This window comes from Candidatus Bathyarchaeota archaeon, from assembly GCA_025059045.1.
GTDB lineage: Archaea > Thermoproteota > Bathyarchaeia > Bathyarchaeales > DTEX01 > JANXEA01.
Genome location: JANXEA010000005.1, coordinates 1 through 92,959, shown reverse-complemented (window position 1 = coordinate 92,959; position 92,959 = coordinate 1). Strand labels below are relative to the sequence as shown.

At 45.5% G+C, this 92,959-nt stretch carries 76 protein-coding genes, 3 tRNA genes and 1 pseudogene; 49 read left to right on the top strand and 31 right to left on the bottom strand.

Going from position 1 to position 92,959, the window contains the following annotated elements; all coding sequences use genetic code 11:
- Positions 1 to 121 precede the first annotated feature (121 nt).
- From NZ952_01185 to NZ952_01150, 8 genes are all read left to right on the top strand, one after another.
- A complete protein-coding gene (locus NZ952_01185) occupies positions 122 to 391 on the top strand; it encodes an AbrB/MazE/SpoVT family DNA-binding domain-containing protein (protein ID MCS7119811.1) in 270 nt (89 codons plus the stop codon).
- Positions 388 to 786 carry a type II toxin-antitoxin system VapC family toxin gene (locus NZ952_01180; GenBank protein ID MCS7119810.1) on the top strand — a complete coding sequence of 133 codons (399 nt, stop codon included), beginning with the start codon at positions 388 to 390 and terminating at the stop codon, positions 784 to 786. Before NZ952_01185 ends, NZ952_01180 begins: the two co-directional genes overlap by 4 nt.
- Positions 787 to 1,076: 290 nt before the next feature.
- Positions 1,077 to 1,280 (top strand): hypothetical protein, encoded by a 204-nt coding sequence (locus NZ952_01175; protein MCS7119809.1) that lies wholly within the window; start codon positions 1,077 to 1,079, stop codon positions 1,278 to 1,280.
- Positions 1,281 to 2,299: 1,019 nt separating this feature from the next.
- A complete protein-coding gene (locus NZ952_01170) occupies positions 2,300 to 2,578 on the top strand; it encodes a hypothetical protein (GenBank protein MCS7119808.1) in 279 nt (92 codons plus the stop codon).
- A gap of 101 nt (positions 2,579 to 2,679) precedes the next feature.
- Positions 2,680 to 3,030 (top strand): hypothetical protein, encoded by a 351-nt coding sequence (locus NZ952_01165; protein ID MCS7119807.1) that lies wholly within the window; start codon positions 2,680 to 2,682, stop codon positions 3,028 to 3,030.
- Entirely contained in the window at positions 3,023 to 3,418 is a 396-nt protein-coding gene (locus NZ952_01160; GenBank protein MCS7119806.1) for a hypothetical protein, read from the top strand. The genes NZ952_01165 and NZ952_01160 overlap by 8 nt, the downstream gene beginning before the upstream one ends.
- A gap of 67 nt (positions 3,419 to 3,485) precedes the next feature.
- Entirely contained in the window at positions 3,486 to 4,952 is a 1,467-nt protein-coding gene (locus NZ952_01155; GenBank protein ID MCS7119805.1) for a hypothetical protein, read from the top strand.
- A gap of 112 nt (positions 4,953 to 5,064) precedes the next feature.
- The gene (locus NZ952_01150) at positions 5,065 to 5,871 is read left to right on the top strand and encodes a sulfide-dependent adenosine diphosphate thiazole synthase (protein MCS7119804.1); all 807 of its coding nucleotides are present in this window, start codon (positions 5,065 to 5,067) and stop codon (positions 5,869 to 5,871) included.
- A 5-nt stretch (positions 5,872 to 5,876) separates the two neighbouring features.
- On the opposite strand, the gene thiC is transcribed toward NZ952_01150, so the two are convergent.
- The gene (gene thiC, locus NZ952_01145) at positions 5,877 to 7,157 is read right to left on the bottom strand and encodes a phosphomethylpyrimidine synthase ThiC (protein ID MCS7119803.1); all 1,281 of its coding nucleotides are present in this window, start codon (positions 7,155 to 7,157) and stop codon (positions 5,877 to 5,879) included.
- Positions 7,158 to 7,246: 89 nt separating this feature from the next.
- Positions 7,247 to 8,203, bottom strand: coding sequence for a 4-demethylwyosine synthase TYW1 (twy1, locus tag NZ952_01140; GenBank protein ID MCS7119802.1), 957 nt, complete (start codon positions 8,201 to 8,203; stop codon positions 7,247 to 7,249).
- A 141-nt stretch (positions 8,204 to 8,344) separates the two neighbouring features.
- Between twy1 and NZ952_01135 the strand changes: the two genes are divergently transcribed.
- Both NZ952_01135 and NZ952_01130 read left to right on the top strand, forming a co-directional pair.
- Complete coding sequence (locus tag NZ952_01135; GenBank protein MCS7119801.1) at positions 8,345 to 9,031, top strand: ABC transporter ATP-binding protein; 687 nt, start codon at positions 8,345 to 8,347, stop codon at positions 9,029 to 9,031.
- A 4-nt stretch (positions 9,032 to 9,035) separates the two neighbouring features.
- Positions 9,036 to 10,334 carry an ABC transporter permease gene (locus NZ952_01130; GenBank protein ID MCS7119800.1) on the top strand — a complete coding sequence of 433 codons (1,299 nt, stop codon included), beginning with the start codon at positions 9,036 to 9,038 and terminating at the stop codon, positions 10,332 to 10,334.
- Between the two features lie 86 nt (positions 10,335 to 10,420).
- On the opposite strand, the gene NZ952_01125 is transcribed toward NZ952_01130, so the two are convergent.
- Together NZ952_01125 and NZ952_01120 are read right to left on the bottom strand one after the other, a co-directional pair.
- Entirely contained in the window at positions 10,421 to 10,663 is a 243-nt protein-coding gene (locus NZ952_01125) for a hypothetical protein (GenBank protein ID MCS7119799.1), read from the bottom strand.
- A 132-nt stretch (positions 10,664 to 10,795) separates the two neighbouring features.
- Positions 10,796 to 10,884 (bottom strand) — tRNA-Ser (locus NZ952_01120).
- A gap of 266 nt (positions 10,885 to 11,150) precedes the next feature.
- Here NZ952_01120 and NZ952_01115 point away from each other — a divergent pair.
- Complete coding sequence (locus tag NZ952_01115) at positions 11,151 to 11,885, top strand: hypothetical protein (protein MCS7119798.1); 735 nt, start codon at positions 11,151 to 11,153, stop codon at positions 11,883 to 11,885.
- 1 nt (position 11,886) lies between these two features.
- Positions 11,887 to 14,589 (top strand): AAA family ATPase, encoded by a 2,703-nt coding sequence (locus NZ952_01110; GenBank protein ID MCS7119797.1) that lies wholly within the window; start codon positions 11,887 to 11,889, stop codon positions 14,587 to 14,589.
- 240 nt (positions 14,590 to 14,829) lie between these two features.
- Here NZ952_01110 and NZ952_01105 read toward each other — a convergent pair whose 3' ends face one another.
- From NZ952_01105 to NZ952_01090, 4 genes are all read right to left on the bottom strand, one after another.
- A complete protein-coding gene (locus NZ952_01105; GenBank protein MCS7119796.1) occupies positions 14,830 to 17,589 on the bottom strand; it encodes a cation-translocating P-type ATPase in 2,760 nt (919 codons plus the stop codon).
- Positions 17,590 to 17,627: 38 nt separating this feature from the next.
- A complete protein-coding gene (locus tag NZ952_01100; GenBank protein MCS7119795.1) occupies positions 17,628 to 17,756 on the bottom strand; it encodes a hypothetical protein in 129 nt (42 codons plus the stop codon).
- Between the two features lie 30 nt (positions 17,757 to 17,786).
- Positions 17,787 to 19,832 (bottom strand): sodium-translocating pyrophosphatase, encoded by a 2,046-nt coding sequence (locus NZ952_01095; protein MCS7119794.1) that lies wholly within the window; start codon positions 19,830 to 19,832, stop codon positions 17,787 to 17,789.
- Between the two features lie 181 nt (positions 19,833 to 20,013).
- On the bottom strand, positions 20,014 to 20,142 hold the full coding sequence (locus NZ952_01090; protein MCS7119793.1) for a hypothetical protein: 129 nt from the start codon (positions 20,140 to 20,142) through the stop codon (positions 20,014 to 20,016).
- Between the two features lie 162 nt (positions 20,143 to 20,304).
- On the opposite strand from NZ952_01090, the gene NZ952_01085 reads away from it, so the two are divergent.
- The 3 genes from NZ952_01085 to NZ952_01075 all read left to right on the top strand — a co-directional run bounded on the left by NZ952_01085 (position 20,305) and on the right by NZ952_01075 (position 24,969).
- Positions 20,305 to 21,288, top strand: a complete 984-nt coding sequence (locus NZ952_01085; protein ID MCS7119792.1) for a zinc metalloprotease HtpX — start codon at positions 20,305 to 20,307, stop codon at positions 21,286 to 21,288.
- Positions 21,289 to 21,460: 172 nt separating this feature from the next.
- The gene (locus NZ952_01080; protein MCS7119791.1) at positions 21,461 to 23,713 is read left to right on the top strand and encodes a glycoside hydrolase family 3 C-terminal domain-containing protein; all 2,253 of its coding nucleotides are present in this window, start codon (positions 21,461 to 21,463) and stop codon (positions 23,711 to 23,713) included.
- Between the two features lie 266 nt (positions 23,714 to 23,979).
- Positions 23,980 to 24,969 (top strand): hypothetical protein, encoded by a 990-nt coding sequence (locus NZ952_01075; protein ID MCS7119790.1) that lies wholly within the window; start codon positions 23,980 to 23,982, stop codon positions 24,967 to 24,969.
- Between the two features lie 47 nt (positions 24,970 to 25,016).
- Here the strand turns inward: NZ952_01075 and NZ952_01070 are convergent, their stop codons facing one another.
- From NZ952_01070 to NZ952_01045, 6 genes are all read right to left on the bottom strand, one after another.
- A complete protein-coding gene (locus NZ952_01070) occupies positions 25,017 to 25,841 on the bottom strand; it encodes a type II secretion system F family protein (protein ID MCS7119789.1) in 825 nt (274 codons plus the stop codon).
- A gap of 6 nt (positions 25,842 to 25,847) precedes the next feature.
- Positions 25,848 to 26,744 carry a type II secretion system F family protein gene (locus tag NZ952_01065; GenBank protein ID MCS7119788.1) on the bottom strand — a complete coding sequence of 299 codons (897 nt, stop codon included), beginning with the start codon at positions 26,742 to 26,744 and terminating at the stop codon, positions 25,848 to 25,850.
- A gap of 52 nt (positions 26,745 to 26,796) precedes the next feature.
- Positions 26,797 to 28,284, bottom strand: a complete 1,488-nt coding sequence (locus NZ952_01060) for a type II/IV secretion system ATPase subunit (protein ID MCS7119787.1) — start codon at positions 28,282 to 28,284, stop codon at positions 26,797 to 26,799.
- 167 nt (positions 28,285 to 28,451) lie between these two features.
- Positions 28,452 to 29,300 carry a hypothetical protein gene (locus NZ952_01055; protein MCS7119786.1) on the bottom strand — a complete coding sequence of 283 codons (849 nt, stop codon included), beginning with the start codon at positions 29,298 to 29,300 and terminating at the stop codon, positions 28,452 to 28,454.
- A gap of 69 nt (positions 29,301 to 29,369) precedes the next feature.
- Entirely contained in the window at positions 29,370 to 29,804 is a 435-nt protein-coding gene (locus tag NZ952_01050) for a hypothetical protein (GenBank protein ID MCS7119785.1), read from the bottom strand.
- 180 nt (positions 29,805 to 29,984) lie between these two features.
- Complete coding sequence (locus NZ952_01045) at positions 29,985 to 32,249, bottom strand: PAS domain S-box protein (protein ID MCS7119784.1); 2,265 nt, start codon at positions 32,247 to 32,249, stop codon at positions 29,985 to 29,987.
- A 345-nt stretch (positions 32,250 to 32,594) separates the two neighbouring features.
- Between NZ952_01045 and NZ952_01040 the strand changes: the two genes are divergently transcribed.
- The 3 genes from NZ952_01040 to NZ952_01030 all read left to right on the top strand — a co-directional run bounded on the left by NZ952_01040 (position 32,595) and on the right by NZ952_01030 (position 35,060).
- On the top strand, positions 32,595 to 34,103 hold the full coding sequence (locus tag NZ952_01040) for an alpha-glucosidase/alpha-galactosidase (GenBank protein MCS7119783.1): 1,509 nt from the start codon (positions 32,595 to 32,597) through the stop codon (positions 34,101 to 34,103).
- 274 nt (positions 34,104 to 34,377) lie between these two features.
- Positions 34,378 to 34,686, top strand: a complete 309-nt coding sequence (locus NZ952_01035; GenBank protein MCS7119782.1) for a hypothetical protein — start codon at positions 34,378 to 34,380, stop codon at positions 34,684 to 34,686.
- Positions 34,687 to 34,730: 44 nt separating this feature from the next.
- Entirely contained in the window at positions 34,731 to 35,060 is a 330-nt protein-coding gene (locus tag NZ952_01030) for a hypothetical protein (GenBank protein MCS7119781.1), read from the top strand.
- A 49-nt stretch (positions 35,061 to 35,109) separates the two neighbouring features.
- On the opposite strand, the gene NZ952_01025 is transcribed toward NZ952_01030, so the two are convergent.
- The 5 genes from NZ952_01025 to NZ952_01005 form a co-directional block, all read right to left on the bottom strand.
- Positions 35,110 to 35,892 carry a hypothetical protein gene (locus NZ952_01025; protein ID MCS7119780.1) on the bottom strand — a complete coding sequence of 261 codons (783 nt, stop codon included), beginning with the start codon at positions 35,890 to 35,892 and terminating at the stop codon, positions 35,110 to 35,112.
- Positions 35,893 to 35,964: 72 nt separating this feature from the next.
- On the bottom strand, positions 35,965 to 36,207 hold the full coding sequence (locus NZ952_01020; protein MCS7119779.1) for a hypothetical protein: 243 nt from the start codon (positions 36,205 to 36,207) through the stop codon (positions 35,965 to 35,967).
- Positions 36,208 to 36,287: 80 nt separating this feature from the next.
- On the bottom strand, positions 36,288 to 37,289 hold the full coding sequence (locus tag NZ952_01015; GenBank protein MCS7119778.1) for a GH3 auxin-responsive promoter family protein: 1,002 nt from the start codon (positions 37,287 to 37,289) through the stop codon (positions 36,288 to 36,290).
- A gap of 165 nt (positions 37,290 to 37,454) precedes the next feature.
- Positions 37,455 to 37,676 (bottom strand): hypothetical protein, encoded by a 222-nt coding sequence (locus NZ952_01010; GenBank protein MCS7119777.1) that lies wholly within the window; start codon positions 37,674 to 37,676, stop codon positions 37,455 to 37,457.
- Between the two features lie 150 nt (positions 37,677 to 37,826).
- Positions 37,827 to 37,901 (bottom strand) — tRNA-Ala (locus NZ952_01005).
- Between the two features lie 145 nt (positions 37,902 to 38,046).
- On the opposite strand from NZ952_01005, the gene NZ952_01000 reads away from it, so the two are divergent.
- On the top strand, positions 38,047 to 38,487 hold the full coding sequence (locus tag NZ952_01000) for a CBS domain-containing protein (GenBank protein MCS7119776.1): 441 nt from the start codon (positions 38,047 to 38,049) through the stop codon (positions 38,485 to 38,487).
- A 114-nt stretch (positions 38,488 to 38,601) separates the two neighbouring features.
- On the opposite strand, the gene NZ952_00995 is transcribed toward NZ952_01000, so the two are convergent.
- Positions 38,602 to 38,695, bottom strand: a tRNA-His gene (locus NZ952_00995).
- A gap of 170 nt (positions 38,696 to 38,865) precedes the next feature.
- Between NZ952_00995 and NZ952_00990 the strand changes: the two genes are divergently transcribed.
- From NZ952_00990 to NZ952_00970, 5 genes and pseudogenes are all read left to right on the top strand, one after another.
- A complete protein-coding gene (locus NZ952_00990) occupies positions 38,866 to 39,903 on the top strand; it encodes a sugar kinase (protein ID MCS7119775.1) in 1,038 nt (345 codons plus the stop codon).
- 18 nt (positions 39,904 to 39,921) lie between these two features.
- Positions 39,922 to 40,587, top strand: a pseudogene (locus NZ952_00985) (bifunctional 4-hydroxy-2-oxoglutarate aldolase/2-dehydro-3-deoxy-phosphogluconate aldolase).
- 394 nt (positions 40,588 to 40,981) lie between these two features.
- Positions 40,982 to 41,788, top strand: a complete 807-nt coding sequence (locus NZ952_00980) for a 3-ketoacyl-ACP reductase (protein MCS7119774.1) — start codon at positions 40,982 to 40,984, stop codon at positions 41,786 to 41,788.
- Between the two features lie 11 nt (positions 41,789 to 41,799).
- Positions 41,800 to 43,773, top strand: a complete 1,974-nt coding sequence (locus NZ952_00975) for an FAD-binding protein (protein MCS7119773.1) — start codon at positions 41,800 to 41,802, stop codon at positions 43,771 to 43,773.
- A 9-nt stretch (positions 43,774 to 43,782) separates the two neighbouring features.
- On the top strand, positions 43,783 to 44,850 hold the full coding sequence (locus tag NZ952_00970) for a hypothetical protein (GenBank protein ID MCS7119772.1): 1,068 nt from the start codon (positions 43,783 to 43,785) through the stop codon (positions 44,848 to 44,850).
- Between the two features lie 156 nt (positions 44,851 to 45,006).
- Here the strand turns inward: NZ952_00970 and NZ952_00965 are convergent, their stop codons facing one another.
- Positions 45,007 to 46,830, bottom strand: a complete 1,824-nt coding sequence (locus NZ952_00965; protein MCS7119771.1) for a hypothetical protein — start codon at positions 46,828 to 46,830, stop codon at positions 45,007 to 45,009.
- A gap of 134 nt (positions 46,831 to 46,964) precedes the next feature.
- On the opposite strand from NZ952_00965, the gene NZ952_00960 reads away from it, so the two are divergent.
- The 4 genes from NZ952_00960 (at position 46,965) to purQ (ending at position 50,968) form a co-directional block, all read left to right on the top strand.
- A complete protein-coding gene (locus NZ952_00960) occupies positions 46,965 to 47,411 on the top strand; it encodes a hypothetical protein (protein MCS7119770.1) in 447 nt (148 codons plus the stop codon).
- A gap of 122 nt (positions 47,412 to 47,533) precedes the next feature.
- On the top strand, positions 47,534 to 47,767 hold the full coding sequence (purS, locus tag NZ952_00955) for a phosphoribosylformylglycinamidine synthase subunit PurS (GenBank protein MCS7119769.1): 234 nt from the start codon (positions 47,534 to 47,536) through the stop codon (positions 47,765 to 47,767).
- Entirely contained in the window at positions 47,764 to 50,145 is a 2,382-nt protein-coding gene (gene purL / locus NZ952_00950; GenBank protein ID MCS7119768.1) for a phosphoribosylformylglycinamidine synthase subunit PurL, read from the top strand. Before purS ends, purL begins: the two co-directional genes overlap by 4 nt.
- Positions 50,117 to 50,968, top strand: a complete 852-nt coding sequence (gene purQ, locus NZ952_00945) for a phosphoribosylformylglycinamidine synthase subunit PurQ (GenBank protein ID MCS7119767.1) — start codon at positions 50,117 to 50,119, stop codon at positions 50,966 to 50,968. Before purL ends, purQ begins: the two co-directional genes overlap by 29 nt.
- A gap of 3 nt (positions 50,969 to 50,971) precedes the next feature.
- On the opposite strand, the gene NZ952_00940 is transcribed toward purQ, so the two are convergent.
- Together NZ952_00940 and NZ952_00935 are read right to left on the bottom strand one after the other, a co-directional pair.
- Positions 50,972 to 51,958 (bottom strand): hypothetical protein, encoded by a 987-nt coding sequence (locus tag NZ952_00940; protein MCS7119766.1) that lies wholly within the window; start codon positions 51,956 to 51,958, stop codon positions 50,972 to 50,974.
- 125 nt (positions 51,959 to 52,083) lie between these two features.
- Positions 52,084 to 54,837: a PQQ-binding-like beta-propeller repeat protein gene (locus NZ952_00935; protein ID MCS7119765.1), complete on the bottom strand. Its 2,754-nt coding sequence runs from the start codon at positions 54,835 to 54,837 to the stop codon at positions 52,084 to 52,086.
- 232 nt (positions 54,838 to 55,069) lie between these two features.
- Between NZ952_00935 and NZ952_00930 the strand changes: the two genes are divergently transcribed.
- The 7 genes from NZ952_00930 (at position 55,070) to NZ952_00900 (ending at position 69,161) form a co-directional block, all read left to right on the top strand.
- Positions 55,070 to 56,572 carry a PQQ-binding-like beta-propeller repeat protein gene (locus tag NZ952_00930; GenBank protein MCS7119764.1) on the top strand — a complete coding sequence of 501 codons (1,503 nt, stop codon included), beginning with the start codon at positions 55,070 to 55,072 and terminating at the stop codon, positions 56,570 to 56,572.
- A gap of 112 nt (positions 56,573 to 56,684) precedes the next feature.
- Positions 56,685 to 58,934, top strand: a complete 2,250-nt coding sequence (locus tag NZ952_00925; protein ID MCS7119763.1) for a hypothetical protein — start codon at positions 56,685 to 56,687, stop codon at positions 58,932 to 58,934.
- Positions 58,935 to 59,116: 182 nt separating this feature from the next.
- Entirely contained in the window at positions 59,117 to 63,580 is a 4,464-nt protein-coding gene (locus tag NZ952_00920) for a M28 family peptidase (protein ID MCS7119762.1), read from the top strand.
- 6 nt (positions 63,581 to 63,586) lie between these two features.
- Positions 63,587 to 65,461: an OPT/YSL family transporter gene (locus tag NZ952_00915; GenBank protein MCS7119761.1), complete on the top strand. Its 1,875-nt coding sequence runs from the start codon at positions 63,587 to 63,589 to the stop codon at positions 65,459 to 65,461.
- A 74-nt stretch (positions 65,462 to 65,535) separates the two neighbouring features.
- Positions 65,536 to 67,077, top strand: coding sequence for a PKD domain-containing protein (locus tag NZ952_00910; protein ID MCS7119760.1), 1,542 nt, complete (start codon positions 65,536 to 65,538; stop codon positions 67,075 to 67,077).
- Between the two features lie 326 nt (positions 67,078 to 67,403).
- Positions 67,404 to 68,432, top strand: a complete 1,029-nt coding sequence (locus tag NZ952_00905) for an AIR synthase family protein (protein MCS7119759.1) — start codon at positions 67,404 to 67,406, stop codon at positions 68,430 to 68,432.
- Positions 68,433 to 68,489: 57 nt separating this feature from the next.
- On the top strand, positions 68,490 to 69,161 hold the full coding sequence (locus tag NZ952_00900) for a stage II sporulation protein M (protein MCS7119758.1): 672 nt from the start codon (positions 68,490 to 68,492) through the stop codon (positions 69,159 to 69,161).
- An 8-nt stretch (positions 69,162 to 69,169) separates the two neighbouring features.
- Here the strand turns inward: NZ952_00900 and NZ952_00895 are convergent, their stop codons facing one another.
- On the bottom strand, positions 69,170 to 69,625 hold the full coding sequence (locus tag NZ952_00895) for a hypothetical protein (protein MCS7119757.1): 456 nt from the start codon (positions 69,623 to 69,625) through the stop codon (positions 69,170 to 69,172).
- 158 nt (positions 69,626 to 69,783) lie between these two features.
- On the opposite strand from NZ952_00895, the gene NZ952_00890 reads away from it, so the two are divergent.
- From NZ952_00890 to NZ952_00875, 4 genes are all read left to right on the top strand, one after another.
- Entirely contained in the window at positions 69,784 to 70,935 is a 1,152-nt protein-coding gene (locus NZ952_00890; protein ID MCS7119756.1) for a hypothetical protein, read from the top strand.
- Positions 70,936 to 71,042: 107 nt separating this feature from the next.
- On the top strand, positions 71,043 to 71,411 hold the full coding sequence (locus NZ952_00885) for a hypothetical protein (GenBank protein ID MCS7119755.1): 369 nt from the start codon (positions 71,043 to 71,045) through the stop codon (positions 71,409 to 71,411).
- A 15-nt stretch (positions 71,412 to 71,426) separates the two neighbouring features.
- Positions 71,427 to 72,656: an AAA family ATPase gene (locus NZ952_00880; GenBank protein MCS7119754.1), complete on the top strand. Its 1,230-nt coding sequence runs from the start codon at positions 71,427 to 71,429 to the stop codon at positions 72,654 to 72,656.
- Positions 72,657 to 74,438, top strand: a complete 1,782-nt coding sequence (locus tag NZ952_00875) for a hypothetical protein (GenBank protein MCS7119753.1) — start codon at positions 72,657 to 72,659, stop codon at positions 74,436 to 74,438.
- Between the two features lie 41 nt (positions 74,439 to 74,479).
- Here the strand turns inward: NZ952_00875 and NZ952_00870 are convergent, their stop codons facing one another.
- Entirely contained in the window at positions 74,480 to 76,699 is a 2,220-nt protein-coding gene (locus NZ952_00870) for an elongation factor EF-2 (GenBank protein ID MCS7119752.1), read from the bottom strand.
- A 78-nt stretch (positions 76,700 to 76,777) separates the two neighbouring features.
- On the opposite strand from NZ952_00870, the gene NZ952_00865 reads away from it, so the two are divergent.
- From NZ952_00865 to NZ952_00855, 3 genes are all read left to right on the top strand, one after another.
- Positions 76,778 to 76,957 carry a hypothetical protein gene (locus NZ952_00865; GenBank protein MCS7119751.1) on the top strand — a complete coding sequence of 60 codons (180 nt, stop codon included), beginning with the start codon at positions 76,778 to 76,780 and terminating at the stop codon, positions 76,955 to 76,957.
- A gap of 67 nt (positions 76,958 to 77,024) precedes the next feature.
- Entirely contained in the window at positions 77,025 to 77,297 is a 273-nt protein-coding gene (locus NZ952_00860) for a hypothetical protein (protein MCS7119750.1), read from the top strand.
- 196 nt (positions 77,298 to 77,493) lie between these two features.
- Positions 77,494 to 78,480: a class II fructose-bisphosphate aldolase family protein gene (locus tag NZ952_00855; protein MCS7119749.1), complete on the top strand. Its 987-nt coding sequence runs from the start codon at positions 77,494 to 77,496 to the stop codon at positions 78,478 to 78,480.
- Here the strand turns inward: NZ952_00855 and NZ952_00850 are convergent.
- Positions 78,477 to 79,214: a 2-phosphosulfolactate phosphatase gene (locus NZ952_00850; protein MCS7119748.1), complete on the bottom strand. Its 738-nt coding sequence runs from the start codon at positions 79,212 to 79,214 to the stop codon at positions 78,477 to 78,479. The two genes, NZ952_00855 and NZ952_00850, sit on opposite strands and share 4 nt — an antisense overlap.
- Positions 79,215 to 79,329: 115 nt before the next feature.
- Between NZ952_00850 and gatB the strand changes: the two genes are divergently transcribed.
- Positions 79,330 to 80,787: an Asp-tRNA(Asn)/Glu-tRNA(Gln) amidotransferase subunit GatB gene (gene gatB / locus NZ952_00845; protein ID MCS7119747.1), complete on the top strand. Its 1,458-nt coding sequence runs from the start codon at positions 79,330 to 79,332 to the stop codon at positions 80,785 to 80,787.
- An 18-nt stretch (positions 80,788 to 80,805) separates the two neighbouring features.
- Here the strand turns inward: gatB and NZ952_00840 are convergent, their stop codons facing one another.
- On the bottom strand, positions 80,806 to 81,438 hold the full coding sequence (locus tag NZ952_00840) for a PAC2 family protein (protein ID MCS7119746.1): 633 nt from the start codon (positions 81,436 to 81,438) through the stop codon (positions 80,806 to 80,808).
- Positions 81,439 to 81,732: 294 nt separating this feature from the next.
- Between NZ952_00840 and NZ952_00835 the strand changes: the two genes are divergently transcribed.
- On the top strand, positions 81,733 to 82,047 hold the full coding sequence (locus tag NZ952_00835; protein MCS7119745.1) for a GAF domain-containing protein: 315 nt from the start codon (positions 81,733 to 81,735) through the stop codon (positions 82,045 to 82,047).
- 7 nt (positions 82,048 to 82,054) lie between these two features.
- Here NZ952_00835 and NZ952_00830 read toward each other — a convergent pair whose 3' ends face one another.
- Together NZ952_00830 and NZ952_00825 are read right to left on the bottom strand one after the other, a co-directional pair.
- Positions 82,055 to 83,353 carry an endonuclease Q family protein gene (locus NZ952_00830; protein MCS7119744.1) on the bottom strand — a complete coding sequence of 433 codons (1,299 nt, stop codon included), beginning with the start codon at positions 83,351 to 83,353 and terminating at the stop codon, positions 82,055 to 82,057.
- 331 nt (positions 83,354 to 83,684) lie between these two features.
- Positions 83,685 to 84,287: a VTT domain-containing protein gene (locus tag NZ952_00825; GenBank protein ID MCS7119743.1), complete on the bottom strand. Its 603-nt coding sequence runs from the start codon at positions 84,285 to 84,287 to the stop codon at positions 83,685 to 83,687.
- 155 nt (positions 84,288 to 84,442) lie between these two features.
- Here NZ952_00825 and NZ952_00820 point away from each other — a divergent pair, with 155 nt between their 5' ends.
- The 5 genes from NZ952_00820 to NZ952_00800 all read left to right on the top strand — a co-directional run bounded on the left by NZ952_00820 (position 84,443) and on the right by NZ952_00800 (position 90,467).
- The gene (locus tag NZ952_00820; protein ID MCS7119742.1) at positions 84,443 to 87,145 is read left to right on the top strand and encodes a DNA-directed DNA polymerase I; all 2,703 of its coding nucleotides are present in this window, start codon (positions 84,443 to 84,445) and stop codon (positions 87,143 to 87,145) included.
- A gap of 58 nt (positions 87,146 to 87,203) precedes the next feature.
- Complete coding sequence (locus tag NZ952_00815) at positions 87,204 to 88,043, top strand: asparagine synthase-related protein (protein MCS7119741.1); 840 nt, start codon at positions 87,204 to 87,206, stop codon at positions 88,041 to 88,043.
- Positions 88,044 to 88,120: 77 nt separating this feature from the next.
- On the top strand, positions 88,121 to 88,642 hold the full coding sequence (locus tag NZ952_00810; GenBank protein MCS7119740.1) for a nitroreductase family protein: 522 nt from the start codon (positions 88,121 to 88,123) through the stop codon (positions 88,640 to 88,642).
- Between the two features lie 65 nt (positions 88,643 to 88,707).
- Complete coding sequence (locus NZ952_00805; protein MCS7119739.1) at positions 88,708 to 89,547, top strand: TIGR00266 family protein; 840 nt, start codon at positions 88,708 to 88,710, stop codon at positions 89,545 to 89,547.
- Positions 89,548 to 89,627: 80 nt separating this feature from the next.
- Positions 89,628 to 90,467 (top strand): molybdopterin-guanine dinucleotide biosynthesis protein MobB, encoded by an 840-nt coding sequence (locus NZ952_00800; GenBank protein MCS7119738.1) that lies wholly within the window; start codon positions 89,628 to 89,630, stop codon positions 90,465 to 90,467.
- On the opposite strand, the gene NZ952_00795 is transcribed toward NZ952_00800, so the two are convergent.
- Both NZ952_00795 and NZ952_00790 read right to left on the bottom strand, forming a co-directional pair.
- Positions 90,457 to 91,323 (bottom strand): MBL fold metallo-hydrolase, encoded by an 867-nt coding sequence (locus NZ952_00795; GenBank protein MCS7119737.1) that lies wholly within the window; start codon positions 91,321 to 91,323, stop codon positions 90,457 to 90,459. The two genes, NZ952_00800 and NZ952_00795, sit on opposite strands and share 11 nt — an antisense overlap.
- Positions 91,324 to 91,796: 473 nt before the next feature.
- Positions 91,797 to 92,959: winged helix-turn-helix domain-containing protein (locus NZ952_00790; protein ID MCS7119736.1), on the bottom strand; the 1,163-nt coding region annotated here is incomplete at its 5' end.

The window sequence follows — 92,959 nt, the reverse complement described above, 5'->3', positions numbered from 1 at the left end:
GGAGCCTATTCCAAGTGCTTGAAAATTTCAGTCAATAGAAATGCTCGACATAGAACCGCTGGAATGAAAATGGGGAACCTTTATATGTTTCCTAAAATTATTACCTTATTATGTGATTTATATGGGTGAACAAGTTAGGGTTCTTCAGAAAGGTAAAATCACAATCCCCGTGGAGATAAGGAGGAGACTGGCAATTAAAGAGGGTGACACTCTAACATTAGAGACAAGAGGAGGACACATAGTTCTACTCCCGCCAAAAACGGTGCCGAACCCAACCCGGGCCCTAAGCGGCCTCGCAAGAGGCATAGCGGCAACAGAGCCAGTTAAAGATGAAATCCGTAAGGCCGGAGCGAAACGCTGCGAGAAGAAGCTATTGAGGTCCCGGGAATGAGGTTCATCGACTCCAACGTTTTCCTCTACATCCTCATCGGGTCACCTCAAGCGTCATTCGAGACCGCTAGAAACATCCTCCAAAGGATTGAAGAAGGCGAAGAAGCAGTCACAAGTACAGCCATCATCCAAGAAGTAGCAGACTGGCTAGAATACAACGGGCGCAGACAAGAACTCAAAGCCTTCATCACCGCGGTAAACTCCTATATCTCTCTCCAGAAGGTCACCGCATCCTGGGAAGACATGATCTCAGCCATAGACTACACAGACACATATGGCATAGACTACATAGACGCCCTCACGATTCAATTGATGAAAAAGCACAACGTCAACGAAATATACTCAAACGACAAAGACTTCGACAAAGTGGAATGGATAAAACGCGTCTGGAAATGATCGAGGGAAGATATGCTTTCGCATCACATGGGCTCTTAGCAAAAGTGGTTCTAGTATAATAAAAACTGCACCGTAACAAGAAAACACACCACAAAGCCTGAAAACAGATTATTTACAGTCATGCTTTGAAAAACCTAGGAGTGGGTATCATCTATTGGTTAGGGTTTCTGCCAATAGATATGTTAACCAGAGAATCTCAGAAATGAAGAAGACAGAATCCCACATGAATAGGCTTCGTGAAAAGCTGCGGGGCAGCTAGGTGAAAGATATTAAGGATAGCCGCCAAAATTGTGAGAGGTGAAATAAAACATCAAAGAGTAAACGGAAAAATGAGGGGGATAACCCTAAACCAGAGGAGAGGCTGGCTTCAAGTGGCAAGGCAGACAGCGGAAACAATCCGAACCATAACAACAAACATAAACGAAAAAGAGGTAAAAGACAAAATGGAGGAACTTGAAAAACTCCTAAAAGAAGTCACGGATGAAAATACCTAAGATACTACCTGTCAAAATTAGAAAAGGCTCCAGGGGCATATAGAGAAACAAAGTGGCATAAAGCAGATTGCAAAGTGGAAATATATGCTAAGTTAGGTGTACAGAAATGAATTACAAGATCACCCTAACAGTTAAGAAAGTGCGAGGCCACCGCCCATTATACAAGCTGGGCGACAAAATAATATTAGAAAAATTTTACATAAACTCCAAGATTCAGAGAAACTCTGCCTATACGTCATAACAGCAATGTCAACTCGCCTATCAGTCTTCATGCACGGGATACCTGCCACACAACTGGCATGGGAAAAGAAGATGACGTCGGTCATGTCCAATCTCCAGATCCGGGACCGCCAAGAACAAAAGGCGGAACAGTAACATTCGAGATGAGGAGAGAGCCAATAGAAGAATATTGATCGAAATAATCTTTTCATTTTTGATTTAGATCTTCTATATCAAGGCTCTTTTTATTCATATACTTGCATCATCGTTAACAAAAATTGTAATGAACGAGTGAAAAACTTCTGTCCCTGAAAAACTGAATCAAGACTTTCTTCTTCGACAGTTGAGCAACAAAGTGGATGAAAATCTTTAAAGGGTCTGAGTGTGAATCGATAAGCCAAGCGTGGACATATACAAAATTATGTAGAGGTAAAAGGTTGAGACTAAAGATAGGGCATGCTGACTTAGGTATAAAGCATATTCTTGAAATAGCACAATATCTTCTAACTGCGCTATATCTTCTAATCAGTTGGGTAATCGCCACGCTTAAAATCACCTATATCTAAAGAATAGACCTAACAACTTTCAGCATACTAATCTCACTTCTAACAACTTTCACAATATGGCTACTCATTGGAGATGAGGCCAGAAAATGGCGTACTCTAAAAATAGAAATCCATCAAGGGCGTTTACTCTATTACTCGCTTTCCTTAATCCCCATACTCGTCGGTCTATTATGGCTTCTCGATATTAGCAAGTACCTGGCATATGGATCCGCAGCTTTTCAGAGATGGGAATCCATGCCGATCATAGACATAATTGCAGCAAACATAATCTATTACTACCTACTCTACGCCCCACCATACATTATCGACAAGGCAATCTTCAAGAGTAGCCTAGCAACATCCGAAAAGATCGTCTTCTATCCGCTTATAAGCATGGCGATCCTAGATTTCATGGGATTTCTACTACCACCATACCGAGATATTGAAAACCTGAAATTCGTTGCACTATTCATACTCAGCCTACTCCTCATAGCTAACCAAAGAAGAGAGATCCAAACTCAACATTTATCCTGAACATAAACCTAACCGAGACAATTGGAATAACCCTCATTCTTTTCTTCAGAATATTTATCTTCGTATCCGCGTTAGGAGACGGCATTTTCGTTAAAGGGGACATGGCAGCTCATGCTATATTCGTAGCTGAAATAAACAGGTATGGAGTGATGGGCTACACATCCACATATCCGATATTCTATCATTCCTCATGGTCTGCTATAAGCAAGCTTCTTCCATTCCCTTACTGCAATACCTTGGTTTTAATATCCTTCTTTAACCACATATTCACAACACTATCATTCTATCTCTTGGCAAAAAGCTTATTCAACCATCAACCTAGAAGCCTATTTTCAACTTTCGCACTTATAATTCCATCAGGTTTTTCATGGCTCTACTTACTAACAGAACCAATCATCCAACATCCACTAGCGATAAACCCCCACAAATATTATAATGAGAATCATGAATAAATTTGGATTCTATTCAGGAGAAACCGTCTCACCAATATACGCGGACATCCATGCATTGGGAAGACTATGGTCCCTCGGACTAAGCTTCACATGCATCTCAGCACTAATATCTTCTCGTCCCAGAAGCAGAAACTTGAATACCTATCTAGTTGCATTCACATTAGGTTTCATACAAATAGCTTCCGGACACATACCTGAGCTCCTATTAATAGGTTTCTCATTATTCGCTGCCATACTATTATTCGAATATGACACAAAAAGGCTGGCAACGTCAGTTGCATTCTCAACATTGTTAAGTCTGCTTATAATTGTATCCTTTCCTTTTATAAAAGAATCCTTAATCCTCCTTTTTTCCAGCAGCTTCACTGATTTCCGCCTTCCTCATTAAAAAAATATTAAATTTCCATCAAAAACTAAAACCAAAAAATATTCAATTTATCCTAAAAATAGCAATATTGGCCCTAATTTACTACTGTGGCATTTCGCTCATATCATTCAAAAATTTCTACAACACTGTCAACATTAATCCCCCAATTTTCACTCTCTGGTATTCGCCGCCGATACAATGGGGGATTCCAGGCGCAATCTTCCTAATAGCCATGGCAAAGTGTATAGTGTTGGACGAAGTGCTGGAACCCAGCCTAGCATTTAATCTCTTTATGTGCACACTACTGGCAGCATTCATTATAATTCTGAACATAGTTAACCTGTATTATTTCATCTACGAACCATTTCCGTTCATGCCAATCTTTTTCCTCCCATTCTTCGCTCTAGCTTCAGCGCACATTTTAGGAAATGGGGATACGCCGGAACGTTTGAACAGAGACAAGAAACCCGCAAGGCACATGTTTATTGTACTTGCTGTAACAATCCTTTTCGTAGGAGGCTCGCTATCCCATTCGATCTCGGCAACTTACTGGAACATAAGCAGTTGGTGGACAGAGGAGTCTACTATATCATCCTGCCCCACCGAAGAAGAAGTGCGAATACTAAATCTACTATATGGCCTAACAGCAAGAATGCTTCGTGAAGAAGCCTGCTATATCCCTAAGAATGAACCCTTCCCAAACAGTAACCATACCATATATCAATTATTGGCTCACCTGGTGACGCCAATAAGATATCTAATCGGTCTAAGCGGAATTACGTTTACATTCTCAGGACTGGCTATAAGCGGCCTTTACCATGCATGTAGCATAGAAGAGATCTTCCTAATTAAGGAGCAATTTTCCCGTATAAGATTTCTGCTAGTGGATAAGGAGACCAACAGCCTCATTACCCAGCTGTTAGGTGAAGAATATCTGCTGCTCAAAGGCGAAAAGTACAATCTCTACGAACTGCCACGACAGTCCACAGCCTCACCAAATGAAGGAATACTTGTAGAAAAGATCAGCTTCAGAGGTAACCTGTCAATAATGCCGGAGAACCTCGTATTAAGAGATACTGCAGGGGAGTTAGTCCCGCTAGATTGGGGAAGAGCAGAGATACGCCTACAAGATGGAAGAAGCATCGAAATATCGTCTTCCAGTCTCATCTTCGAAGTAGACATAACCCTACTTAATATACGTGCCACGCAAACCTACTTTCGAGAAACATGGGGTCTCGCCCAAAGAATGGGCTTTCATGGCAATATGTCAATGACCATTATTGGCAGCTTTAACAATACCCGGCTCTATCTTACCAAGATACAACTTAGCGGCACCTACACAGTTGGTCCTGAACCGCCAGTCAAAACGTCTATGACAAACCGGATCCGCAACTATTTAGAGACAAATGACATACCCATTTGTTCAACGCTAAAAAATCCAATATCAATATTATGGACAGTATTGTTCTTCCTCACAATTCTCCTCCAACATATTGTAAAGCGAAGACAAAAATTTAATAAACTTCAAAACACGACCTTACGCCATGCGCACTAGCATCTCCCAATTCGATCGGTCTTTAGCCTAAAGAATAGATTGAGCGGCAATATTTTTTGGGAAAAGCTAAGTTTAAATGCATCAGCTATAGACCAGATAAGAAGGGATTGTAATGTTCGAGAAGATTGCAAAATTATATGGCGAAGGCGACCTAGCCAAGCTCTTCATAGAATCCCTATGCAGCAAGCTCTCCACATACTCAAGGATGGACGTTATCGTCGCGGGAGCCGGGCCTGCAGGGCTCTCAGCCGCCTGGCATCTCTCAGAGAAGGGCTATAGAGTTCTAGTCTTAGAGAGGATGCTTGGGGTGGGCGGTGGTATCCGCGGCGGCGCAATGCTTCTCCCACTCGTCCTTGTGGAGGATGGAGAGGCCGCTGAGATCCTGAGGAAAGCAGCCGTTAAGCTAAATCGAATAGGGGAGGGCCTCTACTCAGCGGACCCAACTGAGGCGATGGTTAAGGTCGCGTCGAAGGCGATTGAGGCTGGCGCCTCCATATGGCCCGGCGTGACAGTCGAAGACCTGATAATTAGGAGGCTCGGTGAAAAGAATGTCAGGGTCAGGGGGGTTGTAATAAACTTTGCGCCGATAATTGAGGCCGGATGGCATGTTGACCCACTCTTCCTAGAATCGGGAGCCGTGATAGACGCAACCGGACACGAGACTGAGGTTGTGAAGATACTGGCGAGGAGATGCCCATTCCTCGGGCTTCAAGTCCCGGGAATGTCCTCCCTCGACGTCTGGAGGGGGGAAGAAGAGGTTGTCAATCGTACAGGTAAGGTTGTTGACGGGCTATATGTAGCAGGGATGAGCGTATCCGAGCTATACAACCTCCATAGGATGGGTCCCGTCGTCGGCGGCATGCTGGTCTCAGGAAAAAAAGCCGCTGAAATAGTCTCCAAAGAACTATCTCGATCTTAAACCTGCTATGTAGGGTTCTTCTTCAAGTATTTATCTAGAACTATGAACACGCAGTATGGGCCGCACATGTTGCAGGATCTGAGTTCAGCGCCAAACTGTCTATAAACCCTTTCAGCCTCTTCTGAGTCCATGCTTAACTCGAAGATCCTCTTCCAATCCAATCTCGCCCGCGCGATGCTCATGTCATAATCGAGCCTACGGGCCTTCTCACCCAACTTAACAATGTCGCCAGCGTGGGCAGCGATCTTCGAAGCGATAAGCCCAGTCTTAACCTGTTCTGGGTTGGGTAGGCTGAGATGCTCCGATGATGTCAAGTAGCATATAAGATCCGCACCCTCCGCCGCCGCAATCGCGGATCCAATGGCCGCCGCTATATGGTCATATCCGACCGCCACATCAGTTACGAGCGGACCGAGAACATAATATGGAGCCCCCCTCGTCAAAGACTTCATAAGCCTAACATCCGATGCTATCCTATCGATAGGCATATGTCCGGGCCCCTCAATCATGGCTTGGACGCCGCCCTCACGGGCTCTCTCCAAAAGCCTAGCGTTACTCACAAGCTCCGAGATCTGCAATGCATCCTGAGAATCGGAAAGTGCACCGGGTCTTAAAGCGTCCCCGAGGCTGATGACCGCATCATACTCTGCGAACATCTCGAGGAGAAGGTCCCAATTCTTATAGTATGGGTTCTCCTCTCCTCTCTCAAGCATCCAGGCTGCAAGCATGGCTCCCCCCCGACTAACAGTCGGTGCGACACGCCCAGACTTCGCCATTGCCTCCGCCAAATCACGAGTCAATCCCGCATGTATAGTCATGAAATCAACCCCATCTTTAAGGTGGCGCTCTACAACCTTCAAGAAGAAATCCTCATCGGGAAGGCCGCCGAACTTCCTTATCCCGTCAATCCAAACCTGATAGGTGGGGACGGTTCCAAATGGCAAAGGCTCAGAAGCCTCCATCAATACCCTTCTAGCCTCGTCGAGATCTCCGCCCGTGCTTAAATCCATAATCGTGTCGGAGCCAAATTTCACGGCTATTCCCGCCTTAGCCCTCTCCATTTCAAGATCGAGAACAGTTGCACTCGTCCCAATATTCACATTCACCTTCGTTGAGAGACCTTCACCAACCCCGATAAGATTAACTCTCCCAGACCTGCGAAAGTTTCGAGGGATTATCACTCTACCCTCAGCAAGTCTCATCCTAAGCTTGTCCGCTTCTAACCCCTCTTTTTTTGCCACTGCCTCAACTTCTTCTGGTATTGAACCCGATCTTGCTTCAAGCATAATCGTCTTTGTCACTTTTTGGCACCAGCAAAGGCTAAGAACATACATCATATTTAAGGGTAATTAAATGCTTCCCTCATGCTAGCTGCTTAGGCGAGAAGGACAGCCCCACTCGGCTCATATTCCCCCCTAATTTGGAAACCTGTCAAATATGCTATTTTTCTGGCGAATTCCTGCACATCAGCCATAAAGGGCATGGCGTTCTTTGGGAGCCTCTTCTGACTCTGCCCAACCCACTCATAAGCCTTAACCTCTACAAAGTGAGGTTCAGCCTTCCTTACGATCTCTGCAAACTCCTCGTAGTAACCCGTATTCCACCCCTTAATCACAGTTAACCTCAAAACTCTTCGCGTCTCCAAGCTTGGAAGTAACTCCAAAGTTCTGTTTAATCGCTCCCAAGCGTCCTTAACCATCGGTCTAACTATCCGCTTATACAACTTCTTATTAGGCGCCGAGATGCTAACATATAGCTGGAAGGGGAGCGGGTTCATGTCCTCTAAAGCCTCAGGCACCGTCCCATTCGTCACAAGAAATGTTATCATACCCCGTTTAGCAGCCTCCTCTATCATCTCCGAGATCCGCGGGTAAAGGGTAGGCTCGCCAGTCAGACTCATCGTCACCATCGTAGGCTTCAACGCCTCCTCAAACTTTCTCCTATCAACTCGAGGATTTCCCTTCCAGCCGATAAGCAGAAGCCTCCTCTTCTCTATCGCATCTTCCATAATATGTGAGGGCTCATCCAGCTCATCTACACCAAGCCGCAGCCCCTTCCCATTAACACCCACCCTATCACCATAATGGAGACGCCAGCAATAGATGCAGTGGCAGTTGCAGCCAAGATAGGGGGTCATCATCATACATCTGTGGCTCTCAACAGGGGGGTACCACAACTCCTTATAGCAGACCCTATTATTCCTAAGACTCTCCTTCGTCCACTGGCAGATCTTAACCGCGCTGTGACCATATTTCCCAACAAGCCTATAGCCCTGCCTAACATAGATTTTGCGAATATCCGTGAATTGCCTGAATTGCGGGCTGGCCTTCAATATCCCACCATAGCAATACCAAAAAGAAACCCTCAAAAAATATAAATTATACTTTGCTTCCAGATCTAAAGACCCCGCCGCATAAGCGGCATCTAAGTCATGATACTAACCCGTGAATGGAGGTAGGGACAAACGCCAGCAATCGTCGAGGTCAAGGATGTTAAGAAGAGCTACCGCATGGGCAAGGTTTCGGTTCCCGCATTAAGAGGCGTAAGCTTCGATATAAGGAAGGGAGAGTTCTTAACGATTTTCGGACCCTCGGGAAGCGGAAAATCAACGTTGCTTCACCTGATAGGAGGATTAGACCGGCCGGACGAGGGGGAAATCCTGATTAACGGCGTCAATATTCTCAGCCTCAGCGACAACGAACTCGCAGATCTCCGCCTACGCAAAATAGGCTTCGTATTCCAATTCTTCAATCTGCTGCCTAGGCTTACCGCATTGAGGAATGTTGAGTTGCCTCTGTCTCTAGCCGATGTCCCTGAAGATGAAGCGCTTGAGAAGGCGAAGGAGATGCTGAAGATAGTTGGTCTAGAAGCCCGCCTGAGCCATAAGCCGACAGAGCTGAGCGGCGGCGAGCAGCAGCGTGTAGCCATAGCCAGAGCCCTGATAAATGACCCTGAAATAGTTTTGGCAGACGAGCCGACTGGAAACCTGGACACGAAAACCGGCTGGGAAATTGTTCAGCTGATGAAGAGGTTAAATGAAGAGAAGGGACAGACCTTCGTCGTCGTCACCCATGACCCAAACATAGCCGAGATCGCCACGAGAATAATATACTTGAAAGACGGGCTGATCGAGGGTATAAAGGAGACCCTGGGAGGATGAAAGGGTGAGAGCAAGCCAAATCATCGCTATCGCATGGGAGAATATGAAACAGAGGAAGCTTAGATCATCGCTCACAACGATGGGCGTTGTGATAGGAATAGCTGCCATAATAAGCCTGGCAACCCTGGGCGAGGGTTTCAGGGCCGAGATAAGAAGCCGGATGCTAACAGGCTTCGAACTGGATAACCTAACAGTCATACCTGGAAGCCTTTTCGCAGGCCTTTCAAGAGAAAGATTCTATGACCTCGACCTCCAGAAAATATCAAAAATCTCAGGGGTCAAGATTGCCACCTCAGTGATGCAGGTCGGTAATGTAACATTGATTAACAGCCGCGGTGAAACCGTCAAGGCCTTCGTAGCGGTTGGAGTGAACTTCACAGAGTTCATCCAAGTCTTCCCAGACAGATTCGTCTTTGAGACTGGCAGCCTCCCCGCGGAAGACAGAAATGATACTGTGATTCTAGGATATAAGGTCAACCATCCGACTGAGGACTCTGATAAGCCATTCGCCGTCGCAGGCGACACAATAACGATAACGCTTGGAAGAATGAGAGAAGCGGCGCCCCCCATACCCATACGTTACGAGACATTAAGCATTAACTTCACGGTTGCTGGAACATTGCAGAGGAGAGGAACGCCTGGAATAACGAACTTCGATTACTGGATCTTCCTTCCACTTAAGACAACACGGAGGATCTTTGAGACTGAGCAATCAGACCTCATATTCGTGAAGGTTAATGATCCTGAGGAATCTGAAAGAATCGCCGACGAGATTGAAAGCCTCTTCCCGCCATTTAAGATCACAATCCTAGTACCACTAACATTCATAAGACAGGTTGATAACATTCTACATCTCGTTCAACTATTCTTGCTGGCCATAGCATCTATCTCGCTGCTCGTAGCCGGAATAGGAATAATGAACATTATGACAGTCTCAGTTATGGAAAGAACCCGCGAAATCGGTATCCTAAAAGCTATCGGAGCCAAAAGCCGGACGGTGCTCGCAATGTTCCTAAGCGAGGCTATACTTATCGGCATAATTGGTGGCTTTATCGGCATATTCGCAGGCTACGGATTCTCCTACATCCTATCATATGTCGTCTCAAGCCTTGTCCAACCGCAACGCGGAGGAACGATCGTCCAGGCTCCAGAGACCCATACAATGATGATTAAACCTGCTTTCTCGCTTGAATGGGCTATAATCGCCTTTATCTTCGGAATAATAGTCTGCATAGTCTTCGGCTTATACCCCGCAAGAAAAGCTGCCAAGTTAAACCCGGTTGAAGCTCTACGCTACGAATAGTTTCACCAAATATGCCAGATCATATCAGACATTAATAACGTAAATCCACTCACACTCGCATATAACATGAGTCTACCTGAGGATTCTTACTCATCAACCTGAAACAGATGGCATAAAATGTCGTATAACTCTTTCCCACCCTCAATCCTCTCAAAAGTCTCTCTTTCAGATTCAAGAATCTGCCTCGCCGTTCTATAGGTCCTCCTCCACTCAACCTCCTTCCACAGAATCTTAAAATTCTTGAACTCGATCCACGCGCGGAAGATCAGTACCATAAACATTGCCACTGTCAGAATAAGGTTCAGCAAATATATCTCAAGGATCTCCAACTTTTGACACCTCCCAAAATAGCTTATAACGGTTACTTCTATGGCTGATTATATAAAAGTATTACGAATCGCTGTTAAAAAGAGACTCATTTATTAACCGTGATTCTGACAGGCAAAGGCCAATAGAAGGTGTGGCGCCGGGTGTGGGATTTGAACCCACGCGGCCCCGAAGGACCACAGACTTAGCAGGCCTGCCCCATACCAGGCTAGGGGAACCCGGCTATCTTCTGAGATTTTTATACTGTAAAAATTCAGTGCCTCCAGAGGATTAAAAAGTTTCCTATCTACATTTATATTAATGCAAGAGACATACATTTCTTCTGCGGCGGAATCCTTGAGGATATCGCAGGTTTTATTGCTGAATTTTAGCCTATAAAATTTTTCAGAAACGTTTATTGAATGGTCTTGAATATATTATTAGTCTGGAGCAATATGCTCCTCTGGCCATATAGTAACAGCATTTGATCTCGAAAGGATAGAATTGTTGATGGGAGTCCAATCTGTCAGGATTGCGTTTCTCCTCCTAGCGTCTCTCATATTTCTTGCTGGATACTCTTCTGAAAGTTTCTCCGGCGACTTCGTCTTTAGAGAAAAATCAGTTATTCTTAGAGGCGATATTTTGGCTGTCTATTTTAAGCCAGTTCTATCGAATCTTGAGGTTAGTTGTTTCCCAGTTGAGGGCGAGGCTGCTTTCGACATCAGGTTTATCACCAATTATACCGATGTGATGTTTGGTTCAGCTACCGTCGTCTTAGTACAGCCTGAGGCTGGGGCCATTTATAATATCTCCCTAAGTTTCACGTCTGACAAGCCTTGGGAGTATCTGATCGGCGTATATACGACGAGTTTATCATTCTATTATGAGAACTATGGGAGGCTGGTTGAAACATACGGATATTTTGTGAGGTTACGTCCTCCATACACATTGCCCGCAGGCAACATTACCATAAACATTCTGCTGACTGCCCACGCAGCATCTCCACAGCCCATCGGCTTCTCATTCAGGCTTCCGGCTCCGGCAAACTTCGCCATTATCCTTACATCCTACTTTATACTCGCTTACATCAACAGCTTTGTTTTCCTAGATACCTATTTCAAGAATAAAAGGGAGAGTGTGTCCAGTCGGAGGTGGATCCTAGCCGGCGGCGTCCTATTGATAAGCGTGATTTTAGCGTACTGGCTTCTCAACGCCTTGGCATTGACGCCGCAGGGAGGTGTTTAGAATGGAAGAGGGAGAATTCTTAGATCAATGGTGGTATGGGAGGCCTAAACTCCGAAAACTCTTCTCCCCCCTACTTTACTTCTCCTCATGGCAGTATAGGCTTTGGAGGTTTCTCCGAAAGCCGCCTGAGAAGCGCATGAAAGAGGCCGAGAAACATGCCAAGAGGATTAGAAAACGGATAGACTTTCCAAACGTGAGAAAGGAGGATATAGTGGGTGGAGAGGAGAACCTGAACAAGGTCCTTCTCAGCGCGCACTACCACATCTTCAGAGACCCTGACGTTAGAAGGATGTGTCCAGTGCCCCCTCCAAAAGTCTTCATACTCAAAGGGGGCTCTGGAAGCGGAAAGACGTTCTTCGCCGAGGCTTGCCAGAGAGAGATATTCGAAGAGGGACTTAAGTACGGCCTACTCATTCATTACGCATCCTTAAAGCCTGAAAACGTTTACACAATGTGGTATGGAAGAAGCGCCCAGCAGCTTGGCGCCTTCTTTCAAGAAGCTTTCCAAAAGCCAAGCGTGGTTTTAATCGACGAGTTCCAAGCATTTGGAAGCAGGTTCTCCTCTGTGACCGAGGTAGGGATGGAGGAGAAGAGAGTCCAGACAGTCTTCCTTGAGAAGATAGATCAGCTCCAGAATAAAAACTATCGTTGCATAGTTCTCATCTGCACAAGCGAGTATGAAGCTATCACCGAGACTCTGCGTAGAAGAGGGGTCGTCGGCACAATAGACTTGGACGCAGGGATAAATCGGGTGATGCTTCTCGAGATAGCCAAAAGGCAGGTTGAGAAATACCATATTAGACTTAAACCATCCGAGGTCATTGAGGTGCTTGAAGAATCACTTAGAGCGGTGGGAAATACGCGACTAACCCCCGCAGACGTCGTAAACGCCTTCCAAATAGTGATGACTGAGAAGTCCCGGCCTCTGCAGAGGCGTATAATCGAACGCGTTGGAATCGGGAAACCGAGAAAGGTTGATGTAGGAGGCCTCGTCACCCTTAACGATTTTAGAGCAGCAGCTAAAGGATTAAAGGCTTATACGTCTCAGGAGAAGACGGAAGCCGCGAAGAGAGCGGTTAACCGGATAGCGCCTAGAGAGCGGTACAGCGACGTTGGCGGCCTGCATGGAATAAAGGAGGAGGTCATCAAAGAGATATCGCTGGCTTTGGATCCGGATCTAGCTGTTAGGGCCGGTTATCATCCGCCAAAAGGTTTTCTATTTTGTGGTCCACCCGGCACGGGGAAGACGCTTCTGGCAAAAGCGATTGCAGGCGAGAATGATGTCTGGTTCTACAATATAGACGGTCCATCGATACTCCAGGGAAAGTACGGAGACCCTGAGAAGACTATTAGGGACATATTTGAAGATGCGCGTAAGAATGCGCCTGCCATAATCTTCTTCGATGAGATAGACTCGATTGCTCCGAAGAGGGGAATGCATGACCCTGTCGTCGACCGTGTTGTCTCACAACTTCTGACAGAGATAGATGGCTTCACACCTCTAACTAATGTCGTCGTAATTGGAGCCACGAACAGGGCTGAGATACTTGACGCCGCACTGCTTGAAAGGTTCACGCGTAGGTTTGACTTCACCTACCCAAAGAATAGGGCTGAGAAGATGGAGGTCCTTCAAGTTCATCTACGCCGATATAGGGACGCGCTGGAGGAGGGGATAACGACCGAAGATGTTCTAAAAATCTTCGAGAAGAGAGTTTTAAGCCCGAGGAAGATAGCTGATGCCGTTGATGATGCGAACAGACTTCGGGCGAAGGAGATAGAAGCGTGCAGAAAGCTGCTCCAAGCAAAGGCATTCGGTGAGGAGAAGGAAAAGGAGGTTAGAGAGCTCTTCAAAGCGGACCTTGAAAGGCTCTGCGAAAACCTTGGGATTTCGGATAATAGCCCAGAATTCATGAAAGTTCTGCAGGAAATAAATCCGTCGAATTATCCCTTATCACTCTTCCACTTTGAGAAGGCGTTGCAGAGAACCTTCGATGAAAGCGTTGAGGAGGCGCAGAGGATGGTTCAACAGACTGTTAGAATTGAGAAGCCTGAGGTTGGCAAGAGTTACGGGCTCATGGCATTAGGAGATCAAGGTGAACTCGGTGGGCTGGTGGGCGTCACGGAGGTCGTAGTTAACCCAAAAGGATCTGGAAAGGTTCAGGTGATTGGAAGCGAGGCTGGTGAAAGCATTCTAGCCAGCGCCCAAGATGCATTCATATGTATTAACTCTATTTCGGACTGGAAATTCAAGGATTATGACGTCTACGTCGAGTTGGTCACGCCTGCTAAGGGAATGGAGAAACAGGCTTTCGGTCCGGTCGTAACGAGAGCCCCTGTCTCAGGCCCATCGGCAGGACTATCAATAGCTGTAGCAATGCTCTCAGCATTTTTAGGCGTCGAAGTTGACCCCACGGTGGTTATGACGGGGGCCATAACGGCCAGGGGAGAAGTGTGGCCTGTCGGCGGCCTCGACTATCGGGGGATGGGAAAGATTGAGGCAACATTGTCTGATAGGTTCGCGCGGAAGCTGCTCATACCCAGATACAATTACGAAAACTTAGCTAGATTCGATACGGAGATGATGCTTTTTGAGAGGGGAATAAAGATAGTCCCTGTCCAAACTTTCCTAGAAGCGGCGGCAGAGGCGCTGATAGGCTTCTCCAGCCCTGAAGAAATACTTAGAACCTTAAAGAAAGAAGCTTAGGAAGCTGGTTAAGCTTAACCTCTAGATTGGCAATAGTTGGATGTGATTAGGTTTTGCACTTTAAACATGTCGACGCCCTACCAATTGGCTGTGAATAAATTCTTCTGCAATTGAGGAAGCACGGCACTTGTTACAGTCACTTTCAGATAACCAAAATTGATTAAGAGTTACATTTGTGAGATAAGAGTTGAAATGGAATGGAAATCGGGCAATAAGGTGCTCTAAGAAGATCTTGGTTTACTAGACCCAGCGCCAAACCCTTCTTCCATAGAATACTTCTGGCAGTATGAGTAGCCCAGAGAGTGATGCGAGTATCGTTATCGTCCATTCGAACGGGTCATCTAGCCAGACTGTGCCGAATAGTCCCAAGAACGGCACTAGAATCGTAGCCGCAGCTGATACTATGCAAGCAATAACTAGGAACTTGTTTGTTAATGGATTAAGTCTGAAGGCTCCGCGTTTTTCAGACCTACAGTTCCAAACGACGAATATCTCCTGCAGTGTTGCACGGATAAAGGCCATGGTTCTGGCTTGCGCTAACTTCAATTGTCCCTCAAGCGTGGTTAAATCTGTTGAGCCAGGAAGCATGTAGAACTGCCAATAGAATAGTCCGCCTGTCAAAATGAACTGAAGGGTAAATGTAACTATTATAGAGAGCAGCCTACCTTGGAGTATTCCTTCATTTGGGTTTCGTGGAGGTCTCTCCATCAAATCCTCCGAAGGCGGGTCCACTGTCAATGCTAAAGCAGGTCCGCCATCAGTCACTAAGTTTAGCCATAGAATCATTCCTGCAGTTAACGGTATTTCCAAACCCAGTAGAGCGAAGGTTCCTATCAGGAATAGCTCATCAAAGTTGCATCTCATAAGGAAGAAGGCGAACTTTCTAATATTATCGTATATTCCGCGTCCACCCTCTATGGCCTTTACTATCGTTGCAAAGTTGTCGTCCGCTAAAACCATGTCAGCCGCCTCCTTAGTAACGTCCGTGCCAGTTATGCCCATAGCTATTCCTATATCCGCCTGCTTAAGTGCGGGTGCATCATTAACGCCGTCGCCTGTCATGGCCACTATGTGTCCCTTTTTCTTTAAGGCTCTGACTATTCGCAGTTTGTGCTCCGGCGATACGCGAGCGTAAACCTTGACGTTCTCAACTATTCCCTCAAACTCATTATCATTCATCCTTTCGAGTTCCTCACCAGTCAATGCTATGTCCCCGTCCCTCATGATTCCAATCTCTTTTGCTATTGCCATAGCGGTTAGCTTATGGTCCCCAGTGATCATAACCGTCTTTATTCCAGCCTTTTGGCACATTTGATTGGCTATTTTTGCCTCTTCTCGCGGTGGGTCAATCATTCCAAGCAGCCCGATGAAGGCTAGATTGCTTTCAACTCTCTCAGCGGCTTCCTTATCCCTCAATCTTTCTGGGGCTAATCCCGTTGTCTCTTTATATGCAACCCCCAGAACTCTTAATGCCTCGTTTGCCATCTGCTCATTAATCGAAAGTATCTCTTTTCTTTCTCTTTCACTAAGCCTCCTTATTTTTCCATTCTTCAATATGTGTGTGCAATGCCGTAGGACGATTTCTGGGGCTCCCTTCATGAATGCAAAGAGTTTTCCATCTGCAGACTTATGTACCGTCGTCATCCTTTTTCTTTCAGAAGTGAATGGAACCTCGTATATGCGTGGATAAATATTCTCCAGCTCTTGCTTCCATAGCCCTGCCTTTGCAGCGGCGACTATCAATGCTCCTTCCGTCGAATCACCAAAAAGATTTTTGCCATCATATTGCGCGTTTGTGCATAATGTCGCGCCAATTAGGAGAAGACTTAGGTCTGAATCATTCTTCACGTCTACTTTCTCATCTTTATACAAGAATTCTCCTTTGGGTTCGTAACCAACCCCCGAGACTTCGATCATCTTATCGTTAACATATATCTTGCGTACTGTCATCTCGCCCTTAGTTAATGTGCCCGTCTTGTCGGAGCATATGACCGTCACGGACCCCAGGGTCTCAGCTGATGATAATCTCCTAATTATCGCGTTTCTCTTGGCCAGGTCTCTTGCACCCAAGGCTAAACACACTGTTACCACGGCTGGTAAGCCTTCGGGGACAGCTGAAACTGCAAGGGCGATTGCCGTGAAGAATGCACTGAGTATGTCACCTCTCCCATGGACATAGATGTCTATTATCTCAAGGATGAAAACAATTATGCAGATTGCGACAACTATAACCGCGATCTTCTTGGCAAATCTTTCGAGCTTAGCCTTTAATGGCGTCTGCTCTTCGCCAATCTCTTGAACAAGTTCAGCTATTTTTCCAAACTCCGTCTTCATTCCAGTTGACGTTACAATTGCTTTACCGCGTCCATAGAGGACATATGTTGCCATAAAGACCATGTTACGCCTGTCGCTTACTGGAGTGTCCTCTGCAAGCACCTCTAACTGCTTCTCGACAGGGGTAGATTCACCTGTCAAAGGAGCTTCGTTAGTTTTTAGTTCTATTGCATCTATGAGACGTGCGTCAGCGGCCACACGGTCTCCGGTCTCAAGCACTAATATGTCGCCTGGAACAACCTCCTCGGCCGGTATGATAATATTTTTTCCATCTCTAATGACTGTAGCTTTAGGCGCAGTTAGTTTACGCATGGCTTCAATAGCCTTTTCTGAGCGATATTCTTGAACGAAGCCGATAACAGCATTTAGAATTACTATCGCTCCAATGGTTAGAGCATCGGTATACTCCTCTATACCTCCTTCAGTTTTGGTAAGAGCTATGAATATAGATATGATGACCGCGGCTATAAGCATGATGACAAATATGTCCTTAAACTGGTTTAGAAATATTTTGAGGGGGCTTACACCGCCTCTTGATATAAGAGTATTCGGTCCATACTCCAGTAATCTCCTCCTGGCTTCCTCGCCACTAAGCCCATTATGTGATGTCTTAAGGGCCTCAAACACTTCATCCTCCTTCATTGCATGCCACATCTTACCTTCCATGGCAGGCTTACCCCGCTAAACTGGAGATGCGGAAAATATCAAGATAAAGCATTATTAGGATTTTTATGATTTCCCCTTGACTCAAGTTTTCTTTTTGAGGCTTTCTCCAATATTATGGAAATGTTGAACTTTGCTGCATGGTTTTCCTCTAGCTTTTGAGGCGGCATATATTAATCCACATTTGGTATTAGGAGAAGTTAAACTGCCAATAGGAGTATTAGTGGCGCGAAAACCTCGGCGACTAGGGACATAACCGTGATCATAGTGTTAAGTGATGGGCCAGCCGTATCTTTGAATGGGTCGCCTACAGTGTCCCCTGTGACAGCTGCCTTATGCGCTTCTGACCCCTTGCCGCCATAAGCCCCACCTTCAATGAACTTCTTTGCATTATCCCATAGTCCGCCGGAATTGGCCATGAAGAGTGCGAAGATTATGCCTGTAACGATACTTCCGGCGAGAAAGCCTGCAAGCGCCTCTTTGCCAAGGAATGTTATAGTTAATATTGGAACAATTATCGCTAGCAGGCATGGCAGTATGAGCTCTTTTATTGCGCCTTTGGTGGCGATATCAACGCACTTAGCATAGTCTGGTTTTGCCTTACCCTCCATTAGTCCAGGTATCTCTTTGAATTGGCGTCTAACCTCATGAACCATCCTCTCAGCATTTCTGCCAACAGCCAGTATAAGGAGCGCTGAGAGAAGTGGTGGCATCATCCCCCCAAGGAAGACGCCGACAATGACTTCGGGTCTCATTAGATCTAACGTTTCTATCTCGACGAGATGCGCGTAGGCCGCGAACAGTGCAAGCACGGTTAACGCAGCTGCACCGATCGCAAAACCCTTCGTGATGGCCTTAGTTGTGTTTCCAGCAGCGTCCAGTCTGTCTGCAATTTCAATAACCTCTTCGCCTAAGCCGGACTGTTCAGCTATTCCCTTCGCATTGTCTGATACCGGACCATACGCGTCAGCAGATATCGTCATCCCCACTGTTGCAAGCATCCCAACAGCTGAAATGGCTATTCCATAATATGGGCTTACACCGAACGCATCTGAGAGGTGCCATGCAGCCAACGTTGCGGCACAAATCCCGATTATAGGCGGTATTATGCTGACGATTCCATATGAGAAGCCTGTAAGAATGTTTATTGCAGCTCCTGTAGTTGAAGCCCTAGCAACCTTTTGCGCTGGCGGTCTATCAATCGATGTGAAGTAATCGGATGTTATTCCAATCGTGACTCCAGCAGCTAAGCCAGCGACTGTAGGGAGGAAAACGCCGAGCCGCCTATTCCAATCCGGCCCTGAAACATATGTGACCGCGAAAAGGAGAAAGGCGAAGAGCAGCCAAGTGAAGAATGAGCCTCTGTTAAGCGCTGCGCCGGGGTTTACCTTAACGCCAAATTTGACTATGAGTGCGCCTATGATCGACGCAAAAAGTCCGACGGCGGCTATGAGGAGAGGCAGAATTGTTAATGTTTTTTCGCCTATTTCAGACCCGATGATCATGGCGGCTACGATACTCGCAATGTAAGAATCCACTAAGTCAGCGCCCATTCCAGCAACATCCCCAACATTATCCCCCACGTTATCCGCGATTACGGCGGGATTGCGGGGATCGTCTTCAGGGATGCCAAGTTCAACCTTACCAACTAAGTCAGCGCTTATGTCGGCGGTCTTTGTGTAGATCCCCCCTCCAGCCTTTGCAAAAAGAGCCAACGCACTGGCTCCAAAGCTGAAGCCCAACACTATATTCGCCGCATCCGCATCGCTCCAGCCCAAGACAGTATTGAAGATGTAGAAGAGAGCGCTTATACCCAGAAGTGCTAAGCCGACCACGAAGAGTCCCATTACAGCACCGCCGTAGAATGCTACTGGAAAAGCCTTCTTTAATCCCTGCTTCGCCGCATATGCTGTCCTAACATTAGCCTCCACTGCCGCCATCATTCCAATATAGGCGGCAGCGGTTGTACATATTGATCCCAAGAGGTATGCGGAAGCCATGCTTATCGCGGGGATCAAGCCTCTCGCCGCTGAAAGTGCACCTAAAATGGTCGCCATAATCAAGACGAAAACTGTTAATGTCTGATTTTGTCTTTTTAGATATGCCTTGGCCCCCTCTTTAATCGCATTTGCTATTTCTCGCATCTTCTCGGTTCCGCTATCTTGGCTAAGAACATAACGGTAAAGGTATGTTGCTAAGGTTACTGAAGCCAAGCCGGCGGCTGGCGCAATAAAGAACCATCCCATTAAGTTTCGCCTCAGCTACTCCGTCTTTAATGTAGACTGTCAAGAATCTTCAATCTTATAAACTTAATCTATACGCATAGATTTTCCTTGACCATGCTTACCCCTCATTTGGCAAAAAAGGGGAAAAAGAGCGGCGGAATCCGCGTGGGCTTGGCCTTATTTTTCTTTTCGTTCATAAGGATTACTTCTTTTTCACGTATTCGCGGACCTTCTTGCCGCAGCATTCATACATTCTGACGTGGACTTTTGGACTTAGATCCCACTCCTTCACTGGTTTAGATATCTCTCTCCCACATTCCGGGCATTTCATGTCTATCACGCCTCAACGGTGAATCGGATGTTATTTTCTAGGCTTTTATGCTTTGTTATCATACCCGTATTATGCTTTGTTATTTTGTGCTTTGGGCAAAGATTATGGAAAACACTTAAATATTGTATTTTTGTTTGTCATGTCTTGGGGGCTGAGGCAGATATGAACACATTGAAACTTAAAGCATCGATGGTTCTAAGCTTAGCCCTCATTATAGGTTTCTCCACATTATTCCTTACCATAATTCTGTCGTTGCTGGGTGCCGACCTCATCACTTTAGGGCTTTTCGTAGTTTTCATCAACGTATTTCAGTGGCTTATTGGACCGTATATTATCGAGGCCATGTATCGAGTAAAGAAGGTCTCAAGAAGTGAGGAGCCTGAGCTATATGAAATGGTTGAGAAGGCAAGCCTAAGAAGCGGAATAAAGCCTCCTCAGATCATGCTTGCGCAGATCCCACTGCCGAATGCATTCGCATATGGGTCCCCACTGACTGGGAATAGGATTGCGGTGACAACGGGTCTCTTGAACACTCTTGATATGGATGAGGTTGAAGCGGTCATCGGTCATGAGATAGGTCACCTGAAGCATCGCGACGTTCAAGTCATGATGTTTGTTTCAATTTTGCCCGCTCTATTCTACTATGTTGGATATTCGTTGATGTGGTCATCTATGTATTATGGCGGAAGGAACAGCAGGGAGAGGGGAAACGGGAGTCTGCTTGCGCTCATAGGCTTCGCAAGCATCGCGCTCTACTGGGTCTTAACATTATTCACATTCTGGTTCAGCCGTCTTAGAGAGTACTATGCTGATAGACACAGTGCCTCTGTTGTAGATGGGGGAGCGCAGAAGCTTTCTGAGGCGCTTGCAAAGATCGTCTACTCGACAGAGAGAATTAAGATGCATTACGGAGGTACATATAACCTCGGCAGCCTCAGCTCCTTCAAGGCGCTATTCATTTCTGACCCTGACAGCTCAGGTAAAGACCTTCACATGCTGTCTAGGATGGGGTTTGGAAAAAGCGATAGGGAACTAGTGGCCTACTACTTGAACCGTGGAGTGACCGTTGCCGAGAAGATCGCTGAACTCTTCTCAACTCATCCAAATATTGTGGAGAGACTTAAAGCCCTCCAAGAGATGGCGTGAAGGACTGCGTTTCAACTTTATTGAATTAGAATCTCTGGCTATTGTTCTCCTAGGTTTTCTTTTTCTTGTATTACAAGAAGATTTTATTTTTGACAAAATTATTCCACAACCTTTTTAACGGCTCCTCCTGTATGATGAAATGTTCCGGTATGGGAGGGTGCTGAGATTGGATGTGCAGTTGGATGCGACAGTTGAAGAGAGAGTGAATGATCTTCTAGCTAAAATGTCCTTGGAGGAAAAAATAGGGCAATTAAAGGCCAAATGGCTTCATCGCGATATACAAAAGCAGATCTTCAGCCTGCTTGAGCCGGCTCCGGCTCATAAGAAAGATAGGATCGCTGAACTCTTCTTTTCAGTTTTCCGCGACAGGGAGGTCTCCGATCCGGTTATTTCTGCATACGTCCGAAAGCATTGGAAGGATCTCTTGAGGAACGAGAGGAATGTTGGCATGTTAAGCCTGATCTTACGCTCATTTCCTCCAAGAGAAGCTGCAGAATTACATAATGAAATTCAAAGTTTTCTCATTGAAAACACTAGATTAAAAATACCAATTATAATCCATGATGAGGGTCTGCATGGCTGCATGGCTACGGGCTGCACCATCTTTCCTCAATCCATAGGATTGGCAAGCACATGGAACCCTGAGCTCATGGAAAAGGTTGGGGCGGCCATTGGTAGAGAGACTAGAGCGCATGGAATCCATCATCTACTATCTCCAACGATAAACATTGCTAGGGACCCGAGATGTGGAAGAACTGAAGAAACATACGGTGAGGATCCCTATCTAACGTCAACCATGGCGGTGGCTTTTATCAGGGGTGTGCAAAGTGAGGGGGTGATATGCACCCCTAAACATTTCGCCGCAAATTTTGTGGGGGATGGAGGAAGAGACAGTAACCCCATACATTTTTCGGAAAGAATTCTCAGAGAAGTCTATTTCCCCGCATTCGAGGAATCGGTTCGGAAGGGAGGAGCCATGTCCATAATGGCCGCCTATAATTCTATTGATGGGGTCCCATGCTCATGCAACAGATGGCTCTTAACCGAGATCCTCCGAAAAGAATGGGGGTTCAAAGGTTTCGTCGTCTCAGACTATTGGTCAGTCACTCATGTCATGACAAAACATGGAGTAGCTGGGACAAAAAAGGATGCGGCTGAGAAATGCCTTAAGGCGGGGCTGGATGTTGAGCTGCCAGAATCAGATTGCTATGAGCATCTACTCGATCTTGTCAGAGAGGGAAAGATCACAGAAGAAGAGATTAACGAGGCTGTTAGACGTGTTCTAAGAGCTAAATTTTGGCTAGGCCTATTTGAAAATCCATTCATTGATTGTGATCTCGCAGAGAAAGTGTGTAACAGTGAAGAGCATAGAAAATTGGCTTTGGAAGCGGCGAGACAGAGCATTGTCCTACTAAAGAATGATGGAATACTACCATTAACAAAGGAGTTAAAGTCCATCGCCGTCTTAGGACCTAATGCAGCCGTGATGAGGCTTGGAGGTTACAGTGGATACGGAGTAAAAACAGTTTCGCCACTCGAAGGAATAAGGAATGAACTTAGAGACTCAGCGATAATCAACTATGCGGAAGGCTGCGATCTCATCAGCATGTCAAAAGAAGGGTTCAAAGAAGCCATAAGAGCGGCCAAAAACTCAGAAGCCGCGATAATATGTGTGGGAAACTCCGTTCCAGAGACAGAGGGCGAGCAGAGGGATAGATGCAACTTAGACTTGCCAGGCGTCCAAGAGGACTTGATAAAGGAAGTATCTGAGCTAGGCGTCCCTACTATTGTCGTATTAATAAACGGCAGCGCCATAACGATGACAAAGTGGTTGGACCATGTGGATGCGGTAATCGAGGCCTGGTACCCGGGAGAAGAAGGTGGAAACGCTATAGCAGAAGTTATTTTCGGCGACTACAATCCCGGTGGAAGGCTTCCTATAACCTTCCCAAAATTCGTTGGGCAGTTACCCCTATACTATAACTCTAAGCCGACTGGAAGAGTATACGACTATGTAGATTTGAGGGGAACACAATACCTATTCCCATTTGGCTATGGACTAAGCTATGCCCAATTCGAATATAGCAATCTACGAATAACGCCTGACAAAATAAACCCAAAAGAAACTGTACGAATTAGGGTTGACGTGAAGAACATCGGCGCATGCAAAGGGGACGAAGTTGTTCAGCTTTATCTTCGAGACACGCTGGCTTCTGTCGCCCGACCATTAAAGGAGCTCAGAGGCTTCAAGAGAATAAGCCTGCAACCGGGAGAACAGGAAACCGTAGAATTCACCATCGGATTCAAGGAGATATCATTCTACGATGAGAAGATGAATTTGGTGGTAGAGCCTGGAACATATGAGGTGATGGTGGGAGCATCCTCAGAAGACATTCGGCTGAAGGGATCTTTCACGGTTATATAGAAATAATCTGATGTGCATGGTTAGTGACGTCTATTTTCATCATTTTTTTATAATACCGCAAAGCACAGCCATTCTGATCTTATTATTTAGAAAAATGAAGTGGCGCATTATGTGTTAGTATTCCGAGAGTGGAACTGTGTTCCATAAATCTCGAGATTCATAACGGATTGACGGCACCTTCACGATCTTGAATGATGCGAATACGTAACATATGTGCATAACGCTAATAATCGCATTCTCAGCTATCAGCTTGTCGGGGCTTTCTAATGAAAGGTGAAGGGCAAGATCTCTTTGCCGAGAGGAGAAAGATATACGGGGATGTAAAATCAGCTAGGTTTCTTGAAGCCCTATTTAATGGAACTGGAATGATTAGCCCCTCATATGATCCGGAAGTGGGATATAGATATGTCGAGGCGGAGAAGGCTCTTGGGACAGACGCCTCTGAGACTAGGGATATGTTAAGAAAGTTTGCGGAAGCTGGTATTTTATCCGAGATATTCTATGATATGAGTATAAACTGTCCATCCTGTCGTAGTGTAAATATTTCATCCACATACACCTGCCATTTTTGCGGTTCTTCCAGAATCTCAAGAAACGCTTTGATCGAGCATATTCTTTGCGGCTACATTGATAATATAAGGAACTTCCGGATGGGCGATGATCTAATATGCCCTAAATGCAGGGCATCCCTCAGAAAGGCTGATTATCGAAGCGCCGGTAGCTGGTACGAGTGCCTAAACTGTTCAAGGAGAATAGATGCCCCCCAGCCTATGCATACATGCAGAAAATGCGGAGAAAAATTCAACTTTGACGAGGCAATCTATACGGAGGTATACGCTTACGCTCTAAGCGAACTTGCAAAGAACGAGATCAGAAATGGGAACCTGGTCTACTCCATGGCTAGAGAATATCTAAGTGGGAAGGGCCTTAATGCCATAAGTCCTGCAAAGGTTGTCGGAGAGTCAAAAGTTGAATATGAATTCGATTTTATGATAAGACGTACAAATGGAAAACCAGTTGCAATCGACATAATTCTTTTTCAGCAGCCAGTAAGCCGAGAGGAGATTCTTAAAGAGTATGCCAAGATATCCGATACGAAGGAAAAGGTTGAGGCATACGTTCTTGCTTCGCCCTCAATGAGCGAAGATGCGAAGAAACTTGCGAAAAAGTTTGGCATCAGGGTGTTGGAGGGAAATCCGCAGAAGGCGCTTGAAAAACTTGCGGCTTCTCTTGCGGCGAAACTTCACCATAAATGAGGGGATAAAAGAGAAAGTATAGTCCATCTTGGAATCTATAAAATATCCTAGAAGACAAGCCAGAAGGAGACTGTTGCGATCGCTGTCAGGATGAGTGAATGCTTTAGACCGCTTAGGACTAGGCCGTGGCTCAATTTTCCCGCGATCAAACCGCCGAAGAGCGCCTCGATGATTGAGATGTCAAATATAAGCGCTTTATAATCCTCGATCGTCATGGGTAGTCTTAGGAATTGTGTAGGTTCAATGCTTATCGGTAGGAAAAAGCTTTGGTAAAGAATTATCATTATGATAATGAAGACTATTATGCTAATGTACACTACGGCTAAATAGAGGCGAAGCTGCGACTCCCTCTCATCCCTTAGCGCCACCATTTTCCTTGCAAACTCAGACGTAGATCTGAAGACAGACTTTATGTCCCCTCCGAACTTCATCGCCTCAACGATTAAGGTGGTAACTCTGGTTGAGAGTTCCGTTCCAACTCTCTCAGAAAATGCCTTAAACGCTGCCTCCGTGTTTGCTCCCCAGGCGAGATCTCTCGCAAGCTTTTTCAGCTCCTTTGTTATCGGACCATATTTTCTCCGCGAAGACTCTTCAATAGCCTGTAGAAGCGTCAATCCGGCCTCATAGCTTTCCGATATGCCCTCCAAAAGTCTCGGAAGAGCATCATCTATAAGCCTTCGCCTTCTCTCTTCTAGGTAGATAAAAGTTGATGGCGCCGTCAAACCGGAGACCAACGCTAACCCCACATACGGCCTGAAACTATATGATAGGCCATGTAAACTGTAGCCGTAGAATAAGAGTAAAAAGGCTACGACTAGAGAGGCGAAGTGTGTGAGAATCCATGCTGTTCTCATGCGACCTTTGCCATTCATCGTTCCTCACCAACTCGACATTATAACGTCTATGAAGATTAGCAGGGCGATCGCAACGAACGGTATGAATACATATGTTATCAACGTCATGATGTGATGGGCTGTTAGCCCAGCTAATACTTCTCCGCCAACAAATCCCATCACCGCAAGCAAGGAGATCATGATTACTGGCATAGCAATCAGACCTGCAATGAATACCTCTCCAACCAAAGTCAGCTGATCAATCATCTTAGCCAGGATGCGCCTTCTCCTTTCCATAAACTTCTCAGACATCGCTGCCAGATAGGATTGTACATTTCCTCCTATTTGTAGCGTCGCAATGTACCCCTGCAGAAAATCGCCATATTCGCGGCTCGGGGTTCTCTTGCTCTCCAAATCAAGAGCTGAAAGAATATCTTCACCCAACAACTCAACATTCTTGATGATCGATATGGCGCTCTCTTTGATGGCGAAGATCTCTCCATACTTCGCCAAAGATGAGAAGATCTGTCCTGGAGTTGCTCCAGCATTTGTGAGTATAGCCATATAATTTGCCGTGTAAACCATATTCTTCTCAATCCTCCTCTTAAGGTTCGAGGACACATAGCTCGGGTAATACCAGAAGATTGCAAACACTAAGATACCAAACAATATGCTGACTAGCAGTAAATCATAGGGTGTGAATGCCTGCTGCACAAACAGTCCTAAATTGGTGAGCAGATGTTCAAAAATAACGCTTAGAATGCCGAAAGATAAGGCGAATACTGTAATGCTCCAGAAAAACATGCTGCTTATATAAACAACATGGCTAACCTTAACATTCGCTCTAAGAAGTTTCTCCCTCATTTTCTGAGTGAATGGAAAGATCTTGGATGGAATGCTGCCTAAGATGCGGTAGCCCACGAGGTGAATGCCAAAGTACATGTCCACGCTCTTTGTATTTTCCTTCAAGTTTTAGGCACGCTCTTCTAATCCTCTACGCTCCTATCTTTATCCTCCTATATAGCTCGTCTGGGTTAGAGTAGAATCCGCGGATGATCTCTGCAACCTCGCTGAAGCTTCTCATATTATGCCGGACCATCCAGTCGAGAATTTTCATCCTGCCCGTGATTTCCTCTTCAATCTCCCTCATTGTCATTCCAGTATTCTTAGCAAGTCTTTCAAGACTGTATGATCTTCCGGAATAGGCATATGTGTCGGCTTCAGGCTTATACCGAAATGTTTCGTTGGTAATTATCTCATTAGTTCTCGGATCTATGCCTAGGATCTCGGTTGTAGTGATCGTTCTACGGGCAGGCTTACCGTTAACCTCCAACCTCATCTGCACAGTTATCACATTCAGACCTGCTATGAGGGTTCTTGGAATGTTAATTGGTTCGTTTTCAAGTCTATGAACAGCCGCCGGAACGGATTCGGCGTGCAGTGAAGATAAGCCGCCATGTCCAGTCGCCATCGCCTGAAAGAGAGTGTATGCCTCCGAACCCCTAACCTCCCCGACGATTATGTAGTCGGGCCTCTGCCTCATAGCGGCCTTTAAGAGATCGAATAATGTAATCTCAGCTGAGCCTCCATATCCTGGTCTCGAGACAGATCTAACCCAGTTCTTGTGGTGAAGGCGGATTTCAGGGGTCTCCTCGATCGTAACGATTTTGTAGTCTGGGTGGATAAAGTTTGATAAGCAGTTTAGGGTAGTCGTCTTTCCAGATGCGGTTGGACCACAAACGAAGATGTTGAACTTGTTCTCTATAAGGAGCCAGAAGAAAGCAGCCATATGGCTTGAAAGAGTGTTCAGCCTAATCAAATCGACGATCGTGAAAGGATCGGTCTTAAATTTTCTGATAGTGAACGTTGAGCCATGACGGGTCACACTTCTGCCCAGAGTCAGCTGGATTCTGCTTCCATCCGGAAGCGCTGCATCCAAGATTGGATTGGCAACTGATATCATCCTTCCAGCCCTGTAAGCCAACCTCACAATGAAGGAGTCAAGGCTCTCTTCAGAGTCGAAGACGACATTCGTTGGGATAGACTCGTAGTCCCTATGCCAAACATATATGGGGAGGCCCACGCCATTGCAGCTGATATCCTCTATAAGCGGATCCTTCATCATAACGTCTATCTTACCGTACCCCACATAATCTCGGACAATATAATACAGAATTTTTTCTAGACTTTCCTTCTTCACTGGGATGCGGAATTGTCTAATGATTCGCATTGTAAGTCTCTTTAAATATTCAGCCGCCTCCGCCTCGGATCCCAGATCAGACATAGTTACATCGATCTGTTCAAAAAGGAAGTCCCTAATCCTTTTTAGGCTCCTCTCCTCATCAGCAGTCAAAGTAGGCTCAAAAACTTCGTATCTAATCTCATGTGGAAAGGGATACTCTGCTAGGACGGCGTAGGCGAAGGGTTCATTAACCTTCCAAACCTCGAGAATTTTTTTGCTTACAGCTTGGAGCGTGGTCATGAGAGCCACTTTTCCCTTTCATGAAAGGTTGCTTGTAGATTCACTAAAGAGTCTTCTGAACTTGAAACCCCTTTTTTAAATCCCTAGAGTAACTACTAAGGAGAAAAACAGCGTGGAGGATTAGATTTTCATGATGGCATAAATACACGTGCCTCTAAGGGCGATTTTCAAGATATTCTTGCGGCGGTCTCGATTATTAGACCGTTTTCAGAGACCGTGAAGTTTAAGCTTAAGGCTTTCCTCACGCCGGGAAGCTTTCGGATAACCATTATATTGTCAAACTCCCTTGGGCCGTCTCGGAGATAAAATTCTATCACCCCATCTGCCAGATGCTCAATAGCGTTTACTTCAGAATCTTGGTGGACGCCGATGGGAAGCAAGGCGAAGTGAATCCCGCCGTATACTCTCACAGCGGCCCTCCAGTAATGAAGCAGACTGAGAACATCGTTTAACCCGTATTCTCTAAGAAGCTGACCTAGTTCAAGTATGATCCATCTCTCCTCCCTAGTCTTGACAAGAATGTCTGATTTTAGACTGTTCAATCCCTTAGAGACTGTTAGATTAAGGCCTTCAATTAGAATCTGCGGCATAAGATTGGCTATCTCTTCGAGGGTAGGTGTCCTCAAATTAATGAAGACCATGTCACCCCTGCCAATATACTCCTTAAGGCTCCATCGAAAGATTTCCATCTTCTGCCGAATGTCAACGGCTAAGTTCTCCGTCAAGTAGTAGGCGGCTCTTCCACCATTCGAGAGATGGTTAATCATCACTTGCTGTACAAATGTTTCATAGTGGCTTCCAGTCTCCCCGAGAATGAGAAGCAAGCTCCTATCAGGTAAGCCTCCGTCTAAGAAGGTATCTAAACCAGTAATCCCTGATGGAACGTTTCTTGGGCCTAGAATCTGAGCCTCGAATTGAGCCTCCCTGACAGTCCTTCCAGCCTCAATTAATGCGAATGGTCGTTCAATGCTGCTTCTTAAAACACCTCTCCTATCTCTAGCTGTTTCACTAATCATTTGGCGGACCCCATTTTTAGGCATGGGTTAAGATAAAAAAATGCGGGATCATTATTATTTCTCTTACAGCTAAGGCTGTTGCGAAGGCGCAAAGAAAATCTCTTGAGCGTAATAACCAGTGCTGGCGACAACTCTGACCCAATATCCTGCAGCAGGTGTATAATTGCCGTTAATTGTAACGTTAAAGGATGCTGTACCGCCAACTTGGATCTCTACATCAAAGTTCTTGGCCCCGACCCTTGTACCATTTGCCGCGTAAACATATATGCTGCCTATCTTTGCGGGTACTGTGCCCGTATTCCTTACTGTTACGTTAACAGTAGTATTGTTTTCAAACTGTACTGAATCTATTTTTATCATCACTTGTGCTTGCTGACCCTGCTGAGTCACCATGGCTGTGACCCATGAGTAGACGATGACGCTCGCTGCAACCGCGATCGATATGAGGAGTAGCGTGGCTATTACAGGGCTTACGCCGCGCTTATTTCTAAATAATCGGTGCATACTATCCTTTGCTCCTTTTTTATGGGATAATTATGGGTGGACACGCCTTAACATTTGTGAATTCATTTTATAGTTTCACAGTCTACATGATCTGCGTGTTCGCTTCTTTCTTTCCAATCTGATTAACGGGTAAACGTTTTCGAAAAAGTTTGATAATGTGCTGGCTCAATTAATTACTTTTCATCGATGTAGTTTGTAGAGCTGCTCCCCTTCCACGTTTGTTTTCGGTATTGTTAGTGTGAATTTTGCTCCTTTCCCGTATTCTCCTGTCTCGTCTATCTTCCAGCCGTATATTTCGCAGAGTTTAGCGGCTAGGTATAGTCCATAGCCGCCTACCTCTCCATGTCCCTCCTTAAAGAGGTTGCGCCGAACTTTGTCTGATATTCCAACACCATTATCTTCATACACTAGATTCAGTTTATCCTCGTCTTCCTCAAAATGTATCTTTATCTGGTTTACGGTCTTGCCGTGCTTAACTGAATTATCGATTAGGTTATAGAATAGCTGTCTCAGCTGAGAGTCGGCAAGTACGGTTAGCTCGTAACAATTGTTGATAATCTTTATGTTGTTCAGGTTTGAGATTAGTGAGATTGCGTCGTCGATGCTTTTTCCGACGTTAACATAGAACCTTTTCTCCTTACCCAGCATCTCATATTGGCTTGCAAAATCGAATATTCTGACGATCTGATCGCAGGCCAGTTCAACCTCGTTCAGATGCTTTAGGGCCGGATGGTCAGCTGGCAGCTTCTTCTTTGCCAAGTATATGTGGCTCTTAATAACCGAAAGTTTGTTTCGGGCGTCATGCCTCGTCCACTTTCCTACAACACTTAGCTTCTCGTTGGCTAGCCTAAGCTCGTCCATAGTCTTTCTCAGTTTTTCTTCTGCCTTCTTACGTTCTGTGAGGTCTCTCGCGATGCTTAGAATCGCTGTTTTCCCCTTATATGTTACAAGGCTTGATGAAATCTCTACGGGGATTATCCTTCCATCCTTGGTAATATGGGTGGTCTCGAAGACTTGTATCTTGTCCTTCGGCATATTTTTAATGAGCTCTCTGATCTGCTCCTCCGTTAATGTGGAGTCGATGTCCGGTGGACCCATCTTCAGTAGTTCATCTCTTGAGTATCCTAAAACCCTGACTGCAGCATCGTTGACATCTATGAATTTGCCATCGAAGCCTATAACCCATGCTGTATCATTCATGCCATTAATGAGCGCTCGGTATGTCTCCTCACTCTCATGGAGGGCTTCACTGAGTTTCTTGATTTTTTTCTGGGTCTCCTCATATTCGGTTATATCTAGGAGAGAGGCGACTGACTTCTTCGTTCCTGGAAGCAATCCAACATTTATGAGCATCTTTCTTTTTTGCCCGTTTCTATTCATAAAGTCAAAGGTATACTGGGTAGGAGCCTTTCCGCCTTTCCTCCGTCTCTCTACTTGATATTTCTCCATAATCCGCCTATACTCTGGGGTTACGAACTCTGTCCACTTCTTCTTTCCTTCAATCTCCCCCTTTGAGTAGCCGCTTATCTTCTCAAATTCTTTGTTCACTAAAGAGAGAGTATTATCCTCATCTATTATGCACATGGCTGTGCCTGTGTTCTCAAACACTGCCTGATAGTTTCTCTCCATCTCCTTACTTTTTGTGACATCGGCCAATACTGCATGTATGCCGACGACCCGTCCGTCCACGACTAAGGGTTTGCATCTATATGCAGCAAGAACATTCCCCTTGGGGGTCTTTACCTCAATTAGGTTTTCGACTGACTCTCCCCTCAGTTTCTTGGCAATATCCTTGAGCAGTTGTAATTTATCCTTTAACGAAACAAATTCGGTTACGTTTCTGCCGATTAGATCCTCTTTCCTGAATCCATATTTCATAGCGACGTTGTTTACATCCATAATGTTGCCTTTCAGGTCTAGCAGGAGTATGCAGTCATTTGAACTATCGAAAACCGCGCGATACTTGGCTTCAGATAACTTCAAAAGCTTCTCGGATTTCCTCTTTTCTATGGCTTGCCCTATAATATGTGCAAGTTCGCAGTAGACCCTGTGTGGGTCGCCGTTTTTATTGATGTAACCATCTGCCCCAAGGTTTAATGCTCTTACAGCTATCTCCTCTCCTCCCTTACCTGTAAAAATAATGAAAGGAATGTTGTTTCCATCTTTCCTTAACATCTCCAGAAATGTCAGTCCATCTTTTTTAGGCATGAAATAATCGCAGATAATTGCGTCGTATTCCGACTTTTTCATCTTCTCAATTGCCTCATCAACGGATGATGCGGTATGTACATTGAAGGCGCCCTCCAACTCTAGACACTCTTTAGCAACGCTCAAGAAATCTTCTTCATCATCAACATGCAAGACCTTTATTGGCAGATTGTCGACATTGGTCTTCTGTGCTTTAGGAATAGTCTCTAGAGCGGACTCTACCACTTGCGAACACATTCCCCTGCCCTTAAAGTGTGCGGTTAGACCATACAGGGGCATGCGTAGGAAAAAAGAATTATGAATTGGTTATAAGGATGACAAAAACATATACTGTTTTCCACGCTTAGAATGTTCCATCCTAGACTGAGGTGAACCTTATCCTCTACTTATAAGCGATGGTGTAAGAATTTTTGGGGAGCAGCCTCTGAATTGGTTGGGAAAACAGGAGAGTTTTAGGTTTAGGTTGCCTTCCGGTTCAATGCAATTATGTAATAATTTTATTTAATGCAGGAGCGAAAGTGAGACTTTTTCACTGCAAGATTTAAGTTCTAGACCAACTTAAATGCTAAGGGTTGAAAGTCTATGCGTGAAGGTCCAAAGATAACATTTATAGGGGCTGGTAGCGCCAGGTGGACGAGCCGGATCCTTGTTGACATATTCTTGAATGAAGGTCTACGCGGGTCTAAGATATGGCTTATGGACATTAACGATTACAGGCTGAAGGTCGTTTCCACATTGGCTAAGAGATTTGTTGATGAGCTTAAAGTTCCTGCGGAAGTACACTCAACGAAGGACAGGTCGGAAGCCATAAGGGAGGCCGACTTCGTTATATCGACCGCTCTTCCTATGGGATACCTGTACTATGAGAGGATGAGGGACATATCCGAGGAGCATGGATACTATAGGGGGATCAATAGCGTCGAATGGAATTATGTTGGAGACTATCACACGATATGGGGGTACTACCTCTTCAAGCTACATCTAGAGATAGCTAGAGATATTGAGAATCTGGCCCCTCACGCCTGGTTCTTCATCGTCTCAAATCCTGTTCTAGAGCTCTCCACTATGGTCGGCAGGGAGACCAAAGTTAACGTTGCAGGTATATGTCACGGCTTCTTAGGCTACAGGGCCGCCCTCGAAGTTCTAGCGATGCGTCTTGCCAAAGAGAAGCTGGGCAAGAATATAACAGCTCAATGCGCCGCGCATAGACCAGAATTTTACAGGGAGCTAATGAATCTCGTAGATCTAGGAGAAGTTGAGATAGAGATGAAGGGGTTGAACCATGTTATATGGTTAACAAAGTTTAGGTATAAGGGTGAGGATGGGTACGCTTATCTTGATGACTGGATCAGAGAGGACGCTGAGGAATATTGGGCGGTTTGGAGAGAGCACACCGTAAGCCCATGGGATCTGGACCTATGCCCAGCTGCCATCGACATGTATAAAACCTATGGCTACTTGCCTATAGGTGACAGTGTCAGGGGAGGCACATGGAAATATCACTGGGATCTGAAGACCAAACAGTACTGGTATGGGCCATATGGAGGACCAGATTCGGAGATGGGCTGCGCAATAAGAATCCTTGAGGTTAGAAGAGGCTTCGGCGAGATGGAGAGAATAGCCTTTGACACTTCAAGACCATTGTCACAGATGCTACAGCTGAGACCAAGCGGAGAGGTACTCGTACCGCTCATGGACTCAATATACAACGACAAACCTGCTGATAGCTACGAAACACCATGGTTCGGGGGCAAAGTTAGGAATCCAATTTACGCGAATGTTATGAATAGAGGAACAATACCTAACATTCAAGATGATGTTACGATTGAAACTCATGTGAAGGTAGACGGCAACGGGATCCATCCAATACCTAGAGATGCTATTCCAAGCAAGATACGCAAATATGCGATGCTGCCTAGAATAATGAGAGCGGAATGGGCTCTCGAAGCCAATCTCAAAGGAGGCAGAGATACATTGGCTCATTGGCTCCTGATGGACATAAGAACAAAGTGCTTGAGGCAAGTTGACGAAGTCATTGATGGAATACTCAAAGCTCCCGGTAATGAGGAGATGGCGGAACACTTCAAATGAAAACAAAAAGGGGGATATGGAATTAAATTTTAGAGAGAATACACCACACTTTTTTCTTCATTTCTTCATAGAGTATTAAGGATGCGATCTATAGCTCAATAAGTATGAAGAAAATTATACTCAAAGAATTTTGATAATACCTAAATTCTTAGGACAGCAGTTTTAGCAAGGTTCTTATATTAGGGAGTAACTATTTTTTGAATGTTTCCTTGTATGGGCGTGAAGCTTGGAGGACACTGAATGATGCGGGTTTCTTCGGGGATAAAAGGTCTAGATGAGATGCTGGGAGGCGGTTTCCCTAGGGGAGAGTCATCTTGCTCTGCGGCGGCCCCGGAACTGGAAAAACCATTTTTTCCGATTCAATTTTTTGGTTGCTGCGGCTGAGAGAGGTGAACTAGGAATATATGTGACCTTAGAGGAGCCTAAGCGTCTTGTCCTAGAGAATGTTGAAGGTTTTGGCTGGAACCTGAGGGAGAAAGAGATGAATAGGACTTTTAAGATGCTGGATTTCTGTACGGTGCCTCTTGGAATTAGCACATATGAAATGAAAAATCGGGAGAGCGAAGAGATAATTTTTTTATAACCCGAGACCTCGTTAGGGCGGTTAGAGAGATTAACGCGCAATGCGTGGTCATTGATCCGCTTAATAGCATAACAGTTCGCGAGCAAAGAGCTGGATTAAAGAGGTATAGGATAGCGACGATTTTTGAGGAGTTAAGAAAGATTGGCGTCACATCTCTTCTCACATCTGAGATCGCTTCCCATCAAGACTTTTATATGGAACAATTCTTAGCTGATGGCGTAATATGGCTTGAGAAAACGGTTCATAATTTTAATCTTTTGAGAACTCTTCGAATCGAGAAGATGCGTGGCATAAGGCATGATGAACAGCCAAGACGGTATATCATAAATGGTAGAGGCATCACGGTCTACCACACAGAGCCCGTGAGGTTCTAGCCTAACTCTTTCAAGCAGATCTTGTCGCTAAAGCGGTTTCAATAGGTGTTTACTCAATGGTTAGTGTTGAATCCGAGAGTTTTTGAAACATGGCCGCGATATTGTCTTCATGCATTTCAGAGTGCAGCAGCCCATAAATGGATGCCATGCTCTCTCTTAGGATCCCCATCTTCTGAAGGAACAACCGATGTGTTTGGGGTCCGCCGAAAATCTGTATCATGGTAGATATACTATCTATTATTATCTTACATCTTAGGTCTTTTTGCTGTGAGATCTTAAGCAGCTCATGGAGAGATGCGCCGACCGCTTGGAGGTCCGGGTCAAAAACTAGAAATTCATTTCTCAATTTATCAGCGCTACTCGAGAAGATTAGAATGTGAACTCTATCTGGGCTCATCCAAACAAGGCGTCTCAGCTCGTCTAGAGGCGGCAGACTCTCAATCAGGAAGAGGTAGGAGTCCATGTTTCTTTCAAGCGCTTCCCGTATCTGCTTTTGGATCCACCTTATTTCAGTTGCGCGTGTCGACCTGATGTCTGAAAGAACAAGGATTAATCTTCCCTCACTCTGTGGTAGCTCTGCATCGATTGGATATGACTTCCTCGAGGCTAAAAGGTTCTCCAACCTTTTAGGTATTGTTGCAAACTCCTTGTGAATAATGCCCAAGAAAATAATAATTTTTGAAAAGATTGCGAAGATGTCTGTGACCCAGCCATTTTTGGCCAAGAATACATTTGTTAGTCCGAGGAGTATCCAGCCTATTACAAACATTTCAGCAGATCTGCCGAAGGCAAACCTGAGATGTATAACAGCTATTGTTATTATAATATACATCGTGCCCAATGCCGCCTCGATCGGAACAATTCTAAGCCAAACTATGAGAAAAAAGACCTGCCATTAGTGCTCCTAGCGTATTATTCCCTTCTTTCCAGTAAGGCTCCATATGCCAAGGGCGACTAGAATATATGCAACACCGCCGAGTATGAATCTGATGGGCTCATAAAAAGGGCGAAGCAATATTTCAAGACCATAGGCAATGAAGCCTCCTGTCCAAGCATAATAAAAGAGGTTTCTTTCAAGTTTTCCATGGCGAATGACCATAGCTAAGGCTATGCCACATGAAGTTGTGACAATGCCATTAGCTGCCACAGAGTGTTTCTAACAAATGAATCCTCCACACTCTTCAATTATTTTTATAAGCCGATCGAAGTCTCTATCCCCAATTCCTACTATGGGAACTTTCGGGATCGATCCGGCTTGTATATCATCCAGATATCTGGCGAAGACCCCCTAGGAACGGCGCGCACCCTTATAGGTAAATATCCAAAGAAGTCGACAAGGCTTCCGTAGTCGGCATCATTTTCATAAAGATACTTGTGAATGGCATGAGCAATATCGACGGAAGACTTATTGCAAGTGTGCTCGAGGTAAATTACAAGATACTCAAAGCATCCATCAATCATTGGTTTTGCAACAAAATCTATGAATGACACCTTACCGCTCCTAAGAGACGCAACCAGATCATCCTCGGTGATCCTAGTGAAGTTTTGAAGGGAAATTTCGCCGCCTATCCTAGAATGGAACTTGAAAACAGGGTAATCTGAGCCTATTATGCTATCACCTTTGGCTATACATTTTATCGAGTCCTCAATAACGTATCTTGTGAGCTCCCCTTCAAGCGATGTGTATACTGGTTGATAAACCTCGCCTACATCCACACTATCCAAGCCAACTAAAGTCTCGGGGCTTATTTTCCCCTTTGAAATAGGGTGCAGCTCAATTATGTTTCTACGCCAATCAAAGATGAAGCCCAATGGATGCTCAAGGGAGGGAACGCTCGGCGCCTGCATCTCTGTTGAAGAATAAGTTGTTTTTGGGGTTACTCCCACAAACTGCTTTATCTCTTCTATATTTACGTCAGCAATAACGGAATCCAAAGCTAGCAAGCCCTTCAATCTAATATTTTTCCCAATTCTGGGTTTAACTTGAGTCAAAAGCGCAGATGAAAGCATAACAGCTGCGTCAATCTTATCATAATTGAAAATGAAGAACTCAATCTTGTCTTTGTAAGGAAGATTCATATTCGGAACTAGTTTTATTATGCCGACATCCTCGACTTGAGGTAGCATGAAACCGGCAGGAAAAGGCGGCGCCACATTAACGTACACCGTATCCCCGTATTCCAACCTACATTTTTCGCCGTCATGAAAGAGAAGAACAAGTAATGCCATTCCAGTCTTCATGCAGGGCATTCGTGAAAGAGATGCGGGGAAGAAGGAACCATTTCTCCTTGCCGCTTGACCCGCTTGTCCTAGTCCTATTGTATTCATGAAGAGGATACATGAAAGCGTCTTGTGAGGGAGCGCTAAAGAATGGCTCGTAGAACTCGTATCCAGTCAACGTAAGATCAGCCAACTTATAAGAGGCTTGAAGCCAAGCTTCCTTCCTATAAGCGTATCTCTCATCTTCGAAAATTTGTTTTTAAGCATCTCCTCCTGTTTCTCTAATGCTTTCTCAAGCGGGACTTGAAGAAACTTCAAACCCCTACTCTTCATATATTTTATAGCCGTCTTCCCTAAGGGCGGGTAAGAGACCAGACTCGCAAATCTCGAAATCAACCCAATCTCTCAAGACTTTAATGCCTTGTCCATTTTAAATAATTTTTCACGTGAAAGAGGCCTCTTTTTGAATTCAGCTTCAATAAATCCTTCAATCTGAACGCGAAAAGCATTCTAACATCATGGAAAGATCACTGGTATTCTGCGTAGTGGACCGGGGGGGATTTGAACCCCCGACCTCCCGAGTGCAAGTCGGGCGTTCATGCCAGGCTGAACTACCGGCCCAAGCGCCTTTTAGAATAACAATTTTGATTCGGGAATTTAAATATTGATTTGTTATTCGTTAGGATGATAGATAAAAGCCAAATATAGGTTCTGAGGGAAATATAGAAAATAGGTGGCCTCATTATATTTTATGGTGGATGTAGGCATGGCTGAGGTTCTTCTTGTTCGTGATGTGATGACTAGGTCCGTGAAAACTGTCAGGGTTGACTCTACTGTGAGGGAAGCAGTTCAGAAGATGAACAAATTTGACATAGGGTCGATTGTGGTTATGGATGATAAGAAGCCTGTCGGTATAATTACTGAGAGGGATATAATGCGGAAGATTGTTGAGCAATGCGTTGACCCCTCTCTCGTGAAGGCTGGCGACATAATGTCCCATCCCCTCATAACAACTGATCCTGACAAGAGCGTAGAAGAGGCCGCTAGGCTCATGGCGGGAAAAAGGATTAAGAAGTTGCCAGTGGTTGAAGATGGGAAGCTTGTCGGCATAGTTACGTCGATGGATATTATGAACGCGGCGCCAAAGCTTGCAAGTCTGCTGCAGGAACTGATACGATCGGGAAGGTCTGCTGAGCCGACTGGCTAGAAGTTTCTCACCTATTCCCCTCTGCGTCTTTCTTATGTGGTGCTGATGCAAGGATAGAATGGCATAAAAATGTGACGGTTATTAGTTGATTCTTTAGAGGCCTAAAATTTTGGAGGCCGCCGCCGGGATTTGAACCCGGCCTCCAGGCTCCACAGGCCTGTACGCTTCCAGGATCCGCGGCTGTTATAAGCCTCTACGTTACGGCGGCCACGCTTTTTCATCTTGCTCTGCATAATTTAAGAATTTCTGATCTGCTGGATCGGGTTCTCTACGACTAAACTAAAAAAGGCTGCAAGATGATTTTGATTTTAAGGTGATGGGTTGCGAAAAGTAAAAATACGTAGTTCAGGAGAGAATAGGTTGCGTGGGGTTTTGGGTATGGACAAAAAGGTTGTAACCTTCGGCGAGATTATGCTCCGTCTTTCACCGCCAGGCTTTCAGAGGTTTATCCAAGCCAGATCCTTCGATGCGACCTATGGGGGAGGGGAAGCGAATGTGGCGATCTCGCTTGCCAACTTCAAGATTCCAGTTGAGTTCGTGACACGTCTCCCGCCCAATGATCTGGGGGATGCCTGTCTCAATTATATACGCCAATTTGGGGTAAAGGTTGATAATGTCATTCGAGGAGGAGACAGGCTCGGAATCTACTTCCTCGAGACAGGAGCAGTCCAGAGAGGAAGCAAAGTGATCTATGACAGGGCGAACTCCTCGTTTGCAACGATAACTCCGGGAATGATCAGCTGGGAAAAGGTCTTCACTGACGCCTGCTGGTTCCATTGGACAGGAATAACGCCAGCTGTGAGCAAGGGCGCTGCCGAAGCATGCTTAGATGCCGTCCAGAAGGCTAAAGCGGCGGGCTTAACGGTCTCCGCAGACCTGAACTATCGGGCACAGCTTTGGAAGTGGGGGAAGACAGCGAGTGAAGTCATGGCGGAGCTACTTAGATATGCTGACATAGCCATATGTAACGAGGAAGACGCAGAGAAAGTTTTTGGGATCAAAGCGCCGGGAGTAGACGTTATTTCGGGGAAGGTTGAAGCTGACAAGTACCTGCCAGTTGCGCAGAGACTTATGGAGATTTTTCCCAACCTGAAGAAGGTGGCTATTACCCTTAGGGGAAGCATTAGCGCAAGCCACAACACATGGTCAGGCGTCCTCTATGATGGGAAAACATTCTATAAGGCTCCTGTTTATCAGATAACGCATATCGTGGATAGGGTTGGCGGCGGAGACGCCTTTGCGGCGGGCCTCATATATGGGCTGCTGAAGTTCGGAGAAGATCTCCAGAGGGTTCTAAACTTCGCAGTTGCAGCCTCATGCCTAAAACATACGATTGTAGGGGATTCTAACATGATCGGTGTGGATGAAGTTGAAAGGCTTGCAGCAGGAATAGCGTCTGGAAGGATTGCAAGGTAAGAGGGAGGCTTGAAAGTATTGGCAAAATTCCTTAAGCATGTCGTCATAGGGAAGATCCTTGAACTCGGGCTCGTCCCAGTCTTTTATGAGGGGGATCTTGAAACCGCGAAAAAGATTGTGATGGCATGCGTAGACGGCGGAGCAAAGGTGATAGAGTTCACCAACCGGGGAGACTTTGCATACCAAGTTTTCACGGAGCTAGCCAAATGGTGCAACAAAGAGTTTTCAGACGTAATCTTGGGGGTGGGATCAGTAATCGATCCTGCAACAGCGGCCCTATACATTAATAGTGGCGCCAACTTCGTCGTGGGACCCGTACTGAACCCTGAGATTGCAAAGGTATGCAACAGGAGGAAGGTTCCATATATGCCGGGCTGCGGAAGCGCGTCCGAGATATCTCAGGCGGAGGAGCTGGGCTGCGACATAGTGAAGATTTTTCCAGGCGCGGAGGTAGGGGGTCCAGAATTCGTAAGAAATCTTCTTGGCCCATGCCCATGGGCGAAGATCATGCCTACGGGAGGAGTTGACCCAACACGTGAGAGCATATTCGAATGGATAAAGGCTGGCACAGCCGCGCTCGGCATAGGCTCAAAACTCATCTCAAAAGATCTAGTCAGCGCGGGCAAGTTCGAAGAGATCGCGAAGAAGGTTGAACAATGTCTATGGTGGATAAAGGAGGCGAGGGGTACGCCGCTCTTTCTTGGGGTTGAGCACGTGGGGCTTTACCCTGAAGGGGTCGCAGCGGAAGAACTTGTAGACTGGTATGCTAGGATATTTGGCTTTTCGAAGGCTGAGGGAGCAACTTCCTTCTTCATCTCTGGTCAGGGGGCAGGAAGGATCGAAGTGATGAAGACTGGTGAGCGGCAGAGATGCCACATCGCAATAAGGGTCTCAAACTTTGAGGAGGCATGCAACTATCTGCAGAAAATGGGCATAATGATTGAGGAGCCTAAAGTAAAGAAAGGTGTAAAAAGCGTCTTCCTGAAGAACCCGGACCCCATGGGCAACAGAATACACCTAATATATTCAAGCAATTGATGGGCTCAGGATGTTCATTGTTAATTGCGGTGAAAATCGGATGGAAGATGCTCGTATAACAGATGGAGTCTGGAATAGTCGCCCAGTCGCCCTGATAACTGGGGCGGCAAGAGGGATCGGCGCGGCGATAGCGGTTGAACTTGCAAGAAATGGTTTCGACATCGCCGTGAATGACATATGCGAGCCTGAACAAGCTTCTCAAGTGCTAGATGGGATAAAGGCGGCTGGATGTAAGGCGATCTTCATTAGGGCAGACATATCAATCAAAGAGGATAGAGAAAGGATGCTGTCAACAATGAAGTCTTCTTTTGGACGTATAGATATTCTTGTAAACAATGCTGGCATTGCACCAAAGGTGAGAGCTGACATCCTTGAAGCGTCTGAGGAGAGCTTTGACCAGGTTTTAGCGGTTAACTTGAAGGGACCATACTTTCTAACACAGATCATTGCGAGATGGATGATCGAACTTAAGCAGCAAAAGGCGGACCTAGACCCGAAGATCATAAACATATCGTCGATATCAGCCTACACATCCTCAATTAACAGAGGCGAGTACTGCATATCCAAGGCGGGATTAAGTATGATGACGAAGCTCTACGCCGATAGACTTGCAGAATATGGAATAAATGTTTATGAGATAAGGCCCGGAATAATTTTAACCCACATGACCGAGCCGGTCAAAGAAAAGTACGACCGCCTAATCTCAGAAGGCATAACGCCTATTAAACGGTGGGGAAAACCTGAAGATGTCGCAAAGGCGGTAGTCGCTATCGCCAAAGGGTACTTCCCATTCTCAACGGGCGAAGTCTTCAATGTGGATGGAGGATTTCACCTAAAGAGGCTCTAAAGGGATACGCTGTGGAAAAGGGAACAGTCGAAGTATTGGGGTATAAGATACCAGTCTATTCTCTGAACACCGTGATAATTGGAAGCGGAGCCGCAGGGTTGAACTGCGCAGACCACCTATATGCCAATGGGCAAAGGGACATTGCTATAGTAACCGAGGATATATATGGTGGCACTTCAAGGAACACCGGATCGGATAAGCAGACCTACTACCGCTTATCTCTTGTCGGCAGGACTGGCGACAGCCCATATGAGATGGCGCAGGCTCTCTTTTCAGGGGGATGTATGCATGGGGACATCGCCCTTATAGAGGCGACACTTTCAATTCAAGAGTTCTATCATCTCGTCTCATTAGGCGTACCCTTCCCACATGATGAGTATGGCTCCTACGTAGGCTATAAGACGGATCATGATCCAAAGCAGCGTGGAACATCAGCCGGCCCGCTAACCTCCTACTATATGCATGAATGTTTACTTAGGCAGGTTAGGGCGAAGGGGATACCGATCTTTGACAAGCATGAGGCAGTGGCGCTATTTAGGCAGAGAGAAAGGGTTGTCGGGTTCCTCTGCATAAATAGAGAGGAAGTTGAATCAGAAAACTTTGGAATGGTTCTCTTCAACTGTACAAACCTAGTCCTCGCGACAGGCGGGCCCGCCGCCCTTTACAAGGCATCGGTATATCCCGAAGCACAGAGAGGAAGCACAGGATTGGCATTCGAGATTGGCGCAAGAGGAAGAAACCTAACAGAATGGCAATATGGGCTGGCCTCAGTGAAGTTTAGATGGAACGTTTCGGGAACCTATCAGCAGGTTATACCTAGATACATATCCACTGATAAGGAAGGACATGATGAAAAAGAGTTTCTAAATGAATTCTTTCCCTCCATAGGCAAGCTTGCCACATGCATATTTCTGAAAGGATATCAATGGCCATTCGATGCAAGGAGGATCCTGAACTACGGCTCTTCATTAATAGACCTCCTAGTATACCGTGAAACCGTAAAACTTGGAAGAAGAGTCTTCATGGACTTCACGAGAAATATCACAGGCTTCAAGTTTGAGGATCTGGAGAAGGAAGCTTATGAATATTTGGAGAAGTCTGACGCGCTATTCGGCACGCCTATCGAAAGGCTCATGAAGATGAACCCGCCAGCCGTAAAACTATACGCGGATCACGGTATAGACTTGACTAGGGAACCCCTAGAGGTAGCGGTCTGCGCGCAGCACAATAACGGCGGGCTCTCTGGAAATATATGGTGGGAGTCAAATATAAAGCACCTCTTTCCAATAGGAGAGGTCAACGGGACGCATGGAGTGTACAGGCCCGGAGGATCGGCACTTAACGCCGGGCAAGTTGGGGGATACCGGGCTGCACAATATATCGCCGCTAGGTATAGGGATCCGCCGCCCAAAATAGAGACGTTTCTCGAGATGATTAGGCCGAGGCTTGAGGATAAGATCAATCTTATGCGAAGGCTCACTGAAAGGATAGATCCAAAATCAAGATCCATTAAAGAGATAAAAAATGAGATTCAAGAGCGCATGACAAAGTATGCCGCCCATGTCCGTAGCCTAGAGGGGATAAGGCGGGCGCTAAAGGAAGCATATATGCTGAAAGAAAACCTGCAAAACCGTCTCGTCTTATCCTCGAAGAGAGAACTGCTTGACGCGCTTGAAGTAAAAGAGCTGACACTAACACACATTGTATATCTTGAGGCCATGAGAGAGTACTTGGAAAAAGGCGGAGGGAGCAGGGGCTCCTACATAATACTAGACCCTAACGGTGTTTGCCCACTAGAAAAGCTAGAACCAGAATGGCGCTTCAAACCCTATGACGAGTCCCTAATGGATAGAATCTGCGAAGTGTGGCTTGACGAGAACATGAGTGTTAAAACTGAATGGATAAAGGTTCGGCCGATCCCGACCTCTGAGGGATGGTTTGAAAAGGTCTGGCAAGAATATAGAGAGGACAGAATAATAAGGTGAAGAGTTCGTTTGGACCTGAGAGTAAAGAAGATCGATGAAGAACTAAAAAAGTTGAGAGAAAGGTTCGAAGCCAACCCGTCTGGAATCGAAGAAGCGGTAAGGGAAGAGTTTGGAATAGATCTCTCAGCACGTTATGTAGACATGGAATTAAGGAACCCGATAATACTTGCTCCCGGTCCACTTTCCCAGTATCCGGAGCAGATAGAACGCGCTATTAGGGCCGGGTTTGGGGCAATAGTTCTTAAATCGGTCGTGGGGGAGGATAAACATGGAAACGCGTCCATGCATTTCTTAAGAAGGAAGCCGACGTTCATGCGGTGGTTCTACGACAAGGATGATGTAAGCCGTCTCTACCCTATACTCCATTGGGACGGTGGGCTCGACCTGAGAACCCTCCCAGAATACCTAAAATTCGCCGAGAAAGCCCATAAAATCAGCGAGAAAACTGGCACGCCGATAATTGCCTCTATCCTCTGCCACCTACCATCATCTATTGAAGAAAAATGGAAAACTGAAGAATGGGTTTACACAGCCGAGAAACTATTCAATATCGGCTACAGCCACATCGAGATAGACTTCTGCCCCTTCATTAAAGGCGAAAATATAGCCAAGGATAAAGAGACCGTACTAAGATGGTATGAGGAATCCACAAGCCTCGTAAAAGAGGCATCAAGAGAGATCAAAGTAATCCCAAAACTACTAAACCTGGACTACGGTATAGACTTCCAAATCGAGATGGTTAAAGCGGCAAAGAAAGGAGGAGCAGACGGGATAACGATAGCAAACAGATTCTTCAGAACAATAGAAGACCCTGAAACTGGTAAGCAATACAGAACGGCCCATGGTGGGCGAGAGCTGAAAGAAACAAATATGAGACAAGTGTCAATGGCGGTATACCTGGGGATCCCGATAAGCGCAACAGGCGGAATATACAGAGGCAGAGATATAGTGGAATATCTTAGATCAGGCGCCCAAAACACCCAGATCCTAACCTACGTAATGAAGAACGGTTTCAATAAAGCCTTCATTAACCTACTTCTTGCCCCAACAGATGGACTAGTTGCCAATCTGCACTAAAGAAGCCCTCTATAAACGTATACTCCGCATATTCAGCCATGTAATATAAAAATCATCAGGTTTTCCTACGAAAAGATTTTCTAATGTGGATATATGAAACGTCTCTTCAGCGAAAGTTGCATATTTAATTGCTTCCACCGCGTTTATGATTGCTGATTAAAGGGAAGTCCAATCGGGTTCAGACCTTATATTTCCATAGAATGTTTGGTTTCTAACATTCCTTATAGGGCTATATAGGATCCCCCCTCTTCTAGGATTGTCCTCCTGAGTATAAATCACAATAGATTTTTCGTTCCAAACTATGACTTCATCTCTGCAGTCTCCATAAAAGTTCCAAACGTAAACTTTACTGCCCCACCTGCTATCCACATAATCTCTATTTGGAAACTCTACGACTAGATTTCCATAGCAGTCAAACAGCCCCTGGGGGGCGGCTATGAGCTCCACCCCGTCCCCAGTCCAGTTTACGGGGACCCATCCGTATACCCCGTCGAAGTGTGAAAAGAGTATCTCGCCTTCTGGGCTGAATAGGAATTGGTGGAGCCCTCCATGAAAAGTTTGACCGCAGATCAAAGGATATCCATACTTTGGATCGAAGTTTGCAGCCGACAAAACCTGGGCGTGACCTATATGCCACTTCCTCAGAATCCTCCCAGACAAAGCGTCTAGAAAATAGAATCCCCCACACTGGTTAGCGATAGCCAACAAGATTTTACCGTGATATTCGTAAAATACGGCACTGTCGCAGTGGTCGTATGCATCTAACTGCCACATCACACTGCCATCATGATCCAAAAGTGCGTCTCCAGCGAAGACCTCATCCCTACCATCCCTGTCCACGTCAAATACTGATGGTGAATGAATCAGTTTGCCAGCATAGTCCCATAGAGGTTCAAGGCTGACTGTGTAAGCCCACATATTATTATATCGGTCCTTTAGGATGAGATCCTTCCTATCTCCTGCTCCTCGGAGATTGCATGTGACTATGCAGTCACCTAATATTCTGTCGAAGAGAGTTTCAGGCCCCTCCATGTATCCGCCGCCCTTCCTTGAGCGCGGAGTCGTAGCACTATTAATGATTCTGCCGTCTTCGCCGTTCATCACTAGGATCTTAAAATTCATGCATGTGATAACTTCGTCTCTTCCATCATCATTTATGTCTGCCACATGCACTGGAAGATCGGATAAAGCTTCAAAATTCTCGGCATCTGGTTCCCCTATCTGCCAAAGAATAGATCCATCCAGGTTTATTGCGGTTAGACATGTGATCTGCCTATATATGTTGCCGGGTCCTATCCTCTCATTTTGCGCCGTAACAATCTCTGGCACGCCGTCCCCATTAAGGTCGCCTATTCTTATAAGTTTGCCCATGTAATCTCCTACACTTATGTGTCGCAGCAACCTTGGTTTTGGAACGGATTTAGGCAAAGATGGTTTTGAAGAGAGATTGACTCCAACTGGTACGCCTCTTTTTATGGTGATTCGCCTCACGTAGACTTCTCCCTTGCCCATGCCGCGCAGTGTTAGTCTCATGAATTTTGTTCCTGGAAAAGGCTTGAAGAAGCCCAGCGAGGTAATCCAATCGCTTCTCCCTGTCAACGCGATCTCGCCAGATCTCCATGATCCTAGATCAAGACGGATAAAGGGCTCGCCGGGGTCACCGAATCGCCAACTATCAAACCTTACATTGACTGGCCTTGTATCCGCATCAAGGGCTTCAAGCTTCATCATGAAGAATGAGTAGCCTCTAGGCCCATAGCTCCTTTCCTTAAAGGAATGTTTAGACTCCAGCTCAATAGTATAATGTTCATCACTATTTACAAGTAAGAGCGGCTTGTAAGAGATCTCCCAAAAGGTAGTTCCGCTAACGATCCTCAATCCGCAGTCTTCATCGATGCTCAGGCATACTGGGCATTTTTCGCTTACAATCCACCCCCTGAATTCCTTCCTAAAGTCTAAATCTACGGCGCCCTTTGACAAATTTAAAGATTCCATACTGAAATGTTTTCAGATCTAAACTATTTTAGTTCTTCTATGCGGCTGAGAAGTAAGATTGAATGTTTATGCTAGCTTTTTAATGTCGAAGGTGATAATTTAGATTTGGCTGAGGAGTAATGAGCGGAGCATCTGAAGACGAGATTGAATCCTTATTGAAGGGTAAGACGCTTATGGTTTACTGGTTTCTCCTGAGAACGCAGAAGTTGCCTGTCGGTGTCCGTGAAATCCAACGTGAGCTGGGTTTTTCCAGCCCAAGCGTTGCGGCGCATCACCTAGAGAAGTTGGTGTCCCTGGGCCTAGTTAATAAGAATCTGAGAGGAGAATATTTCCTTGCCCGGGAAGTTAAAGTGGGAGTTTTAAGGCTGTTCACGAGGATAGGACGATTCATGGTTCCACGCTACCTCTTCTACTCAGTCTGGTTCACAACCATGCTAATAACCTACATCATACTTTACGGTCATAGTGGTAGCATACATAACATGGTGGCATTGATTTTCGGCTTCTCCGCCTGCATCATACTCTGGTTTGAGACTCTTAGACTCTGGTTGGAGAGACCATTATGATTTCAATCCGTTTTTAAACCACTTCTAACGTGGAACACTTATTCTTCGAAATCATTAAAACGGAAAAATAACCTTAATTAATTGGGCCTCATCTTCTCTCACCTATGGAATTCAGGGCGAGGGTGGAAGTAAACCTTAAGCCGGGCCATTCCGATCCTGAGGGCGAGACGACTCGAGAATCACTTTTGGAGCTGAAGTACCCTGTAAAGGCTGTGAGAGTAGGTAAAGTCTATGAAATAGTGGTAGAGGCGTCATCCCTCAGCGAAGCTGAGAAGATTGTTGAAGAGATGTGCCTAAGGCTACTAGCAAACCCTGTCAAAGATGATTTCAATTTCCGGATAGAGGAAGCTGAATGACTCGTAAGTTATACATAAGGAGAAATGTGCCATTCGAACTTTACGAGATCGATATTCTCGAGGCTGGAGAGAATGAGATCTGTGGGATAAGCGAGGAGATGGGTCTAGCCCTAAACTTGGAGGAAATGAAGGCCATAAAGGAATATTTCAAGGCCAAGCGTAGGAACCCAACTGACGTTGAGCTTCAGACGATAGGGCAGACGTGGTCTGAGCATTGCTTCCATAAAACCTTTAAGGGCAAGGTCATCACGTCTGATGGGAGGACAATCGACTCCCTCTTCAAAACCTTCATTGCAAGCGTCACCAAAGAGCTCAACCCCTCATGGTGTATCTCAGTCTTCGAGGATAACGCTGGGATTATTGAATTCGAGACTGGATGGGCAGTCGCCGCCAAAGTTGAAACTCATAATCACCCCTCAGCTATTGAACCGTTCGGCGGAGCTGCGACAGGAGTTGGGGGCGTCATCAGAGATGTTCTCGGCGTCTGGGCTGACCCGATAGCGTGCACAGATGTTTTAGGATTCGGTCCGCTAGACTATGACTTTAAAAGGCTTCCACCTGGAACAAAGCATCCTAGATACGTGTTCCGAGGCGTTATCGCAGGGATCGGCCATTATGGCAACAACATGGGCATCCCAACAGTTAACGGAGCCATATACTTCGATGAGAGCTATGTGGGGAACGTAGTAGTATATTGTGGATGCATTGGCATTCTGCCCACAAATAAGTATGTGAAGAATGCTAAGCCTGGGGATCACCTGGTACTTGCAGGTGGCAGAACTGGGAGAGATGGTATTCACGGCGTAACGTTCGCCTCGCTTGAGCTGACTGAAGAATCGGAGAAGGTCTCACGTCCAGCTGTCCAAATAGCCAACCCGATAGAAGAGGAGAAGCTCAAACGAGCTATAATTGCGATAAGAGACCTAAACCTCGCATCATCAATTACTGATCTGGGCGGGGGAGGCCTATCAAGCGCCGTCGGGGAAACCGCGCATAAATTCGGATGCGGAGCCACTGTTGATCTGGATAGGGTTCCACTGAAATATCTGAATATACCCCCATGGGAGATCTACATATCCGAGTCCCAGGAGAGAATGTTACTAACTGTTCCAGAACCTAGTTTGGATGCTGTTCTAGAGATTTTTTCGTCAGAGGAAATTGAGGCAACATCAATAGGTAGACTAACGTCTGATAGGGTTCTCCGCATAAATTACATGGGAATAAAGGTTGCGGAGCTTGACATTGATTTCCTATTCAGTCCACCTGCGGTTAAGAGATATGCGGAATGGAAAGAGCCTGCGCTTGTCGAGCCGTGTTTCCCGGAGCCTAACGATCTAACAAATGAATTGCTTAAGGTGCTATCCTATCCGAATATTGCGAGCCGCGAATCAGTGATAAGGACCTATGACCATGAAGTTAAGGGTAACACTGTTCTGAAGCCCCTATGCGGCAGAAATAATGGTCCAAGCGACGCCGCCGTCCTCAAGCCGCTGAGAAACTCTTGGAGGGGGCTTGTAATATCGTGCGGAATAAACCCGAATTACGGAAAGATCGATCCATACTGGATGGCCGCGTCCGCTATCGATGAAGCTATAAGAAATAATTTATCTGTTGGAGGGAGAAGAATCGCCCTCCTTGACAACTTTGTCTGGGGAAGCCCGGAGAAGCCGGATAGGCTTGGGGCGCTGGTCAGAGCCTGTGAAGCTTGCTACGAGTATGCAAAAGGTTTCGGCACCCCATTCATCTCTGGGAAAGACAGTTTATATAATGAGTCTCCGCTGGGACCAGTGACGCCTACCCTGCTAATAACAGGCATAGGGGTTATCCCTGACATTAGAAACACGGTCTCACCAGACGTAAAGGCTCCTGGAGATTTAATCTACATTCTCGGCAGAACTTACCCTGAACTTGGCGGCTCCGCATACTATAGTATTCATGGATATCTTGGAAAAAGTGTGCCTAAGGTTAGGCTTGAAGAGGCGAAAAGAACCTTTGAACTATTGACACATGCAATAGATGCTGGAGTGGTACGTGCCTGCCATGACATATCGGATGGAGGACTTGCGGTAGCCGCGGCTGAGATGGCCTTTTCAGGAAACTATGGTATAGAGATCCATCTCGCAAGTGTTCCAAGATCACGCGAGTTATCTAGAAATGATCATGTCCTCTTCTCAGAGTCTAACAGTCGATTCCTTTTGGAAGTGCCTCAAAGGATGAAGGAAAAATTCGAAGAAATTATGGATGGCTGCATTATGGGTTTAGTAGGCAGAGTAATGAGAAGAAATACTCTTAAAATTATCGGCCTTGATGGGAGAGTTGCGGTCGAGTCCCCATTAGGGGATCTCTACAATGCATGGAATAGGACGCTTGGAGGTTGATGTTATGGAAAGGTCTGAAGTCAAGGTTTGTATTGTGAGAGTTGGCGGGACTAATTGTGATGAGGAGACAAAGAGGGCCTTCGAAGATTTAGGTGTAGTGGCGGAAATAGTCCACCTTAATAGGCTGATTAAGGGGGCGAGGCTCAGCGACTATGAAATGCTAGTGATCCCAGGAGGCTTCTCCTACGGAGATTATGTGCGGGCTGGGGCGATACTGGCTAAGAGACTGATGGCTAGGATCAGAGGCGACCTACTAACCTTCGTAGAAAGCGGTAAACCAGTCTTAGGCATATGCAACGGTTTCCAAGTGCTGGTAGAATGTGGACTGCTTCCAGGCTTTGATGGTGTAAGCGATCTTCCTGAGGCCGCCCTAGCCACAAACTCTCCCATTGGCTACAGGTGTAGATGGGTGTTTCTTAGGCATGAGAATAACGGTCGATGCATATTCACACGGGTGGTGCCTAATGGAAAAGTTCTGAGGATGCCGGTCGCGCATGCTGAGGGAAGATTTGTTTTTCCAAGAGAGCGGGAAGAAGAGCTGCTGAAGAGGCTTCTCTCTCAGGATCAGCTAGTCTTCAGGTACTGCACTGAAGATGGGTCGCCAGCATTTGGCGCATACCCTTGGAATCCTAACGGCTCCTTCTATGATATTGCAGGAGTATGTAATAGGGACGGCACAGTTTTCGGTCTAATGCCGCATCCTGAAAGAGCTTATTATGGGTGGCAACTTCCAGACTGGACGAGAAAGGGAAAAGCTCCACCCTACGGAGACGGTAGAGCCATCTTCAGATCGGCCATAGAATATATCATATCTAACTTCTAGGGATTAGATGGGAGGCATGACAGTCCTTCTTTTCTTAGGGTCCAACCTCAACCAGTCATTAAATTCCTTCGAAGGAGGCTCTTCCTCGTAAAGCTTCTTTCTGGAAGCCTCAAGAAGACGGTTATTTTCACCCAAAAACTCTGCCGCCGTAACTATTCTATGACCCACACTTTCAGCCGCCTCAAAAACGGGCATAATCTTCTCCCTCCACCCTCCATCCCTGAGAATATGATGATCAAGAATAACTGTGGGGATTCTCGAGACTAGGATTTTGAGGTTCATCAATGCCGACTTGAATGATTCCACATCTTCGCTGAAATTTGTTAGATATGTTGGTGGACCACCAATGACCGCAAGTCTTGGCGTCTCAGCTAAGATGATGTCAACAGTCTTCTGGCATATGGGACCCTGTACATCAGGAGCGAGTAGCACTCTATCCCCATCATATTCGATCGTAACCATGAGGAGCCAGCCTAGCTCGGATTCCTCCCGCCCGTGAAAGACCGGCTCCGAAAACCGGATGCATGTCTCCCCAAACCTGAAAGACCTTCCATCAGCAAATTCGAGCCGTGCGGCGTTCTTGCCGCCTGTCCTCGCGAACATCCATCCGCGTTGCCTCTGGCTTGCATTAACCTTGCTCTTATAACTTTTTGCAAAAATAACTTTTCCCCCATAGATCTTTTCTGCAATCTTTCCTGTTGACCAAGTGTTTGCCCAATCCGTGTACGAGGGTGTATGGTGGTCAAAATGATAATGGCTTACCGTAATTATCTCAGATCTTCCAGAAAACTTTAGAATGAGGTTTCTTCTCTCCCTAAGCGCCTCATACTCTTTTGGATGCGGGGGTAGGCCGAAACGGTTAGGGCCTAGGGCGACACCAGCATCCAAAAGAATTCTTAGGTCCCCGGTTTCGACATACGTGCACATAGAACGTACACCGAAGCTTTCAAAGGCCAAGGGAAGAACTCTGATCTTATCCCCTTTACCCATGTTAAGCGCTACCGCCCTCTCCCTAATCGAATGAGACGGTATAGAATAAGCCTTTCTCAGTCAAAAACAAAATCTAGTTCCATGTGAGGATCTAGATATTAAAAAAATAAAGGGGAATGAAGAATCTATCCTTTCCTGCGTAGCATGAAAGCGACGGCAAACCCTACAATTAGGCCGACGACTACGCCCGCACCAAGACCCATGTATAGGTTGTTGGAGGCCTGAGTCTGCCAGCTTGACACTTGTCCTTGCAGGCTGCTCACTTGACCTTGGAGACTACCGATTTGACTGTTGAGGCTTGAAATTTGGCTTTGCAGGCTTGAAATCTGTGAATTGAGCAGTATTATCCTCTCGTATGGTCCAGCCTCCTCTCTAAACATTAATGCTCGGTCGTAATACATGGTGAGGTTTGCTATTTCCTCCATTGTGACTCCCATGTATTTAACAGTCAATTTGTAGACGCCGCTTGTGAAGTTGAAAACGGCTACTCCCGAGGCATTGGTCTGCTTGGTCTGCCCAGCAATTGTTACCTCTGCGCCCGATATGGCAGTAGAGTTCGTCCACTGCAGGGTAACCCTCAAGGTGACTAAGATCTCTCCGAAGCAGTAGACTACACCGTCCTCATGCCCAATGATCAGTCTATTATTGACTATTGCGCCGTGAGCCCAGCACTCAGTAATATTCGTCTTTTCAGTCAGGTAGCTCCATACTATCTTACCAGTCTTAGCATCTAGCGCGTAAACCTGTCCATTCATAGCTGCGAAGTAGACTAAACCGTTACCAGAGACAACGGGCAGCGAATACCATGAACCAGTAACCCCTGTTGTGAAGTTCCATATCTGCTCTCCAGTAGTAATGTTAAATGCTTGTACAACCCCGTCCTCCCTCCCTGCGAGATAAGCGACACCTCCAGCGACCGCTAATCCCCCGCGGACCTTAAATACCCCTGTAATATTCCTGACTGATGCTAATGTTGGCAGGCTGAAGATTCCAATCCTACCATCCGTTGCCTGGTTAACCACTAACACAAGGTCTCCTGAGACTACGACGTAGCGGTAGATGTCTGCACCCATGCTCACGTTCCTCTCTATGACGCCTGAGACAAAATCGATCATATAGACCCTATCATCATCATTGCCTATGAGCACCTTCCCTTCGGAGATTGCTGGCCCCCCTCTAATGTCCCTTCCAGTAACTGCGGACCAGATAAGCCGACCTGTCTTGCTGTCCAAGCAGTATACCGTGCCATTCCCTCTTGTTCCGAAGATTACTCTGCCACCTGCAACTACAGATCCGCCGTATAATTCGAATGGAGTCGTGAAGTTCCATATAAGCGCCCCAGTTGTTGCGTTAAGACAGTAGAATGTCCTGTCCCTAGAGCCAAAGTATACCATGCCGTCGGCAACCGCCGGATCTGACCGGACATCATGCCCCGTCTCAAATTTCCATAGCTGCTCTCCGGTTGTTAGGTTAATTGCATAGAGGCAGTTGTCATCAGATCCAACGTATACAATCCCACCTGCTACTGCAACACCAGATCTTATCGGCCCGCCAGTCCTAAATGTCCATAAGGTCTTGTTTGATACGGGTCCCTTCGCATCCGTATAGCCTGTCCTGTAAACGTTTCCCATGCCCATGGGCCACTCATAAACGACTTCTTCTCCTGGTACTGGAGGTTCCTCCTCTGGTGCCTTCTTTCCGAAGCAGTAGACTACACCGTCCTCATGCCCAATGATAAACCTGTCATCCACCACTGCGCCAATCGCCCAAAGTGGCGTGCCGGCCGTCGCATTGGTCCGATAGCTCCACACCATCCTGCCGCTCCTCGCGTCTAGCGCGTAGATGTATCCGTCAACAGCGGCAAAGTAGACGAGTCCATTGCCGGAAATGATTGGGAATGTCCATGATGTTGCACTGGGTGTTACCGTGAAGCTCCACAATAGGTCTCCAGTTGAAGAGTTATACGCGTATAATGATCCTCGGTCTCTACCCTGGACTACAAGCAGTGTCCCAGAGACTGCAATGCCATGGGTCTTATCTGGAATAGTTATTCTCCTAACTTCAGTGTGCGGGAGCGGGGTTGCCAAGTTAAAGATTATGGTTAAGTTGTCCTCCATTGCAACGTATAACAGCCCCTCGGATATGACCGCATAACCTGCGAAGTCCCCTCCTAAAGCCATTCTATCCCCAGCCGTCCATGTACCAGTGGCCATGTAGACTACGTAAAGCATGTTTCTGTCATTGCCAACATAGATCCTGTCACCATAAATTGTAACTCCGCCGACGATAGGGTTGTCATGAAGGTTGCATGGAGACCATATGGGCTCTCCAGACGTCGCATTCACACAATAAACATACATGCCAACGTTGAATACCACTCTGCCACCATCTATCGCTGGACCACAGTATATTGCACCCCCATATATCGCGCTATAGTTCCAAAGCCTTTTACCTGTCGCCGCCTCTAGGCAGTAAAGGTTTGGAGGGGTCTCCGTTGAGAGGAAGTACACTCTTCCATCCGCCACCGCTGGTTCAGCGGTTACGTTGCCCGCTGTCTGGAACTTCCAGATCATCTTTCCATTTGTGAGGTTAAGGGCATATAAGCAGCCGTCATTGGAGCCTACGTAGACTACGCCGCCGACAACGGCTACACCTGACCTGATCGGCCCACCTGTCTGGAAGGTCCATGCGGTCTCATTTTTTACTGGTCCAGAAGCAGGCGTATAATTGGTTCTAGATATGCTCCTGCCTCCCATGGGCCAAGGATATAGGATCAGCTGGCTTCCTAGGCTAGGCTTTGCAAGCAGAGCGATTGTCGAGGCTAGAAGTATGCCCATCAGAAGTGCTGCTGCTCCATTATTAATTGCTCTTTTATCCATCTCTTCCAAACCCCTATTTCTTATCAAAAATTAGCATTTCTATTTTCATCCCTTCTACCTTATATTATTAACGGTGAAATCTACGGCCATTTTTAAAGAAACTTTTAAATCCTAATTCTTTCACATTAGAATATGAAATTTTAGTGTGAGGAGCGTGCATTCTACGGCTAAGTGCAGATTTTCAGCCGCAATGGCAATTCTGCTTCCGACTCTAATCCTAACCGTGGCAATTATGTCCCATTGTAATTTGGTCTCATCGTTTTCATTTCAAAATTTGGATGAAGTTTCAAAGGTTAAGTACTCTTGGCCTTGCTTCCATTATGACTTAGCTAACACTGGCTACTCTGATAGCCCAGCGCCTAGAAAAGGCAGTCTTTTATGGAACCTGACAATAGGAGATGTGCCGGAAGGAGGCCCAGCTGTTTATGATGGCGTAATCTATGTGGCAACGGCCGCTGGGTCCGATTCCAGCGTATATGCAATAGACTTGATTACAGGGAAGATATTGTGGCGTCGAGTAACTGGAACAACCATGCGCGGAGCGCCTGCTGTAGCCGAAGGAAAGGTCTTCGCAGGATGTGAAGATGGTAGACTCTACTGCTTGGATGCCGCCACTGGAAGGATATTGTGGACATTCTCAACTTATGACAAAATCTCCCGTGCTCATCCAAAGTTCGTTAACGGAATGGTTATAGTGGCCTCCTGTGATCATACAATATATGCATTAAACGCCTCCGAGGTAGAAATGGCTGAGGAGAAGAGGATTATATGGGCGTTTAATACTGGAGGTCAAGTTCGAGGCACTCCAGCCATCGTCGGCGGAAAGGTCTACATGGGTTCAAGCAGCAAAAAAGTTTACTGCTTAGACCTCTTAACCGGAACTGAGATCTGGAGGTTCCAGAGCCCAACAGATCCAAAGGATTTCAGAGGATCCCCCACAGTTGCTTATGGGAAAGTTTACATAGGATCCGACGACCAATACGTCTACGCTTTAGACATGAATACTGGTGAGCAGAAATGGAGGTTTAAGACAGGCGGGATGGTAAGGAGCACTCCAGCAGCGGCTTATGGGAAAATCTACATTCTTTCAGCTGACGGGTATGTATACTGCCTAAACGCTGAAACTGGAGAACAAGTATGGAGATTCAATACTGGCGGATCCATCGCAGGGGATTTTTCTTACTCCTCAGCGAGCGTGGCGGATGGGCTTGTTTTCATCGGGTCGTCTAATGATGTATTATACTGCCTAAATGCAACGACAGGCGACGTTGTCTGGAGTTATCAGACTGGCGGAGACATACGTGGTGCCCCTGCGATTGTAGGCGGCCTCCTTATTGTTGGATCGATGGATGATAACTTGTACGTCTTTGGCGAGCTTTACACAGGGCCAAAGGCTTCCTTCACCTTCTCGCCGACCAACCCGCTGGCAGGCGAAGCGGTAACTTTCAACGCATCAGCATCCCAACCGAACGTTGTTAAATATACATGGAACTTTGGGGATGGGAACGTAACTACAGTCTCTGTTCCAACGATCATCCATATATTCGCGGCAGAAGGGCAATATAATGTGACACTTACTGTTGAGGACTATAGGGGCGGGACGGATAGGATATCCGCGCAAGTTACAGTTTCCCCGAAGAAAAGCTCGTTCGATCCATACCTGATAGCTGGCATCGGTGTCGTCGCAGTTATAGCGGTCACCGTGATCTTCGCGGTTGTTCGAAGAAAGAAATAGGGGATAAGCGCCTTTTTTCTACCATTTTTTAGGATGATCATGCGTTAAATAAATGACATATGGCTCGTTAATCTTATAAGGTGGCGGATTAAAGATTTTTAAGGGGGATATGTTGAGCGAAGAATATAAGGTTGGTAAGGGGCTCACACTAAAGGTTTTGGCTATAGGCCTGCTTTTGGTGATCATTATAACTGGGTACCATAACCTTATAATCAGAAATTTCGCTGAAGGGATAGTCCAATTATTAAGGTATGATAATATTCGAGAGGTTTACCAAACAGATAGATATTTTTACCGCGTGGCAAGTAGCTGGCCCATTTCCATAGGTTTCTTTATGACAGTAAACCTTCTCGCTGCATATCTCATAAAAAATTTAAGAAAAAAACCGTTGTCACCGGAACTTGTTATATTCTCCATAATGTTGTCCACATGCTTCTTCTATAATTTCATTCATGGACCAAACTGCTCTGACTGGGGCAAATGCTGGGACTACAATGTAATCGGGTTGGCTGCATATTGGCATAGGGCCTCAAGCGGAATATGGACGATGATACCATCCTTGATATCCCCTAAAGATCCTTCTGTATACTCTGCTGTCGTGCCTGTGTCGACGTGGTCAATTCACCCAGCATTCTATCCATCGATGGTCTGGTCCATCTTATACTATACTTCAATGACAATGGCGTTCCTATCCCTCTCCATGATCCTCAAGATAATTTGGTTTGATGTTGAAAATATCCCATCACTCTGGGCTGAAATACAGGCTGGAGCAATATCCCTGGTTCAAACAGAAAACGTGGATGGTGGTGGAAAGGTTGGTAAAGTTAAGTGGTTTATGATAGGCTTCTTGATATCTGCAGCCTACGCGATTTTGGCCCATGGATATGGAGTCTACGCAGCACTGATTAATCCGGTCCAAGCTGGACCTGTAACAGAATATAATGGTTTCCTTTTCGGTACACCCATAAGAATTGCTCCCGTCTTTGATCTTACACCACTGGGACTCCTACCTTGGGTCCCGCTCTTCGTATCCTTTATGCCGCATCATTTGGGTTTTGCCTATCTTCTTCCCATAGATGTTTCCCTCTCCTGCCTCATAGGGTATTTCATCTTCATGATGCTTATCCCAGTAACCTTCTCACAAATCGGTATGTTCCCATCATCCTCCTCTGGATACGCTTGGCCCGATGTCTCAAAAAGAATGCTCTACGAGTCGTATGTTGGCGGGAGCTGGGCAAGAGGAATATATACGGTTCTGCCTATAGGCATGCTGCTGGCCATAGTGATATACCCGCTCTACGTGAATAGGAAGCGTGTTAAGAGAATATTCCGATCGGCTTTTGGAAAACCCGATCCAGAGTTGGAAGCTCTGTCACCGCTCCCGTTGAGAATAGTGGTCACCTTAATGATCTGTTCAATGATTGTGTGGTTCTCATGCTGGATAGCACTTGAAGCAGACGTAAAGATCATAATCTTAACTCTATTGATTAATACACTAATCGTGATAGGGGCGACGAGAGTAGTGGTATATACTGGGGGGAACCATTTTCTAAATACAGTGAGCGGTTATGGGGCATACTTCGGTAGGGGGCCATGGAAGTTTGCAGGCGGCTTCTCATTACTTTACTTTGGTCCAAAGGCAACCCCAACCCCTGCCGGATGGGCCACAACAGCCGTAGCGGGTATGCGAACGTTAGATGGATGGATGGACAGGCAGATCGAGCAGATGGCCTTCTCCTTATATAATTTTAGAATCGGCAATGCATTAAATCTGAGAAAAAGAGACGTGGGGCTTGCTCTTCTAGTCACGTTTCTTGTAATGCCTATTGTGGCGACACCCTTCGCTGTTCTCAGATTCCATATCTGGCCATTCTATGAAGGAGGACCATTAGGTATGCCACATGGATCCGTGAGCATATACACTAACGCGTTGAGTAATGTTTATGGAAAACTCCGTTCAGGAGACTGGGACGACGAAACCGTTCGATTCCAGTTTGCTAACATATACAAGCTCGGAACGCAGGGAATAATCCAGATTTTCGGCTATCTGACGTTAGGGTTTGCAATTGTATCGCTAATCTATTTTGCGAGGAGAAGGCTACCATGGCTTAGACTGCTTCCAGAAGGAATACTTATAGGAATATTTATGGGAGAAAGTTGCGTCATCCCAGCTCTATTCGTCGGGCTAATTCTCAAATACCTAACATTCAAGGCCGGTCTAGTTGAAGATTATAACAACAAGATATCGCCCTTGTGCATGGGGCTCGTCGTAGGCTTCTTTGTGCCGATATCAATACTATGGTTCCTAATAGCGTTTTACAGCTACCCCACATACTGGCTTTATCAACTCTCACGAGTATGACTTAGCATGGTATCATGATGTCCCGAAAAATCTTAATATTACAGCCTCACAGGATACTTGTTTCATCCATTCTATTAATACTCATTTCTATTCAGGCAGCGCCTATGGCAAACGGTCATATCTTTAGTAGCACCAATGCGTTTTTGATCACTGATTACTCTCGAGTAATAGCAAGTATAAATATGACATTGCTCGACCAACATATACGTTTTCTCTCAAGTCTCGGCAGCAGGGCAACTGGATATCCCGGGAACAGAATCGCAGCCCAATATATATATGAACAGTTTAGGAGTCTGATGGATAATGTTACAGTTCAAGAGTTTGAGGTTGTAGACTGCATAGATCATGGCGCCAATATAACATTCCTTTCGACAGGAGAAACCATAGAGGTATATGCAGCGCGACCGAACTTTGTCGTTCCCTCAACGACGCCCCCGGAAGGAATCAAGGGCCGCCTAATGTACCTAGAAGACGCTGACTTAGAGGACCTTGACGGAAAGGAAATTGAAGGATGCATTGCTCTGCTTGATTGGGCATCCGCATCGTCCAAATGGATTGAACTGTATCGCCAGGGCGCCAAGGCAGTTATATTCATGGAACCCGACCCCCTCTACACTTTTATCGCCCCACTGAAGGATGACGTATTCAGTCCGCAGTACCAACTGATTACAACATTTATTGAGGATCTGCCGCTCAAATTTCCAAGATTTATCGCCACCAAAGAAGCAAGAAATAGACTCCTAGGCCATGTCGGAGAGGAGGTGCTGATAAAAGCCAGCACATTCTGGGAGAAGGTCAAAACATGGAACATATGGGGGGAAATAAGGGGAACGCAGTGGCCTAACCAATCCCTACTACTAATAGCATATTATGACTCTTATTCCGACTCCCCTAGGTACGCGCCTGGGGCACAGGAGGCATGCGGAATTGCTTCACTCCTTGAGATAGCCAGGTATTTCAGCCTTCACAGACCGAAACATACTATTATATTTGCAGCGCTTTCAGCTCATCATCAAAACCTTGAGGGATCAGTCCAGTTCATAGATGACTTCTTAGATCCGATGAGGAGCTGGTATCTCAGGAAAGATCTCGGGCTAATCGTAGAGAAGAACATCTTTTGGCTAATCAACATACAGCTCGACACAGGCAGCAATGAACTCCTGTGGGTTCCCTGTAGCAGCGGAGAGAAGGCTGGAGCGGTTACAACGGTGTACTGGTGTGGAAATACATTCGATAGTTACACATCTGCAGAGACAGCCTTCTACCTAGAAAACTTTTTCACAAATACATATGCCGAGATAAACATGGCGAGTTTAGGGAAAAAAAGATACTCAGTCTATATCTTCTCATCCAGCCACGTGTTGGACGTTGAGTGGGATGTAGGAAATCAGTTCAGCTGGTACACAAAAATATATGATATGGAGCCCATATTCCTTCTGCGCAATGGGTTCTCACAGTTCCCCTCTGCATCTGCATTCACAACAGCCTATTATAATAAGTTCCTAGGCAGACCATTCGATAGATATGAATATGTGAATCTCAGAAACCTCCAGGACCAAATCGAATTCATACTTTATTCAATCGTAAGGCTTGATAGTCTCGACTGGACCAGTGAGATAGGAAACACGGCCGCCCAGAATGTGATAAGAAACTGGCTTGCGAACAGAGAGGCAAACAAGCAGACACTAAAGAACACGATCTCAGCTGGAGGAACAGTAAGCAGATGGGAAGTAAACGCTACAGGCATGATTGGAATATGGAATGATTCTATTGGATGGTTCTCTCCAGTCCCTAACGCTCTTGTCATACTTGAAGGGGGAGCAGGACCCCAGGCCTCAAGCAACTATAAAACATTCTTCAACATGCCACTTTCGTTCAGACGTTTCACATTCGCCGACGAAAATGGAAGATACCTATTTAAGGGCGGAATTGGGCAGAGAGACGGAAGATACGTAGGCTTTCTAATATCGGCATGGGTTATTGACGCTGAAACTGGGGAGATCCTGTACGCCCCCGACATGAGATCCCGCTACTACGCTAGCTACATATGCGCGGGTAGCGGCATCCCTGAGCTTGGTGTCCTACCCATCTTCAGATGCTCTCAACTTGTAGTAGATGTCTTTCACCCAAGTTCCTTGACTTCACCAGTACTGCCAAGCGGGGAAAGCGTTCCAATTCAAATCTCCCTGAAAAATGAGAAGTTCGAAGATGTCCTGAGTTATGGTGTATGGAGCCGAAGCAACCTTTACGTGCTTGCCGTTCCCCCAGGCGAATACATAAAGGTGATGATGTATGCGACTGTTGATAGATACCCTTTTGGCATGATCCTCAATAGTACAGGCGACAATCCAGAAGGTTACGGCTACATTCTGAAACCTGGAGAGCAAAGATACATAAAGCTTCACAGCGGGATCTCAGATCTTATAAGGTGGACTAAGAGAATCTCAGCAAGCATATTGGATAATATACCCTCACAAGAGAATCGCGAAATGTTTGAAGGGCTAATCGAAGCTGAAAAAATGTTATCAGAGGCTATAAGAGCCCTCGAACATAATCATTCATATTCCAAGTATTTAGTTAACTGCATCGCCAGCTGGAACAAGGCCTTAAGGGCATATTTGCATTTCAGAGCCAAAGCCGAAGACGCAGCTGCAACTGTACCCTTCTTCTCATTCATCGCTATCCCATTCACGATAATAGCGGAGGCCCTTTTCCTTGACTTTAGGGGAAAGAGGAAGATTCTGTCCTTAGTCCTCATCTTTAGCTCATTAATCGTTTTTCTTTATTTGTTCCATCCTGGCTTCTCAATAGCTGCAAGCCCGATGATAAATGTCATCGGCTTTTCGATGCTTATACTCATGTTCCCAATACTTATAGTAATGTTCATGCGTTTTGCTAACCTCCTCAGGTCATCCCGCATCAAGCTCTTAGGCGAACATGAAATAGACATATCTAGAATGAGAAGTTCATTCTTCATTTCATTCAAGCAGGGTATAGAAAACATGAAAAGAAGGAAGATTAGAAGCGGACTTGTACTGATCGCTTTGATAATATTAGTTTTCAGCGTCTCAAGCTTCTCCTCAGTATCCGCGATTGTGGGTGTGAGAGAGGAGGAAAGGGGAAGAAGTCCCCCTTATCAAGGGATACTTATCCGAAAGGATATGTGGGGCTATGGCGGATTCGACTTAGGAACTAGAATCGTTGACTTTCTCAAAGCAGAATTTGGAGATCAAGCTATAGTGGCGCCGAGGGCTTGGATATATATGTTTCCAAGGTTCAGAACTGTCGAGGATGTGGATGGAACCTACGGATTTGAGTGCGTATCGGTCACAAGTGGACGGAACGTTTCAGTCAATACATTGTGGGGGCTGACCCCGGAAGAGAAAGAAATAACGAGATTAAACTTTCTAGTAAATGGTTCATGGTTTGGAAGAGGTCAGGAGAAGGCGCCACTATGTATAATTACTGAAGCCATCGCGGAGGAAGGAAATTTCAGCATAGGCGACATCCTTACAATCGCTGGTACAAACTTCACGGTTATAGGAATAATGAGTAACAATATTCAGTTCTTGCGAGACCTTGATGGTGAAGAACTTTCACCAATAAAGTTCGATATAACCCCCGACAATCCCTGGAACGTACATGTGGATCCAAGCTATTATGTCATAATCCCATATGAGGTTCTAATATCGTTGGGAGGACGTGTTGCAAGCGTATCGATTAAGCCGTTAGAAAGCGTCAATGTGCCCAAGATGGCTAAAAAAATATTCAATCTTTTCAACGTATACGCGGTCTATTACACTTCGGGCGACAAAATATACTTGTTATCCCAAGGGTTAACATACAGAGCTTTCGGATTTGAAAGCCAAATAGTTCCAATAACTCTCGTGATTCTATCACTATTGAATATGCTCATAAGCGCCGTTTATGAGAGACGAAGAGAGATATCGATCCTCAGCTCCATAGGTCTCTCACCCTCACATATAGGTTTCCTCTTCCTAGCGGAAACAATTACATATGCTATTGTCGGTTCCATAATAGGTTACCTACTGTCCCTTCCAATAACTAGCTATATCGCCCCAACCGGCGTAACATTAGATCCTACCTCCTCACATGTTCTCCTTGTTCTAATGGTCGCAATGGTTACAGTTATAACCTCAACAATCTTTCCAATAGTCTCGGCTGCAAAGTTGGTGACTCCCAGTATGGAGAGAAAATGGGCTCCTTCATCTAAGCCTGTTGGGGATACTTGGGAGTTTCCACTTCCTTTCACCTTCTCAAATAGGAAAGAGGCTGAGCAGATGATAGATTACCTTAAAGAGTTTTCCAAGCGCCACTCCTTCCGTGACGCGCCTATTTTTAATGTGGATGAGATCAAGGAAGAGTTGGCAGATGATAGAGAGATGGTTCTCAGCCTATATGTAAACTTAGCGCCATATGACTTAGGCGTGAAACAGGATGCAATAATACGTCTAATCAGAGACGCCGAAGAGGATACGTGGAAGGCTGGACTGACTATTAGGAGGACTGCGGGACTAACAGAGGACTGGGAGAGGTTAACGCTTAAATTTGTAGACGAAATTAGAAAGCAGTTCCTCCTCTGGAAATCAAAATATGGCCAAAAAAGCGGGTCGAACGGGGAATAGAGAAAGATGATGCAAGCCGATGAAAGAATAAGGTCTGGAATAAGCTGGATCAGCATGCTTGCAGGTATCTTCTCCATATTTGTCTTCATCCCAGCAAACATCTATTTGGAGCTGATGACAGGCCAGCAGATCGAAGTCTCCATATTCGCAATGCTCCTCTTTGTGGAGATGGGAAAACTGCTTGGAAAAAGAATCACTCGCCAAGAAGCCTTCTTAATAAGCTTCTTGGCAAGCCTTGGCACATACGCTCCACTAGATATGGTTTATCGAGTATATTTTAGAAATTCAGACATTGTAGGCTCATTTGGGATCGCAGATTATATCCCCGAATGGTATGTGCCGCCCCCATCCGCGAACATTCAATGGACTAGAACATTTCTGCATCCCTCATGGACAACGCCTTTCCTCCTCTATTTTATACAATACTTACTCGGAACAATACTGGCCATATCCCTAGGCCTATTACTCAAGGAATTCTACATTGACATACAAAAGCTCCCATTTCCACTTCAACAAGTCTACGCGCAGCAGATAGAGACCATTAGCGAGGGAGAAGAATCATCTGTAAATCTGCTCTTCGGGGCAAGCGTTATCGGATTTATGTGGGGCTTTATAGTCTACGCCATCCCAAATTTAACCAAAGCATATATGGGGAGATCGATCGAACTTGTCCCAATTCCATGGTATGATTTTTCAGCGCAGATCGAAAATTATTTTCCCGGAGCAATGTTCGGCGTTGCGACAAGTCTATCCCCAATAATATCCGCGCTTGTATTGTCTGAGAAGATGGTCGCCAGCATGATTATCGGATCCTATGCCGTTTGGTTCTTTGGAAACTGGCTGACAGTCGCCTATCAGCTCGCCCCAGACACTGACCCAATTCTTCTGGGATACCAGAGCTGGTGGCTGCCAAGAATGTCAGCTGAAGATATATATTCACGTTCGACCATGTACTTCTGGGCTGTACCGCTTATCGGATTCTCGCTAGCAGCAGGACTGATGCCAATCTTCCGCTACCCTAGGAAATTTGTAAAGGCTATATCCTCTCTTGGTTCTCTGAGTGCATGGGGGAGACGAGTAAAGTATTATGTAATCCTCGGAATCGCCGCCCCAATAGCGGCTGGACTAACAATTTACATGTTGCTCACAGATTTCCCATTATACATTGCAGCGCCGCTCTTCATATTCGCACCCCTAACCCTATCAATGGTGAACAGTCAAATGGTGGGAGAGACAGGCGTAAACCTTGATGTCGATGTTCCAATGAACTTAATCTATTACGCGAGCGGATACAAGGGGGTAGAAGTCTGGTTTGTTCCAACACTTATAAACATCGAGGGAACTGGCTGGTTAAAGAATTATAAGGTGGCTGAGCTAACCGGAACCTCAATATGGAGCCTGATAAAGACTAGACTAATGTTCACACCTCTACTATGGTTTGTTGGGTATATGTTCGTCCAGCTATTCTGGTCGCTTGCACCTATTCCATCCGGCGTTTACCCAGGTGCAAGAATTTTCTGGCGGGTGAGAGCCATAAACAGGTGCATATGGATCAAGGGTCGAGAAATTGGGCTCTTCAATCCCTACTGGCTCCTATATGCATTTGGAGTAGGGGCCATAGCGTACTTTGCAACTGAAATGTTTGGCTTCTTATCCGCAATAGGATTGGCCGCTGGGACAGCGACAACGCCGCACTATGCATCTCTACTTGCCATAGGTTTAATGATCAAGATGGCTATAAGGAGGTATAAAGGAAAGAATTGGTGGTCGGCGAATCACCGGCTTCTGGCAGCTGGTCTCGGCGTCGGAGTAAGCATCGCCGTTACCATATCGGTAGCAATAAGCTTCATAGTTTCCTCAATTTGGCTACTGCCAATATGATGCCATGAGACTTTTATGGTTCCAGTGTGAAAAGTTTTTATTGGTCCTTTCCATTCCTTAAAACGAGACATAAAATGAAATTGGGCTCTTTACATGCACGAGCTTTGTATTTCATAACTGTTCTCCTACTGCTTCTCATAATTCCTAACTTCTGCCACGGGGTCATCTGCAAAGAGTCAAGTGTGGTAGAAACAGTTTGGCGCCAGCAACAGAACGTAGAGACCGCAGATTATAATTGGTCGTATAGAGGTTTCTCTGTGGCGGAACTGCTTGAAGAAAGGGAGGGCTTTGGTAGGAACGCGACTGGTGGTCTAAACGGACGGGTCTACCGTGTGACTACACTTGCTGACAGCGGGCCTGGAAGCTTGAGAGAGGCCGCCTCAACAAGTGAGCCTCTATGGATAGTCTTCGACGTTTCTGGAACAATTGAGCTTAAAAGCACGATTAATGTCAGATCTAATAAGACGATCGACGGAAGAGGGGCTGAGATAACAATTACCGGATATGGATTAAAGATAAGCAAAGCCTCAAACATTATAATCGTAAACATAAGGTTTGACACAGCGGCCAACGTGGACATAGACGCATTATCTATTGATAGCAACTCACGTGACATATGGGTGCATCATTGCGACTTCACAAACTACTCGGACGGAGCACTTGACATCACAAACCAATCAACAGACATCACCATCTCTTGGTGCAGATTCTGGAACCATGACAAGGTAATGCTGATCGGAAATGATCCGGGCAAGACCGGGGACGCCATCATCCGAGTCACTCTTCACCACAACTTCTTTTTCAGGACAGTCCAGCGTACTCCCAGATTGAGATTCGGCAAAGTCGACGCTTACAACAACTATTACTTCGGCTGGCAGAGCTATGCGATCGGCGTTGCAATGGGCGGGCAGGTGCTTGCAGAAGCAAACATCTTTGAGGCGGAAAACCAAAAGGTTGTTGCACAGTACCGAGTAGGCTCAGATCCGGAGGAAGGATACATTAAGATGGTTAATAATCTCCTGCTAAACGGAGCAAACGCGAAGAGTTATAAGGCGGAAAACGTTTTCAACCGTTCAGAATATTATGAAGCAAGAGTGGAGCCGGCTGACGATGCGCTTAGATCAAAGATAATGGCTCAAGCCGGTGCCAGCATACCCGTTAAGCCCAAAATAATGACGGATTCGAAGCTGCAGAGAGAAGATTGGCGCTTCAAAGCTCCGCTAACAGACCCTGTCCAAGCGGGAACAGCCCTTACACTCTACGCCGTAATACCGCCATACAGAAGCCAATCTGAGAGAGTAAGCATATACGAATGGAACTTCGGAGACGGCAACATAACCTTAACTACATCAACTTCCATCATACACATCTACCAGTTCGGAGGAATATACAATATCACCGTATCATTGAAAAGTCCAGAAGGCTCAACGATCAGCATTATCAACGCAACATTAAACGTTATCGGTCCCAGCAGTGGCGGTAGCGGGGGCGGAGGAGGCAGTGTAGGTGGCGGGGAAACCTCTATTAGAGATCCTGATCCGTTTTATTACGTTTTAATCGGGATTGTGATTCTCGTCATAGCGATTGTAGCGTGGATATTCATCAAGCGAGTGTAAACAACATAGAAGAATACGATAGTGTATGCTGACAGAAGTCTCTGTTTACAATCCGTGAGAGATGAGCGATTTTTCTTCAAGAGCAGGATGTGGGCTCCGCACTCAAGATCGTCATCATCAGCTAGAGTTCAGAAGGGTCAGACCTGTCATTACCCACAAATTAGAAATTAAGAAATTAATATTTAAAGCATCATCCCGTAAAAACTTTAACAAATGCTAGCCTTGAACGAAATTCTTGCAATTTTCAATTTAAGAAAGTTTATAAATGCTCGAAGAAAGGCTTAGTATGCTAAAAATGCGGCATCTGTGTTCATAAAGGATGGAGAATGGAGGATTACGCAGGGTTGATATTGCCGTTAGGCAAGCTTCCAACCGAGGCGCTTAAAAGGGTAGTGCTAAAGTATTTGGGTGCAGAGAGTAAGGATGTTCTTCTGGGACCAGCTCCCGGAGAGGATGGGGCGGTCATTAGAGTTGGAAATAAAATCGTTATTTCCTCAATGGATCCTATAACAGGCGCCGTGGAGAATATTGGCTGGCTGGCGGTCAATATAAACGCGAATGATGTTGCCACATTCGGCGTTAAGCCTTCTTTTTTCTCTTCCTGCATTCTTCTACCTGAAAATTCCTCTGAGGATACTGTAGAGGCTATATGCAAGCAAATGGACTCGGCCGCGGAAAGACTTGGCATTGCCATAATTGGCGGTCATACAGAAGTTTCACCAGGCCTACATAGACCCATTGTTATAGGATGCATGATGGGAGTATCCGAGCTCGGCCGTTATGTAACATCAAGTAGCGCAAGACCAGGTAACAAGATTATTCTGACAAAGAGTGCAGGAATAGAGGGTACAGCCATATTGGCGAAAGAAAGATACGACACTCTTCAAGTGTCAATTGACAAATCCCTGCTAGAGTCGGCTAAGCAGTTTTACGAGCGCATCAGCATTGTTGAAGAGGCTTTGGCGGCTTTCAATACTGGCGGCGTGACCGCCATGCATGATCCAACGGAAGGCGGAGTGGCAGGCGGAATCCATGAATTGGCAGACGCCTCAAACCTCGGATTTAAGATAATCGAGAATAGTATACCAGTCTCTAGGGAGACATTGGAGATATGCAAATTCTTCGGGATTGATCCGCTACACTTGATCAGCTCGGGAGCGCTCCTTATCACTGCTGACAACCTGTACGTGGAAGCTATTATGAGAAATCTTGCGGAACGCGGAATAAATGCTGCGGTTATAGGAGAGATGCTTGAGGATCCTGAGAAGCGATTAATTATCCGGAGCGACGGATCTGTCGGTGATCTGGAAAGGCCTACGTTTGATCATCTATGGCTTGCATTAGAAAATCGATGAGGCATGTGAAAAATAGGAATGTTTTTCTCTTTCATCACATAAAGTCATTTGATCAAAATGCCATACTGCAAGATCTGCGGAGCCCATTTACCCTTGGACGAGGAACTGCGTTACTGTCCAAGCTGCGGAAGTTACCTAGGTCGAGAAAGATTAGGCGTGGCGAGAGGCGAACTCAAGCCGGCAACAGGTAAAAGCGAGAGACTGATTTCACTTAGAGCTAGGGTTCTCCTTCTATGTCTAATGTTTCTTACATCTGTTATTGTGACTTCTCTAGGTGCTGCGAGCACGATTGACCCAGCTGAAGCGCAAGATATGCTCCAAGATCTAGAGCGGCTTAGAGAAGTTTTAGATTATGCTGGGTTGCCTCTGATATTCGGTAACAACCTAATGTACTGCTTAATGATGTTTGTTCCTTTAGTCGGACCGATCTCAGGTTTCTTTGTTCTCTACTCAACTGGGCTGAGCATAGCCGCTATGAGTTCGTCGGCGGGAACCAACCCTCTACTAATTCTTTTCCTTCTTTTCCTCTACCCTCATGCTTGGATGGAGTACTTATCCTATAGTCTTGCCATATCTGAGAGTATATTGCTAGTCTACGCCCTGCTAAGGTATAAAATCTTAGGGTTCAAGCAGGAATTTTCGAATGCGCTGAAGGCCATCTTCATCTGCGCGACGGTCCTATTACTCGCAGCAATTATCGAAATGCAGCTAATAGCTACTATGAGATGAAAAGGATGCTAATTGGAGGGGGAGAACTCCTCCCATGATATACCAAGTTTCTCGGAGAATTCTCTAATCCATTTCTTATAGGACGTGTAGGCGGCACGCGCGATCTCAGCTTTTTCCTCCCTCGAAAGTTTTTCCTCCTCGATTAGGAGCATCGCAAACCACTTACCTAGGTCGGTCAACACATAATACTTCAGCCAGACTGTTCTACTCGGAGACTCGGCCTTCTCCATGAATTCCATTAAAACACCCTGTTCGACAAGAGACTTCAGGCATCCGATGATCGTCTTGTTTGAATAACCAAGCTTGCAGATCAGGTCTTTTTGGAAGATTTTCGTATTTAGGCCCTTCTCAATGGAGTACTTTAGGATGTTGACAGAAACCTTAGAGCCGAAAATCGTCTCTAAAACCTTCTCCTTCTTATCCTTCGGAAGGAAAATCACATATGGATAAAGACGCTCGCTCAAGGCGCATGCCGCCCTAATATTTTCATAATAGGTTTAGGGAAGAAATTATCATTTACGGTCATGAAATTGGACTCATGAAAAGTTTTATAAAGCAATGTATGTTATTACATTGGATTTCCATGAAACGTCTATCCATCCTAACGGCAAAAAAGGCAGCATTGGTTTCGGTCTTCTCAGCACTTTATTATGCATTTTCGTTCATGCCGGGAATAAGGATTATGACAGGCGGCGTTAACACCTCGATCCAGATTGAGGCGTTCATGGCGTCGATATATGGGCTTCTGCTAGGCCCATATCTTGGCACCCTAACTGCTTTATTAGGCGCGTTCCTAGCATGGCTTCTCCCTCCTGGGACACCAAGCTTGACCAGCGCTGTTTTTCTTCCATCACCTGCGATAAATGCCTTCATAGTTGGCAACATATACTTGAGGAGATGGAAGATTCCAATGTTGACGCTGGCAGCCGTGATAGCTATGTTTTGGCTTTTACCTGTCACCCAGCCGTGGAGCCTTTACTCATATGTCGGCCTATGCGCGATGTGGGATAAAATTCTAGCTCTTATTCTTATTCCTCCAACCGTGGCTTTACTAGTTAAGGTTTTAGAAAAACCTCATGAGCCCACCGCATCTAAGGAAACAGTTTCATCAAAAAGGATCGACTTGCCGACGCTTTTCCCAATCGTCGCCTCCATGCTGATCATTGCGAATGCACTATATATTGTAGCAGGGTGGAGCTTGAAAATTGACCTAAACATTGCTGGAACAACCTTTCGATTCAATCTTATACCGAAAGAGTTATCCTTTATGTCCGTGCCGCCGTACTCTTATATTGGGCTTTTAGTTGGCGCGGCAGTTCTTCTTTCCTCACTGAAACTCGCGAAAAAACATAGAAACCGTGAAACCTGGTGCATCTTAATCTTAATATTTTCATGCTTAAGCGTGACTTTCGGGGGAGGTTTTTACACTGGCGTCTTCATGGGAATTATCGGAGGGCTTTCTGGACTACTCACGGAGAAGTTTCATCAACCAAGAAGAATGGTTTTCAAGGAGATGGTGTCATATTTTCTTATAGGCTTTATCGGAAACGAAGCGGATAACGCTTTGGGAATCCTAATTTACTCAACACCATTCGTTTACCAGAATATCTTTCAGATAGCCAGCATCGAGACCTTACGCTTATCCCTTGTTATCGCTCCCTTCTTCTATTTTGGGGTCAGACTTCTTCAAGCAACAATTACCGCTCTCCTGGCCACGCCGCTCCTAAGAGCCCTTAGGACGGCTGGCTTAGACCTAATTTACTTGCTAAAATAAGATTAGCATCCGTGAATAGAAGACTTCTGATTTTTAATTATTCGAAAGTGTTGATAGAACTAGAAAACTTAAAATGCAGCGGTTAATTTATTATGAGCCCGATTTTGATGGAAAGCAAGAAGTATATGAAATTTCTTGAGCATCAGGCGCATCAAAACCCTGTTAGAATAGAGGGATCCCTGAAAAGTGAAAAATTCAGGATCTCTTGGCAGTCGCCTGAGGGAAAGCATGCTTTACCAGGGTCCTCGGATATTATAGAATCACTATATCTGGGAAGGGAGATGCAAGAGAGCGTTGTCGTAGACAGAAGAATTGCAATGCTTCTTCAAGACCGTTTAAGAGGGCTTGAAGAAGAGAATATTCGCATGAGAAAAAGGCTTAAGCTGCAAAAGCTTCTAAACATTTTTCTCCTAGCACTCCTAGCACTCTTACTCTCTTACCTTATTCTTTCCCAATACATGATTAATGTTTTCTAGGGGAAAAGGAATGCCATGAGTGCTCGAAACAAGATATACGATCTGCAACGAGAAATATGCGATCGGTTCGTCGGCAATGAAGAAGCTGTACGTATGCTCGTGCTTAACCAACTCCATTACAGATCGACTACTCTGATACGAGCGCCGCGTGGAGTAGGTAAATCAACGCTTATGCTCCTCATTCTTAAGGGCATTTGCGGCGACAATTTGGTGGTTGTCTCTGGCGCGTCAGAAGTGAAGAGAGGCGAGGTTGTAGGCAGGCTTCATATTCCCTCACTTGAGAAGGAGGGTGTTGAGAAAGTTCTTTGGGCTGCATTCGTAAAGAGTAAGGGAAAGGCTATAGACGAGGTTAACAGGCTTAACCCTTACACAACCGCGAACATTCATCATATGATGCAGTTCGGAGAAGTCTGGGCGTATGGAAAGAAGGCGAAAGTGGAAGACTATGCTTTAGTAGCGAATGAGAATCCAATGGATGCAACGTCATTCATTCATCCACCGCCGTTCTATGATAGGTTTGACATATGCCTTTTCCTCAGGTCATTGACCTTGAGTGAAAAATTTAGGCTTCAGGAGATCTTGGAAAAGTATGATTGGAACCTAGTTGACTCTATGCCGCAGGTTATCTCGTTTGAGGAGATGGAGACTATTAGAAAAGAGGTTTCAGAGGTTGAGCTTGATCCTGCTTTGTCAGGGTACATTAACCTCCTGGTCAGAGACTTCCAGGCCTGCATAAGGGATAAGGAGGAATCCGAGATCAAGCCGCCCGCTCTCTGCGAAGGTTGCCACTTCATAAGAGATGTTTGCGGCAGAATAAAAGAACCCCTTAGTGAACGTGCCACCGTAGCTATGATGCATCTGGCTAAAGCCGCGATCTGGCTTTACGGGAAATGCGAGTTTGAAGAACTCCTGAAGATGGCTGTCTGGGTTTTACCTCACAGGTTAACTTTAGTCAGAACAAGGAACATGCTAACCGATATAATCGATCTTCTTGAAAGGGAAAGGATAAAGATTGCCGATAGGAATGTGAGGAGGCAATGGCCTCTACTTAATGAGCTCATAAAAGAGTTCAATCCAACCGTTTATAGGTTAGCAAGAGACGCTGCCGTTGAGGACGTCGCCTTTGCAGAGGAGCTCATACGTATGGAGGAAAAATGGGTTCAAGAGGGAATACTGAAAAGGGATGAAACCCTATATATGCAGATGGGTTGGCAGCGGCCATTCTATAGGGGTGTCACGGTATAGTTGACTAAAGAAGAATTGAATGTTATCGACATTTTTAACCAGGCATGGGCCGAATTATACTGTCCACCAGTGAAGCTCTCCCTGCAGGAGAAGGCTGGTCGGAAGCGTAGACCATCAATTTCTGTTCTGAATGGTGAAGTAAACATAAGCTCACTTATTGTTCCAGCAGGGTGTAATCCTAACGAGTTTCTTCTGTGGATTTTTCGTCATGAGCTCTCTCATGTTCATCATTGCCCCTATGACATAAAGACGGCCTATAGCCTAGAAAAGGCGGCATACGAGATCACCCGCGACTGGGCATTAGCCTTTTTGGCCACTAAGATTTTCTGCGACTGTCAGATCGATATCAATTACCTTCCAAGGAGATTCGGCGAATTTCCATACTATATGCGGATCGTTGGTGATCGACCAAGATCCTTCGCCGAGCAGGTGATGAAGGAAATTTACCTACACGTTTTTCCAGTCCATAAGTCTAAGAGTAAAGAGTTAGCCGGGGTTGCGAGAGAGATCCTAACGGTTACATTACTTGACAAAACGTGGCATACGAAAGTTCAGATAATCGCACATATTCTAACAAGTCTTGTTGCAAGGCACCCGGAAATCATTTCAAAAAAAGAGTTGATGAGGGATATTGAATATAACCCGCTAATTGTCAGAGAAGATTTTTCCCATTCATCCCTAGACATGTTCTCCGAAACCTACGGTTCAATATCCGAGGAGTCAGCTGCAAAAGAATTTTATAACCAGTGGATAAAGCCGAGGATGCCTAGGAATGAGATGGAAAAGATCAAGTCGCTGATTAATGAGAAGATGCGAATGCAGGGAGGAAACGAAAAAGAGATCATGAAGGAGATTAAAGCGTTGAGGCAGACACTTGAAGTAACAAAAGCAAGCCGAGCGGAAAGGTCTTCGCTTGAACGTTTTACAACAGGGGAGGCCGCTGGAAGGGAACCAGTGCTGCCTACATCGCTTTCTACGCCTATTACAAGGATAAGGTCAGGACAGTTGGATGATCTTCTCTGGAAGAGATACTGGTATAAGGCAAGGGCTGAGCATGCGATACTCAGGTATTTATCTGAGAGCAGGAGGCATCAGCCGACATGGTCCGTAATGAAGTATCCGGATGAATGGTATATAGAAGATGAAATAGAAGCCTTGGATGTTGAAACAAGTTTGGATGAGGGGCCGCTCATCCCTGAGGTTACAACGATAAAATGGGTTGAGGAGCCCACTCCTCATGGACAATCTATAATTAGCGGATTCGTACCCTCAGCCATCACGATCTTAGATGTGAGCAGGAGTATGCTTAATGTGCATAATGAGGCCGCTGTAGCAGCATACATTGCCTACCTAAGTGCCCGCAGGGCCGGTGGACAGACATCCACAATCGCTTTCTCAACAAAATACTTCTCAGCAGGCTGGGACTCCGCAGAGGATGTTAAGGAGATTGCTCTAGCAATGGAATTTAATGAATATACAGTTTTCCCTATACATGAAGTCTTAAGACTTTTGAAAGGAGAGCGTAGTCCCTGCTTCATTATGATAATAACGGATGGCGGATGGCAGAATCTGGCCGAAGTAGCCCCGGCACTAGAGAGGATTGCCGATTCAGGTCATAGAATAGTCCTCTTCCTGCTGAAAGGAGGCAACTATCCCGAGAGGATAGAGGTTCTGAAACAGACACCAAACATTATGATACATAATGTTCTTGACCCGGAAAGAGACCTACAGGGACTAGTAATTTCGGAAAGTGCAAAGACCTTTAGAGCATACTTGATGTAAATCCAGCTGTTCTGAAGGCTAGATGCACAGGTTTTTATCATTCACTCGGTGTCGTAGAACTCTTCTGCCTTAGGAAGCGTCCTGCTCAGTCCTATACGTTCACGTATCTGCTCAATCACTTCTAATTGCATAGAGTCTGGCACAGGTGACCATCTGCTGAACTGCATAGCCCAGAATGCCCTGCCCTGAGTAGATGATCTTAACTCTTCGGCCAGACCGAAGGACTCGGCAACCGGAATCTCAGCCTTTACGATCATCATGTCCTCCTCATTAATCATGTCGAGGAGTTTGCCTCTGCGCTTCTGGATTATTGATATCACCGGACTGACGAAGTCGCTTGGAACTTTACATTCAAAGGTGAGGATAGGCTCCAAAAGTTTTGGGTTGCATAGAAGGAAGCAGCCCCAAATAGGTCTCCATGTCATAGGCAGGATCTGTGCGGGTCCCCTATGGACCGGATCCTCATGGATAAGGATATCCTCAAGGTTCACCTTTAATCCATAAGCTGGCTCCTTGGTTAACACACAGCTGTGCACCGCTTCACGGAAACCGGATTTAATATGGTCTAAAACCTCCTCAACGAACTGTTTACCTTTTATCCGATTTACAAGAATGTTTGTCCCCTCAATCGCAATAACGTTACGTGCATCCTCAGTGGGCCATCCGAACTCATGAGTAAGAATTCTCTGCCTCTCGTCCCTTTTCTGCATCTCAGAGATCCTGCCCTCCTTGATGGCTTGGATGACATCCTCGGATAGTCTTTCTAATGTGACCCATAGCTTGTTATGCTTGTTTGGGCTTTTCCCCATAACTGGAGGACCCTTATAGTCACTGCCGATAGTTTCCCGGTAGATAACTATTGGTTTGCTTAGTCTTACCTTCAGACCTGCCTCCTGCATCCTATAAGCCGCGATCTCAAGATGAAGCTCCCCCATCCCGCTCAGCAGATACTCGCCGCTCTCCTTGTTTATTTCAAAGTGAAGATTAGGGTCTTCAAGGGTTAATTTATGAATGACCTTATCAAAAAGTGGCAGATCCTTGATGTCTTCAGGTTCAACTGCTACTGTCACGACAGGGTCTGATACATACTTTAGAGCTTCGAATGGTTGCGTCTCCACTCCTTCCTCCGCGATTGTCTCGCCAACCTGCATTGTAGGTAAACCTGAAACGGCTGCGATATTGCCTGCTGGGATTTTCTCGACAATCACTCTGTCCGCGGCCATGCTCATGTAGACTTGTTGAATCGTTCCCCTCTGATTGGAAGTCACCAATCGAACGGGTTTTCCTCTCTCAACAGTACCGCTGAAGACCCTCCCAATAGCGACCACGCCGCTATGCGGGTCAACTTCGATGGTGGAAACGCACATAAGTAATGGTCCGTTGGGGTCAACTTTTGCCATCGACTTGCCTACAGGTGAGTTTGGATCCCCCGGCCATATCTGATTTTGTCTATAGGGCTGAGCCTCTAATGGGTTTGGCAGGTGCTCAACAAACATGTCCAGTACTGGTTCCCAGAGGGGAACCTTCTTGCTTAACAAGTCAACTTTTCTTCCGACTTCTTCCGGCTCGCCGGTATAAGCATCTATAACATCCCTGAAGGTTATACCCTTCATCTTCATGTAAGGCAGGTTGAACCCCCACTTGTGAAGGGCTGATCCAAAGGCAACTCTTCCGTCCTCAACCCTAACCTGCCAGTCTTTTTTGTGTTCAGGCGGAGCATACCTCTCTATCAGACTGTTTATTCGCATGATTATCTTGGCGAATCTGCTCTGCATGGCTTCAGGCGTCAATTTTATCTCCCTAATCAGCCGGTCAACCTTATTTATGAAGAGCAGGGGCTTTACTTTCTCGCGTAAAGCCTGCATCAGAACGGTTTCAGTCTGGGTCATAGGGCCCTCAACGGCGTCTACAACTACTAGGGCACCGTCGACAGCCCTGAGACTACGTGTAACTGCACCGCTGAAATCTATATGCCCGGGCGTGTCTATCAAGTTGATAAGATACTCCTTCCCCTTATAATTGTGGACTAGGCTAATGTTGGAGGCGAAGACGGTCATCTGCCTCTTCTGCTCAAGCTCCCACGAGTCTAGGTAAAGTTTCTGTCCAGCTGTCTGCTCGCTTATTATTCCCGCCGCAGCAAGTAGACTGTCGGAAAGAGTTGTCTTGCCATGATCTACATGAGCGATTATGCTGGTGTTTCTAATCCTCTCTTGGTCATTCATGAGTCTAATGATTTCCTCGATCTGCTTGTAGCGTCCCATATCAAACCACCATTATAGTATGCGTGTATTAAGAGAGATAGATAACATAGTGCGGAAACTTGGGGCTTCAGACTCGTAATGGTTAGGCATACTCTTCACGAGATCGGATGGGATAATGATTTTGACATTATGCGGCCTATTAATCTTTTTGTTCCCCCCTCAGCCTTCAAGACAAAGGTTGTATATCGCGGCGACTTAATTTTATATGTGAACGTCCACGTCATTGGATCCAAGCCCGAGACTACTGATGTGAATTGACGATTATTCCTGAAGTTTCCGATAGCTTTAAGTTAGTAACCGCTTGTTTCATCTTAAAGTGGTCAAAATGAAGCTCTTCGGAAAGAAAAAGTCGCCTAACACTCAAGAGATGAAGTACGACATCTATGGGGGATGCGAGATCACCAAGGAAGCTAATGGCTATAAGATTACGTGGAGAAGCCCGAACTTAACTACGATTACGGTTAGCTCTCCCCCTACTATCGATGGCGATGTCGAAGTAAAAAATGAGGGAAATACCATTCGTGTTCTCTCAATGGAATGCAAACTGACACTCAGCACTAATGAAGGAGCCACGGTGGCAAGGATCTCTAAGATTTAAACCGAGAAGGAAGTTCAGCGAAAGTTCTCCTTTTTTCTTTTTCGACAATAAAAAAACATTTTAATTCCAGATGATGCGGCATAATTCTTTCCAGATTACCTAATTTTAGAGAAACTGATGGGCATCTTTAACGATCCAGAAAGTTTTTATTTTACTCGCTCACCATATTAGGGGAGCATCTAGTAGGTGAATGCGAATGCCTCTTGTAAATGAGCGGGATCTACTCTTGCCGGCATTGAAGGAGCGAAGAGCGGTTGGAGCATTCAACGCCAACAACATGGAAATGGTGCAAGCTTTTATATGGGCGGCTGAAGAGGCAAGCAAAGAACTAGGGGAACCCGTGGATCTTATAATTCAGCTCAGTCCAGGCGCAAGTAAATATGCGGGTTGGGCCCTTGGCGCAGGGATGGTGAAGATAGCTGCCTCCGAGACTGATGTTAGAGTTGCACTTAACCTAGATCATGCGACGGAAATCGATCAGGTTAAAAAAGCATTGGATGCAGGTTTCACAGCCGTACTTTTCGACGGTTCTTCATTGCCCTTCGAAGAGAATATAAGGTTAACCCGTCAGGTCGTTGAGATGTGCCACGCAAAAGGTGTGCCAGTGGAAGCCGAGCTCGGAAAGATACCGAAAATTGAGGACTACTTCACTTCATCGGAGATAGCGCATCTGAGAAATCTCCCAGCCGCCGAAGCTGTCAAAATAATTCGTGAAAGGGCTGGAAAATCTGTTGAGGACCTAATGGCCAAACCTGAAGACGTAGAATATTTTGTATCGAAGACTGGCTGCGATTTTCTTGCAGCGGCTTTCGGTTCAATACACGGAATATGGGATGACATCTGGCCAATCCGTGTTGACCGCCTAATAGAGATACAGGAACGCACAAGTCTTCCACTCGTCTCTCACGGCTCATCAGGTATACTCATGTCACCTAAGGATGCACGTGAAAAAGGAATCAAACTCGCAAAGGGAGAAGGAACATTGCTGGATGCCATTCAGACAGGCGGTGTTACCAAGGTTAACGTTGCCACCGCCCTCTCAATCGCCTTCATAGAAGGTTTCATCCAGGCATATCAGGCTAATCCTAGCGAGAAAGACTTCCGTAAGCTGGGAGGGCCTGCAAGAGACAGAGTGAAGGAGAAGGCCAAGCAATATATGCGCTTATTCGCCGGTCACGTCTAGATGAGAAGTTTGATAACTCCCTCCTTATAGAATGGGACAGTGTCAAAAATATCTAGCTGACATGAGAATTCCACATCTTTTTTAAACCCTATCCCCGCCAATTTTTTGGCATGCGCGCCCCTCATTACATGCTCAAGCAGATTACTCTCTGCCCGCTCAAAAGATAATAGGGCTGCGAAGGCGGCATCTGAAAGATTAACTCCCATTTTACTTAATCTCTTTACAATTGCACCGCCGCATAGAAAATCTTCTAGTGAGAACCTACCTTGGCTCCCTGAAAGCAGAATGGTAATATTGAGTCCATTACTATAGGCTATCTGAAAAGACTTCGATGCTGCAGCGCTCGCGTTAAGGAAAGAGCCAAGTAGAATCCATGGGGCATCCTTCACGTTTGTTAATGCCAGGGTTCCACTCGTAGTTGAGAAGATAAGCGTTTTGCCACATACCCTATCACATGTAAATTCGAGAGGCGAGTTCCCAAAATCGAAGCCCCTCGGTTTTAATCCGCCCCTCTCGCCAGCGGTCAGGTATTCGGGGTTATTCCTTTTCAGATAGAGTGCACCCTTCAATGAGCGAGTGGGAATAACCGCTTTTGCATTATTGCTAAGCGCGGTTACTATGCTCGAAGTGCATCTCAACGCATCCACAACTATGATTAGGTCTCCACGTTTAACGGCCATATCGCCGTCCTTCGCCGTCATCTCCATATTCACGTCCAAAGATCCTTCCTCCATATCCGCTAAAGACTTTTTAGAACCTAAAAGTTATAATTTTCCAGTTGTCCAGAAAATCCTTTTAATACGAGGCTTAAACTATTATTTTTTATCCTTTAAGCGACGGTTCATCATAATGTCAAGAGATGATGAAGGTGTTAAGATAGGCCTCGAGATTCACACTCAGCTCACCAGTCTAAAGACGAAGCTTTTTTGTAGTTGCCCTTCAGATTATAGAGGCAAGGAACCAAATTCTGTTGTGTGTCCCGTATGTCTAGGCCTTCCAGGCTCGCTTCCCATCCTCAACGAGAAGGCTGTCGAATACGCTGTCATGGCCGCCCTTGCCTTAAACTGTAAGATCTCGGAACGCATGTTATTCTTTCGTAAGAATTACTTTTATCCGGACTTACCGAAGAACTTTCAGATCACCCAATATGATAAGGCTGGAGGCGTCCCCTTAGCGACTAAAGGCTACCTCTTCATAGAGGATGGGGGGAGAAGAAAGAAGGTGAGGATCAGCCGCGTGCACCTAGAAGAGGATCCTGGTAGACTTGTCCATATCGGTCCTATTGATCAGTCACCATATACGCTTGTAGATTATAATCGTTCAGGTGTAGCCCTCCTGGAAACGGTGACAGAGCCAGACTTAAATTCGCCGAAGGAAGCTAGGATCTTTCTCCATAAACTTAGGTCCGTTTTTGAGCATTTAGGAATTTTTGATGGCAGTCTAGAGGGAGCTATGCGATGCGATGCCAATATTTCTTTAGCGGGAGGGACTAGAGTTGAGGTCAAGAACATATCATCCTTTAAGGAGGTTGAGAGGGCCTTAAGTTTTGAGATTACCAGGCAGAAAGGGCTGATAGAGAAAGGATTGCTTGTAAAGAGGGAGACAAGGCATTGGGACGAGGTGAGAAGGATAACGGTGTCTCTGAGAACCAAGGAGGAGGAACAGGATTATCGCTACTTTCCAGAACCCGACCTTCCCCCCGTAGTTCTGGATGAAGAATTTATTTCAAAAGTTAAGGCGAAGATGCCTGAGCTCCCGGAAGAACGGATGAAACGGTTTATGGCCACTTATGGTCTGCCAAGATATGACGCAGAGGTTCTTGTGGGTTCAAAACAATTAGCCGACTTCTTCGAAGAATGTGTAAAGTTATATGAGGAGCCGAAAGAAGTGAGCAACTGGATAATGAGCGATCTTCTGCGTTATCTCTATGAGAGCGATCTTGAGATACAAGAATCTAAAATAACCCCGGAGAAACTTGTTGAAATGATAAAAATGATTAAGGATGGGGTGATAAGCGGAAAGATAGCTAAGACAATTTTGCCGAAGATGATCCAAACTGGTGATGATCCGCAAAAAATAGTGGAGGAGGAGGGACTAATGAAGATAGATGACCGGAATATTTTAAGCGGCTTAATAGATATTGTCTTCGACGAAAATCCAAAAGCCGTTCAAGATTCATTCAAGGACGAAAAAGCGATTCACTATTTAATAGGTCAACTGATGAAGAAGACAAATGGAAGAGCGGATCCAGTTATGGCGAACGAGCTCGTAAGAGAGAAGCTAAATCTTCTCAAATCTAAAAAGTAAGAAAGGAACTTCCAGCTCTCATGCCCTTTCCTTCTCGAGCATCCTTACAAGAAACTCGTAAGCTCTGAATGCACCTATTCGATCTGATTTCAAACCCTCCGTAGAAATTAGAATACCCGTTCCCTCCATTCTCCTCATCTTAGCAAGGCCTAATATCAGCCCCTGAACCCCAACTATACTTCCACTCCTGAACTGAGCAGCACCCATACCTGTTAACTCAGCATACATTTTCTTAGATGTCGATGCTACAAGTATATCTCCAGTAGGTTGAAGAGCCTGCAGCCCGTCGACAACGATGATTCTTCTACTTCTTAAACGCGCGGCAAAATCTATCACATCATTGCCGAGTTCATAATGTGCTGTGACATCCTCAACCGACGGTTCACCATCCCCGGTTAAAATGACAATGTCACTTCGATCTTTCGCGATGTAAAATTCGTACCTTGGGAGACGGCATACGCCTCTCCTACTGATAAGCACATGGTCTGGAAATGTAGGCGAATATAGTTCAGCAAATATCTTCGCCTCTAATTTTTCAATTAGCAACTTTACTGCAATCCTTCCAATATTTCCCGGTCCAGGAAGCCCGATGATAAGGGACGGCCTCTCTAATGGGGGGTCAAATCTCCGCCGGATATAAGTGTCCCTCAACTGTAATACCACATGTGGAATTCTAAGCAAACTTTTAGGCGTGCGATCCTTTAGGCTTAATGCTTATAAATATTTTCTGTCCGTAGGATGGTATGAAGTGTGTGTAACTTGAAAGGGTCTAGCAAAGAAGAATTGTATAATTTTTGTTTCCGAGAGATTGTGGGCGCGTGCTCCAATAGACCATTATTTGAAAAGATGAAAATATTTTGTAAAGTTCTAAAGGAGCATATCCCTTATTTCTTCTGGATAGGCTTCTACTTTAATAGGGGGAGTCTTCTTGAGCTGGGCCCCTCAATGGGACCGCCTGCATGTGCTCAGATACCGCTCACAGGCGTTTGTGGCAGAGCGGTAAAAACGAAGAAGCCGATCATCGTCCCAGACGTGGACCGTTTTCCAGGTCACATCGCATGTGATCCTAGATCGAGATCCGAAATTGCAATACCATTGCTTAATGAGAGAGGTGAGGTAGTGGCAGTTTTGGATGTTGACAGTGATAAAGTCGAAAGCTTCGATGAAGTTGACTTAAAATGGCTTGAAATGATAATTGGGGAAGTTTTTTCTTCAGGAGATTTAGATCGAATAATAGATTGTAGAGCGAAAGACGTTTAAGTGACCCTCAGACAAAATCTGATAGGGACTTCTGCTTACTCACCCCTTTTTCCCTGTGTTCCGCATTGGCTTTCTCATCTTCAGGAAAGATTACTATTTGACCATAAACTCCGTCATACCCTGGGATTATTTTCACCCTCCCATCCCTCACCCGAGATATGGCTTCGGCTATCCTTAAGTTTGAGGCTTCAGCAATGGCTTGAATCGGTGTCTCCAACAGAACTGTGTACTCGTCTCCAAACCTTGAGACGAGAACGTTATAAATCTCCCAAACTTTTTGGACGCCAGGATAGTTGACGCCGATGACGGTGGAGATTATCTCAGAAAGTGGTAATAGGTATTTATATCCCGGGGTATTAGGTGGCTTATATCCATCAGGTCTATCCGCTAACTCCTCAACTCTCTCCTCAACCCCTTTTGTGAGTCGCCTGTGACAGACTGGGCATAATCCTCCACACATAATTGCCTCCTGTGGAGGCAGAGACACGCCGCAGTTTCTATGTCCTGTCCAATGGTACTTTCCATAATCTGGGTAGGTTTCGATTGTAAATCTGAAATATGATGGATCTTTTTCTTTAATGGCCCTTATGACATTCTGGTAGGTAAACTTCTCCAACTCAAAGACGTTGGCTTCACGTCCAATTCGCCAAGGCCAGCTTGAATGTGAATCGCTATTTGAGACGAGAGCAAAATGGTCTAATCTACTTAGACGCCAGTTCATTGGCGGATCGGAGGAAAGGCCGGTTTCGATGGCGAAGATGTGACGTGTCATATCCTGGTAGCAGTCTTCAACACTATTGAAGCCTGCGAAGGCGCCGAAAATGCTGAACCAAGGTGTCCATGCATGTGCCGGGATAACCACGTTATCTCTCGATATTTCCATAATTTCTTCGACGAGTTGTGGAGCAGACATGTCTAGTGTAGGTCTTCCATCGGCTTTGAGGTTTCCATAGTTGGCAAGCCTATCGATAATCTGCTCAGCCGTCTCAAAACTTGGCGTGAAGATTACATGATGGATCTTCTTTACTTCTTTACCATACGTGAATACTGTGGACACTTCTCCAGTGATCATAAACCTTAGATCAGATTTAGCCTTTAACGGCTGATATAGGCTTGTCCCAGGTACTTCAACAAGTACATCCTTAAGGTGCCTAAGCCATTCTGGATGGGTGAAGTCTCCCGTCCCGACAAGATTTAATCCCTTCAGTGGCGCGAACCTTTCGATCTCCTCTATATCCATCTTCTCACTTGTAGCGCGGCTGTACTTACCGTGAATGTGAAGATCCGCAATTACTCGCATAACCATTCCAACCATCTAAATTTCATATCTTTAAATTGCATGGGATCATTTAAGGTTCTACATAGACTTTGGGCGTAGTGATTCATCTCATTCACCGCTAAAGTATCATTTAACTGGGGATGCCTTCTTAAAGGAGGATTTTTCGAGGTCTCTCTGCGTCGATAGCCACGTTCTCGAGACGCCCCTTTGTTCTCAGCATAGAATACAATCATCCTAGCTATGAAGGAGATTCCTAGTGCAATATCCGTTAAAGTTGTTCCGATCAATTTTTTCACGTCAAAATGCGTAGCCATTCCTCGCCTTCATAATGATAAACATGTTTTCCGTACAGTATATTTCACCCCTCTTTTTCTCCTTTTAACGGAAACAATTTTTCCCAATCTATTTTAAGCATGGCGCAAACGATGATTATAAGTAAGATCGCCGTAGCCAGCATCGTGAATATGCCTCCCTCACCTCCTAGTAGAACCTCAATAGCGCTGATTGATAGGCGACCTCCATAGGCGAGAATAAGGCACATCAGAATCTTACCGGCGAATGCGGGTAAGAAAGCTCTGAAAAAGTTGTAGCGCATTATTCCAAGAGGTATAAATAGGAGATCATCTGGGAGGGGAAGCAAAGCAAAAAGAAAGATGATCATAGTCGCGCCGTACCTATCAAAAATTTTCACCATATATTCCATCTTCTTCTTTCTTTCCTCGCTTACGGCGGCTCTTCCAAAAAATCCGAGAAGATAGCCGAATAACTCTCCCAGAGCAGAACCTGTTCCAGCTGACAATGCGACAAGAAGGGGATCAAGAATTTTACCCATGAAGAAGACGATGAGAGTGTATGGGATGGGGATGATGACGGATGAGGCGCCTATAAATGAGACGGCGAATATGCCGACATATCCATACTGAATGGCCACTTCCCTTAACCATTGATCTATCTGATCCATCAAATTTAGTGTCCCTTGGGCGCTCCAAATGGGATGCAATATAGACCTTCCATGCATGTTTGAATACGTCCCTAATAAAGGAGGGACAACCCTAAAATATCTAACTGGAAGCCTTAAATCTATTTCTGCTCTATTAATATGACGGATCTGGTAAGATGGTACTAGGGCGTCTTGACGAATATTTAGAGTTTCCCGAAAAAGAACGTGAAAAGGACAAGGTGAAATCATCATTTTCGGATTCAGGAGAGAAGATTAATCAAAAAAACCTGTCACAAGGAAAGGGGGACGTACTGGCTGGAGATGAGTGTCCAAAGAACCTTGCCCCCTCATACCTTGTATCCGTAACATATGATGGGGAGAAAAAGGCTGCATGTCTTAAGCTGTATGAACCGAACTCTAAGCAGATTTATCTCTGGTACGACAATACTGGGCATCAGCCATACTGTTTTACGAATGTATCTCCTGAAGAGCTGCAAAAGATGGATCGGCTGATCAGCCATCCGGGATTCGACCGCCTTGAGACTGTTGAAAAATATGATGCTCTTTTAGATAGAAGGGTAACAGTGACCAAGATTGTTGCTAAAGATCCCTTGGCCATCGGTGGCCGCGCCTCAGGATGCATCAGGGACATAGTGCCAGAGGAATATGTGAAGATATTTGGGGATTCGAAGCAGCCGAAAGTTTGGGAGGCAGCGATAAAATACTATCAATGTTACATATTTGATTTAGATCTTTCTCCAGGCATGATATATAGGATTGAGGATGGAAACCTGGTTCCAGTCCTATATGAGGAAGCGGAAAAGACTGTGGATGAGATTCTCAGGAACAATTTCAATGATGAACCGAAAGATCTCTTTCCCTATCTAAGGTCTTGGGTTAGGCTTCTGGAATATCCGGCGCCAGAGATGAGACGTATCGCCATCGATATTGAGGTCTTCTCACCCGTGGCTACACGTGTACCAGATGCCGACGTTGCAGATTACCCAGTAATCTGCGCTTCTACTGTCAGCTCAGACGATGAGAGAAGGGTTTTTCTTCTTAAGCGTGAAGACAAGAAAATTGATGATTATCAGCTCGGCATACTCCACGATGTAAGTGTTGAATTTTACGATACAGAAAAGGATCTGCTGTCTGCCATCTTTAAAGTTCTTGCGGAATATCCCTTCGTCATAACCTTTAACGGAGATGATTTCGACCTAAAATACCTTTACCATAGAGCCCAGAAGTTAGGTTTTAAGCGAAGCGAGGTTCCCATAGAGCCTGGGAGGGAGGTATATCTACTTCGCCGAGGGGTTCACATCGACCTTTACAAGTTCTTCTTCAACAGGTCGATTCAGGTTTACGCGTTCGGGCAGAAGTACCGTAACGTCACACTTGACGAAATCTCTAAAGCAATACTGGGAAAAAGAAAGATCGAGATATCAAGACCCGTGGCTGATCTAAGCTATAAGGAGCTTGCGGAATACTGCTTCAATGATGCACTGATAACGTATGAGCTGACCTCCTATAATGACGACCTCGTCATGAAGTTGATTCTCATATTGACTAGGATAAGCAGAATGCCTATGGAGGATGTGAGCCGCCAAGGTGTCTCAAGGTGGATAAGGAGTTTCATGCAGTATGAGCATCGAAGGAAATGTATGCTGATTCCAAATCAGGAGGACATAATAGCGGTTAAAGGGACAACTGCAACGAAGGCAATCATTAAGGGAAAGAAGTACATGGGAGCCATCGTTGTTCAACCAGTAGCGGGAGTGCACTTTAACGTTAGAGTTATGGACTTTCAGAGCCTATATCCATCCATAATCAAAGTTTACAATCTTGGCTATCAGTCAATCCGTTGTGGGCATGAAGAATGCAGAGAGAATAAGGTGCCTGGGACTCCACATTGGATATGTAGAAGGCAGAGAGCGTTGGAGAGCGCCCTTATAGGATCACTTCGTGACTTGAGAGTAAAATGGTATAAGCCAAAAGCTAAAGATCCATCGCTTCCAAAGTCGCAGAGAAACTGGTACGACGTGACTCAAAGCGCATTAAAGGTTATTCTTAACGCTTCTTACGGCGTCTTCGGGGCTGAAACATTCGATCTATATTGCCCACCTGTTGCGGAGGCTACGGCGGCTATTGGTAGGGACGTGATAACCCAGACGATAGAGAAGGCCCGAGAGCTTGGGATACAAGTGATATACGGCGACACAGACAGCATATTTCTGAAGAATCCTACGCAGGAGCAGATTAAGGCGCTGTCTGAATGGTGTGAAAAATCACTCGGGATGGAGATCGACGTGGACAAATCTTACAGGTACGCTGTTTTGAGCTCGCGGAAAAAGAATTATTTAGGCGTCCTCTTAGACGGAACAGTAGATGTTAAGGGTTTAACTGGCAAGAAACGCCATATACCAGTTTTGATTAAGAGGTTTTTCGACGAGATGGAGGAGAGGCTCAGCCAGGTTAAGACACCTGGGGATTTTGAGGAAGCGAAGAACGATATTGAAAAGATTATCAGAGACTGCTATAACACGATTAAACGCCGAGAATGGAACAGCATTGACGAGTTGGCGTTTGAGGTTGTGCTTGGAAAGTTGCCCAGATACTATACAAAGACCACGCCGCAGCACGTTAAAGCTGCTAGACTTTTAAGGGATAGGGGAGTCGAACTCAAGGCAGGCGATATAATAAGATTTGTGAAAGTGACCAAAGAGCCTTATGTAAAGCCCGTGGAGCTCGCAACCGACAGGGAGATCGACGTAGACAAGTACGTCGCTTACCTGCAGTCAACATTCGATCAAGTCCTCGATGCACTAGGCTTGGAATTTGAAAAGATAATCGGATTAACAAGGCTGGAGCAGTTTATATAAGTTGCAGGGGGAATGTAACCGCCCAACCGTTCAATCTGTTATGAGGTCTTCTCTAACGATGAATGATGAATTAAAGAAGCATATTAGAGAAGCGGTCAGATCTATTGATGCTGACAATCTGGGCGTCGCATTCTCCGGTGGGGTTGATAGCTCCCTACTCGCAAAGGTCTGCAAGGATGAGGGAAAGGCGGTGACCGCGCTAACCGTGGGCTTCATAAATGATCGTGACATCAGAATAGCCGAGGAGACAGCGAATGCAATGCGTCTCAAGATAGTTAACGAAGTAGTTTCTCTGGAAGACCTTGAAGAGGGTTTGATGGATACTCTACGTGTTGTCGAGACCGAGAGGATCTCATGCATTGAGAACAGCGTCTGCTTCTATTTCGTCTTCAGACTTGCCTCAAGGCATGGAATAAGAGTCGTCGCCTCTGCGAATGGGTTAGATGAGCTTTTCTGCGGATACAATATCTATAAAGAAAGTTTTGGAGATGAGCTCAGCGTTAAGCGTCTAATGGAGAATCTCGTGAAAACGGCATACGAAGACATGCGAGAAATCGAGAAGGTCTCAAATCTCTTCGGAGTCAAATATGTCTGCCCGTTTCTTTTCGAGGACTTTGTCAAGTTTGCGAAGGAGTTGCCTATAAAGAGCAAGATCCTAGGTAAGGATGATGGTATAAGGAAGCATATGTTAAGGCAGGTGGCGCTTGAGATGGGGGTTCCTGAATTCGCAGCCTTTAGGGTTAAGAAAGCGTTTCAGTATAGTTCAGGGCTAGACAAGGCTGTTCGGACGCTGGCAAAGATAAGGGGATTTACAAAGGAGGTTGGCAAAGCAATGGGATTTGCAAGCGGTCTAGAAGCCTACATCAAAACTTTAAAGTCAAAAAACTTAGTGCTATGATGAATATTTCGTATCCTGATTAAAAACTTAAATCTTGATATATGAATATTGAAGAAGTATTCTAGGAGGTTTCTGAGATGGATTTTTTCGATGTAGTAAAGCGGAGGCGGAGCATCCGCGCCTTCACAGAAAAAATACCGCCTGAGGAGGACGTAATGAAATTGATTGAGGCTGCAAGATGCGCGCCTTCCGCGGGGAACATACAGCCATGGGAGTTCATAGTGGTCAGAAGGCCTGAGATAAAGAGAAGATTATGTGAAGCTGCTTTGGGACAGTCTTTCGTAGAGGAGGCTCCAGTAGTGATTGTTGTATGCGCAAATGTTGACTGGTCAAGGCGCGGCTATGGCATCCGTGGAGCTGAGCTTTACTGCTTGCAGGATACGGCGGCCGCGACACAAAATATACTTTTAGCGGCCGAGGCGTCTGGGCTTGGAGCATGCTGGGTTGGAGCTTTCAATGAGGATAAGGTAAGGGAGGTTTTGAAGGTTCCTCATGGCTTGAGGCCAGTCGCTCTGATCCCAATAGGATATCCTGCTGAAACTCCCCGGCCGCCATATAAGCGTCCACTCGAAGAGATAGTGCATTATGAGACGTTTTAATTAGCTCCTGCTTCATAAAGGATATATGCTTATTAGCTAAAGGGTAATTCTTTAGGTGGAATCTTTTGGCAAATTGTCCAAATTGCGGGATCAAAGTCGACGAAGAGGCGAAGTTCTGCCCAAAATGTGGAGCTAAGCTCTATGCGGCTGAAGGCGCGCATAAACCGATAGAGTACGAGATAAAGTATAGACCGTCATATTCACTGTTGGAGGTGCATCTTCCACCTGGAGGCTCTATTACAGCTGAAGCAGGCTCCATGACCTATATGAGCAGCAACATTGAGGTTAAGACGAGAACTAGGTTAGCCGAGTCTGGGGTCTGGGGCACGATAAAAGTGTCGCTGCTCGGAGGCGAAACCCTCTTCATAAATGATTATATAGCACGCGGCGGAGAGGGTAAAGTTGGCTTTGTCTCTGCACCGCTTGGAGACATCACATGTCTCAAGGTGAGCCCGGAAAGGGGCTATATCGTCCAGAGTTCAGCTTATATCGCTTCGACACCGGGCGTTACGCTTGACACACAGTGGCAAGGTTTCACAAAGGGGCTTTTCGGACAAAACCTCTTCATGATCAAAACATTGGGCCAGGGTTTATTGTTTATTAACACGTTTGGAGCGATAGACATGCATGAACTTAGGGCTGGAGAGAGCATAGTTGTCGATAACTTCCATTTAGCCGCATTAAGCACAACCTGCCAATATAAGGTTAGAATGTTTGGCGGCCTAAAATCTACGATTCTGGGAGGAGAAGGGCTGGTAACAGAGGTCACAGGTCCAGGCGAAGTTTACATTCAAACTAAGAACCCGCAGGAATTTGTTCATTGGCTCTGGAGATATATTGCTCCACTCGTCCGCGCGGAGGCAAGTAGAGGAGGAAGATCGGGAGTCTCTCTTAGGCTTGGGTAACCGAGATTGGTAATTTCCGAAATCCCTTATGTAACCCTAATTGCGGTTTTGCGGCTCCAACAATATTGGAGTGGATATTGTTGAATCTTGGGAGAATCCCTGTTGTTGCGGTAATAGGTCGCAAGAACTCCGGGAAGACTTTGGTGATTGAGGCATTGACGTCCAGTTTCGTCTCCAGAGGCATCAAGGTTGCCTGTGCAAAGCATGTGAACGAGAAGGGTTTCTCAATGGACGCTGAAGGAAAGGACACTTGGAGATATACGGTGGCAGGCGCTCAACTGGCGGCAGCCGCCTCAGACGTTGAGGTAGCCGTCAGAATTAGAAAACCTTTGGATTCTTCAGTTATTGAGGCCTTGCGTAGATACTCTGCAGAAGAAGGAGCTTCGGTACTCTTGCTTGAGGGTTTTTCATCGTTTGTTATTGGCGATGTGAAGATTGGGAAGATTATCTGTGTTAAGGGCAAAGAAGATTACATCGAATTTAAAGAGAAGGCTAAAGGCGAGATAATCGCATTCTGCTCATTATATGACGTGGATGTAAACGTTATGAATTTAAAAAAGGATTTGGCCGCTATTCTCCAAAAAACGCATTGGTTTGTTGAGAAAATGACGAAGGTTTACCAGTGTCTAGATATACTTCCAAGACTGGATTGTGGCAAATGCGGCAGAACATCTTGCGAGGATCTAGCAGTCGACATAATCGAAGGAAGGGCAACAGCTGAAGAATGCATACACCTCAGACTCAGACCAGCCTTGAAGGTCAAAATAAAAGTGAATGGAGAGGATGTTCCACTTCAGCCATTTGTTTCAGAGTTTGTCAGGAGAACAGTGCTAGGAATGTTATCCGCCTTGAAAGGGATTACCGTCAGAGGAGACGAAGATGTGATTATCGAGATCTTGAAGCGACAACCTAGAGGTTGACTGAAAGGCCTGTAAAAAGCGTTTCACATCTATCTCCGAAACTTTCCCGCAAGGTCTCAACAGCCTTTTTACCTGTACAGTGGCCTAAATAAAGGATTTCTGGGTCAATTTTCTTAAGATCTTCCATAGTCTTTTTTATTCTTTCTTCACTTGCATTGGAGAGGTGTAGGCCGCCGACTACAGCATAGATCTTCTCCACCTTCATCATCTTTTTTGCATAGTGTATCGCGTTAATGATCCCTGAATGGCTGCATCCCGAAATGATTACAAGCCCCTTCCCATCCACTTTGATCACTAACGCCTGCTCGTCGATCATCATGTCTTCGATGAACCTCTCACGGCTTACAGTCCAAAATCCCTTCACATCCTCATAACCGGTTACCCTCTCAATCTCACCTGTTGAAAAAACATCCTCCGATATGGCTATAGGGTTACGTGAAAGGATAAGCAGGCCGCCAACTGCTTCTACATCATGCTTCGAGAATGGGGCGCCGACACTCGTCAAGAAAGGTTTATACGCCAATTTGGGCTCAAAGATTCTGGGATGCGCAATAATTGGGATCCTTTTATTAATGTGTCTTAATAAAGATAGCAACCCGCCTATGTGATCATAATGGCCATGTGTCAACACTATAGTATCCGTCCTCCCAAGATCTACATGCAGAACCTCAGCATTCTGAACAACTATACTTGAAGGAGGACCAGTGTCCACAATAATGCAATGATCTTTACCTTCCCCGCTTGTTAATTTTAAATAAAACGATAAACCATGCTCAACCCTGAGACTTTCAAAGCTCTTTAACTTCTTACTAAGGGTATCCTCAACAATAACCGTAAATCTCAAGCCTTTTACCATTTCATCACTTCAGCAGACCCTAACAGAAACACTTGATATCCTAAAGGTGCACATTAATTTATCCTTTAACTCCTTTTTTAAAAAAAATTTTGACCATGGCTGGGCATATTATTCTAAGATAAGCTCCCCAGCTACCAAGGGTGATTCATCTGTTCCGTTAGACCGATTTGCTTTATTAAAAAATTAGTAATTGTCTTGAATCCACTAAGTCAACACCATGCCTTAGCATACTCTTAATAGTGAATGGTTTAATCACCTTCTTACTCAGCAAATAGTAGCTCGCATTTGCACTCAAAAGTGCGGGGGTGGGATTTGAACGGCTTTTAAGTCATGGCGAAAACTCCCGCAAACCCTTCTTTTTCTGTTTTATTTGCTCAATTATGTTGAGCATTTATAAGAAGTATTGAGCAGTCCAATGGATAACTTTTTGTTAATTTTTAGTGGTTGTTTATATATTATTAACGTTTTTTGTGTTAATTATGGACGTGTCTTCTTGTCGCGGTTTCTCCTCGATTGGTTAAGGAATAATAAGCTCTTTTGCCTGCGCCTACTCTTACGACCCAATTCTTGTTCATCATTTCTTTGAGGGCGCGAACTATGGATGGTAGAGGCCTATCAATTCGTTCTGCAATGTCCTTTGGTGTGAGTCTTCCTTTACTTAGCTCTTTTAATATTTGATATTCGAGTTTCGTCGGGATTTCAATTTCTTTTTCCTCTTTGAAAACGTGTTCTGGTTCAACTATTTCCGATTTTGACTCGATTGCTGCCTGAATTGCTTCATATGTTCTTTCTAGCATCAAATACGTATTTGGAGCAGAGACATTTAGCAGCGCCTTTATGGTCTCTGGAGGTAGAATCTTTTGGACTGTTTCAGTCGCAGTTTTTTCTTGTTTCTGAATTTGTGATATTCCTATGAAAGCTCTAGAGTGTATTATTTTTTCTACATCTTCATATCTAGTAACTCCTGGATAAGTTTCTACCGTGGATAACCTTCGAACCGAGGATGTTGTAGCCTCTTTCATTGATTCTCCAAATGTATATGTTAGTGTTATTATTCCTCTTTTGCCTTGAAACCATGATTGGTTTCCGTCAAAAAAGTCGGAAAGTAACATGTCAGAGCTCATTTTATCCAGTTCATCTATAGCGAATATGGGAATGCCTTCATCCTTTGTTAGTTTTGAAAGAAGCATTTCAGATACATGCCTAATATCTAAATCCTTCGAGGTGATAATCGCTTCAACGTTAGGTTTATTTAGTCTGTTAATAAGCCATTTTAGGCATTTCTCGCATACGTCGGAAGCTAATATGAGCGGTGGAAAGATTATCGACGATACCTCTAGAATTTTGCGAGCTATCCAGGGAGCGTATTTTTGCGCATTTTCTTTTATTCTATTCTCTCTTTCTTTAAGCTGTGATATGTTCCAGACTCCTAATATTACGGATCTATAAAATGCATCTTCCAACTCTTTTATGCTAGAAGCTGCTTTGGCGCCTTTAACTGTGACTGAAATAGGCAGAACCTTCAAATCTCGAGATTGCAGAAGCGTTTCCAAAAGTATGCCCTGCATTGCTGTTGTTTTCCCAACCCCTCTTGTGCCATAAATAGAAAATCTGCGTTCTTGATCAATTATCATTG

Coding starts and splice junctions, on each gene's coding strand:
- NZ952_01185 (MCS7119811.1), top strand. CDS start 122: ATGGGTGAACAAGTTAGGGTTCTTCAGAAAGGTAAAATCACAATCCCC.
- NZ952_01180 (MCS7119810.1), top strand. CDS start 388: ATGAGGTTCATCGACTCCAACGTTTTCCTCTACATCCTCATCGGGTCA.
- NZ952_01170 (MCS7119808.1), top strand. CDS start 2,300: ATGCCGATCATAGACATAATTGCAGCAAACATAATCTATTACTACCTA.
- NZ952_01165 (MCS7119807.1), top strand. CDS start 2,680: ATGGCAGCTCATGCTATATTCGTAGCTGAAATAAACAGGTATGGAGTG.
- NZ952_01160 (MCS7119806.1), top strand. CDS start 3,023: ATGAATAAATTTGGATTCTATTCAGGAGAAACCGTCTCACCAATATAC.
- NZ952_01150 (MCS7119804.1), top strand. CDS start 5,065: ATGTTCGAGAAGATTGCAAAATTATATGGCGAAGGCGACCTAGCCAAG.
- thiC (MCS7119803.1), bottom strand. CDS start 7,157: ATGCTTGAAGCAAGATCGGGTTCAATACCAGAAGAAGTTGAGGCAGTG.
- NZ952_01115 (MCS7119798.1), top strand. CDS start 11,151: ATGGGAGTCCAATCTGTCAGGATTGCGTTTCTCCTCCTAGCGTCTCTC.
- NZ952_01110 (MCS7119797.1), top strand. CDS start 11,887: ATGGAAGAGGGAGAATTCTTAGATCAATGGTGGTATGGGAGGCCTAAA.
- NZ952_01105 (MCS7119796.1), bottom strand. CDS start 17,589: ATGGAAGGTAAGATGTGGCATGCAATGAAGGAGGATGAAGTGTTTGAG.
- NZ952_01100 (MCS7119795.1), bottom strand. CDS start 17,756: ATGCCGCCTCAAAAGCTAGAGGAAAACCATGCAGCAAAGTTCAACATT.
- NZ952_01095 (MCS7119794.1), bottom strand. CDS start 19,832: ATGGGATGGTTCTTTATTGCGCCAGCCGCCGGCTTGGCTTCAGTAACC.
- NZ952_01090 (MCS7119793.1), bottom strand. CDS start 20,142: ATGAAATGCCCGGAATGTGGGAGAGAGATATCTAAACCAGTGAAGGAG.
- NZ952_01085 (MCS7119792.1), top strand. CDS start 20,305: ATGAACACATTGAAACTTAAAGCATCGATGGTTCTAAGCTTAGCCCTC.
- NZ952_01075 (MCS7119790.1), top strand. CDS start 23,980: ATGAAAGGTGAAGGGCAAGATCTCTTTGCCGAGAGGAGAAAGATATAC.
- NZ952_01070 (MCS7119789.1), bottom strand. CDS start 25,841: ATGAATGGCAAAGGTCGCATGAGAACAGCATGGATTCTCACACACTTC.
- NZ952_01065 (MCS7119788.1), bottom strand. CDS start 26,744: ATGTACTTTGGCATTCACCTCGTGGGCTACCGCATCTTAGGCAGCATT.
- NZ952_01060 (MCS7119787.1), bottom strand. CDS start 28,284: ATGACCACGCTCCAAGCTGTAAGCAAAAAAATTCTCGAGGTTTGGAAG.
- NZ952_01055 (MCS7119786.1), bottom strand. CDS start 29,300: ATGATTAGTGAAACAGCTAGAGATAGGAGAGGTGTTTTAAGAAGCAGC.
- NZ952_01050 (MCS7119785.1), bottom strand. CDS start 29,804: ATGCACCGATTATTTAGAAATAAGCGCGGCGTAAGCCCTGTAATAGCC.
- NZ952_01045 (MCS7119784.1), bottom strand. CDS start 32,249: ATGTGTTCGCAAGTGGTAGAGTCCGCTCTAGAGACTATTCCTAAAGCA.
- NZ952_01040 (MCS7119783.1), top strand. CDS start 32,595: ATGCGTGAAGGTCCAAAGATAACATTTATAGGGGCTGGTAGCGCCAGG.
- NZ952_01035 (MCS7119782.1), top strand. CDS start 34,378: ATGAGATGCTGGGAGGCGGTTTCCCTAGGGGAGAGTCATCTTGCTCTG.
- NZ952_01025 (MCS7119780.1), bottom strand. CDS start 35,892: ATGTATATTATAATAACAATAGCTGTTATACATCTCAGGTTTGCCTTC.
- NZ952_01015 (MCS7119778.1), bottom strand. CDS start 37,289: ATGGCATTACTTGTTCTTCTCTTTCATGACGGCGAAAAATGTAGGTTG.
- NZ952_01000 (MCS7119776.1), top strand. CDS start 38,047: ATGGCTGAGGTTCTTCTTGTTCGTGATGTGATGACTAGGTCCGTGAAA.
- NZ952_00990 (MCS7119775.1), top strand. CDS start 38,866: ATGGACAAAAAGGTTGTAACCTTCGGCGAGATTATGCTCCGTCTTTCA.
- NZ952_00980 (MCS7119774.1), top strand. CDS start 40,982: ATGGAAGATGCTCGTATAACAGATGGAGTCTGGAATAGTCGCCCAGTC.
- NZ952_00960 (MCS7119770.1), top strand. CDS start 46,965: ATGAGCGGAGCATCTGAAGACGAGATTGAATCCTTATTGAAGGGTAAG.
- purL (MCS7119768.1), top strand. CDS start 47,764: ATGACTCGTAAGTTATACATAAGGAGAAATGTGCCATTCGAACTTTAC.
- purQ (MCS7119767.1), top strand. CDS start 50,117: ATGCATGGAATAGGACGCTTGGAGGTTGATGTTATGGAAAGGTCTGAA.
- NZ952_00940 (MCS7119766.1), bottom strand. CDS start 51,958: ATGGGTAAAGGGGATAAGATCAGAGTTCTTCCCTTGGCCTTTGAAAGC.
- NZ952_00935 (MCS7119765.1), bottom strand. CDS start 54,837: ATGGATAAAAGAGCAATTAATAATGGAGCAGCAGCACTTCTGATGGGC.
- NZ952_00930 (MCS7119764.1), top strand. CDS start 55,070: ATGTCCCATTGTAATTTGGTCTCATCGTTTTCATTTCAAAATTTGGAT.
- NZ952_00920 (MCS7119762.1), top strand. CDS start 59,117: ATGACATTGCTCGACCAACATATACGTTTTCTCTCAAGTCTCGGCAGC.
- NZ952_00915 (MCS7119761.1), top strand. CDS start 63,587: ATGATGCAAGCCGATGAAAGAATAAGGTCTGGAATAAGCTGGATCAGC.
- NZ952_00910 (MCS7119760.1), top strand. CDS start 65,536: ATGAAATTGGGCTCTTTACATGCACGAGCTTTGTATTTCATAACTGTT.
- NZ952_00905 (MCS7119759.1), top strand. CDS start 67,404: ATGGAGGATTACGCAGGGTTGATATTGCCGTTAGGCAAGCTTCCAACC.
- NZ952_00900 (MCS7119758.1), top strand. CDS start 68,490: ATGCCATACTGCAAGATCTGCGGAGCCCATTTACCCTTGGACGAGGAA.
- NZ952_00885 (MCS7119755.1), top strand. CDS start 71,043: ATGGAAAGCAAGAAGTATATGAAATTTCTTGAGCATCAGGCGCATCAA.
- NZ952_00880 (MCS7119754.1), top strand. CDS start 71,427: ATGAGTGCTCGAAACAAGATATACGATCTGCAACGAGAAATATGCGAT.
- NZ952_00870 (MCS7119752.1), bottom strand. CDS start 76,699: ATGGGACGCTACAAGCAGATCGAGGAAATCATTAGACTCATGAATGAC.
- NZ952_00865 (MCS7119751.1), top strand. CDS start 76,778: ATGGTTAGGCATACTCTTCACGAGATCGGATGGGATAATGATTTTGAC.
- NZ952_00860 (MCS7119750.1), top strand. CDS start 77,025: ATGAAGCTCTTCGGAAAGAAAAAGTCGCCTAACACTCAAGAGATGAAG.
- NZ952_00855 (MCS7119749.1), top strand. CDS start 77,494: ATGCCTCTTGTAAATGAGCGGGATCTACTCTTGCCGGCATTGAAGGAG.
- NZ952_00850 (MCS7119748.1), bottom strand. CDS start 79,214: ATGGAGGAAGGATCTTTGGACGTGAATATGGAGATGACGGCGAAGGAC.
- gatB (MCS7119747.1), top strand. CDS start 79,330: ATGTCAAGAGATGATGAAGGTGTTAAGATAGGCCTCGAGATTCACACT.
- NZ952_00835 (MCS7119745.1), top strand. CDS start 81,733: ATGGGACCGCCTGCATGTGCTCAGATACCGCTCACAGGCGTTTGTGGC.
- NZ952_00830 (MCS7119744.1), bottom strand. CDS start 83,353: ATGGTTATGCGAGTAATTGCGGATCTTCACATTCACGGTAAGTACAGC.
- NZ952_00825 (MCS7119743.1), bottom strand. CDS start 84,287: ATGGATCAGATAGATCAATGGTTAAGGGAAGTGGCCATTCAGTATGGA.
- NZ952_00820 (MCS7119742.1), top strand. CDS start 84,443: ATGGTACTAGGGCGTCTTGACGAATATTTAGAGTTTCCCGAAAAAGAA.
- NZ952_00815 (MCS7119741.1), top strand. CDS start 87,204: ATGAATGATGAATTAAAGAAGCATATTAGAGAAGCGGTCAGATCTATT.
- NZ952_00810 (MCS7119740.1), top strand. CDS start 88,121: ATGGATTTTTTCGATGTAGTAAAGCGGAGGCGGAGCATCCGCGCCTTC.
- NZ952_00795 (MCS7119737.1), bottom strand. CDS start 91,323: ATGGTAAAAGGCTTGAGATTTACGGTTATTGTTGAGGATACCCTTAGT.